Genomic DNA, 93,404 nt, shown 5'->3' with positions numbered 1-93,404 from the left:
AATTCGGCGCCGACGGTAGCCAGCGGGTCACCGCTTACCAAAGGGATTCTGCAGGACGCCTGCTGCGCAAGACCTTGCCCGACGGCACGACCGTCGATTACCGCTACGACGCCCTCGGGCGCCTGGTCAGCGTCGACGACGGCCACTGGCCGCTGGCCTACGAATACGACGCCCAGGACCGCCTCGTCGCCGAACACCAGGGCTGGGCCACCCTGCGTTATCGCTACGACAGCGCGGGCCGGCTGATCCATTGCCGCCTGCCCGATCGCAGCACCCTCGACTACCGCCACCTCCCGGGTGGCGCGCTGATCGCCATCGACCTCAACGACACGTGCCTGACCGAGCACCGTTTCAAAGGCGGACGCGAAACCCAACGCCAGCAGGGCCGGCTGCTCAGCGACTACCGCTACGACGAACAGGGCCGCCTCAAGGCCCAGACCGTGTGGCAGACCCAACAGCAACAGCTGTTCTGGCGCGACTATTCCTACGACGCGGGCGGCAACCTCGCCGCGCTGTCCGACTCACGAAACCGCCGCAGCTACCAATACGACAAGCAAGATCGCCTGCTGCGCATCGACTACGCCCACAACCAAGCCCCGGAACGCTTCGCCCACGACCCGGCCGGCAACCTGCTGATGCAGGATCGCCCCGGCCCGACCACCCTCAAGGGCAACCGCCTATTGATGGAAGGCGACCGCCACTACGACTACGACGCCTACGGCAACCTCGTCCGCGAACGCCGCGGCACGGCCCAATGCCTGGTCACCGAATACCGCTACGACAGCCAACACCGCCTCATCAGCGTCACCAGCCCGGACGGCAGCGAAACGTCCTACCGCTACGACGCCTTCGGCCGACGCATCAGCAAGACCGTGGACGACCAGACCAGCGAATTTATCTGGCAAGGCGACCAAGTCATCGCCGAAAGCAGCGACCAGCACTACCAAAGCTACATCTACGAACCCGGCACCTTCCGCCCCCTCGCCCTGCTCGAAGGCGAAGGCCCAGAAAAAGCCACGCCGTTCTACTACCACCTCGACCATCTCGGCACGCCCCAGGAACTGACCAGCCACCGAGGCGAAGTGGTTTGGGCGGCGCGCTACAACGGCTACGGCAAACTCACCGAACTGCGCCACGGCGACGGCCCCCGACTACATCAACCCCTACGTTTCCAAGGGCAATACCACGACCGGGAAAGCGGCCTGCATTACAACCGGCACCGGTACTACAATCCGGAGACGGGGCGGTACCTGACGGCGGATCCGAGCAAGCTCAGGGGAGGGCTCAACGGGTATCGGTACACCCTGAACCCGACGGGGTGGGTGGATCCGTTGGGGTTGGAAACTTGCCCGGGCGATGGGTGTAAAAAGCCTGCCGTTGGAGAGCAGGATCCGGCGGCTAAGGTTGGGGTGGATGAGGGGGAGCCTGCGCTGCCGATGACGGCGGAGCAGCGGCGGGCGCGGATTGATGAGTTGGGGGAGGCGAATGCCTATCGGCGTTTGGATGAGATGGAGCGCTCGATCCCAGGCGCGCATTTCCTACAGAAACATGGAGCCCAAACTACAACGGAGGGTCAGTTGGAGCGCGTTACGACAGGGCGAAATCCTGGCACTGGGCAAATCGATGTATATCACAGCGGAAGTAATGCAGGGCTACCTGCTATTCCGTCTGCCGCAACTCGTTTCCTTAGTCATCGTGATCAGCTCAATGCTATTTATCGAGCTCAATTGATTTTCAGGCGAGCAGGAATTGCCGAATCTAAAGAACCAATTGAAATGGGGCGGGTAATTGGCGAGGGTTATAAAAGAGACGGTTTGGAGTATACCCAGCAAACTAAGGCGATTGTTATTCTTAATACAAATGGCCTACCTAAAACAGCTTATACAGGACCGAGCACATGAAAAAGCCGTATAATTTGCACTATATTTGGGGGTTGCTTTTTGTTTTTAGTATTGAGAATACTAATGATTTGGCGCGTGAGGAAATAATAACTTCAAAAAATGTAAATGATGACGAGGAATTGAGCCAGCTATTTGACTTGTTGATTCGTCCGGATTTTTTGTATCACTCTTCAGAAGAGCAGATTTTGCTGATTGATACTCTTGCTTATTTCTTAGGGTGCGATGACAGCTTTGATAGGGTTTTTTTAAACTTGGATACATACTTCGATCAGAAGGTTGAAGATCAGCGCAGATTTATGCGGGTTTTACTGGCTTCTTTAACGAAGTATAGAGCCGAGGCAAGCTGACTAAGTTAGGGTGGATTATTAAATCTAAAAACAGCCTATGCAATTAACCAGACACACCACGTTGTCCAAAAGAGGGGCCGCTACGCAGCCCAGCGGGAGCAAGCTCCCTCGCCACGGGGAATCAACGGGCGGCTAATCCACCTTCACACCGACAAACCCAGTTCCAAGACAGGCACCCGCCCAACCCCCCCATCAATCAAGTACAAACTCCCCCCCGCAATCTCCTTCGCATGATGCTTCGCCTGGGAAGCCAGTTCCGCCAGCTGACTGGCATCCAACCCAGCACAGGCCTCGGCGCGCAAATGCACCACCCCAATCGACAGTGACAGCAACGCAAACTCCTGCCGCACCCCTTGCCGATTCAATGCGGTAAAACACCCAGCCTCCAGATGCTCGGGCCGGTAGAAGCGGCGGCAGTGGGTCTGGAAGTCGTTCAGCAGCAGGTTCAGGCGTTTGCGCCAGTCGTCCGGGCCGAGGACCAGCAGGAAGTCGTCGCCGCCGATGTGGCCGACGAAGTCGCGGCTGGGGTCGATGCGTTCGTTCAGGCATTGGGCCAGGCACAGCAGGACCTCGTCGCCGCGGCCATAGCCATAGATATCGTTAAAAGGTTTGAAGCTGTCGATGTCGACGTAGCAGATCACCGACTCCTGGCGTTGCTGCAACAGGCGCGTGAGGCATTGTTGGATTGGTACGTTGCCCGGCAGCAAGGTCAGCGGGTTGGCGTAGCGGGCCTGTTGGATTTTCAGTTCAGTGATGAGCTTGAGCACATCGATGACCCGGCCCAATCCCATGTAGCTGCCGTTGAGGGTGATGATGAAGTCTTCTTCGATGCGCTGCCGGGCGCGGCTGGTGATGAGGCGACTGACTTGTTGCAGCGACTGGCTCAATTCCACCGCGAGGAAATCGTCGCTCATCAGGCGACTGATCGGTTTACGCGCGAACAGGTCGGTGGCGAAGGGCTTGAGCAGGGCGTCCGAGAGCGAATGACGATGCACGATGCCGCAGGGTTGGCCCTGATCGTCCAGCACCGCCAGGGAGTTGAGGTTGGCCTGGCGCCGGAACGCTTCCAGTACGGTGGCCGTCGGCGTGCGGTGCGCCACGGCCGGTTGTTCGTTGAGCAGGGCGCCGAGGTCGTTCACTTCCTCGGTCAGTGGCGCCACGCCGCTGTCCTGTCGGGGCATCAGTGCCCTGGCGTCCTGGGAGGGATGTTCCTGGGGGCGGGCAAGCAGATACCCTTGGACCAGATCGACCCCCATCTCAATCAACACCGCCAATTCTTCTGGCAGTTCTATGCCCTCGGCAATCACCTGGGCCCGTGACGCCTGGGCGATTTTAAGGATGGAGCCGACGAACTCGCGCTTGAGCGCGTCCTGGTGGATGCCGTCGATGAAATGCCGGTCGATCTTCACATAATCCGGCCGCAGTTCAGACCAGAGACGCAGGCTTGAATACCCAGCGCCGAGGTCATCCAGGGCGATGGAAAAGCCCATGGCGCGGTAGTGGTGAAGGGCGGTCTGCAAGAGCTGGAAATCATCGATGGGAGTTTGTTCGGTCAATTCGATGACGACTTGGCTGGGCGGGATGCCGAAGTCTTGTAATAGCTGCAACGTGCGGCCGGTCTGGTGCGCCGATTCCAGCAGCGATTCGGGCGAAACGTTGAGGAATAGTTTGCCGGGCAGCTTTTGCTCGTTGAAGCGTTGGCAGGCGCTGCGTCGGCAGGCCAGCTCCAGCTCGCTCAGCCGTCCGGCCTGGCGGGCCACGGACAATAACGCGATGGGGGAATGCAACGGGCTGTTGGACGGGCCACGAGTCAAGGCTTCGTAGCCCAGGATACGTCGTTCGGAGAGGCAAATGATCGGTTGGAACAGGCTGTGCAATCCGCTTTGACTCAGGATTGAGTTCAAGGCACCCAGCTGTTCTGTCGTGGTCATGGCGATCTCTGGCGATAAAAAAAGGACTGGGCGCAACCCCTGCTGGGGTGCGCCCGGTCCTGTATTTCACGACAGACTGATGTCAGTTTGATGACACTCCGACGAGCATCACCATTAAATGGCCATCATCTCAATGCTTGGCGACCGCCGTATTGAGTTTCAGGTAGTCCAGCAGGATCCGCCCGGTTTCGCTCAGGTAGGCGTCGTCTTCCGGCTTGGTCTTCTCCGGTTCGGTGATCAAGTCTTCGTCTTCTTTCTTCAGCTCTTTGAGCGGCTCTTCGCCCTTGGCCTTGCGGCGTAGGTTCTCCATCGCCAATTGCTTGGCTTCGATATCGGCGTGCTGTGCGCGGCGGTCGGTTTCGTTGAGGGTGACGGTTTTCTCGGTCATCAGCTTTTGTGCCAAGGCCAGCTTGTCGCGAATGAATACAAACTCTGCGTCCTGGGCCGAACGGGCGTCATGCTCGGATTTGAGCTGGGCCAGGAACGGTTTGAACGGGTCCACGGCCGGCTTGATCGCAGGGCGGATGGTGTCCCACGGCATGGCTTCGGGCAGGGCGCTTTCACCGATTTCCTTGGTGTCGATGATCGACGGGTAATCGATGTCAGGCAGTACGCCCTGGTGCTGGGTGCTCTGGCCGGAGACGCGGTAGAACTTCGCCAGGGTCAGTTTCAGTTCGCCATGGTTCAGCGGCTGGATAGTCTGCACGGTGCCTTTGCCGAAGGTCTGGCCGCCGATGATCAGCGCCCGGTGATAGTCCTGCATGGCGCCGGCGAAAATCTCCGAGGCCGAGGCCGAGAGGCGATTGACCAGCAACGCCATCGGGCCCTTGTAGAACGCGCCAGGATTTTCATCTTCGAGGACATCGACCCGGCCATCGGCATTGCGCACGAGCACGGTCGGGCCCTTGTCAATGAACAGGCTGGTCAGCTCGGTGGCTTCCTGCAGCGAGCCGCCGCCGTTGTTGCGCAAGTCGATGACCACGCCGTCGACCTTTTCCTTCTGCAATTCGGTCAGCAGTTTCTTCACGTCGCGCGTGGTGCTCTTGTAGTCCGGATCTCCGGCGCGGAAAGCCTTGAAGTCCAGGTAGAACGCGGGAATCTCGATGATGCCGAGCTTGTAGTCCTTGCCATCCTGTTTCAGTTTGAGGACTGACTTCTTCGCTGCCTGTTCTTCCAGCTTCACCGCTTCGCGGGTGATGGACACGACTTTGCTGGTCTGGTCGTTCGGCGCATTGCTGGCCGGAATGACTTCCAGGCGCACCACCGAGCCTTTCGGACCGCGGATCAGCTTGACCACTTCGTCCAGGCGCCAGCCGACGACATCGACCATTTCCTTGTTGCCCTGGGCGACGCCAATGATCTTGTCCGCCGGGCTGACTTGCTTGGTCTTGTCGGCAGGTCCCGCCGGCACCAGGCGCACGATCTTGACCTGGTCGTTGTCGCTCTGCAGCACCGCGCCGATGCCTTCAAGGGACAAGCTCATGTTGATATCGAAGTTCTCCGCGTTATCCGGCGACAGATAATTGGTGTGCGGGTCGTAGGACATGGCGAAGGTGTTGATGTAGGCCTGGAAGATATCTTCGGCACGGGTCTGGTCCAGGCGAGCCAATTGGTTCTTGTAGCGCTTGGTCAGGGTTTCCTGGATCTGCTTGGGATCCTTGCCGGCGATCTTCATGCGCAGCACCTCGTCTTTGACGCGCTTGCGCCACAGATCATCGAGTTCGGCTGTGCTTTTGAGCCAAGGGGCGTCCTTGCGGTCGACCAGCAAGGTTTCCTTGGCATTGAAATCGATCTTGTCGACGCCTTTGTTCAACTCGGCCAAGGCGTAGTCCAGACGCGCCTTCACGCGGTCCAGGTAGCGCTTGTAGATGGTGAACCCGGCGTTCAGGTCGCCGCTCTTGAGGAAGTCGTCGAACTGGGTTTTCCATTTGTCGAATTCGGCGATGTCGCTGGCCAGGAAATAACTGCGCGACGGATCAAGCAGCTTCAAATAGCTGTCGTAGATGATGACGGAGCGTGCGTCATCAAGTGGCGGCTTGCTGTAGTGATGCCGCTTGAGCAATTCAACCACGTTAAGGCTGGCAATCACCTCGTCGCGATCGGGCTGAAGCTTGTCCCAGCTGTTGGCCGCGAACACAGGGTTCGAAAGCGTTGAAGCGCCAAGGCCAATGAGGAGGGCAAGTGCAGTGCTGGGAAAAAAGTGCTTCATGCTGATTCGACGCAGGGACAATTGATCACGCATATTAGGCCGTCTTTGAAGTCGCCGGTTCCATGTGGCCCGGGCGCATAATGCAAGAAAGCCCGGCGTTGTTACAGCAGCGGGCCCAGTCGAGACTCACTATGGAGGCACCGTGAAAGCATTGCAAGGCGTTGAAGGCCAAGTGGTATGGGCAGATGAGCCGAGTCCGGCCTGTGATGCGGGGCAAGTTCGCATCCGCGTGGCGGCCGCTGGCCTGAATCGGGCGGATTTGTTGCAAAAGGCCGGGCATTATCCCCCGCCACCCGGCGCGAGCCAGGTGCTGGGGCTGGAATGTTCCGGGGTGATCAGCGAGGTCGGACCAGGCTCTTCCTGGCAGGTCGGCGACCGGGTTTGCGCATTGCTCGCCGGCGGTGCAATGGCCGAGGAAGTGGTGGTCGATGGCCGCCATGTCCTGCCGGTGCCCGAAGGCTTGTCGATGGCCGAAGCCGCCGCACTGCCGGAGGTTTACAGCACCGCTTGGTTGAATCTGTTCCAGCTCGCCGGCCTCACGCCGGGCGAGAAAGTGCTGTTGCACGCCGGGGCCAGTGGTGTCGGTTCGGCCGCGATCCAGCTGTGCAAAGCCTTCGGCAACCCATGCTGGGTCAGCGTCGGTTCGGCGGATCGGCTGGCCTATTGCGTAGCGCTGGGCGCCCAGGGCGGCGTGGTGCGCACCGACGACATCAACAGCCTGAACGACTTCGGGCCGTTCGACGTGATCCTCGATCCAGTCGGCGCCAACTACGCCTCGCTCAACGTGAAACTTTTGTCAGTTGACGGGCGCTGGGTGCTGATCGGGCTCATGGGCGGGCGCACGACCGAATTCGACCTGGCCCAAGTGCTGGGCAAGCGCATCCAATTGCTCGGCTCGACCCTGCGCAGTCGCAACGACCAATTCAAGGCCGACCTGATCAGCGACCTGGGCCAGAACGTATGGCCATTGTTCGCCGACAAACGCCTGAGCCCGCAATTGGCCAGGACGTTTGCGATCAAGGATGCCGAAGCGGCGTTCGCGGAGCTGGCGACCAATCAGGTGTCTGGGAAATTGGTGCTGGTGATAGATGAGAGCCTGAGCTGATTTTTGCGTAGACCTGTGGGAGCGGTATGGATCGCCCCCGTGGCCAGGGTGTTCTTCCCGCCTGTCTATTTCCAAGTATGAATCGGCCACCCAGCCGATTCGGCATGGGTCTTCAGTACCGGGTCCGGGTTCACGACGTGCGGGTAATCGACCTTGAGCAACAACGGCAGGTCATTGCGCGAATCGGAATAGAAACTCGCGCCTTCCAGGTTCTCTTCCTCGGCATCCAGCCAGTCCAGCAGTCGGGCGATCTTGCCTTCGCGGTAGGTCAGGGTGCCTACGGTCTTTCCGCTGTACACCCCGTGGGCCACTTCAAGCTCGATGGCCAGGATCTCGTCGATGCCCAGGCGTTCGGCAATCGGCTTGACCAGGTGCGTGCCCGAGGCCGAGATCACCAGGATTCGGTCACCGGCCTTGCGGTGTTCAGCGATGGCCTTGGTGGCGTCGCTGAAGATGATCGGTTCGATGAAGTCTTCAACCCACGGCGCCACCAGATGCTCGATTTCTTCCGGCGTGCGGCCGATCATCGGTTCCAGGCTGAAGTCCATGTACTCTTCCATGCGCAGCTTGCCGTGGCTGTAGGCGTCCATAAGCTCGTTGTTGCGGCGCATGAACGACTCAGGGTCGACCCAGCCCAGGCGCCCCATCTGTTCGCTCCAGAGGGTGGCGCAGTCGCCGTGGATCAGGGTTTCGTCCAGATCAAATATTGCCAGGGCCATCAGCGCGTTTCCCTTTTCAGAATCATCTTCAAAATCAATAGAGCCGTCAGGCTACCTCACACAGCGCCGAGGGATCGATGGTAAGTGCCAGCCGTGCACCGTCGGGATGCAGGTCCGCCGCCGAGCGGTTGAGCACATCCACCACCAATTCCACGCCACGGGCCTCGACCCGGTAACGGATCACGTTGCCCAGCAGGCTGTGGCTGCGGATCAGTGCATCGGCCTGGCCGTTGCGACTCAGCTCGATGGCTTCCGGGCGAATCGCGATGCGGCTGTTCACCGGGCGTTGCAGCAGGCGGGTGGCGGTGTCGGCGTCGAGCAGGTTGTAGTTGCCGATGAAGCCGGCGGCAAAGGCATCGACGGGCGCAGTGTAAAGGGTTTCAGCATCGCCGCTTTGGACGATCTTTCCCTGGTTCATCAGGAATATCCGGTCAGACATGGTCAGGGCTTCCTCCTGATCGTGTGTGACGAAAATCGTCGTCAGGCCCAACTCGCGCTGGATCTGGCGGATCTGTTCGCGCAGATGCTTGCGAATCCGCGCATCCAGTGCCGACAGCGGCTCATCCAGCAGCAACAGCCGTGGCCGGGTGACCAGCGAGCGGGCCAGGGCCACGCGCTGGCATTGGCCGCCTGACAGTTGATGAGGGTAGCGCGCGGCAAAATCATGCAGCTCCACCAGGCGCAGAATCTCAAGCACGCGCTGGCGACTGTCGTCGGCGGCGACCTTTTGCATGCGCAGGCCGAAAGCGACGTTCTGCTCCACGGTCATGTTGGGGAACAAGGCGTAGCTCTGGAAGACCATGCCTATCCCGCGCTTCTGCGGACTCAGCGGCACGATGTCCTGGCCGTCCAGCAGGATCTGGCCCGCGTCCACTGCGGTCAGGCCGGCGATGCAGCGCAGCAGCGTGGATTTGCCGCAGCCCGAAGGTCCGAGGAGAGTAACGAACTCGCCCTTGTGGATTTCGCAATTGATGTCGCTGAACACCGGTGTGCCCGCGTAGCTTTTTTGCAGGTGTTGGACGCTGACGTAGCTCATTGGCTTTTGTCCTTGTTCAAGATGTTGGCCGCCCAGGTCAGGACCAGTACGAAGAAGAAGTAGGAAATCACCAGCGCACTGGTGAAGTGGCCGCTGCTGTTGCGCATGTTGTTCAGGTACACCTGCAGGGTTTCATAGCGGGTGCCGACGAGGATGTTGGCGAACACGAACTCGCCGAACAGGAACGAGAAGGACAGCAACAGCGCAACCATCAAGCCCTTGCGCAGGTTCGGCAGCACCACCAGCAACGCCGCCTGGAAAGTGCTGGCGCCGAGCAGTTGGGCGGCGTCCATCAAGTCCCGCAGGTTGATGGCTTGCAGGTTGTTGGTGATTGCCCGGTACATGAACGGCAGGGCAACGGTGAAGTAGCAGCCGATCAGGATCCACGGCGTGCCGACCATCGCCAGTGGCCCGGAGCCATAGAGTTGCAGCAACCCCACCGAGGACACCACCGGTGGCACCGCGAAGGGCAGCAGGATGAGGATGTTCATCAGCGCGTCGAGCTTGGGAAAGTGGTAATGCACCACGAACAGCAGCGGCAGGATCAGCACCACCGAGAGCACCAGCGCGCCGACGCAGACGATCAGCGATTGGCCGAACGCGTTGAGAAAGCGCGGATCGCTCCACAGCTGCACGTACCATTTGACGGTGAAGCCGCTGGGCAACACAGTGGCCGACCAACTGCTGGCGATGGAGTAGACCAGCGTGCCGACCAAGGGCAGCAGCAGGATGGCGAACAGCAGGTACACCACCACCCGATGATAGAGCCCGACGGAGCTCGATTCAGCGCGAGACATGGTAGCTCCTCTTGAGCAGCAATTGATGGACGATGGTTACCAGGGTCATCAACGCCACCAACACTACGGCCAAGGCGCTGGCCATGTTCGGGTCGAGGGAAATATCGCCGGAAACCATGGCTGCGATGCGAATCGGCAGGACGTTGAAATTGCCAGTGGTCAGCGCATAGACCGTCGCGTAGGCGCCGAGGGCGTTGGCCAGCAGGATCACGAAAGTGCCCAGCAGCGCCGGGGTCAGGACCGGCAAGCCGATGTGCCGCCAGAATTGCCAGCCGTTGGCGCCGAGCAGGGCGGCGGATTCACGCCAGTCTTCGCGCAACGCATCAAAGGCTGGGTAGAGCAGCAGCACGCCGAGGGGAATCTGGAAGTACGTGTAGAGAATGATCAGCCCGGTTTTCGAGTACAGGTTGAAATCCTCGATGATCCCCGCCTGCTTGAGCATGATCGTGATGCTGCCGTTGAACCCCAGCAAAATGATGAAGGCGAAGGCCAGGGGCACGCCGGCGAAGTTGCTGGTCATGTTGGCGAACGCGTTGACGAAGTTGCGTAGCCGCGAATCGACACGGCGCAGGGAGTAGCTGCCGAGAACGGCGATGATGATGCCGAAGACGCTGGACCAGAAGCTGATCTCCAGGCTGTGCTGGATCGCCTGCCGGTAAAACTTTGAGCTGAAGATCTTGCTGAAATTGGCCAGGCCCCAGCCGAACTCTTCCGATTGCAGGCTGTTGACCAGCACCCAAAGCAGCGGGGCGATCTGGAACACGATGAAGAAAATCGCGAAGGGCACCAGGCACAACGCTGCCAGCCATTTGCCGCGCGTCATGGCGTTCACTTGAGCAACTCCTGGCAATAAGGTTTGTCGTGATTGACGCCGAGCAACTGGCAAATGGTGCCGCACAGCTCGGTCTGCCGGGGCGCTGCATCGGGGTCAAGGCTGAAGCCGTCGCCGAGCACGAACAAGGGCACCTCCCGTTCCTCAGCCAGCAGGCCGTTGTGGGAGCGATCGTTGTTCATGCCATGGTCCGAGGTCACCAACACCTGGTAATCGGCGTCGAGCCAGGCTTGCAGGTAGACCGCCAGGTTGATGTCGGCCGAGCGGGCACTGTTGCGGTATTGCGGGGTGTCGAGGCCGTGCTTGTGGCCGGCATCGTCGATGTTCATCGGGTGCACCAGCAAGAAGTCCGGCAGGTAGCGTTGGCGCAAGTGTTCGGCGTCGGCGAACAGATGGGAATCGGGGTAGTGGTCATTCCAGTAGAAATGCCCGTATTGAATCGGCAGGTCGGGGTTTTCCGTATGACGGTCCCGGCCGGCTATGAACGGTGACGCGTTGTAGAGCTCACTGACCCAATGATACGCAGCGGCTGCGGTGCTCAAGCCGGCGTCGGTGGCGTAATGAAAAATGCTTCGCTGATTGGACAGGCGCGAGACATTGTTGTGCACGATTCCGCTGTCGATGGGCACGACGCCGGTGAGGATGAATTCGTAGTGTGGGCGGGACAGGGCGGGTAGTTCACATTCCAACTTGTAGAGCGCCGCGCGTCCTGCGCCAACATACGCCTGCAAATGTCCCATGGCATGCCGGGCGACTTCATAGTTGAGGCCGTCGAGCACTACCAGGATGACGTTGTGCTTCATGGATACCGCGACTCCGGGACAAGAACCAGGAAACTCGAACGACCAAGGGTCCAGGTGGAAGCGAGCAAGCCCGCTCCCACGAGAATTCCCAGCGGATATCCGAGGGGGGGCTAGCGCCTCACTTCATCTCGACGATGACTTGTTCATTCCACGCCTGCGGCAGTGCCTTGGAAGTCTTCTCCCACGCGTCCGCATCCTTGATCGGGGTCACGCCTTTGTACTGCTCGTTCGGCAGCAGCTTGGCCTGGACCTCTTCCGGCAGTTTCAAGTGCTCGGCGCGGATGGGGCGGGCGTTGCCTTTGGCCAGGTTGATCTGCCCTGCGTCGCTGAAGATGTATTCGCGGGTCAGCTTGGCGGCGTTCGGGTGCTTGGCGTATTTGTTGATGATGGTGGTGTAGCCGGAGATGACCGAGCCGTCGGACGGAATCAGCACGACGTAGTCATCCGGGTTGGCCATCTTGGCTTTGTAGCTCAGGCCGTTGAAATCCCAGACCACACCGACTTCGACTTCACCTTTCTCCATCGTGGCGATGGTCGGGTTGGCCATGGAAAGGCGTCCCTGCTTGGCGATCTCGGCGAACATCAACAAAGCCGGTTGAACATTTTTCTCGTTGCCGCCGTTGGCCAGGGCCGCTGCCAGAACGCCGTTGGCGGCCTGGGCGGCGGTGCTCACGTCGCCAATCGAGACCTTGTATTTACCGGTTTTCAGATCGGCCCATTTGGTCGGTACATCGGAGCCGTGCAGCAATTTCTTATTGACGATAAAGGCGATGGTGCCGGTGTAGGCGAGTGCCCAGTTGCCGTCCTTGTCCTTGGCCCAGTCAGGGATCTGTTCCCAGGTGCTTGGCTTGTAGGGTTGCACCACGCCTTGCTTGACTGCGATCGGGCCGAAGGCCGCGCCGACGTCACCGATATCGGCGCTGGCGTTGTCTTTTTCGGCGGCGAACTTGGCAATTTCCTGGGCCGAGCTCATGTCGGTATCGATGTGTTTCAAACCGTAGAGCTTGGCCAGGTCGTCCCAGGTGCCTTTCCAGTTCGCCCAGTCGTCGGGCATGCCGACGCTGTTAACGGCGCCTTCCGCTTTCGCAGCGGCTTCCAGTGTTTTCAGATCGGTATCAGCGGCCATGGCGGCGGTGCACATGGCAATGGTCGAGCCTAACAGTGATGCCAGGAAAAGCCGTTTCATCCGAAGCTCCTATGGGCGTTTTCAACGCTGCGATTGCGGTTGTGTTGGTCTAGGTCAGCAATACCTGAGCCAATGTAGGCGCGTCCCATGACATTTTGATGTCGATGGCAAGTTCGCCAGCAATCGTCAGGCTCATTGAGGGTCGCTGCGTCATAAGCGTAGACCATGAGTAAACAACTGATCTGCAAGGGCTTGGCCGCTTAATTGCAAGCCGATGTGTAGACCGTTCAGCGGTTGTGTCATCTATCAGTCATGCTTAACGCCTAGGCTTGCAGGCGTGAATTGCGGATCGACACGGTGACGATCCTGCCCCGAAACAGTGCTGGTCTAGTCCAGATAGGTAACGTTGATGCGCGTTGAGGCAACCAAAGCGGTGACAACCATCGGGCAGGTCCTGCAAGAGCAGATCGACCACGGCTTGCTGGCGCCCGGGTGCAAGTTGCCGGCCGAGCGCAAGCTCAGCGAATTGTTCGGCACCACCCGGATCACCGTTCGCGAGGCGCTGTTGCAGCTCGAAGCCCAGGGACAGATCTACCGGGAGGAGCGCCGCGGCTGGTTTGTCTCGCCGCCACGGCTGGCCTACAACTTGATGCAGCGCAGTCATTTCCACGCCATGGTCGCTGCCCAGGGGCGAGTGCCGTCCACCGAAGTGATCTCGGCGCGCCTGCAACCTGCCTCGGCGGCGGTGTGCGCCTGGCTCCAATTGCCGGCGCTGTCCAGCGTCATCCAGATCTGCCGTACCCGGCGAATAGATGAGCGCCTGGTGCTATACGTCGAGCATTACCTGAACCCGCTGTATTTTCCGGACATCCTGGAGTTCGACCTCAACCAGTCGATGACCGAGTTGTACGCGAGCCATTACGACCTGCACTACGGCCGGGTGAGGTTCGAGATCGTGCCGACGTCGCTACAGCCCGAAGCGGCGTCGGCGCTGAAAGTCTCGGTCGGTAGCCCTGGGTTGCGGATTGCGCGGGTCAATTATGACCAGCACCAGCGCTTGATCGATTGCGACCTGGAGTTCTGGCGGCACGACGCGATTCATGTCGGCGTCGACGTCCCGGCACAGCCAGTTTGAAGCGGGCTCAGGAAGACTCGTTGAGCTTGGCCATGATCCTGAAAAGCACGGTCAAGAGGATAAGCAACATGCCAATCCACATGGAGAACACCCCGACGTTCTTGTCGCGGAAATTGAAGCCGATGGCGAGCAGGATCATGCCGGCGATGATGGGCACCAGCATGGCGTTGAACGAAGACATGGAAATCATGGCGACAGCCTTGTCGGGAGGGATAAGGTCAGTCTAGTCGCGGTTTGGCGGGCAGATCATTAGCATCCGCACATTTCGAAGCGGACGCTCTTGCGGCGAGGGAGCTTGCTCCCGCTCCAGTGCGCAGCACTGGCCTATCTGCATTCAGTTGCAAATTTTGGGGCGGCTGCGCCACCCAGCGGGAGCAAGCTCCCTCGCCACAAAGGCTTACGGCAACTCGCGACAGGCGTAGAACGCGCTCAGTACTTTCACCAGATGCGCCAGGTCATGGCTGCCACACAGCTCGCGGATCGAATGCATGGCGAACGTCGGCAGGCCGATGTCCACGGTGCGTACGCCCAGTTGGCTGGCGGTGATTGGGCCGATGGTCGAGCCGCAGCCCATGTCGCTGCGCACCACGAAGCTCTGCACCGGCACCTCTTCGGCCATGCACAGATGGCGGAAGAATCCGGCGGTTTCGCTGTTGGTGGCGTAGCGCTGGTTGCTGTTGACCTTGATCACTGGGCCGGCGTTGAGCTTGGGGCCGTGGTTGGCGTCGTGCTTGTCGGCATAGTTGGGGTGCACGCCGTGGGCGTTGTCCGCCGAAACCAGCAGGGATTTCTGAATGGTCCGGACGAACTCTTCACCTTCGGGCAGCAGGCGTCGCAAGGTCTGTTCCAGCATCGGCCCGTCGGCGCCACAGGCCGAGCATGAGCCGACCTCCTCGTGATCGTTGCACACCAGCACGCAGGTTTCTTCGGTGTCCGCGTTCAGCAAGGCTTGCAGGCTGGCGTAGCACGACAGCAGGTTGTCCAGGCGCGCGCCGGCAATGAAATCGCCGTGCAGGCCGATGACCGCGGCGCTTTGGGTGTCGTAGAAACTCAACTCGTAATCGAGCACCACGTCGGCGTTCAGGCCGTGTTCGCGGGCGAGTTGGTCGGTGAGCACGGCGCGAAAATCAACGCGTTCGTCGCCGGCGAACTGGGCGAGGATCGGCGGCAGCTCGTTCTGTGGGTTGATGGCCCAGCCCTGGTTGGCTTCGCGATTGAGATGAATGGCCAGGTTCGGGATCGTGGCGATCGGCGCCTTGAAGTCGATCAACTGGCTTTCGACCTTGCCATCGCGGCGGAAGGTCACGCGACCGGCCAAGGACAGGTCACGGTCGAACCATGGCGCCAGCAGCGCGCCGCCGTAGACTTCCACGCCCAGCTGCCAGAACCCGTGGCGTTGCAGTTCCGGCTGCGGCTTGACCCGCAGGCAAGGGCTGTCGGTATGGGCGCCGACCAGGCGGATGCCGTCGTGCAGCGGTGAGTTGCGGCCGAGCTTGAAGGCGATGATCGAGGAGTCGTTGCGCGTGACGTAATAACGACCGTTGGCCTCGGTGGCCCAGGTTTCGCGTTCGTCAAGACGCTGGTAACCCGCCGCCTCCAGGCGCTGGACAAGGCTGGCGGTGGCGTGGAACGGGGTGGGGGAGGCCTTGAGAAAGTCGATGAGGCCCTGGTTCAACTCTGCGCGCATAAATAACTCCAGACAGCAATGGGCGGGAGTTTACCCCATCGGGTCGCGACATTGCAGGGCCAATGCCGCGACCCAGGCGGGTCAGCCGAACATCACCCGGCCTTGCAAAAACACCTCGCGGCGTTCCTTGCGACCCAGGTGGGTGTGCTTGCTGACTTGGTAAACCTTGTCGAAATCCGCCATTGATACTGGCGGTTTCTGTTTGAGGTAGTCCTCCACCAGCATGTCGTACCGAGCTTCGGTGATGAACCGGTAAATCTCCCGGTGATAGAAGAAGCCGAGCTGAAAGCCGAGTGTTTCGCTGGGATACAGCGTTGGCCGGGAGAAACAGTTCTCGAAATCGATCGCCATGAGCGGGCATTGCACATCAGCAGGTTGCATGAGATTGCCCGCCCAGAAATCCATGTGGCTGATGTTTCTACGGGTGAGGGAATCCAACAGATCGAACGCTTTTCGGATGAATGTTTCGATTTGCCCGGGATGCTCCGCCAACCATTTCGCGCCGTCGGTGTAACCCTCCAGCAACTGGGTGATAAGGAAATAATCCTGGGCCAGGCCTAATCCGCCACGGGTGTAGCCGAACCCCTGGAGCGCCGGCATCTGAACGCCTCGATGCTGGGCCTGCAGCGTGTTCTGCAGTTCTTCCAATGGCCAATCGAAGCGCCCGTTGCGTCTGGGCGTGCAGAAGGTCACGCGGACTTTGCTTTGAAAGCTGTCCAGACGCTGGACCTTGGCGAACAGTGACTGTTTGCTACCGGGAATAATGGCTGTCGCGCGCGTCACCGTGCGCTTGCGGCGATTGACGATCAACTGTCGCAGCGCGTGCTCAGTGTGATGACAAGGTTCGTCCCGCAAATGCAGATCGGTGTTCAAGAAACGGAAGGTGTAGGGATAGTCCCGATGGAGCGGCGAGGTGTCTGGCACGGGCGTCCTGCCTTGGCGAAAGGCGATTATCTTAGACACATTTCGTTTAATGTGAATATTTTTTTACAAACAGGACGGTCGCCGAAGCCTGTAAGCCGGGGACTGCATGGCCCGACTTATGTAAACACCAACGTCTAGAAAGGCGCCGGGCACTCGAAGCGCAGGCGCTCGCCGCTTTGCGGGTGGGTGAAGCTGAGCATGCTGGCGTGCAGACACAAGCGTGGCCAGGCGGCCAAGGCCTGCGGGTGGGCGTAGAGTCCGTCACCTAGCAACGGATGGCCAATGGAAAGCATGTGCACCCGCAGCTGGTGGGAGCGCCCGGTGATCGGCGTCAGCTCGACCCGACACCAGTCGTCGCAGCGTTCCAGCACGCGCCAGAACGTCAGGGCGTGTTTGCCTTGCTCATGGTCCACCACGTGACGAGGTTTGGTCGGCGGGTCGTAGCGCAAGGGCAGGTCGATGCTGCCGCTGTCCAGCTCCGGTTGGCCCCAGCACAATGCCGTGTAGGCTTTTTCGGTTTCACGGTCATGAAACTGCCGAGACAGTTCGCGATGCGTATCCGGGTCGCGGGCCAACAGGATGATGCCGGACGTTTCCCAGTCCAGCCGGTGCACGATTCGTGCTTCCGGATAGCCGTTTTCCTGCAGGCGGGTGATCAGGCAGTCTTTGTTGTCGTCCGCCCGGCCAGGCACGGAGAGCAGCAGGGTCGGCTTGTCGACCACGAGCACGGCGGCGTCCTGGTGGATGATGCGGATGTTGGACAGGGGCATTAAACAGTCTCGTTACAAACGCCAACGGCGGCTCGGGCCTTTCTCAATTCCCGAAGGAAGAGCAGAAGAGCCCGAGCCGCCGTGGCTCCCGCCGGTGCGATCAGCGATCCGGCAGGGTGATATTGAGTTCCAGGATCGAGCAGCTGCCCTGGCTTTCCAGCGCGACATGCACGTCATCGTTGCCGATATTGACGTACTTGCGGATCACTTCCACCAGTTCCTTCTGCAACGCAGGCAGGTAGTCCGGGGTGCTGCGTTGGCCGCGTTCGTGCGCCACGATGATCTGTAGACGCTCTTTCGCTACCGAGGCGGTACTTGGCTTTTTGTTGGCACGAAAGAAGTCAAAAAGGTTCATTACCTACCTCCAAACAGGCGCTCGAAGAAACCTTTCTTCGTGACGTCGAGGAATCGATGTTCGACGGTTTTGCCCAGCAGACGATCGACCGCATCGCTATACGCCTGGCCGGCGTCGCTCTGGTCGTCAAGAATGACCGGCACGCCGGAGTTCGAGGCCTTGAGTACGGCTTGGGATTCTGGAATCACGCCCAGCAGGGTCACTGCGAGGATTTCCTTGACGTCTTCGACGCCGAGCATTTCGCCGTCGCTGACGCGTTGCGGATTGTAGCGGGTCAGCAGCAAGTGTTCCTTGATCGGCTCTTCGCCTTTCTCGGCACGGCGGGATTTGCTCGCCAACAGGCCCAGCATGCGGTCGGAGTCACGTACCGACGACACTTCCGGGTTGGTCACGACAATCGCTTCGTCCGCGAAGTACATGGCCAGGTGGGCACCCTTCTCGATACCGGCCGGGGAGTCGCAGACCACGAACTCGAAGTCTTCCTTGAGTTGCATCAGGACTTTTTCCACGCCTTCCTGGGTCAGCGCGTCTTTGTCGCGGGTCTGGCTGGCGGCCAGGACGTAGAGGTTTTCAAGGCGCTTGTCCTTGATCAGGGCCTGCTGCAGGTTCGCTTCACCGTTGACCACGTTGACGAAGTCATAGACCACGCGACGCTCGCAACCCATGATCAGGTCGAGGTTACGCAGGCCGACGTCGAAGTCGACGATGACTGTTTTATGGCCGCGCAAGGCGAGGCCGGTACCGATAGCGGCGCTGGTGGTGGTCTTACCCACACCACCCTTGCCGGATGTAACCACGAGAATCTTGGCCAAGGTGTTTCACCCCTAAGGAAAAAGGACTTTGTCAGCCCCTGAAAAACATCTCTGGAAAACTGCTGCAATTGGACAGGCTTGGCTGGAATCGGATGTGCGGCGGGGTCTACCTCCGGTAAACACTGCCTGATCTTTTTCCTGCGTCGTTTAAGCCGTTTTCGCTACGTTTTAGAGATGCTTGGAAAATGCGGCAGTATCCGTTAAAGCCGAATGATGTTCAACACGTCGCCCGAAAGGCTGATCTGGACGCCGGCCCCCCACAACGGGTCGCGCCGCAAATCCTCGGAAACCTTGTAATGCCCAGCGATGGAGACCAGTTCCGCGCTCAACTGCTGACAAAAAATCCTCGCCTTGGTGTCGCCCTTGACACCGGCCAGCGCTCGGCCGCGCATCGGGCCGTATACATGGATGTTGCCATCGGCCAGAAGTTCCGCGCCCGGGCTGACCGAAGAGATGATGACCAGATCGCCACCCTGGGCATAGATCTGCTGTCCGCCGCGCACCGGTGAGGTGATGATTCGAGTGGGCTTGACGGTGGGCTCTGGCGGTTTTTCCGGCTTTTTCGGTTCGGCCGGGCTCAGCTCCAGCACGCGTTCGCGGGCACCGGAGGGCGGCAGCACCGGAATGTCCACGGCGATGGCGGCGGCGATGTCTTCGATGCGGCTGGCGCGGATCGCCAGGGTGCGCAGGCCATGCTGGCGGCAAACGCGCATCAGGCCTGGCAAATCCACCGAGCCTTCGCTGGCCGGCAGCTTGTCCAACGCCAGCACCAGCGGGGCGTTGCTGAAAAAATTCGGGGCCTGGGCGACTTTCGCCGCCAACTGCCGGTCAAGACCTTCCAGGTCGTTACGGGCCAGTTCCAGCACCGTAATGGCGAGCATGCTGCCCTTCAGCTGGAACACGGGATCTTGGTCTAGCGGTTCGGTTTGGCTCATGGTCGGCGTACAACGACTTGTCACTAAAAGTGCCGAGACTTATAACGAGATCGCCCGCGAGCCGCAAGCCGAGTCGAACAATGTAGAATGCGCGGCCCAGGTCTTGATGGAAGCTGTAATGGATCGCCCGCGTTTTCGAGCTGCGTTTTTTCATCCGCGTTTCTGGCTGCTGTGGTGTGGCCTGGGATTGTTGTGGCTGATTGTCCAGTTGCCTTATCCGCTGTTACTGCGGGTCGGCCGTGCGTTGGGCGCGCTGATGTTCCGGGTGGCCGGCGACCGGCGGCGCATCGCCAGTCGCAACCTGGAGCTGTGTTTCCCCGAGAAGTCCGCTGCCGAACGCAAGCGCTTGCTCAAGGAAAACTTTGCCTCCACCGGTATCGCCTTCTTCGAAATGGCCATGAGCTGGTGGTGGTCACGTTCGCGCCTGGCGAAGCTCGCCCATGTCGAAGGGCTCGAGCATCTCAAGCAGGCCCAGCGCGACGGCAAGGGCGTGATCCTGATGGCGCTGCATTTCACCACGCTGGAAATCGGCGCGGCGTTGCTGGGGCAGCAGCACACCATCGATGGCATGTATCGTGAGCACAAGAACCCGCTATTCGACTACATCCAGCGCCGGGGTCGTGAACGCCACAACCTCGATTCCCTGGCGGTGGAGCGCGATGATGTGCGCGGCATGCTCAAGTTGCTGCGCGCCGGCCGGGCGATCTGGTATGCGCCGGACCAGGACTACGGCGCCAAGCAAAGTGTGTTCGTGCCGCTGTTCGGTATCCAGGCGGCGACAGTGACCGCAACCAGCAAATTCGCCCGCTTGGGCAAGGCGCTGGTCGTGCCGTTCGTCCAGGAACGCCTGGCCGATGGCAGCGGCTATCGGCTGGTGATCCAGGCGCCGCTGGAAGATTTTCCGGGCGAGACCGAAGAGGCCGATTGCCTGCGGATCAACCAATGGGTAGAGCGTTCGGTAAGCCAGTGCCCCGAGCAATACCTCTGGGCCCACCGGCGGTTCAAGACCCGTCCACCGGGCGAGCCGAAGCTGTACGAAAAGCGCGGTTGAGCGTGTAGCCTTAATTGACTGACGACGGAGTATTGCGATGACCCCAGCTGAACCGGTAACAGGTTTGATTCTTTCCGGCGGCGGGGCTCGAGCGGCGTATCAGGTAGGCGTACTGGCGGCCATCGCCGAGTTGTTGCCGGACGGGGCGCGAAATCCTTTCCCGGTGATCGTCGGCACGTCGGCCGGTGCGATCAACGCGGTCAGCCTGGCGAGCGGGGCGATGGACTTCAAGAGCGCCATTGAACGCCTGACGGCCTTCTGGCAGGCGGTGCGCAGCCATCAGGTCATGCGCAGCGACTGGCGTGGCGTGATGGGCCAGGCGACGCGTTTTTTCATTCATGGCCTGCTCGGCCTGGGCGCCAAGCTGCCGGTGGCGCTGATCGACAGTTCGCCCTTGCGCGAACTGCTCCAGGCACAGTTCCACGCGTCGGGTATCGAACAGGCGATCGCCGAGCATCAATTGCGCGCAGTGGCGGTGACCGCGTTCGGCTACGAATCCGGACAGGCGGTGACGTTCTATCAAGGTCGCGGCACCATTGGCGCCTGGCTGCGGCATCGGCGCATCGGTGTGCCCACGCAGCTGACGGTGGAGCACCTGCTGGCCAGCTCGGCGATCCCCTTGCTGTTTGCGCCGGTCAAGATCGGCCCACAGTATTTCGGCGACGGCGCGGTGCGCCAATCGGCGCCGATCAGCCCGGCCCTGCACCTGGGGGCGAATCGAGTGCTGGTCATCGGTGTGAGCGGCAACCCCCGTGGCGCGGGTGGGCTAACTCCGATGGAGCGCACCTACACCGGGCAGCAACCGAGCCTCGCGCAGATCGGCGGCCATATGCTCAACAGCACGTTCATCGACAGCCTGGAAAGCGACATCGAGCTGCTCGAGCGCCTGAACCAGTTCAGTCACATGCTGCCCGACGACGTACCGGCCCACGCCCTCGGCGCAGCTCCGGTGGAGGTGCTGGTAATTTCGCCGAGCCAGCCAATCGACGAGATCGCTGCCCGTCATCGCCAGGAACTGCCCCGTGCACTGCGGGTGTTCTTGCGCGGACCGGGTGCGACCAAGACCAGTGGCGCCGGGGTGCTGAGTTATCTGCTGTTCGAGGCGGGGTATTGCGGCGAGTTGATCGAGTTGGGGCGCCAGGATGCGTTGGCGCAGCGTGACGCGTTATGCCGGTTTCTAGGGTTGCAAGCAGGTCCACCGTTACCGTGAGCCGGCTCGCGCCGACAAATGGACCTGCTGGGAACGCTCGTCTCGATCAGAAATGGTACTTCAGCAAGAAGCTGGTATTGCTCTGGTTGGTCTTGAACCCGTCGCTGTCTTCAATCGCGTATTTGTTCTTCCAGTAGTCATATTCCACCCCCACATACAACTGTTTTGCGCCCAACTTCAGGGCTTTGCCCAAGTCATATTTGATCTGCGGGACGATGTGCAGGTTGGCGTGATACGTGCCCTTGGAATTGGTGTCATTGTCCACGACCCAATCGATGAACCCGTCGAACAGGATGTCGGATGAACCCACGGGCACGGTAATGGCCCAGACTGGGGTGATCTGCCAGACGTTGTCGCCGGCACGCGGGCCTTCGGTCTGGCGATTGTAGAAATTCAGTTGGAAGTAATCGAAACCGGGAATCGCCAGGTCAAAACCCGGGCCGATCAGGTACGACTCGTTGTCGCCTTCGCCGAACTCGTAGGTCATGGCCAGCAGGACGTCCTTGACCGGACCCAGTGCGAGCTTCTGGTCGAAGATCTTGCCGAACGACAGGCGTGGGCTGAATTCGCCGTAATAAGTGTTCGGGCCGGAATTGCTGTCGTCCTGGCCGTTGTAGAAGATCCGGTCGAGGAAGAAGAAGTTGTCGCCGTATTTCCAGGCATCGGCGTGCTCGAACGTCACGGTTTGCTGGATGCGCGGGTTGATCTGGAAATCCTTGCCATAGAGGTAGCTCAGGCTGTTGTTTTGCCACTGGAGGAGATCGCCTGCCATCGCCTGGCCCCCGGCCAACAACGATCCCGCGAGTATCAGGTTGGTGCTCGTACGTTTCATTCGGTTTGCTCCCAAAGGTAGGTGGTACCGCGTTTCTTGTCGTCAGCGCTCTGGTGTGGCGCCTTTTTCCACGGACAAAACATCCGTTCGGTCAGCTTTTTGTTTGTGGCTAGGGCTGAAAGTCGGTGAGTCGCTCAGGTTCTGATTGTTGTTATGAGGTGTCCGGGTTCGAACGGCCGCGCAGGATACGGACTTGCCCGTAGAGGCTCAAGTACGCGGCAACGGCGCATTTGCGACGAGTTGTGAGTAACGGTCGGGCGTCTGCATGGGTGCTTTCCTCTTGTTCTTATTGTTGAGGCGCAGGCAGCCGCTGACGGGCGACCGGTCGGGTGCCGGTCTGCCTGTCTGCGGTATTGCGTGTGTAACGGGACTAGTGGGTGCGCGCGCCTTGGGTGATCCAGGCGCCGATCAGATCGCGTTCCTGCTGGGTCATCTGCGTGATGTTGCCCAGCGGCATGATCTGGGTGGTCACCGCCTGGGCCTGGATGCGCGCGGCCTCTTGCTGGATCTGCTGCGGCGTGTCGAACATCACCCCGCCCGGCGCTGCGCTGAACAGCGGGCTGGTGGGTTTGGCCGAATGGCAGACCGAGCAGCGCTCCTGGATCACGCTATGGACTTTGTCGAACGAAGGGCCCTGGGCGTTGGAAGCCTGGGCGGGCGCCGCTGCCGGGGCGGTCGCCGCCGTCGCCGGTTTGGCGCCACCGCCCACCGCCGTTTCCGGCAACGGTTGGTACTCGATCACGCCGGGTGCCTTGGCCACTTCCGGCGCGGTGGGCATGGGCTTGGGACCGGTGACATAAGCCAGGCAAATCATCGCCAGGGCGCCGACTGGCAGCGTCCAGGCAAATCGGTTGCTGTCATGCCGCGTGTTGAAGTAGTGCCGCACCAACACCGCCGCCACGGCGATCCCGGCCAGGATCAGCCAGTTGTATTGGCTGCCGTAGGTGCTCGGGAAGTGGTTGCTGATCATGATGAACAGCACCGGCAGGGTGAAGTAGTTGTTGTGGCGCGAACGCAACAAACCCTTGGCTGGCAGCGCTGGATCGGGGGTGCGGTTCTCGGCAATGGCCGCGACCAAGGCCCGTTGTGCCGGCATGATGATGCGGAACACGTTACCGACCATGATCGTGCCGATGACGGCGCCCACGTGCAGGTAAGCACCACGACCGCTGAACACCTTGCTGAACCCATATGCCGCGGCGATCAACAGCACGAACAGGATCAGGCCGAGCAGGGCAGGGCGCTTGCCCAGGGCGGAATCGCAAAGAAAGGAGTAGACGAACCAGCCGACGAACAAAGAACCGATGCCCAGGGCCACGCCCTCGGCGCCACTCAAGCTGCTGCCGGGAGCCAGCAGGTAAACGGTCGGGTTCCAATAGAACACCACGCACAGCAGGGCGATGCCCGACATCCAGGTGAAATAGGCTTCCCATTTGAACCAGTGCAGGTTGTCCGGCATGGACGGTGGCGCGAGCTTGTATTTTTCCAGGTGATAGATACCGCCACCGTGGATGGCCCACAGGTCGCCAGCCAAGCCGCTCCTGGGGTTGACGCGATTGAGGTTGTTTTCCAGCCAGACGAAGTAGAACGACGCGCCGATCCAGGCCACGCCAGTGATCATATGAACCCAGCGAACGCTCAGGTTCAGCCATTCCAGCATATGTGCTTCCACAGTCTTTACCTCTCGCCCGTCACCCTTGTTTCGGGTGATCGGACCTTCTCTTATTGGTGGGGGGCGAGGATCAATAACTCATCCTCTTTGAAAAAATGCTCATCGCAGTTATTGCCTGTGCCACTGCGATCAACCACCAGGAAGTCATCCCGCTTTTCGATCGTCAGCACCGGGTGGTGCCAGACGCCGCGATGGTAATTGATGCCCTGCCTGCCGTTGGTGACGAAGGCGCGGACCAAGCCTGATACAGGTGCATCGCCAAGTGGCGCGACCACGATCAGAAAGGGGTTGCCGAGCAGCGGGATGAAGGCCTGGCTGCCCAGCGGATGACGCTCCAGCATGCGCACGGTCAGCGGCATGTCCTGCGCGTCGGCGCGGAAAATGCTGATGATCGCCTGATCGTCCGGCGTAGCGGTTTCAACCGTCGCCAGGCGATGGAAGCGCATGGTCGAACCGTTGTTGATCATGAAGTGATCGCTGCCGTCGGTTTCGATCACGTCACCGAACGGGGCGAAGGCTTCTTTGGTCAGCGGTTCGATCTTGAGTGTGCGCATGCTGGTCTTCTTAATCTTTTGAGTTTGATCGTTCCCACGCTCTGCGTGGGAACGCCGCCATGGACGCTCCGCGTCCACTGTGACGCGCAGCGTCACGGTATGCATTCCCACGCAGAGCTTGGGAACGATCATCGCAATCTTATTTTGCGACCTTGCCCAACACCCGCAGGCGACTCACGCCACCATCCGGGAACACGTTCAGGCGAATGTGGGTGATCGGTCCAAGCGCCTTGATCTGTTCGGCAAAGGCGTGTTCGGCATGCATTTCCAGTTTCTGGCTCGGCAGCAGTTCGCGCCAGAACAACGACTGCGTTTCGATCTGGCTGTCGGTGCCGCCTTTGACGAACGCGCCCTGGATCGAGCAACTGTCGGGGTAGTTGCCCTTGAAGTGCAGCGTGTCGACGACGACTTTTTCAACGATGCCGGCGTGGCCCAGGGCGACGATCACCCAGTCGTTGCCCGGGGTGCGACGACGGGCGGTTTCCCAGCCGTCGCCCATGTTGATGCCACGGCCCGGGTTGAGGATGTTGCTCATGCGGCCGAAGTGTTCATCGGAGCAGGCCAGGGCGCGGCCACCGTTGAGGGCAGCGGCCAGGTCGATCTGTTCGTTGTCGCCCACGGCGGACCAGTCGCGGTACGGAATGCCGTAAACCCGCAACCGGGCTACGCCGCCATCCGGGTAAATGTTGAAGCGCAGGTGGCTGAACGCCTGGTCGTTGCCGATTTCGTGGTAGTGGTGGCTGTCGCCTTTCAACTCGACGGCCGACAGCACTTCGGTCCACTGGGTGTTTTCGTCCGGCTCGCCTTGCGCCAGGAAGCAGGCTTCCAGGGAGGCCGACGGTGGGTAGTTGCCGGTGAAGAATGAGGTGTCGATGTCCACGCCCTTGATCGAGCCGGGTACACCGAGGCGAATCACCGCGCTGTCGTAGCCTTCGAAGCGCTTGCGGCGCGACTCCCAGCCGTCCATCCATTTGCCGTTGTCATCGAACACGCCCTCCTTCCACACGGCCGGGGTCGGCTGGAACAGCCGGTTGGCGTCGGCGAACCAGTCATCGGTGACCGAAATGATTTTGGTGCCCAGGCGGGCGTCGGCCAGGTTGACGAACTTCTCGAACGGTACGGCGTAAGCTTTCATTCTTCTTGTCTGCCTTTGATAAGTTGGCTGGGGATGCTTGCAGGACCTGGTCTTGAGGTGCTGCTCGCTAAAGGGTCAGTAATCGGAACAACGCGATCTTGTTGATCTCGGCCAGCGCGCATTTGAATTCGACGTCTGTCGAGTTATGGATGCGCGTTTCGAACGCGGCGAGGATCTGGTGCCGGTTGCTGCCTTTTACCGCCATGATGAAGGGAAACTTGAACTTGGCTTTGTAGGCCTCGTTCAGCTCGGTGAAGCGCTGGAACTCTTCGGCCGTGCATTGGTGAATACCGGCACCAGCCTGTTCGTTCGTGCTGGCTTCGGTCAGTTGGCCCTGGACGGCGGCTTTGCCGGCCAGGTCCGGGTGAGCGTTGATCAGCGCCAGTTGGCTGGCGTGATCGGCGCTCAACAGGATGTCGCTCATGCGCTGGTGCAGGGTTTCGATCTGGTCGATCGACGGATCCTGGCCCAGATCGAAAGCCTTTTCGGCGACCCATGGCGAATGTTCGTAGATATCAGCGAAGGCTTTGACGAAGGCTTCGCGGCTCAAGGTGGAAGGCTTGAAAGTCTGGAAAGCGGTCATTTGGACGCTCCCTGATACGGATGGGTTTGCTGCCAGTGGCGCGCGATGTCGACACGGCGGCTGAACCAGACGTGTTCATGGCCTTTGACGTATTCGAGAAACCGCTTGAGGGAGGCCAGGCGCGCAGGACGGCCTATCAGCCGGCAATGCAGGCCGATGGAGAGCATCTTCGGTGCCTCGGCCCCTTCGGCATACAACACGTCGAAGGCGTCCTTGAGGTATTGAAAGAAGTCGTCGCCCTTGTTGAAACCCTGCACTTGGGTAAAGCGCATGTCGTTGGTGTCCAGGGTGTACGGGATCACCAGGTGCGGCTTGCCGGTGGGGTTGTTCGGTTCCCAGTAGGGCAGGTCGTCGTCATAGGTGTCGCTGTCATAGAGGAAACCGCCTTCTTCCATCACCAGCCGGCGGGTGTTGGGACCGGTGCGGCCGGTGTACCAACCCAGCGGGCGCTCGCCGGTGATTTCGGTGAGGATGCGGATCGCTTCGAGCATGTGCTCGCGCTCCTGGGCTTCATCCATGTACTGGTAGTCGATCCAGCGATATCCGTGGCTGCAGATTTCATGACCGGCGGCGACCATGGCGCGGATCACGTCGGGGTGGCGCTGCGCCGCCATGGCGACGGCGAATATGGTCAGCGGAATGTCGAATTCCTTGAACAGCTTGAGGATGCGCCAGACGCCGGCACGGCTGCCATACTCATATAGCGACTCCATGCTCATGTTGCGCTCGCCCAACAGCGGTTGCGCCGACACCATTTCCGAGAGGAACGCTTCGGACTCACGGTCGCCATGCAGGATGTTGCGCTCGCCGCCTTCTTCGTAGTTGAGCACGAAGGACAGGGCGATGCGGGCATTGCCCGGCCAATGAGGATGGGGAGGGTTACTGCCGTAACCGATCAGGTCGCGTGGGTAGTCAGCGCTCACTGCAGTCTTCCTTCTTGTTCGAACCATGTGGGTGGCGCCCAGGCTTGAATATCTGGCTGGCGTCACGACGATGGAGTGATTGTATACAACTTATCGAGCGACTTGTAAGCCCGTTTTTGGCATTTTTTACCGCAGGCGACGGTTTGTCTACACTGCAAGAAATCTGCCCACTTGGTCAATTTATACCCTGGCAGCCGGCGGGTGCGCTGGATCGGGCACGGATCGAGGTGCCGCGCGCATCATCAGCCACATCACGCAGATTTCTGTTTTTAATTGTGTACAATTTGAGATTGAAGTGTCTTAATTCGCTCACTGCTGCATCGTTTCATGCTTCGAAACGGTGCAGCCTGTCTTTTCAACTGACTCAGGAGGCGCCGTGCCGGGCTGCTCAGCAGCTAGGCACGCACAATCAATGGGACGTCTGACTACACACGTTTTGGATGCCGCACACGGCTGCCCGGGCAGCTCGATCAAGGTCGAGCTGTACCGCGTAGAAGGTTCGCAATTGCACTGGGTTGCCAGTGCATTGACCAATAGCGACGGCCGTTGCGATACACCGCTGTTGCAAGGGGATGACTACCGCAGCGGCGTCTATCAGATTCAATTCCATGCCGGCGATTACTATCGTGCCCGTGGCGTCCAGCTGTCCGAACCGGCGTTCCTGGATGTGGTGGTGCTGCGCTTTGGTATTTCCCAGGAGCAAGAGCATTACCATGTGCCCTTGTTGATTTCGCCTTACGCCTATTCAACGTATCGAGGCAGCTGAGCCCCCAAGCAGCTGCCTTGCCCTGGAAGCGATTGCGCATGGCTTCTTTGGTTTTTAGCCCGCTCACACTGCGGGCTTTTTTTGACCTGTGGAAAAGTGCTATCTGGGAGCGCGCCTTCGCGAGCAAGCTCGCGAAGCTCCTGCTGTCTAGCGGCTCAACAATGAAGCCGCCCCCGCCCCGCTGAACAATCCCGCACTGACCCGGTTGAACCAGCTCTGGCCCTTGCCTGTGCGCAGGTACCGCGCCGCGCCGTGGGCGCCAAGGCCATAGGCCAACTTGCATAAAAGATCCAGCACGGTCCAGGTGGCGATCATGACCAGCAACTGCGGGAGGAACGGTTGTTGCGCGCTGAGGAACTGTGGCAGGAAGGCGGCGAAGAAGAGGATGTCCTTGGGGTTGCTCGCGCCCAGTACGAACGCTCGACCGAACAAGGCGCGAAAGCGCGGAACGGCGGCCGCCTGCGGCACCTCGGCAGCCTGGGCAGGCTGGCGCGATTGCTGCCAGCTCTGCCAGGCGAGGTAAAACAGGTACAGCGCGCCGACGATCTTCAGGGCGCTGAACAATTGCTCCGAGGCCAGCAGCAGCGCCCCGAGCCCCAGCGCCGAAGCGCTCAACAGGCAGATCGAGGCCATGACCCCGCCGAGAAACGCTGGATAAGAGCGGCGCAGGCCGTAGTTGAGGCTGTTACTGATCATCAGCAGCGACAGCGGGCCGGGGATAAGGATCACCACTAACGCGGCGCCGCTGAACAATAACCAGGTTTCCAGATTCATTGCTTTGCTCCTGATGCACAAAAGCCCCACCAATGGGGTGAGGCGGATGAAGATGTGTACCGTCTACAAGAAGATGAACTTGGCGATAAAGATCGCGCAGAGCGCCCACAAGCTGACGGATATTTCCTTGTATTTACCGGTGCCAGCCTTTAGCACTACGTAGGTGATGAAACCCAGCGCAATGCCATCGGCGACCGAAAAGGTCAGCGGCATCATGATGGCTGTAACGATTGCCGGGATGCTGTCAGTCGCTTCGTCCCATTCGATGTGGGCCATGCCGCCCATCATCAGCATGGCGACATAGATCAGGGCACCGGCCGTGGCGTAGGCGGGGATCATTCCCGCCAACGGTGCGAAGAACATGGCGGCAATAAATAACACGCCGACTGTCACGGCGGTAAGCCCGGTGCGGCCACCGGCGGCGACACCGGCGGCGCTTTCCACATAACTGGTGACGGGTGGCACACCGACCATGGCGCCAAATACGCTGGAAGCGCTGTCAGCCTTCAGCGCCTTGGACAGGTTTTCGATCTTGCCATCGGGCTTCACCAGGCCGGCGCGCTGGGCCACGCCCATCAAGGTGCCGGCGGTGTCGAACATGTGGACGAAGAGGAAGGCCAACACCACGCTGATCATGCTGACATTGAACACGCCGGCCACATCCATCGCCATCCAGGTCGGTGCGAGGCTTGGCGGCGTGGACATCACACCGTTGTAGTGCACCAGCCCAAGGCCCCATCCGGCCAGGGTCACGGCAATGATGCTGATCAGGATCGCGCCGAACACGCGGTGGTAGCTGAGCACAGCGATCATCAGAAAGCACACCGCGGCCAGCAGCGGTCCGGGCTCGTGCAGGGAGCCCAGCTTGATCAGCGTGGCGGGGCTGTCGACGACGATGCCGGCGGTTTTCAGGCCGATCAGCCCAAGGAACAGCCCGACGCCCGCGCCCATCGCATAGCGGAGGCTGACCGGGATGCTGTTGAGCAACCACTCACGGACCCGCGACAGGGTCAGGAACATGAACAACACGCCGGAAACAAACACTGCGCCCAGCGCGGTTTCCCAGTTGTAGCCCATCGTGCCGACTACGGTGTAGGTAAAAAAAGCGTTCAGGCCCATGCCGGGTGCCAGGCCTACCGGCCAGTTGGCGTACAGGCCCATCAACAGGCAGCCGAGGGCTGCGGCGATGCAGGTGGCGACGAACGCGGCGCCGTGATCGATACCGGCGTCGGCCATGATGTTGGGGTTGACGAAGATGATGTAGGCCATGGTGATAAAGGTCGTCACACCAGCGATAAGCTCGGTCTTCACCGTGGTGCCATGCAAGCTGAGTTTGAAGAGGCGTTCCAGCCAGCCACTGCGTAATGGCGGCGAGAGATCCAGCGTCTGGGCTTCGGGTTTGCGGCTTTCCACAGCGAGTACTCCTCAAGAGTTTTATTGTTATTTCCAGCACCGCGTGTTCCCTGAGGAAGGCTGCGAGGCATTGAGGCAGGTAAGGCTGGCGATGTTGTTGACCGCTTGGTCAGGAACTCGCACGAAGCGAATTATGCTTTTGTATACAAATAAAGCAAATAATGTTTTCTGTTTTGTCGACGAAATTTATGGCGATAGGGATATATCGCCATGAGGATGCCTTGGGATCGGACGCGCAAGCCGTCAGTCGCCAGCCTTGCCTAATCCGAGATTCACCGCCAACCAGCCATCGACAGCTGCTTCGCCTGCCTCAGCAAACACCCGTTCGAGCAATTTCACTTGCTCGCGCCGCAGCGCTTGCTCAAACCGCTCGCCTTCGGCGGTCAGCTCCAGCAGCCGCTTGCGCTTGTCGGTCTCGGACGCAACGCTGTTGACCAAATGCATTTCCATCAGCTGGCGTAACGGCATGTTCAGCGCCTGTTTACTTACGCCGAGCAGCGCCAGCAATTCCTTCACGCTCAGGGACGGATAACGAGCGATGAAAAAAACGATGCGTTGATGCACGCGGCTCAGCCCGCGACGCTCGAGCATTTCATCGGCCTTGGCGGTGAACGCCTGGTAGCCGAAGAAAAAAGCTTCCATGGCCATTTGTTGAGAGGTTGGGTTTTTAAGGTCAAGCATATTGACGTTTCCGGAGAAGGCGGAGTAATTTCAGTCAACCAGTTTGACTCATCTATCTATACCCTCGCTACAGGTGACCCCATGGCATTTTCCGAACGTGTCTCGCGTCTCAAGAGTTCTTTGATTCGAGAAATCCTCGCCGCGGCGCAGCGCCCGGAGGTGATGTCGTTCGCCGGTGGCCTGCCCGCCGAAGCCATGCTGCCGAAGGTGGAATGGCAGGAGATGCCGCGATCCATGGGCCAATACGGCATGAGCGAAGGTGAGCCGGCCCTGCGTGAAGCGTTGGCAGCGCAGGCGCGATCCTTGGGTCTGCCATGTGCGGCAAGCCAGGTACTGGTGGTCAGCGGTTCCCAGCAAACCCTCGACCTGGCGGCGAAGTTGCACATCGACGTCGGCACCGAGGTCATGCTCGAAGCACCGACGTACTTGGCGGCACTGCAGATTTTCCAGTTGTTCGGCGCCGACTGCATCACCGTGCCGCTGGAGGCGGATGGCCCGGACCTGGAGCAGCTGCGAGCTCGGCTGGAGCGGCATCGGCCAGCGTTCATCTACCTGATCCCGACCTTCCAGAATCCTTCGGCGGTGCGCTACAGCGAGGCCAAGCGCGATGCGGTGGCGGCGCTGCTGGATGAGTTCGGCGTGACCCTGGTAGAGGACGAACCCTACCGTGAGCTGACGTTCGACGGCGCCAGTGCCACGCCAATCGTCAGTCGCTTGAAAAAAGCCAGTTGGATATACACCGGCACCGTGTCGAAGACCCTGTTACCGGGGCTGCGGGTGGGTTATTTGATTGTCAGCCCGGACTTGTTCCCGCACCTGCTGCGGCTCAAGCAATCGGCGGATTTGCACACCAACCGCATCGGCCAGTGGCAGGCGTTGCAATGGATCGGCACCGAGCAGTACCGCAGCCATCTGAGCGAGTTGAGGGATTTCTACCGGGAGCGTCGCGACCGGTTCCAAGCCGCGCTGCAACGGCATTTTTCCGACCTGGCGGACTGGAACGTGCCTCAGGGCGGGCTGTTTTTCTGGCTGACCCTCAAGCAACCGCTGGACACCCGCACCCTGCTGGCCGCGGCGCTGGCCGCGGACGTCGCGTTCATGCCGGGGGAGCCATTCTTTCCGGACCCGGACAAACACCCAGGGCATCTGCGCTTGAATTTCAGCCACATCGATCCGGCACGGCTGGATGAAGGACTCAAGCGCTTGGCAGGCGTGGTGCGTGAGGCGCTGGCCGCAGAAGCGGCGTGAAGTCTTCAGGCGGGCGGCTTCGACGCTTGCGCGCGATAAGGCCATCCACTGCCTTGAAAATCCTCAGGCCGCCGAAAAGCGCTTATCCAGATAATCGATGATCGCTTTCGACTCATACAACCAAGTGGTCTCGCCGTTTTCTTCAATTCGCAGGCACGGAACTTTGATCCTGCCGCCTTGCTCCAGCAGCGTTTGGCGATCCTGCTCGTTGTTCTTCGCGTCGCGCAAGGCCACCGGCACGTTGAGGCGACGCAGGGCGCGGCGGGTCTTCACGCAAAAAGGACAGGCGTGGAATTGATACAGCGTCAGGCCGCTGGCTGCCTGGTCAACTTGCGCCTGGGCGTCGGCCGTGCGCTGTTTCTTGGCGGGCCGGGTGATGAAATCGAGGAAGATGATGAGCTGGCCCAGGCCAACTCGAAGCGCTTTGACGATCACGGTACAAGCCTCGCGGGAAGAACAGGGCGCGCAGCTTACCTGATTTTTCGCGGGCGAAAAAAAACCGGCGATCAATGCCGGTTTTTTTAAGCGACGGATTACTTGATGAGGCTGAGGAATTCCATGCGCGTCGCCGCATTTTCGCGGAATTCGCCAAGCATCACCGAAGTGATCATCGAGGAGTTCTGCTTTTCCACACCGCGCATCATCATGCACATGTGCTTGGCCTCGATGACGACCGCCACGCCGAGTGCGCCGGTCACTTGCTGGACCGCATCGGCGATCTGGCGGCTGAGGTTTTCCTGGATCTGCAAACGACGCGCGTACATGTCGACGATGCGTGCAACCTTCGACAGGCCCAAGACCTTGCCGCTCGGGATATAGGCGACATGAGCCTTGCCGATAAACGGGAGCAGGTGATGCTCGCACAGCGAGTACAACTCGATGTCCTTGACCAGCACCATCTCGCTGTTGTCGGAGCTGAACAAGGCACCGTTGGTGACTTCTTCCAGGGTCTGTTCATAACCGCGGCAAAGGTACTGCATGGCCTTGGCAGCGCGCTTGGGCGTGTCGAGCAGGCCCTCGCGGGAAACGTCCTCGCCCAATTGGCCGAGAATCGCGGTGTAATTCTGTTCCAGAGACATGAAACTACCTGTGGGGATTTTACGCAAAGGGCAAGGGTACGGTGGCGGACACGGCGCTGCAAGCTCGGCAATCGAGGGCTACTCGTCGCGACCTTCCATCATGGTGCGCTTGAGCATCACGTACACCGCCCCGGCGCCGCCGTGTCTGGCCTGGCAGGAAGTGAAGCCCAGCACTTGCGAATGCTGGCGCAGCCAAGTGTTGACGTGACTCTTGATCATCGGCCGCTTGCCGTCCAGTCGCACGGCTTTGCCGTGGGTGACGCGCACGCAGCGGATTTCGAATTTGGTGGCCTCGGCCAGGAAGGCCCAGAGGGTTTCCCGGGCTTTTTCGACGGTCATGCCGTGCAGGTCGAGGCTGCCTTCGAAGGGGATCTGGCCGACCTTGAGCTTGCGCATCTGGCTTTCCTGCACGCCGTCGCGAGCCCACATCAGCTCATCTTCAGGGCCGACATCGATCACAAACTGATCGGACAAACCGTCCACGGTGGTGGCATCGGTACGCACGGTGGCGGCTTGGCGCAACTTGGCGATCTGCGCGCGATCGGCTTTGGGTTTGCCGGTTTCAGCGCGATCGTGCTTGATCGGTTTTACGCCTTGGATGGCACTTTTGAACAGGGAAAAGTCGTCGTCTTGCATGTCAGCCTCCGCGAAGGCCGGCCAGTTTACCGAACTCCTACGGGATCAGGCGCAAGAAAACGTCGGATGGCGGGTCAGTCGTGCTTTTTCATCAGGTGCGGAGACATGGCCAGCTCCAGGGATTGGCGGGCGCGACGGCGGCAACGGCGCCAAAGCCAGACGCCCAACAGCAATACCAGCAAGCCGATCGCCAGGATCATCGCCGAGCCGAGCGGGGTGGCATTCAATTCACCCAGTGCGGGTGGGCGGCCGAGCAGGCTGGCGGCACCGGCCATCGCCAGCAGGACACCGAGCGTTGCCAGCAGCGCGGCAATCGCCGCGCCGAAACGAAATCGCCAGTTGCTCGGGCCCTTGGGCCGCAAGCGACGTGCGTCAAAACCATCGGATATCTTCATTCCGACCTTCCTCAATGGGTATCGGCCCTTCGACCGGAAGATGTTCGGGTTGTTCCTGAGGCTAGGGTATTTGAAGGAAATGAGAGTCTTTTGCGGATGAGCGGCGGAACGGGCCGCTCATCGAGGGCATCAGGTGAAGTCGCGGGTCAGGGCCAAGGTGGCGAAGTTGTCCGCCATGATTGCCATTTCGGTCTGGTGCACCTGTTCGGCGCTCAGCACGCCGCCTTTGTGCGGCAGGTCGCGCGTGGTGCAGGCGTCTTCGACGAGGGTGCAACGGAACCCCAGGTTCTTGGCGGCGCGCACGGTGGTGCTGACGCTGGAATGGCTCATGAAGCCGCAGACGATCAGGTCCAGGGGGCCGAAGTCTTCGAGGCGCTTCTTCAGCTCTGTGCCGTGGAATGCGCTGGGCAGCAATTTTTCGATCACGGTTTCGTCGCCCTGGGGTTCGAGGCCCGGAATGAACTCGCCGCGTTCGCCTTGCGGATCGAACAGCCCGCCATGGGTGCCGAGATGGCGCACGTGCACGATCGGGCGACCGGCGGCTCGGGCCGCGCCGAGCAACTGCTTGATGTTCGCGACCGCCGCGTCCATGCCGCTCAGGGCCAAGGGGCCGGCGAGGTATTCTTTCTGGGCGTCGATGATGATCAGGGTCGCTTGACTCAGGTTGGCCGCCGCATAACCACGGCCGCTGAGTTGAAACATCGTTTTTGGAACGGACATTCTGGGGCTCCTTCGGGTGGGGCTTTTGCGACATTGTCCTCCGGCTGAGCGGTTCTGTGAATCGCTTCCATCGCAAGGGCCGCCGTTGCTGGCCTACAGCCTTGTCAAGATCGGCATCTTGTTCAATAGGAGGTGCAAAAAAGGGAAGGTTCTTACAGCTAAGCCGGCACTTTTCGTTCGTCCTTGGCGCGTGTTTGGGTGGGCATGCGTTTGGCTGTTAGACTCGCCCGTCGATTTTCCTGGAGTTTGCCGCCGTGATCACTTCCCGCCTTCGTACCCTGCGCGACCACATCCGTTGGGCCGTCAGCCGTTTCCATGGGGAGGATCTGTTTTTCGGCCACGGCACCGATAACGCCTGGGATGAAGCTCGCCAGTTGGTCCTTGGCGCGCTGCACCTGCCTTGGGAAATTGCCGACAGCTACCTGGATTGCCGCCTCGAAGACGAAGAGTTGGTGCACGTCCAGCGCTTGCTGCGCCGACGCATTGACGAGCGCATCCCCACTGCCTACTTGCTGGGTGAGGCCTGGTTTTGCGGTATGTCTTTCATCGTTGACGAGCGCGTGCTTATCCCACGCTCACCCATCGGCGAGCTGATTGAAAAACGCTTCGAGCCCTGGTTGGGACAGGAGCCGGCACGGATCCTCGACCTCTGCACCGGTTCCGGCTGCATCGGTATCGCGTGTGCTTATGAATTTCCCGAGGCCGAAGTGGTGCTGGCCGACCTGTCGTTCGAAGCGCTGGAGGTGGCCAACCAGAACATCGAGCGCCACGGTGTCGATGAGCGAGTGTTTACTGTCCAGGGCGATGGCTTCGATGGATTGCCTGGGCAACGTTTCGATCTGATCGTGTCGAACCCGCCCTATGTCGATGCGGAGGATTTCGCCGACATGCCCCAGGAGTATCAGCATGAGCCTGAACTGGGCCTGGCCTGCGGCGACGACGGCTTGAACCTGGTTCGCCGGATGCTGGCCGAGGCGGCCGATCATCTGACCGACAAAGGATTGCTGATTGTCGAAGTGGGCAACAGCCAGGTGCACGTCGAAGCGCTGTACCCGGAAGTCGACTTCGCCTGGCTGGATTTCGAGCGCGGTGGCCATGGCGTGTTCATGCTCAGCGCCGAACAGTGCCGTCAGCACCAGGCGTTGTTTGTCTCGCGGGTTTGATTCTGGCTACGGCGGACTGCCTTTGTGGCGAGGGAGCAAGCTCCCTCGCCACAGGATCAGATGCGGCTCCCTTCAACGGTGCTCAATGCCGCGTCGCAATCCAGATCAGCAGTCCGGCCTGGAACATCGCAAACGCCACCAGGCAGGTGATGGTGAAGCGTAGACCGGTGTCTTCGCGTTTGAACTTGTTGACCTTTTCTTCCTGCTTCTTGAGTTTGACTTCCTGTTCCGCCAGGTTCTGCTCGGCTTGTTGCAGCATTTGCGCGGCTTCGAGGATCTCGACGAATTGCAGCTTCTCGGTGTTCCAGTCACCCAGCAGATCGCCGACCTGGGCCGGCTTGACGCTGCCCTTGAGGTGTTGGGCGTCGGCGTAGACCACTTCAAAACCGTGGGCCTTGAGGAAGTGGTCGCGGCGCAGACGCGTGTCTTCGTTCAGCGCGTCCTTGTTATTCAGATCGCTACCGTCGACCCGGTAGCCCGACCAGCGCTTCTTTGCCCAGGTAATGCCTTGGGCGGCGAGGAAGCGACCAATACCTCGGTTCAACGGCTCGACTTGCAAACTGTCGGGAGAGAAGTACAGGCGTTTTTCGACGTGGTCGGCCCAGACATCCAGATGGTTCTGTTCCTTGCGCACCCGCTGGCCCGGCAGCTGGACGCTCATGCGCAGCAAGCTGCGCTCCTTGCTATGGCGCTCGGCATAGCTGAATTCGACAAACCGCAGCGGTCGCACGCCGGTGGCGCGATCGGTCTTGAGCGGGGCCAGCCGGAGCATTTTGTGATGCTCGGCATGCACGTCCGCCCAAGGCAGGTCTGCCGCAGGCGGGGCGGCCGTTTCGGCGACGGCGTCGGGTGAAGTTTCAGTCTCAGTCATAACGGCAAAATCCTGTCCAGGCCGGCTCCTCGGCAGCCAATGCGCTGTCCGACACCGGTTTATCGGCCGTTTTTGCCAAGACTGGAGGGCTATAGGCCACTAATCCCGCTCAACGGGCGGCCAACGCGCCAATAAAGTCCAGGATGTGCGCGCCGAGCTCGGCGGCCAGGGGCAGGTTGGGATCCTTGTAGGAAGCCAGTTGCCGTTTTACGTCGTTGGGCACGATGCGCATCACATGGTTCATGCCCTCGATCAACGCCAACTGCGCATCGGGCTTGGCGGCCTTCAACCGCTTGGCGTCGTCGACGCTGACCTGGATATCGTTGCTGCCCTGGATAATCAATGCCGGCATCTTCAGCGCGGCGAAGGCGTGGGCCGGGTCCTGGCGGAACAAGGAAATGAGGTACGGCTGCACGCTGGGGCGGAAGATGACATGCAGTTGGGGCGGCACGTCAGTGTCGGGGCGGCCGGCCTTGAGGCTGTCGAGCAATTCGTTGCTGCGCAACATCAGCGCCGGTGGCAGGCGGCTGCCGAGCTGTTGGCGCAGCACTTGGTCAATCGGACGAGCGCTGCCGGACACCGAGATGACAGCCGCCGCGTTGGCCTGGGGCGCGGCGAGGCTGGCGATCAGCGCGCCTTCGCTGTGACCGAGCAGAATCAACGGGCCCAGCCGAGGATCAGCGGCCAGTTTGTGGCTCCAGGCCACGGCATCGGCGACATAGGCTTCGACGCTCAGGTTGCGTTCGTCGGGCGTGGCCGCGAGGCTGGCCGCCACGCCGCGCTTGTCGTAGCGCACGCTGGCGATGTTGTGCCTGGCCAACACCCAGGCCAGTCGCTTGAGGCTGTCGTTGCGCCCGCCCTCGGGGTTGTTTCCGTCACGATCCGTAGGACCTGACCCTGAAATGATCAGGACAACCGGCACCGGCGTGTCGGACTTGGGCAGCAGCATCGAGCCGAAAAGCTCACCGCTACCGGTGTCGAGGCTGATGGGACGTTGCAGCACGGTGGCTTGGGCGAAGCCAGGAAGCAGGCCGGTCAACAGGGTAAGACTCAAGGCAAACGCTCTTAACATCATGACGCCATTAGTTGCGAAGGTGCCGGTTGGACTGGCGGGCACCGATAAGGTTCGAGGATGAACTACTTGAGGAGCCTGCGTATACTGGCGCCCACTACGAATCCAAGGTTGAGTCTCTCAGCGATTTCACGGAGCACCCTGCATGTCCGGCAATACCTACGGCAAGCTGTTCACCGTCACCACCGCGGGCGAAAGCCATGGCCCGGCGTTGGTCGCCATTGTCGACGGCTGCCCGCCGGGCCTGGAAATTTCCCTGGAGGACCTGCAGCGTGACCTGGACCGCCGCAAGCCCGGCACCAGCCGCCACACCACCCAGCGCCAGGAAGCCGATGAAGTCGAAATCCTTTCCGGGGTGTTCGAGGGGCGCACCACCGGTTGCGCGATTGGCCTGCTGATCCGCAATACCGACCAGAAGTCCAAGGACTACTCGGCCATCAAGGACCTGTTCCGCCCGGCCCATGCCGACTACACCTATCATCACAAATACGGCGAGCGCGACTACCGTGGCGGCGGCCGCAGCTCGGCGCGGGAAACCGCCATGCGCGTGGCGGCCGGGGCGATTGCCAAGAAGTACCTGGCCAGCCAGGGCATCGTCATCCGAGGCTACATGAGCCAATTGGGCCCGATCGAAATCCCGTTCAAGACCTGGGATTCGGTGGAACAGAACGCTTTCTTCTGTCCCGACCCGGACAAGGTGCCGGAACTGGAGGCCTACATGGACCAGCTGCGCCGGGACCAGGATTCGGTCGGCGCGAAGATCACCGTGGTTGCCGAGGGCGTGATGCCTGGCCTGGGCGAGCCGATCTTCGACCGCCTCGACGCCGAACTGGCCCACGCGCTGATGAGCATCAACGCGGTGAAGGGCGTGGAGATCGGCGCCGGTTTCGCCTGTGTCGCCCAGCGTGGTACCGAGCACCGCGACGAACTGACCCCGCAAGGTTTCCTCAGCAACAACGCCGGCGGCATCCTTGGCGGCATTTCCTCGGGCCAGCCAATTGTCGCGCACCTGGCCCTGAAGCCGACGTCCAGCATCACCACGCCCGGCCGTTCCATCAACGTTCACGGCAATCCGGTTGACGTCATCACCAAGGGCCGCCACGACCCTTGCGTGGGCATCCGCGCGACGCCGATCGCCGAAGCGATGATGGCGATTGTGTTGATGGATCATCTGCTGCGTCATCGCGGCCAGAACGCCGACGTTCGGGTCGGCACGCCGGTGTTGGGTCAGCTTTGATGGCTGGCCTGCCGACCGCCGTGGCCTGACGACCATGGCGGCGTTGCCGTACTGGCGGCTTTCCAGTTTTTATCTGTTTTACTTTGCGTTGCTCGGTTCGACCGCGCCGTTCCTGGCGCTGTACTTCGATCACCTGGGTTTCAACGCGGCGCGTATCGGCGAGCTGGTGGCGATTCCCATGCTGATGCGCTGCGTGGCGCCGAATCTCTGGGGCTGGCTGGGGGACTACACCGGCCGGCGCCTGGCGATCGTGCGCTTCGGCGCGATCTGTACGCTGCTGAGCTTCTCGCTGATTTTCATTGATAAAAGCTACGCCTGGCTGGCGATGGTCATGGCGCTGCATGCCTTCTTCTGGCATGCGGTGCTGCCGCAATTCGAGGTCATCACCCTGGCCCACCTGAGCGGGCAGGCGTCGCGCTACAGCCAGGTCCGCCTGTGGGGCTCCATCGGTTTCATCATCACCGTGGTCGTGCTGGGGCGGTTGTTCCAGTGGCTGAGCCTGGACGTCTATCCCGTTGCCCTGGCCCTGATCATGGCCGGCATTGTGCTCAGCAGTTTCTGGGTGCCCAACGCCCAGCCGGCGCAGGGGCCGCGAGTGGCCGGGGACGGTTTCCTGCGGCAATTGCGCAACCCGGGGGTGCTGGCGTTTTATGCCTGCGTCGGTTTGATGCAACTGAGCCATGGGCCGTACTACACATTTCTGACCTTGCACCTGGAGCGCCTGGGTTACAGCCGTGGATTGATCGGCGTGCTCTGGGCCGTTGGCGTGGTCGCCGAGGTGCTGGTGTTCCTGCTGATGAGCCGGATCCTGGCACGATTTTCCGTGCGCCGGGTGCTGATGGCCAGCTTCCTGCTGGCGGCGCTGCGCTGGTTGCTGCTCGGGTCGCTGGCGGAGTTTCTCTGGGTGCTGTTGTTTGCCCAGGTGTTGCACGCGGCGACATTCGGCAGCTTTCACGCCGCCGCCATTCATTTCGTGCAACGTAGCTTCGGCCCTCGCCAACAAGGCCAGGGCCAGGCGCTGTACGCCGCGCTGGCTGGCACCGGCGGGGCGCTGGGCGCGTTGTATTCCGGCTACAGCTGGAATGCGTTGGGCGCCGGATGGACGTTCAACATCGCCAGCCTCGCAGCCTTGGCTGCAGCCGTTATCATTGCCACACGCATGCAAGAGGACAGGCCATGAGCCTTACCCGTGAACAGCTCGCCCAGGAAATCATCGACGCCGGGCGTTTTTTGTATGGTCGCGGCTGGTCCCCGGCCACCAGCAGCAACTATTCGGCGCGGCTATCGCCCGACCAGGCCTTGCTCACCGTGTCGGGAAAACACAAGGGTCAGTTGGGCATCGACGACGTGCTCGCCACCGACCTCGACGGCAACAGCCTGGAACCGGGCAAGAAACCGTCCGCCGAAACCCTGCTGCACACTCAGTTGTATCGCTGGCGCCCGCAAATCGGCGCCGTACTGCACACCCATTCAGTGAACGCCACGGTACTGTCGCGCCTGACGAGCGAAACCTTCATTGACTTTGAAGACTACGAACTGCAAAAAGCCTTCAGTGGGATCACCACGCACGAATCCCAGGTCCGCGTGCCGATTTTCGACAACGACCAGGACATCGCGCGCCTGGCCGCCAAGGTGCAGCCATGGCTGGAGGCGCACCCCGATTGCGTTGGCTACCTGATTCGTGGCCACGGCCTGTACACCTGGGGGCCGCGCATGAACGATGCACTGCGGCAGATCGAAGCGTTCGAATTCCTGTTCGAGTGCGAACTCAAGACCCGCGCACTCCTGAACCGTTAATTTGCTGGAGCCATTGCCATGAGCAGCCTGTCCGTCTACCACGTATCGAGTCCCGAGATTCCGAACAAGGTGCTGACCCACTTTGAAGACATTGCCTCGACCCTGGCCGAGAAGGGCGTGCGCTTCGACCGTTGGGAAGCCGCGGCCAGGATCCAGCCTGGCGCCAGCCAAGAGGAAGTGATCGCCGCCTACCGGACCCAGATCGACAAGCTGATGACCGAGCGCGGCTACGTCACGGTCGATGTCATCAGCCTCAACAGCGATCACCCGCAAAAAGCCGAACTGCGCGCCAAGTTCCTCGACGAACACCGCCATGGAGAGGACGAGGTGCGATTTTTCGTCGCCGGTCGTGGCTTGTTTACCTTGCACATCGACGATTATGTCTACGCGGTGCTGTGCGAAAAGAACGACCTGATCTCGGTGCCCGCCGGTACGCCGCATTGGTTCGACATGGGCGAACACCCGCATTTCGTTGCCATTCGCCTGTTCAACAATCCCGAAGGTTGGGTCGCGAAGTTTACCGGCGACGACATCGCCAGCCGTTTCCCACGCCTGGAGGACTGAACTCATGACGATCAAAGCCATCCTCACTGACATCGAAGGCACCACCAGCGCGGTGAGTTTTGTATTCGACGTGCTGTTTCCCTACGCCGCTGAACACCTGCCCGATTTTGTCCGGCAGAACGCCGCGCGCGTTGATGTAGCCGAGCAGTTGGACGCTGTGCGCCGCGACAGTGGTGAAGGCCACGCCGATACCGAGCGGGTCATCGCGATTCTCTTGGGCTGGATCGCCGAGGACCGCAAGGCCACGCCGCTCAAGGCGTTGCAGGGCATGGTCTGGGAACAGGGCTACCAGGCCGGACAGTTGAAAGGTCATGTTTATCCGGACGCGGTACAGGCGCTCAAAGACTGGCACCAGCAAGGCTATCGCCTGTTTGTCTATTCCTCGGGTTCGATCCAGGCGCAGAAACTGATTTTCGGCTGTTGCGAAGCGGGCGACTTGTCGCCACTGTTCAGCGGCTATTTCGACACCACGTCGGGGCCCAAGCGGGACGTGCAGTCCTACCAGCGGATCAGCGTGGCGGTGGGCGTTGCGCCGGGGGAAATCCTGTTCCTGTCGGATATCGTCGAGGAGCTGGACGCGGCTCGCGGTGCCGGCATGGCGACCTGTGGCCTGGCCCGTGAAGGCGGTGAGCTGGTGGGCCACGAAACCGTGGAAAGCTTTGCAAGGATCGATCCGGCTGGTTTCTGAGTCGCAGCACTGCTGCTCAAACGAAATCGGGCCATGGAGCCGCAAAGCTTCATGGCCCGATCAGGGACATTGTTACAGGAACGTTGCTATCAGGCGCTGTGATAAGTCGGCAGCGCGAAGCGATGCTGGCTCTGCAGCATGGCGACCGGCGGCAGCTCGCTGGCCTGTTCAGCCAGGTCACGGCGAATGGCGCTGATTGCCCAGGACAACTGGTCCCCAGCGTGCAACTGAGCGTAGGAAATCGTGCGTTTGAACAGTTTGCCGTCGCTGTTGCGCAAGGTCAGCAGGATGCCGCCATCCGGGCGAGGCTGGGTAGTGACTTCGTAGTTGGAAAACAGCGATGCAAACTTCTCTTGAATCATGTTCATAGTTGACTGCTCCATGGTGTGGCAAACCGTGGAGGGGTAGTTGCAGTGTCTGTGCCAGCATTTGATGCGTAGAAAATTCCTTCTAAAACAACAAGTTATATTTTTATCGGTTTTTTGCTTTCGTGCATCTTGCATGAACGGCCATCGTGCATCCTGCATTTTGCGTGGTTGGAGCAGATTTTTGGAACCAAACCGACGCCCGCACGCTCACGCTTCGCCTGGCCCCGGGCTGCGGATACAAAACATTGCAAAAACCGCGTGTACAGCCGCTGAATCGCTGGCGTACTTTCGAATCCAGATTTCGCACAACCTATAACAAGAACCGCGGTCCATAAGGCCGGACGGGGAAGGATCACCCATGAGTCGTACACCCAGCGACGCTATTACCTGGGGCATGATGCTGCGCAAACTGCCGGCCATCGCCAGGGCTGTTCCCCGCATTGTCAAAGGCATGAAGCTCGCCAACGTCCAGGACCCCAGCCAGCCCTGTGGCTTGGGCTGGTGCTTCGAGCAGGCCACGCAACGTAATCCCCAAGGCCCGGCGTTGCTGTACGGCGACACGGTGTTGAGTTATGCACAGGTCAACGCGCAGGCCAACCGCATCGCTCATTACCTCCAGGCGCAAGGCATCGGCAAGGGCGACTGCGTGGCGGTTTTCCTGGAAAACCGTCCCCAGCTGTTGATAACCGTGCTGGCGGTGGCAAAGGTCGGCGCCGTCAGCGCGATGATCAATACGTCGCAAACTGGCGATGCCCTGGTCCATAGCCTGGCGCTGGTCGCGCCCGTTGCCGTGGTGGTCGGGGACGAACGAGTCGCAGTGTTCAACGACGTGCGCGGTCGGACCGCGCTGTCGGATGCCCGTACCTGGTGGGTGGAAGATCAGGAAAGCGCCGCGGCTCCGTGCGGATTCGTTGACCTGATAAGCAACAGCGAGCAATACCCGGGCGATAATCCGGCCAGCAGCCAGCAGGTCTTCCTCAACGACCCGTGCTTCTACCTCTACACCTCAGGGACTACCGGACTGCCCAAGGCCGGCGTTTTCCGCCATGGCCGTTGGATGCGCACCGCCACCAGTTTCGGCCTGATCGCCCTGGACATGCAGCCCGAGGACATCGTCTATTGCACGCTGCCGCTGTATCACGCCACGGGTCTGTGTGTGTGCTGGGGCGCGGCGGTTTGTGGTGCGTCGGGATTTGTGATCCGCCGCAAGTTCAGCGCCAGTCAGTTCTGGAACGACGTGCGCCGCTATCGGGCGACCACCTTGGGTTATGTCGGCGAGCTGTGCCGCTATCTGGTCGACCAGCCCGAGAGCGGCACGGACCGGCAGCACGCCGTGACCAAAATGATTGGCAATGGCCTGCGCCCAGGTGCCTGGGCGGCCTTCAAGACCCGCTTCGGCGTCGGCCACATCTGCGAGTTGTATGCGGCCAGCGACGGCAATATCGGCTTCACCAATATTCTGAATTTCGATAACACGGTGGGGTTTTCCCTGATGGGCTGGGAGCTGGTGCAGTACGACCATGACAGCGGCGCGCCTTTGCGAAATCTGCAAGGACGCATGCAGAAGGTTCCCAAGGGCGAGCCGGGCTTGCTCTTGGCGCGCATCGACGACAAGGCGCCGCTGGACGGCTACACCGATGCGGCGAAGACCGAAAAGACCGTCTGCCGGGACGTCTTTGCTCCCGGCGATCGTTATTTCAACACCGGCGACTTGCTGCGCAACATCGGGTTCGGCCACGGCCAGTTCGTCGATCGCCTCGGCGACACCTATCGCTGGAAGGGCGAGAACGTCTCGACCACGGAAGTCGAGAACGTGCTGCTGCAACACTCGCAGATTTGCGAGGCGGTGGCCTATGGCGTAGCAGTCAGCGGCACCAATGGCCGTGCCGGCATGGCCGCGATCACGCCGTCCGAATCCCTCGCGACGCTGGACTTCAGTGAACTGTTGCAGTTTCTCCGGTGCAAGTTGCCTGGCTACGCGGTGCCGCTGTTCCTGCGCATCAAAGTGAAGATGGAGACCACGGGCACCTTCAAATACCAGAAGACCCGGCTCAAGGCCGAAGGCTTCGACCCTTGCCTTGCGGGCGATGAACCGATCTACGCGTGGCTGCCCGATACCGCGACCTACGTGCGAGTAGACCGGCAACTGGCGACGCAGATCCAGGGCGGGCAGTACCGCTATTGATTCTGGCTATGGCAGTGGCAGAGAAAAAAGGGATGACAACGCCGGAGTCCCTCGGGAAACTAGCGGCTTTGCGAAGAGCCAACTGGAGTTTTCCCATGTCCGATACAAGCCGCCAGATGACCCCGGAAGAGGCTGCGGAATTTGCCGAGCAGGTGTTCAACGTCGCGCGCCAGGGCGATGCCGCGATGATGGCTGCGCTGCTGAGCAAAGGCCTGCCGCCGAACCTGCGTAACCACAAGGGCGACACCTTGCTGATGCTCGCCGCTTACCACGGGCATGTGGAAACCGTGAAAGTGTTGCTGGAAAACCAGGCCGATCCGGAAATTCGCAATGACAACGGCCAGAGTCCGATTGCCGGCGCGGCGTTCAAGGGCGACCTGGCGGTGGTCTCGGCCTTGGTAGATGGCGGCGCGCAAGTGGAAGGTTGCTCATTTGATGGCCGCACGGCCTTGATGATGGCGGCGATGTTCAACCGGGTGGAAATCGTCGATTACCTGATCAGCAAAGGCGCCGATCCCAAGGCCAAGGACGCCAACGGCGTCTCGGCACTGGATGCGGCCAAGACCATGGGCGCGGTGGATACCACGGCGCAGTTGGAGAAACTGTTGGGCTGAGAGCCAGCTCCTCCGCCAGAGGATGTGCCCTGACATCAGCCGATGTGATGCGCTATCCTGCGCGCCTGAAAATTCAGCCACAGGATTCGCCCAATGAAAGCCGCACTCGCCGAACTCATCAGTAAAATCAGCTCCGGCTGCCTCGGTGATGCGGACATTGAGAAAATCGCCGACGAAGCGGCCCAGGCCTACGCTGATCCGGTGGCTTTCCTGGCGGCCAATCCGGACATCAACTACGACGACACCTTCCCCATCCCGTTGGGCGAATGGGTGGTGGTGGGCAGCCTGCCGGACACGGTGTTGTTCCAAGCTGACGCCTACGTCGAGTTGTTCGAGCAGATCGTCGCCTCGTTCGGCCCCGGTGTCGCCTTCAACCTCAAGCCCAAGCAACTGGCCAAGACCGAAGCGCTGACCGCACTCAACCGCATCCAGATCCAGATGAGCAGCCTGAACAAGGAAAACGGCGGCTACGTGCTGATGAACTTCAGTCAGTTGCTCGACGATGAATTGCAAATGGTACTGGTGTACGGCAATGACCTGCCGCGCGTGCTGGCGCTGTGCGCCGAAGTCGGCATCGCCGCTGCGCCCGCCCTGGAAGCGCTCAAGGTCGCGGTTCACGTCTGAAACAATAATACGGAACCCTTGCCCTGGCGCCGCTATCCTAAGTGTGCATATCACCATTTGGGAGCGACACCATGGGTTCCACTTTCAACGGCCTGATTGGCCTGATCATCCTGGCGCTCGATATCTGGGCCATCATCAATGTGCTCAAGAGCGGCGCGGGCACCGGGGCGAAGGTCCTGTGGGTGCTGCTGATCCTCCTGCTGCCGGTGTTGGGCCTGATTATCTGGGCGATTGCCGGGCCGCGTGGCAACGTGCGGATCTGACCGCTCCAGCAAAAATGCCCGACAGGTACTGACCTGTCGGGCATTTTTTATGGCCTGACTTTATCGCGGCAGGCTCTCAGGCCGGTGCCAGCGTGGATTTCTGCGAAGCACTCAAGAAGCGCAGCAGTGCCAGCAGCGGGAAGGCACTGCCGACGATCACCACCCACAACCAGCCGCCATGTTCATAGACCGCGCTGGCGATCGACGAGCCGAACGCGCCGCCGACAAAAATGCTGGTCATGTACAGCGCGTTCAGCCGGCTGCGACTTTTCGCATCCAGGGCATAAATAGTGCGTTGGCCCAAGACCATGTTCATCTGCACGCAGAAGTCCAGCACCACACCGGTCACTGCCAGGCCGATGACGCTGTACAGCGGGTGAATGAATGCAGGCAGGAAACTCAGGGCGGCGAACAGCATGGCCAGCAGCGAGGCGATGCGCGTGTGTCCGGTATCGGCGAGGCGGCCAGCGATGGGCGCGGCGATGGCGCCGATGGCACCCACCAGGGCGAACAGCGCGATCTCCGTCTGGGACAGGCCGTGGTTGCGCGACAGCTCCAGGGGCACGGCGGTCCAGAACAGGCTGAATGTGGCGAACATACAAGCCTGGTAGAAAGCGCGCTGACGCAACTGCGGTTGCTGGCGCAGCAACGTGCCGAGCGAGCCCAGCAGTTGCCCGTAGGACGCGCGGTGGTCGGGCTGGCGCTTGGGCACGGTGACCGCCAGGACGATACTGATCGCGGCCATCAGCGCTGCGGCGATCATGAACATCGCCCTCCAACCGAAATGGTCCGCCACGAGGCTGGACACCGGCCGTGCCAACAGGATCCCGAGCAACAGCCCGCCCATGATCCCGCCCACGACGCGACCGCGCGATTCTTCCGGCGCCAAGTGCGCGGCAAGCGGAATCAGCACCTGGACCGAGACCGAACTGAACCCCACCAGCAACGAAACCAGCAGGAATACGTTCGGTTGCTCGGTGAACGCCGCGCCCAACAGGCTGGCAATCGCGACCACGGTGGTGAGGATCATCAGGCGGCGGTTTTCCAACAGGTCGCCCAGCGGCACCAGGAAAAACAGCCCCAGGGCATAACCGATCTGGGTGAGCGAGACGATCAGGCTGGCCATGGTGCTGGACAGGCCGACGTCCGGCGCAATCAGTTCGATGATGGGCTGGGCGTAGTAGATGTTGGCAACAATGGCGCCGCAGCAGAAGGCGAACAACAGGACCATGCCCCGTGTCAGGGGGGCGGGCGAGGCGGGTGAATGAGCACTCATGGCAATCTCATCGATCGATTGAAAGGGATGGCGAGAGGCTAAAGACTTGCGGGGCTCTGGAACAGGGCTTGGGGTTGATAGCAGTCATGCCTGCGGTTGATGGTAATTGCTGCTTGATCGTTCCCACGCTCTGCGTGGGAATGCATCCAATGACGCTCTGCGTCACAAAAGGACGCGGAGCGTCCCGGGCGGCATTCCCACGCGGAGCGTGGGAACGATCAACACAGGACCGCGCTCAGCTCACTGCCCGTTATAAATCTGGTCGAAAATCCCACCGTCATTGAAGTGGGTCTTCTGCACGGTGCGCCAGTCGCCGAAGGTTTTTTCCACCGAGAGGAAGTCGACTTTCGGGAAGCGGTCGGTGTATTTCGCCAACACCGCCGGGTCCCGAGGGCGCAGGTAATTGGCCGCAGCGATTTCCTGGCCTTCTGGCGACCACAAGTATTTCAGGTAAGCCTCGGCGGCGGCGCGGGAGCCTTTTTTCTCGACGACTTTATCCACAACACTGACCGGTGGCTCGGCTTCGGCGGACACGCTTGGGTAGACCACTTCGAACTGGTCGCGGCCAAATTCACGGGCGATCATTTCCGCTTCGTTTTCAAAGGTCACCAACACGTCGCCGATCTGGTTGGTCATGAAGGTCGTCGTGGCCGCGCGTCCACCGGTGTCCAGCACGGGCGCTTGCTTGAACAGCTTGCCGACGAAGTCCTTGGCCTTGGTCTCGTCGCCGCCATTCTTGAGCACATAACCCCACGCCGACAGATAGGTGTAGCGGCCATTGCCGGAGGTTTTCGGGTTGGGCACGATCACTTGCACGCCGTCCTTGAGCAGGTCCGGCCAGTCCTTCAGTGCCTTCGGGTTGCCCTTGCGCACGATAAACACCGTGGCCGAGGTGAACGGCGCGCTGTTGTCCGGCAGGCGGGTGACCCAGTTCTCTGGGACCAGTTTGCCGTTGTCCGCCAGGGCATTGATGTCGGTGGCCATGTTCATGGTGATGACATCCGCCGGCAATCCATCGATCACCGAGCGCGCCTGTTTGCTGGAACCGCCGAAGGACATCTGCACGGTGATGTTCTCGTTGTGCTCGGCCTGCCAATGTTTCTGGAACGCAGCGTTGTAGTCCTTGTAGAAATCACGCATCACGTCGTAGGAAACATTGAGCAGGGTCGGGGCGGCGTGAGCCAGGCTGCCGAACGTCAGGCCGGCGGCGAGAAGGGTGGCGCCAAAGAATTTCTTCACTGCGAATTCCTTTTTATTTGAAAGAGTAGGGCGATAAGCCAGCACACTAGCGATTGGCATATAGGCCATCAAGTATTTAAAAGTGCTTTGCTTATTCCAATTTCTTGAACAACGCGTTGCCACAACGGGAGCAGAAGGCGGCGCCATGTTCATGGTTGTTTTTACTGCACACCGGGCAGTTGTGCTTGAGCTGGTCGCCGCGCATGGCGTTGGCCAGCTCGGCGGTGAAAATTCCCGTGGGCACGGCGATGATCGAGTAACCGGTGATCATCACCAAGGAGGAAACCACTTGGCCCAGCGGAGTCTTCGGCACGATGTCGCCGAAGCCCACCGTGGTCAATGTCACGATAGCCCAATAGATTCCCTTGGGAATGCTGGTGAAGCCGTGCTCGGGCCCTTCGATGACATACATCAGCGTGCCGAACACCGTAACCAGGGTCGATACGCTGACCAGGAACACGATGATTTTCTGCTTGCTGCCCCGTAGCGCAGCCAACAGGTAGTTGGCCTGCTTGAGGTACGGGCTGAGCTTGAGCACCCGGAAAATCCGCAGCATGCGGATGATCCGCACGATCAACAGATATTGGGCGTCGCTGTAGTACAGCGCGAGGATGCCCGGCACGATCGCCAGCAAATCCACCAGCCCGTAGAAACTGAACGCGTAGCGCAGCGGCTTTGGTGAGCAGTACAGGCGCAAGCCGTACTCCACGATGAAGATGAAGGTGAAGCCCCATTCGATGGCGGCCAGCAGCGTGGCGTAGTTCTTGTGCACGCTGTCGATGCTGTCGAGCATCACGATCACCAGGCTGGCGAGGATGATCAGCAGCAGCGCGCTGTCGAAGCGCCGGCCGGCCACGGTGTCGGTCTGGAAAATGATCACGTAGAGGCGTTCACGCCAATTGTTGCTGCTGTCCATAACCTTCGCCTGATCGATATTCAGCGAAGCCTAGGGTGATTGCCCCGCAGAGTGCAAGGCGCAGTGTCGAGGCTGGCCTGATGCCACAGCCGCTCGGTCGCCTGCACCAGCCAGCACGCGAGGATGAACGGCGCTGTCAGCGGCGCCAGGCCCAGCGCCGCGAAACCCGGCGTGAGCAGGACCGCCAGCAGGATGCCGGCCAGCGGCTTCCATGGCTGACCGCGCTGTTGGCCCAGCGCCAGGGCGGCCAGCGCCGGGTTGTAGCCGCCCAGTCCGGACAGGGCTTGCAGCGTGTCTTGATGTAACCCGGTGAAAACCAGGCCGGCGACCGAACCGGACAGCGCCCAGGCAGCGGCGCGACGGTTGGCAATCAGCAAACCGATGGCGATCAGCGCACCGGCGAGCGGATGGTCGAGAAACATCACCTGTCCGAGGCCGTTCAAAGGGGCGGCCAGCAAAGAGGGATAAGTCATATCCAACGATGTGGGCGAGGGTGCCTGCGGGACAAAACCCAGCAGCAGCCAGCCAAGCCCGACGAAAGGCGCGGTGTAGGCCGGCAGGCAGCGTGGGCCTGGGGTTCGCTTGAGCCATTGCTGGGTCAGCATCGCGCTGAGGCCTGCGCTGGCGATGATCAACAGTGGCAGCAAAACCGACCAGGGAAATATCAGGCTCAGCAGCAATCCCAATAGGATGCCGTTGTAGCTGAACAGCCCGGCCTGCCGATGTTCCTTGGCATAACCGCGTCGTTGCGCGGTCAACAAACCCGCCACGCCGCCCAGCAGCGCGCCGCCGAGCAAGGCGGGCGCCGTCAGCAGAATGGCCACCAGACACAGCAAGCCGCACAGTGGATGACGCTGGAGGAAAATCTGGCTGAAGCCGTTGAGCAGGGCGGTGGCCCAGTCGGGGCACTGGGAGGGTGAGCAATGGTTGGGCATATGGGTCAGGGATAAGGAAACATGGTGGCGAGAAAGCAAGCCCCCTCGCCACGGAAATCAGATCAACGTCTCAATGCGCAGCGAATTGGTTGACCCCGGCTGTCCAAACGGCACGCCCGCGGTGATCAGCAAGGTGTCACCGCGCTGGGCCATGCCTTGGGCCTGGGCGATTTCCAGTGCCGTGGAGCACACCTCATCCACTTGCTTCAACCGATCGTTGACCACCGAGTGCACACCCCACGCCACGGTCAGGCGGCGCGCCGCCTGCAGATTCGGCGTCAGGTTGAGGATCGGCACCGTCGGCCGTTCCCGCGCCGCTCGCAAGCTGGAACTGCCCGATTCGCTGTAGTTCACCAGCACCGCCACCGGCAGCACGTTGCTGATCCGACGGATCGCGCAACTGATCGCGTCCGACACCGTGGCCTCGGCTTTCGGTCGGCTGACGTCCAACTGCGCCTGGTAGTCCGGGCCGCTTTCCACCTGGCGAATGATCTTGCTCATCATCTGCACGGCTTCGAGGGGATAGTCGCCCGAGGCGGTTTCCGCCGACAGCATCACCGCATCGGCGCCTTCGGCCACGGCGTTGGCGACGTCGGTGACCTCGGCGCGGGTCGGCGCCGGGGAAAAACGCATCGACTCAAGCATCTGCGTCGCGACGACCACCGGTTTGCCGAGGGCGCGGCAGGTGCTGATGATGTTTTTCTGGATTTGCGGCACACTCTCGGCCGGCACCTCCACACCCAGGTCACCGCGGGCAACCATGATTGCGTCGCTCAACTCAGCGATTTCCCGCAACTGGGCGACGGCCGAGGGTTTCTCGATCTTGGCCATCAAGAACGCCTTGTTGCCGATCAGCGCGCGGGCTTCGCGGATATCCTCGGGGCGCTGCACGAACGACAGCGCCACCCAGTCCACGCCCAGCTCCAGGCCGAAGCTCAAGTCGCGACGGTCCTTGGCGGTCAGCGGGCTCAGGTCCAGCACGGCTTGTGGCACGTTCACGCCTTTGCGGTCCGACAATTCGCCGCCATTGAGCACTTCGGTGTCGATGGCGTCAGCGTGCCGGGCGACCACCCGCAGGCGCAGCTTGCCGTCGTCCAGCAGCAGGTCCATGCCAGGCTCCAGCGCCGCAATGATTTGCGGATGGGGCAGGTTTACCCGACGTTGATCCCCCGGCGTCGGATCCAGGTCCAGGCGCAAGGCCTGGCCCCTTTGCAGCAGCACCTTGCCGTCGGCGAATCTACCGACCCGCAGTTTCGGGCCCTGCAAGTCCATCAGGATGCCCAGTGGATAGTTGAGCTGCTGCTCGACTTCGCGAATCCACTGGTAGCGCTGGGCGTGGTCGGCGTGGTCGCCATGGCTGAAGTTCAGGCGAAAGATATTCACGCCGGCCTGCACCAGTTGGCGAATGTCATCGATCCCACGGGTGGCGGGGCCTAGTGTCGCGAGGATCTTGACCTTCTTATCGGGCGTCATTTTTTGGATTCTCAAGGATCAGGATGGCGCGGAAGTCGTTGACGTTGGTGCGGGTCGGTTCGGTGACGATCAACGCATCCAGGGCAGCGAAGTAGCCGTAGCCGTTGTTGTTATCCAATTCGTCGCTGGCGCTCAGGCCCAATTCGGCGGCGCGGCGATAGCTGTCCGGGGTCATGAGCGCGCCGGCGTTGTCCTCGGACCCGTCGATGCCGTCGGTGTCGCCCGCCAGCGCATAAATGCCGGGGTAGCCCTTGAGGCTGTCGGTGAGGCTCAGGAGAAATTCGGCGTTACGTCCGCCACGGCCATTGCCACGAACGGTGACCGTGGTTTCGCCGCCGGACAGGATCACGCACGGCGCCGCCAAGGGCTGGCCGTGTTGGGCGATTTGTCGGGCGATGCCAGCGTGGACTTTCGCCACCTCCCGGGATTCGCCTTCCAGGTCGCCCAGGATCAGCGGACTGAAACCGGCCTGGCGGGCTTTCACCGCGGCGGCCTCCAGGGATTGTTGCGGGCGGGCGATCAGTTGGAAATGACTGCGGGCCAGGCTCGGGTCGCCGGGCTTGACGGTCTCCGACTCGGGGCTTTGCAGCCAGGCGCGCACCGAGGCCGGTACGTCGATGTCGTAGCGCTTGAGGATCGCCAGCGCATCGGCTGACGTGCTGGGGTCGGCCACCGTCGGGCCGGAGGCGATGACCGTGGCCAGGTCGCCCGGCACATCGGAAATTGCGTAGGTGTAGACCGTCGCCGGCCAGCAGGCTTTGCCCAGCCGCCCACCCTTGATCGCCGAGAGATGCTTGCGCACGCAATTCATCTCGCCAATGGTGGCGCCGGATTTGAGCAGGGCTTTGTTGATCGATTGCTTGTCAGCCAAGGTGATGCCGGCTGCGGGCAACGCCAGCAACGCGGAGCCACCCCCTGACAGCAGGAAAATCACCCGGTCGTCTTCGTTCAGGTTGCTTACCCGTTCGAGTACCCGCCCGGCCACTTCCAGGCCTGCGGCGTCCGGCACCGGATGGGCGGCTTCGACCACTTCGATTTTCTGGCAGGGCGCGCCGTGGCCATAGCGGGTCACCACCAGGCCCGTGACTTCGCCCTGCCAGCAACGCTCGACCACCTGCGCCATGGCCGCCGCGGCTTTGCCGGCACCGATGACGATCACCCGGCCGCTGCGGTCAGCGGGCAGGTATTGTTCGAGGACTTGCTGCGGATGGGCCGCGTCGATGGCTGTGGCGAACAGCTCGCGGAGCAATTGTTGCGGATCGACCGACATGGCGGGCTCCCGATTTTTATTATGGGTGTGATGCAGGCCCGTGGGGAGCGAGCGAACCCGTTCCCACGGGTGGAGCGGCAGGGCTTATTTGTCGCGGATCGAGAAGTTGGCCATGTGCTCCAGGCCCTTGATCAGCGCCGAATGGTCCCAGTTGCTGCCGCCGATGGCCGCGCAGGTGCTGAACACTTGTTGGGCATTGGCGGTGTTGGGCAGGTTGATGTTCAGTTCCTTGGCGCCTTGCAGCGCGAGGTTCAGGTCCTTCTGGTGCAGGCTGATGCGGAAGCCCGGGTCGAAGGTGCCCTTGATCATGCGCTCGCCGTGTACTTCGAGGATCTTCGACGAAGCGAAACCGCCCATCAACGCTTCGCGGACCTTGGCCGGATCGGCGCCGTTCTTCGCGGCGAACAGCAGGGCTTCGGCCACGGCCTGGATGTTCAGCGCAACGATGATCTGGTTCGCCACTTTGGCGGTCTGGCCATCGCCGTTGCCGCCGACCAAGGTGATGTTCTTGCCCATGGCCTGGAACAGCGGCAGGGCGCGCTCGAAGGCCGCGCTGTCGCCACCGACCATGATGCTCAGTGTCGCGGCCTTGGCGCCGACTTCACCGCCGGACACCGGGGCGTCGAGGTACTGCGCGCCTTTCTCGTTGATCTTCGCCGCAAACGCCTTGGTGGCGGTGGGCGAGATCGAACTCATGTCGATCACCACCTTGCCCGCGCCCACGCCGGCCGCCACGCCGTCGGCGCGCAACAGCACGTCTTCGACCTGCGGGGTATCCGGGACCATGACAATGATGAACTCGGCTTCCTGGGCGACTTCTTTCGGGTTGGCCAACGCCACCGCGCCACCGGCCACCAAGTCGGCGGGGGCGGCGTCGTGGTGCTGGGACAGGAACAGGCTGTGACCGGCCTTTTGCAGGTTCAGTGCCATGGGGTGGCCCATGATGCCGGTGCCGATGAATCCGATTTTAGCCATGGGAAAATCCTCTCTTATTTAAATGTCCCGGGTCTCGCAAAAGCACTATTGGGTCAGATCGCGTTGTGGGTTTTCAGCCAGCCCAATCCCGCTTCGGTGGTGGTCAGTGGCTTGTATTCGCAGCCGACCCAACCCTGGTAGCCGATGCGGTCCAGGTGTTCGAACAGGAAGCGGTAGTTGATCTCGCCAGTGCCCGGCTCGTTGCGGCCTGGGTTGTCTGCCAGCTGCACATGGTTGATTTCGCCCAGGTGCGCGGACAGGGTCCGGGCCAGGTCGCCTTCCATGATCTGCATGTGATAGATGTCGTATTGCAGGAACAGGTTGGCGCTGCCCACCTGTTCGCGGATCGACAGGGCCTGGGCGGTGTTGTTCAGGTAGAAACCGGGGATGTCGCGGGTGTTGATGGCTTCCATCACCAACTTGATGCCTTCGCCTTGCAGCTTTTCGGCGGCGTATTTCAGGTTGGCGACGAAGGTTTTTTCCGCCAGCGCTGCGTCGCACTTCTGCGGACGAATCCCGGACAGGCAATTGACCTGGGTGTTGCCCAGCACTTTGGCGTAGGCAATTGCCAGGTCGATCCCTGCGCGAAATTCCTCGACCCGGTCCGGCAGGCAGGCGATACCGCGTTCACCCTTGGCCCAGTCGCCGGCCGGCAGATTGAACAGCACTTGGGTCAGGCCGTTGGCGTCGAGCAGGGCCTTGAGTTCGGCGGAGCTGTAGTCGTAGGGAAACAGGTATTCGACCCCACTGAAACCGGCCTTGGCGGCCGCTTCGAAACGGGCGAGGAAATCCTGCTCGGTGAACAGCATGGACAGGTTGGCGGCGAAACGCGGCATGGTGGTCTCCTGTAAAAGTAAGGTTGTTTCTGATCGTTCCCATGCTCCGCGTGGGAATGCCTCTGGGGACGCTCCGCGTTCCGCTTTGGGACGCGGAGCGTCCCGGGCTGCATTACCACGCAGAGCGTGGGAACGATCAATCAAACACGGGGCTATCAGTCGAGCAGCGAAATGGCGGTCGGTGCATCGTTGCCCACCAGCGCCAAGTCTTCAAACTCATTGACTGCGTTGATCTCGGTGCCCATGGAGATATTGGTCACCCGCTCCAGGATGATCTCGACGATCACCGGTACCTTGAACTCCTCGATCATCTCCTGGGCCTTGCGCAATGCCGGCTGGATGCCAGAGGGTTCGAATACCCGCAACGCCTTGCAGCCCAGGCCCTCGGCGACGGCGACGTGGTCCACGCCATAACCGTTGAGTTCCGGCGCGTTGAGGTTGTCGAACGACAGTTGCACACAGTAATCCATGTCGAAACCGCGCTGGGCCTGGCGAATCAGGCCCAGGTAAGAGTTGTTCACCACGACATGGATGTACGGCAGCTTGAACTGCGCGCCCACCGCCAGTTCTTCGATCATGAACTGGAAATCATAGTCGCCCGACAGCGCCACGACCTTGCGGCTCGGGTCGGCCTTGACCACCCCCAGCGCGGCCGGAATGGTCCAGCCCAAGGGACCGGCCTGGCCGCAGTTGATCCAGTGGCGCGGCTTGTAGACGTGGAGGAACTGCGCCCCGGCGATCTGCGAGAGACCGATGGTGCTGACGTAGCAAGTGTCCTTGCCGAATACCTGGTTCATTTCCTCATAGACCCGTTGCGGCTTGACCGGCACGTTGTCGAAATGGGTCTTGCGCTGCAGGCTGGCCTTGCGTTGCTGGCAATCCTGGAGCCAGGCGCTGCGGTCCTTCAGCTTGCCGGCGGCTTGCCACTCGCGGGCTACTTCGAGGAACACGGTCAGGGCCGAGGCAGCGTCGGAAACGATGCCGAGGTCGGGGGTGAATACGCGGCCGATCTGGGTCGGCTCGATGTCCACGTGAATGAATGTGCGACCTTCGGTGTAGACATCCACCGAGCCGGTATGACGGTTGGCCCAACGGTTGCCTACGCCCAGCACCACGTCCGACTTGAGCAACGTTGCGTTGCCGTAGCGGTGCGAGGTTTGCAGGCCGACCATGCCGACCATCAGCGGGTGATCGTCCGGGATCGTGCCCCAGCCCATCAATGTGGGGATGACTGGGATGCCGGTCAGTTCGGCAAATTCCACCAGCAGGTCACTGGCATCGGCGTTGATGATGCCGCCACCGGCGACCAGCAATGGACGCTCGGCCTGGTCCAGCATCGCCAGGGCTTTCTCGATCTGCACGCGGTTGGCCGAAGGTTTGGCCAGGGGCAGCGGCTGGTAGGCGTCGATGTCGAATTCGATCTCGGCCATCTGCACATCGAACGGCAAGTCGATCAGCACCGGACCCGGACGGCCTGAGCGCATCTCAAAAAACGCCTTCTGGAATGCGTAGGGCACCTGGCCCGGCTCCAGGACGGTGGTCGCCCACTTGGTCACTGGCTTGACGATGCTGGTGATATCCACAGCCTGGAAATCTTCCTTGTGCATGCGGGCGCGGGGTGCTTGCCCGGTAATGCACAGGATCGGGATCGAGTCGGCCGAAGCGCTGTAGAGCCCGGTGACCATGTCGGTGCCAGCCGGCCCGGAGGTGCCGATGCAGACGCCGATATTGCCAGCCTTGGTCCGGGTGTAACCCTCGGCCATGTGCGAGGCGCCTTCAACGTGGCGAGCGAGGACATGATCGATGCCGCCAACCTTTTGCAGGGCAGAGTACAGCGGGTTGATCGCAGCACCCGGGATGCCGAAGGCGGTGTCCACGCCTTCACGACGCATCACCAGGACGGCGGCTTCGATTGCTCTCATTTTGCTCATGGTTTTGTGCCTCTTACGTTTTGTAATTGTATACAAGTGGCTTCTGGATGGAGTGTATTCAGAGCGAGCGGCGCAGGTCAACGCATTTCCTCAAGCAGCTGTTTTATTCGTCGGAAGTCGGTATTTTGCCGGCTTGCTCGAATATCGCTCCAGTTATCGATAATTATTGTATACAAAATATATGTTTGTTGTGTTCTATTTGGCTCCTCACATAACCGAGAAGGACAGCATCCATGAACCCTCTAACCCTGGAAGTCGCCGTCAACCTGGCGGTGCAAGCCCTTGCCGCGGGTCGTGAAATCAGCGCCGCGCCCCTGACCGTCGCGGTTCTGGACAGCGGAGGGCACCTGATTGCCCTGCAACGGGAAGACGGCGCCAGCCTGCTGCGCCCACAAATCGCCATCGGCAAGGCCTGGGGCGCCATCGCGTTGGGCAAAGGCTCACGCCTTCTGGCCCAGGACGCCCAGCAGCGCCCGGCATTTTTTGCAGCGCTGAACGGGCTGGGGCAGGGCAATATCGTGCCGGCACCCGGCGGGGTGTTGATTCGCGATCAGGACGGGAAGGTGTTGGGAGCCATTGGGATCAGCGGCGATGTGTCGGATGTCGACGAACAGGTCGCGATCAGGGCGGTAGAGGCATTGCAGCTGCGTGCCGACGCAGGGACAGCCGCTTGATGCCACGGGCATGGCCGAACTCCACACCTCTTGTCAGCGGCGCCCTTTGCAACGAAGGGCTCGGGTATACTGCCGCGTTTTGTGATGCCCTGCGGTGTCCGGCCGGTTTGAAACGCACACTTACGATTTGTCGGTGCGTTTTTTGGATTCTCAACCAGCCTTGCAGGGATGTTTCGGTGATTTTGGAGTTTCTATGCTCGAACAGGCTCAACGCGTCCTTAAGGACATCTTCGGCTACGACAGTTTCCGTGGCCGCCAAGGTGCCATTATTGAGCGCGTGGCCAGCGGTGGCGATGCGTTGGTGCTCATGCCCACCGGCGGCGGCAAGTCCTTGTGTTTCCAAGTCCCGGCGCTGTTGCGCGATGGCCTGGCGGTGGTGGTTTCGCCGCTGATCGCCTTGATGGACGACCAGGTTGCCACCCTTGAAGAACTCGGTGTCGCTGCCGCAGCGCTGAACTCCACCCTCAGCGCCGAACAGCAGCGGGACCTGGCGGCGCGGATCAAGCGCGGCGAAGTGAAAATGCTCTACCTGGCGCCGGAGCGCCTGGTGCAACCGCGCATGCTGGCGTTTTTGCAGAGCCTGGAAATCGCCCTGTTCGCCATCGACGAAGCACACTGTGTGTCGCAGTGGGGTCATGATTTCCGCCGCGAGTACCTGCAGCTAGGGCAACTGGCCGAACTGTTTCCCGATGTGCCGCGCATCGCCCTGACCGCCACCGCCGACAAGCGTACCCGTGAAGAAATCGTCGAACGACTGCATCTGCAGAACGCCGAGCGGTTCCTCTCAAGTTTCGACCGTCCGAACATTTTCTACCGCATCGTGCCCAAGGAGCAGCCGCGCAAGCAGTTGCTGGCGTTCCTTGCCGAGCGGCGCAGCGACGCCGGTATTGTCTACTGCCTGTCGCGCAAGAAGGTCGAGGAAGTGGCGGCGTTCCTGAGCGCACAGGGTTTTCCCGCATTGCCTTACCACGCCGGCCTGCCCAACGACCTGCGCGCCTATCACCAGAAGCGTTTCCTTAATGAGGAAGGCCTGATCATGGTCGCCACCGTGGCGTTCGGCATGGGTATCGACAAGCCCAACGTGCGGTTTGTCGCGCACCTGGACTTGCCCAAGTCCCTCGAGGCGTACTACCAGGAAACCGGGCGTGGCGGCCGCGATGGGCTGCCGGCCGATGCCTGGATGGCCTACGGCCTGCAAGACGTGGTGATGCTCAAGCAGATGTTGCAGAACTCCGAAGGCGATGAGCGCCACAAACGCCTGGAGCAACACAAGCTTGACGCGATGCTTTCGCTCTGCGAAGAAACCCGCTGCCGTCGCCAGACCTTGCTGGCCTATTTCGATGAAGACATGCCGCAACCTTGCGGGCATTGCGACAACTGCGTCGATGGCGTGGAAACCTGGGACGCCACCGAACCGGCGCGCCAGGCCCTGTCGGCGATTTATCGCACCGGCCAGCGTTATGGCGTGGGGCACCTGGTGGACGTGCTGCTGGGCAAGGACAACGAAAAAGTGCGCAGCTTCGGCCACCAGCACCTTTCGGTATTCGGCGTGGGCAAGGCCCGCAGCGAGAGCGAATGGCGGTCGTTGTTCCGACAGCTCGTTGCGCGTGGCCTGGCGGACATCGACCTGGAAGGCTACGGCGGCCTGCGCTTGAGCGCGAGCTGCCGGCCGTTGCTCAAAGGCGAGGTCACCCTCGAGTTGCGCCGTGACCTCAAGCCCGCCACGGCGGTCAAGAGCAGCAAGAGCCAGGCCAGCCAACTGGTGCGCGGCGAGGAGCGCGATCAGTGGGAAGCCTTGCGTGCCCTGCGCCGCAAGCTGGCCGAGGAACACGGTGTGCCGCCGTATGTCATTTTCCCCGATTCCACGTTGCTGGAAATGCTCCGCAGCCAACCGACTTCCCTGGCGGAGATGGCCCGGGTCAGCGGCGTCGGCGCACGCAAGCTGGAGCGTTATGGCGAGGCCTTCCTGCAAGTGCTCGGCGGCGAAGTCGAGGCACCCCCGGCAGTCGCCGATGTACGTCACGAACTCATCACGCTGGCCAGGGCCGGCATGACCCCGATGCAGATCGCCGGGCAATTGCAATGCTCGGAAAAGAACGTCTACACAATGCTGGCCGAGGCCATCGGCCAACAACAACTGTCGTTGGAGCAGGCGCTGGACCTGCCCGAGGAACTGATGGGCGAAGTGCAGGACGCTTTTCTCGATGGCGAAGGCGAACTGCCCCCGGTATCGGAAGTGGCCGCGCTGTTTACCGGTCGGGTCCCGGAAGGCGTCTTGTATTGCGTCAGGGCTGCACTGCAATCGGAATTCGAAGTCTGATCAGTCAGTTACATTCCTTTAACGATTCACTACAGTGCCAGCCTTGCCTGAATCCAAAGCTCATGCTTAGCTGACTAATAATTAGTTTTTCTCTATTTCAGATCCTATGAGTTTTTTATGTCCTTGACCGATCAACACCGTTTTGGCATGCAGCTGGCACAGATGTCCCGCGGCTGGCGCGCCGAGTTGGACCGTCGCCTGGCCGGGCTGGGCCTGTCCCAGGCGCGCTGGCTGGTGCTGCTGCACCTGGCCCGGTTCGAACAGGCGCCGACCCAGCGCGAATTGGCCCAGAGCGTTGCCGTAGAAGGCCCGACCCTGGCCCGTTTGCTCGACAGCCTGGAAACCCAGGGACTGGTGCAGCGCCAAGCGGTGGCCGAGGACCGCAGGGCCAAGAAAATCGTCCTGTGCGCACCGGCGCTGCCGTTGATCGAGCAAATCGAAACCATTGCCACCCAGTTGCGCCGGGAATTGTTCGAAGGCGTCGACGAGGAGGACATGCGGGTATGCATGCGCGTCCACGGCACCATCCTGGCCAACCTGGAAAAATCCTGAGGCATATCCCCGGCGCCAGACTTTTGAGATTCGGCCGTTAGCGAACTATAACCAGTAGTGAGCGTTCGTATTGGAAGCGTTTCGCACTGGTTAGTGAATCAAAAGGATGCCCATGCTTGAAAGTTTGAAATCCACGTTGCGCAGTTGGATCAACGTGTCGATCGTCGTGGGTGCCCTTGGTTTTCCGGCCTTGGCGTCGGCGCTGGGCCTGGGTGAGATCACGCTTCATTCCGCGCTCAACCAGCCGTTTCGCGCCGATATCGCGCTGGTCGACGTGGCCGGCCTCAGTGAAGGTGACTTGTCCGCGAGCCTGGCGGGTCCGGACGACTTCAGTCGTGCCGGCGTAGAGCGGGTGTTCTTTCTCAATAACCTGCGCTTCACGCCGGTGCTGCGCGGCGAGCGCAGTTTCATTCGGGTCACTTCCAGCAAACCGGTCGAAGAACCCTTCCTCAATTTCCTCGTGCAGCTCAACCAGCCCAACGGGCGCCTGCTGCGCGAATACACCGTGCTGATCGATCCGCCGGGAACTCCGGGTATCGTGCCCATCCGCGACGAGCCTTCCACCCCCGCCGAGGCAAAGCCTGCCACCAAGCCGCCGCCGGCGACACAAGGCAAGCGCTACACCGTCGTGCAGGGCGATAACCCTTGGATCATCGCCAAGCGCCTGCATGATGCCGGCAGCAATGCGTCGGTCAACGAGCTGATGCAGGGGATCCAGGCGCTCAATCCCGGTAGCGAGCGACTCTCAATCGGCCAGCGCTTGTTGTTACCGGATTCGGCGATATTGCCGCCCGCCGAACGCACCCCGGCCGCGGCTCCCGTCGCGCCTGACAACAACGCCGAGCAATTGGCGACCAGCGTGCTGCAAAGCCAGCAGCAACAGCAGACCATCGAGCAACTGCAGGCCAGGATCCAGGCCCAGGATGAGGAAATTGCTGCCCAGCGGCAGCAGATCAGCGATCTGCAAGCGCAACTGACCCAAGCCACGCCGCCGGCCGATGCGTCACCATCGTCAGCCCCGGAACCCGACGAATCCGCTCCGGCGGTTGAGGCAGAGCCATTCGTCGAGGCAGTGCCAGTCGCGCAAGGCGAGGGCATCGACTGGTTGTGGATGACGGGACTGGTGGGGCTGCTAGGGTTGCTTGCGCTGTTGCTGTTTCTCCGGCGCCGGCAACAGCAGGAACTGGCCAGCCCCGAGCCCATGCAGGGTCGCCCCGACCTGACGGTAGACCATGACACCGAAACCTATGCAGAAGCCGCCGACGCCGAGCGTCCCGAGGTCGCCGCGTCGTTCCATAACGGCGATGCGCCGTTGGGCGATGTGCTCGAAGGCGTGGGCATCTACCTGACCTATGGCCGTTTCACCGAAGCCGCTGGGCTGCTGCGCGCTGCATTGCTGGCGGAGCCTGGGCGCACCGACCTCGGCCTGAAGTTGTTGGAGGTACTGGGTAAGCAAGGTGATGTCATCGGCTTCCAGGCGCAGGAGAATCACCTGTTGGCCCAGGGTGTCGATCACGAGGCGCTGGAAGAGATCCGCAAGCGCTATCCCAAGGTTGCGGTGATCAACGCGCCGATCGAGGCGCCGGCACAGATCCAGGCACCGGAGCCCCCACCGACATCCGAACCAGCCCCCGAAGCCGGCGACGAATTCGAATTGAAACTCGACGGGCTCTCCCTGGAAAACAGCTGGGACCTGGGCGATGCCCAACCGATGTCCCCTGGGCCAAAGACGCCGCCGTCCGCCAGGACCGAGACGTTGTCGCTCTCGGGATTCGACGAGCCCGACCTGCAATGGGGCGCGCCGCTGGAAACCGAATCGCTGGACGATGATTTCCTCGACGGATTTGCCGATGAAGAACAGTCGCTGGAGCTGGAACCGATGACGCTTGAGCCGCTGTCGCTCGAACCGGTCTCCTTCGAACCGCCGCCGCCGGAACACTCGCTCAAACTGGAAGAAGCCCAGAATTGTATCGATGAGGGCGATTTGAAGAGCGCCATCACCCTGCTGGAAGAGTTGCTGGAAGAGGGCGATGAACCGCTCAAAGAGACCGCCCGGGTGTTGTTGGCCGGGATTCGTTGAGTTGCTCTTGAGGCGGACGTGATCAATGAACGGGTCTAGAACGTCTGCCCAAGATTCAAATACACCGCCTGCTCGTCGTCATCGTTAAAGCCATAGCTGAAATTCAGCGGCCCCAGCGGCGTATCGAACCCGAGGAAGACACTGGCGGCGTTGATGTAGCCGCTGTCGAATTCGTTGTCGTTGTTCCAGGCCCGACCGCGCTCCAGCGACCCGCCGACGTACAACGGAAAGTCCAGCGGCAGATAGGCGCGCGGGGTGAGCCTGCGGTAATACACCGCGCGCATCAGGCTCATGTTCTGTCCGGATATCCCATCCTCGCGAAAGCCCGACAACTGCCGCGCACCGCCCAGTACGAAACTTGAAGTCACCACCTCGGCGGTATCCAGGGTCCGGCCGTAGCGGCCGCCCAGGATGAAGGTGTCCGGGCCGCTGCTCAGGGCCTTGTCCAGCTTGAACTCCCACTGACGATAACGCTGGTCGGAACCCAGGCCCGGTTCGTATTGGCGCCACGACAGGCCGATGTCCTCGCCTTCGTGAGGGAAGTACACGCTGTCGAGCGAGTCGAACGAATATTTGAGCTCGTAGAAGCCTTCGTTGAAGTTTTCGCTGGGTTGGTCATGATCGCCGATGCGTACATCGGCCTTGCCCCAGGCCTGGCCGACGCCGAAGCGGATCTCCCCGCTGTTACCAATCTGGCGGCCCAGGTTCAAGCCGAAGCCATAGCGCTCGACCCGGTACTGAGCGACCGGATCGTTATCGAGGATCGACTCGACGTTGCGCGATTCGAATTGCCCATAGGGCGCGATGAAGTAGCGCGAACCGACGTCCAGCGGCTGATAGAACTCGCTGTACAGCTCCTGCTTGTCGCCGATCTGCGCCCGGGTCAGCCATTCCGCACCGAGGCGATTGATGCCATTGACCCGGTAGCTGGCGCCGAGGTTGAAGGCGCTGTCGCCGCGCATGTCGTCCGACAGGCTCAAGCCCAGACGCAGGTAGTCGGTGCCGGTGCGCCTGCCGCGGGCGCTGATCACCAAGGTATTGTCAGCGCCTTTGTGCACCACGCGGTATTGCACCTGCTCGAAATAATCCAGGCCGTACAGCGTGCCCATGTCGGTCTGCAGGCGACCCAGGTCCAGCGGCTCGCCGATCTGCTGGCGGATGTAATAGCGGATCACGTCGTCGCCGACTTTCGAATCGTTCTCCACCCGGATCCCGGTAATGACCGGGTTGCGCTCGCTGGGCGTGCGCGCCGCCATCAGGTCGGCATCGACTTGTTTGACGGGACGCAGGTGCGCCAGGCGCGCCTCGAGTATGCGGGTGGCGCGATAGCCGGCATCGATCATTTCCTGGGCCCGGCCAAAATCGGTGGAGCCGTAGCTCGCCAGCGCCGGTTGGATCAACACGTCGTCTTTTCTCAGCGTCGCCAATTGTTCTTCGGAGTTGCGTCGGGTCATCAGGGTGGTCGACTGATTCAGAACGTCCACCACCGTGACCAATTGCTTGCGATTGCGCAGCGGAGTGCCGATGTCGACGACGATTGCCATGTCCACGCCCATTTCCCGTGCCACATCCAGCGGTATGTTATCGGCCATGCCGCCATCCACCAGCAGGCGGCCGTCCAGTTCCACCGGGGCGAACACGGCCGGGATCGACATGCTGGCGCGGATCACCTTGGGCAGGTGACCCTTGCGGAATACGACTTTTTCGCCTGTGGCGATGTCGGTCGCCACGGCCCGGAAAGGGATCGGCAACTTGTCGAAATCCCGGGTATCGCTGGCATGGGCCAGCAGGCTTTCGAGCAGCAAGGCCAGGTTCTGTCCCTGGATAACCCCCAACGGCAGGCCCAGGCTCCCGTCATCGCGAAAGCTGAGTTTCTGTTTTACCAGGAAGTCCCGGTCATCCTGCTTGCGCCGGAAGGGCACGTCCTTGCGCGGCGGCGCATCGGACAAGGCCTGTTGCCAGTCGATGCCCAGGGCAAGTTTTTCCAGTTCGTCGATCTTGTAGCCCGAGGCATAAAGCCCGCCGATCACCGCGCCCATGCTAGTGCCGGCGATGGCGTCGATCTTGATGCCTTGTTCTTCCAGGGCTTTGAGCACGCCGATGTGGGCGAGGCCACGGGCCGCGCCGCCGGACAACACCAGGCCGATTTTCGGGCGCGGCGGTTCGACCGCGTCGGCAAACAAGGGCAGCAGTAACAGTAGCAGGCAAGGCAGCAGGCGGCGCATCGTCAATCTCGAGGCAGGCAATCAAAGGCGAGTAGTATAACGACGCCTTTGAAACCAGGAGTTCATCCGCCATGACCGAGCCAAAACCAGAAGTCGTCATCACCTATTGCACCCAATGCCAATGGCTGCTGCGCGCCGCGTGGCTGGCACAGGAGCTGCTCAGCACGTTCGCTGACGACTTGGGCAAGGTGTCGCTGGTGCCGGGCACCGGTGGGGTGTTTCACATCAGTTGCGACGGCACGCAGCTGTGGGAGCGCAAGGCCGACGGCGGCTTTCCCGAGGCCAAGGTCCTCAAGCAGCGGGTCCGCGACCGGATCGATCCGGAGCGCGACCTGGGGCACAACGACCGGATTCAGTGAGACGGCGCTTGGGCGCTGACACTGGATTTTTTCGTGCCACTTAGTTGGCTCGATACCACAATGGCGACGATGATCAGCATGCCTCCCAGCAGCATGCGCAACGTCGGGTTCTCATCGAACAGCAGCCAGGCGATGGTGATGCCATAGACCGGCTCCATGGCGAACACCACCGCTGCGGTGCGGGCCTTGATCACCGCCAGGCTGGCGACGAACAGGCTGTGGGCCAGGCCTGTGCAGAACACGCCGAGCAGGCCGATCCACAACCAATCGATGGGGCGAACGTCGCTCAATTGCGGCGCGGCCATCGGCAGCAGGCACAGCCCGACCACCAGGTTCTGGCAGAGCGCGGCCTGTACCGGAGGGACATGCCCGGAGCCGGCGCGGTTGGTCAGCGACAGCAGTGAGAACAGCAGCCCCGACGCCACGGCCCACAGCAGTCCGGTGGTGGCGCCGCTGGCCAGGTCGAAGTCCGGCGTGACCAACACCAGGCCGATGCTCACCAGGACCACCAGGAGGATTTCGTTGGCGCGAATCCGTTCGCGGAAAATCAGCCCTTCGAGCAGCACCGTGAACGCCGGGAAACTGGCGAACCCCAGTGTGGCGATCGCTACGCCGGCGATTTTCACCGAAATGAAAAAACTCACCCAGTGCGCGGCCAGCAGCAATCCGCCAAGCAGCAACCGGCGAGCGTCCCGGGCCCGAAGTTTCTGCCAGCGGGTGCTGCTGGCGAACCGGGCGAAAATCGCCAGGGCCAACACCGCGAACACCGCGCGGCCAAACACGATGATGGCCGGCGAGGCGGCGGCAAGTTTGCCGAACACACCGGTCAGGCCGAACATGAGTGCGCCAATGTGCAGGGCGCCGAGGGCGGTACGGGGTGTCATTGCAATCCTTGTTGAACGGTTGGACGTGCGGGTATTGAACCCGGTGCCGAGCGTTTTTGTCTGTCGCGATCCTAGCGATTTTTAACGCGTATCTAGTGTTGGCGTCGGAGTTTGCCCGGCGTGGCGCCGAACTCGCGCAGTACCGCCGCGGCGAAGGCACTCTGGGAGCTGTAGCCGACCCGGTGGGCGATCTCCCCGATGGGCAGGCCTGTCTCACGCAACAGCGCCACGGCCTTGTGCAAACGACGGCTGCGAATGTACTCCATCGGCGTCTGCCCACATTCGGCGACGAAACGGACATGCAGGCGAGCGCTCGAAAGCCCGGCGACCCGGGCCAAGTCCGCGACCTGCAGCGGATAGGCGGCATATTGGTCGATGTGAGCATCCAACGCGGCATAAGGCAGGCGCCGGCCGCCGGTCGTTTCGTGACGGGCGCCATTGAGGCTGGCCAGCAACAACACCGCGCCTTGCTGAGCGATCAGCGGATCGTCCACCGGGCTGCCCGCGAGCCAGTTGACCAACTGGCTTTGCCCCGCATCCAAGGGCAGGCGGGCGGTGTTGTCGAGCAATCTACGACTGGCATCGGCGTGATTGCCCAGGCATTGCCCGACCCAGTCATCGTCAGGCACGTCCAGCACCAGGCAGCGACTGCCCTGGGGACTGCCGCAGGCGTGATGGGCACCCGCCGGCACCACCACGAAACTCTGCTGCACCACTTGGCTGCCGCAACCTTCGACTTCGAAGTCCAGCGCGCCCGACAACCCGAACACCAGCTGCGCATGGTCGTGGCTGTGGACAATCAGGTCGTGGCTGTAATGGCGTAGCGTGAGGATCGGTCTCATCGCGGTCTCCCGTGGCTGACGGCCAGTCTACACCGGGGGCGCGGCGTCCCGCGCTGTCATGTAACCGACTTATTGCTGTCATGACGCATTAACCGCTGGCGTGCACTGTGGTGAAAACGATCAGAGGGTTGCCCATGACCAGCGCCGAGCTCGCCAGACCCAGCCGCAAGCAGCGTGTTCGCACCCTGTGGATTTCCGATGTCCATCTGGGCACCCGGGACTGCCAGGCCGAGCACCTGTCGCAGTTTCTCAAGGGCTACCACACCGACAAGATCTACTTGGTGGGAGACATCATCGACGGCTGGAAGCTGCGCGGTGGCATGTATTGGCCTCAAGCCCATACCAACGTCATTCGCCGCTTGTTGACCATGAGCAAGCGCGGCACCGAAGTGATCTACGTCACCGGCAATCACGACGAGTTCCTGCGACGTTATTCAAAGCTGATCCTGGGCAATATCCAGTTGGTGGACGAAGCGGTGCACGTGACCGCCGATGGCCGGCACTTGTTGGTGATCCATGGCGATCAGTTTGACGTCATCACCCGTTACCACCGCTGGCTGGCGTTCCTCGGGGATTCGGCCTACGAGTTCACCCTCACGCTGAACCGCTGGCTCAACCATTGGCGGGCCCGTTATGGCTACGGCTACTGGTCGCTGTCGGCGTACCTCAAGCACAAGGTCAAGACCGCCGTCAGTTTCATCAGCGATTTTGAAGAAGCCATCGCCCATGAATGCGTGAAGCGCGAGTTGCACGGTGTGGTGTGCGGGCACATCCACCACGCGGAGATGCGCAAGGTGGGCGAAGTGGAATACCTCAACTGCGGCGACTGGGTCGAGTCGTGCACGGCATTGATCGAGCATTGGGACGGGACGATCGAGCTGTATCGACTGGCGGACGCCCAGGCGCGCGAGGCGCTGGTCAAGGCAGAGTTGAAAGTGACCGAGCCTGCCTAGGCGCTTGCCGTGCATGGCTGTTCATTGGCAATCCTTTGGCTAGAACGCAACCTTGCCCAGCAACATGTCGCGGTACATGACGAAATCGCCAAGCAGGCTATAGAGCGGATGCTGGAAGGTGGCGGGGCGGTTTTTTTCGAAGAAGAAGTGCCCGACCCAGGCGAAGCCGTAGCCCGCCACCGGCACGGCGGCCCACAGCCACCAGGCGCCGACGACAAGGGCCATGGCGAGAATCAGGATGACCAGGGAGGTGCCGACGAAATGCAAGCGCCGGCAGGTGCTGTTGCTGTGTTCGCCCAGGTAATACGGGTAGAACTCGGCGAACGTAGTGAATCGTTTGGCGTTTTCCAAGACTGCGGGCTCTTTGGTTATTGTTTTTGGCGGCCGATGTTTCGAACCGCTTACATTCAGTCTAGAGCGACCGCCTGCAACAGCCAGTGACAATCAGCGCCAGTCTAGTGTCCTGTCTTACAAATACTTTCCTTCTGGACGGCGTCTGTTGCCATCATGCTGCGTTGCCGCTCCTCGCCATAGCTGGCTATGACTCGTCGCGGCGCCTTGCCTGACGACAACAGCCACTCGTCCAAAAGGAACGTATTCGTAAGACAGGACACTGATATCCTTCGCAAATCCGGCCGTACCCCGCGGCTCGTCATGCAAGTAAACGTCATGAGCGAACGAACGACCTCTTCGAGCTGGGCGATGGGGATTGTCAAAGCGTTGGAAATGGATGGCCTGGACTGTCGGGCGCTGTTCAAGCAGTTGGGGTTGGATTATGCGGCGCTGGAGGATCCGGACGCGCGTTTTCCCCAGGACTCGATGACGCGGCTCTGGCAGTTGGCGGTGACGCTGTCGGGTAACCCCGCCATAGGTCTGAACATGGGCAAGGTGGTGCGCCCGGCATCGTTCCATGTGGTCGGTTACGCCTTGATGTCCAGTCGAACGTTGGTCGAAGGCTTCCAGCGCCTGGTGCGTTATCAGCGAATCATCGCCGAAAGTGCCGAGCTGAGTCTCCGTCGCCTGGAGGAAGGCTACGGGCTGATCCTGACGGTGCACGGCGACCACCTTCCGCCCACCCGCCAAAGTGCCGAAGCGTCCATGGCTTGTGCGCTGGCCTTGTGCACTTGGTTGACCGGACGCACCTTGCACCCGGTGAAGGCGCTTTTCCAAGGCGCAGAGCCCGTTGACGTTGCGCCTTATCAACAGGTTTTCGGTGCGCCGCTGGTGTTCGATGCGCCCTATGACGCGCTGATTTTCCAGCAGGGCGACGTGGAGGCGCCGCTGCCCACGGCGAACGAGGCGATGGCGCTGCTTCACGATCGGTTTGCCGGGGAGTACTTGGCGCGTTTCTCCGAAAGCCGCGTGACACACCAGGCGCGGCAAGTGCTTTGCCGGCTGCTGCCCCAGGGCGAGCCCAAGCGTGACGTCGTGGCGCAGACGTTGCACCTGTCGCAGCGCACCTTGCAGCGGCGCCTGCAGGAAGAGGGCACCAGTTTCCAGAGTCTGCTGGACGACACCCGTCGCGAGCTGGCCGAGCAATACCTGGCGCAACCGGGCATGACCTTGCTGGAAGTCGCCTATCTACTGGGCTTCGCTGACCCGAGCAATTTTTTCCGGGCCTTTCGTCGCTGGTTCGGGACCACGCCCGGCGAATACCGGACGCGCAGCGCGACTTCGCTCAGTGACGCCAGAACGCCGGAATACACAGCACGAACACCGTGATGATCTCCAGTCGGCCCAGCAGCATGCCGCCCGAAAGAATCCATTTGGCCGCGTCCGGCAGCGGCGCGAAGTTGCCGGCCGGGCCGATGGTTTCGCCAAGGCCCGGGCCGACGCCGGATACGGTGCTGGCTGCGCCGGTCAGCGCCGTCATCCATTCCACGCCCAACAGCGACAGCAGCAGGGCGATCACGCAGATGGTGATGGCGAAGAAGAACGAAAACGTCAGGATCGAACGCACAATTTCTTCATCGAGGCGATGACCGTTGTACTTCTGCTTGATCACCGCGCGCGGGTGGATCAGTTGGTTAAGGTTGGCCCGGAGCAGGATGTAGGCAACCTGGAAACGGAAGATCTTGATCCCACCGGCCGTCGAGCCCGAGCAACCGCCGACGAACCCCAGGTAAAAGAACAGCATCAATGAGAAATTGCCCCACAGGCTGTAATCCCCAAGGGCGAAACCGGTGGTGGTGACGATGGACGTCACGTTCAGCGCCACGTGCCGCAGTGCTTCCAGCCAATGCAGGTCGGTAGTGATCCAATACCAGGTGCCGAGCACCAGCCAGGTGACCAGCAACACGCCGAGCAGCCCCTGGACCTGCTGGTCCTTGATCAGCGCCCGGCGATTGCCGCGCAGCGTCGAGACATACAAGGCGAAAGGCAGGCTGCCCAGGATCATGATGACAATGATGACCCAGTGCACGGCAGGTTGGGTCCATTTGGCCAGGGACAGGTCCGAAGTGGAAAAACCACCGGTGGAAATGGCCGACATCGAGTGGTTGATTGCATCGAACAGGCTCATCCCGGCCCACCACAGGGCCAGGGTGCCGAGGATGGTGATGCCCACGTAGGACGCCACGATCAGCCGCGCTACCATGTGCGAGCGAGGCATGACCTTTTCCGAACGGTCGGAAGACTCGGTCTGGAACAGCCGCATGCCACCGATTCGCAACAGCGGCAGGATCGCCACCGCCATGCCGATAAAACCGATGCCACCGAGCCAGTGCAACAGCGAGCGCCACATCAGGATTCCCGGCGACATCGTGTCCAGGCCGCTCAAGACCGTGGCGCCAGTGGCCGTGATGCCCGACATGCTCTCAAAGAACGAATCCGTGTAACTGATGTGCTGGGTCAGCAAAAAGGGCAGCGCCGCAAACACGCACACCACCAGCCAACTGCTAACGGTCAGCAAATACATGTCACGAGGGCGCAGGTGAATGTGTTCGGGACGTCCCGGAAGAACCAGGGCCAGCCCGGCAACAAAGGTAATCATGCTTGACCAGAGGAACGACGGCAGGTCGCTGGTGCGCTCGTAGAACAGCAACGTGGCCATCGGCACGACCATGAAGATCGCCAGGGTGATCAGGAAGATGCCGATGATAAAACCAATGATCCGCAGGGTCGGCAACGCCATGGAGTCCGCTCGGGCTGAAAGGGAAGGGGCGCCATTCTACCTGCGACAGGCGGCATGTAAACCGGCGTCCGGGGTCGCTTGTATCTGAATTTGAACTAACGAACTGGCGGCACAAGCCACTAGAATAGCCGAACATTTTTTCCAGGAGGTCGCCGATGCAGGCTTTAGATGCTTTGCTCAACCGTGTTTCTGTCCCGCGTCTGGTGGACCCGGCACCCACGCCCGAACAGCGCGAGGTGATGTTCGCGGCCGCGATGCGTGCGCCTGATCACGGCCAGTTGCGCCCATGGCGTTTCCTGACGGTAGAAGGACAAGCGCGCAATCGCATGGGTGAACTGCTGGCCGAAGCGGCTCGCTTCAATGACCCGCTGGTGCCCGAAGCCGTTGTGGAAAAGGCCCTCAACGGTCCGCTGCGCGCGCCGCTGGTCGTGGTGGTAATTGCGCGTTTGCAGGACCATTTCAAGATTCCGAAATCCGAACAATTGCTGGCGGCCGGCTGCGCGGCCCACGGCATCCTGCTGGCCGCTTATGCCCAAGGGGTAGGCGGCGTGTGGCGTACTGGTGAGTTGGCGTATTCGCCGCATGTGGCCCGGGGATTGGGCCTTGAAGAGGGGGAAGAGGTGATCGGTTTCCTCTACCTGGGCACGCCGCAGAAAGAAGCGCGCGCCGCGCCGCAGGAAGATCTTGGGCAGTTTGTGCGCGAGTGGACGGGGCCACAGGTATAAATCCTGGCGCTGCTTCTGTGGTGAAGAGGACTTGTTGTGGCGAGGGGATAAATCCCCTCGCCACAAAGGATGTCTAGCCACTAAAAAGTTACTTAGCGGCAAACATCCGCAATCGCCTCGGCCAGCGCATCCAGGCGCGTCGCATCGATGCCGGCCACGTTGGCTCGGCCTGTGCCGACCATGTAGACGCTGTGGCGCTCGCGCAATTGCTTGACCTGCTCCGGCGACAGGCCGGTGTAGGAAAACATCCCTCGTTGCACGCCCATATGAGCGAAGCGCTCACGCAAGCCGTGGGGCTCGAGCGCCTCCAGCAGGCCACCGCGCAACTGAGCGATGCGCAGGCGCATGGCTTCCACTTCGTCGGCCCACAGGCCCTTGAGGTCCGGGTTGCCCAGGATCGTCGCCACTACCGCCGCGCCGTGATCCGGTGGCGTTGACCACAGATTGCGGGCGATGTTGGCCAGTTGGCTGCGAATGTCGACCAATTTGTCGGCATCGCGGGCACAGACAATCAGCGCGCCGGTGCGGTCGCGATAGAGCCCGAAGTTCTTCGAGCATGAACTGGTGATCAGCACTTCCGGCAACGCTTCGGCAAACAACCGCACGGCCCATGCGTCCTGTTCCAGCCCGTCGCCAAAGCCCTGGTAAGCGAAGTCGATCAACGGCAGCAGGCCGCGGCTGCGAACCACATCCAGCACCTGGCGCCATTGCTCGTGGGTCAGGTCGAAGCCGGTGGGGTTGTGGCAGCAGGCATGCAGCAGCACCACATCCCCTTTGGGCGCCTGGTTCAGGGTCGCCAACATTGCTTCGAAATCCAGGCGATTGTCGGCGCCCACGTAGGGATAGTGACTGGCCTTGACGCCCGCGGCGGCGAAGATGGTTTCGTGAATCGGCCAGGTCGGGTTGCTAAGCCACACGCCACGGCCCGGTAGGCATTGGGCGATGAAGTCGGCGCTCAGGCGCAGGGCGCCGGTGCCGCCCGGGGTCTGGGTGGCGCCGACGCGTTTCCCAGCGAGCAGCGGCGAGTCGGCACCCAGCACCAGTGCATTGATCAGTTGGCCGAACGCGGCGTCGCCATGGCCACCGATGTAGGTCTTGGTGGATTGGCGGTCTACCAGGTGCTGCTCAGCCTGTTTCACCGACTGAAGAATCGGCGTCAGGCCTTGGGCATCCTTGTACACACCGACGCCGAGGTCGAACTTGCCGGGATTGCTGTCCGCCCCGTAGGCCTCCATCAGGCCGAGGATCGGGTCGCCGGGCACGCGACCGATGGCATCGAAATGCATTACTTGCGCCCCTCGGCGGTCTTGGCTACGTCATCGGTGCGGGCGGCCATGATGAAGTCGTTGCGGTGCAAGCCCTTGATGGAGTGGCTCCACCAGGTCACGGTGACTTTGCCCCATTCGGTGAGCAGGCCTGGGTGATGGCCCTCGGCCTCGGAGATCTCGCCGACGGCATTGGTGAAGGCCAGGGCATGCTTGAAATTCTTGAACAGGAACGTTTTTTCCAGCTGCATCACGCCGTCGCGCACTTCGATATTCCAGTCCGGGATCTGCTTGATCAACACTGGCAATTCTTCGTCGCTGACTTGCGGGGCGTCGGCGCGGCAGGCTTCGCAATGGGCTTGGTTCAGAGTGTTCATGGTGTGTTCCCGAATCGAATATGGAAAACGTCGATGCCGCCACGCTAAAGCAAAGGCATGTGGCGCAACAGACTCAATTGCAATCAAAAGTAGCGGTTCACGCCGCTTTCGGTGGAAATTTTGGCGCGTGCAGGCCCAGCTCCCGACCGCGCTTGACCATGCCCATGATGTCTTCATGAGCGAGGTCGAACAGGCGCTTGAGCTCGGGCAGGACGAAATACACGGGCTGCAGGATGTCGATGCGATACGGCGTGCGCATGGCCTCCAGCGGATCGAAGGCTTGATGCTCGGGCTCGTTGGACAGGCAGTACACAGTTTCCTTCGGCGACGAGAGGATGCCACCGCCATAGATGCGCCGGCCTTGCGGAGTCTGGACCAGGCCGAACTCGATGGTCATCCAATACAGGCGCGCCAGGTAGACGCGTTCTTCCTTGGACGCTTGAAGGCCAAGTTTGCCGTAGGTGTGGGTAAATTCCGCGAACCAGGGGTTGGTCAGTAGCGGGCAATGGCCGAAGATCTCGTGGAAAATGTCCGGCTCTTGCAGGTAATCCAGTTCTTCGCGGGTACGGATAAACGTCGCGACCGGAAACTGTTTGTTGGCGAGCAATTCGAAAAACGTCTGGAAGGGGATCAGCGCCGGCACCCGGGCGACTTGCCAGCCCGTGGTTTCGCCCAGCACTTTGTTGACTTCGTTCAGTTGCGGGATACGGTCGTGGGGCAGGCCCAGCTTGTCGATGCCGTCCAGGTATTCCTGGCACGCACGGCCTTCGATGACTTTCAGTTGGCGGGTGATCAGCGTGTTCCACACAGCGTGTTCTTCAGCAGTGTAGTGGATAAAACCTTGCGCATCGGGCTCACGGGCCACGTATTGCGTCTGCTTCATGCTGCTCTCCTGCTGTTTTTCCTCCGGCGTTTCGAGCCGGGAGAAAGGCTGTTTATTTTTATGTCCAGCGATGCATTAGAGATAACCCGAAGCAGCATGCGGTGCAGTAGGTTGATTCAGGTTCCTACAAGCCTTTTGGTTAAAATGTGTAAAGTTTTCGTTACGTATTTAGGCGTGTCACGGCGCTGTTGGGATTTTCAGCTGTAAAACGTCCTACACGTGTCACATAATCTTGACGATTATTTGCGCCGCCTCGCAGAAACCTTTGTGCGAGGGTGCTCTTTTTTATCTCAAACACCTGGGCCTTTTTCATGCGTATCAAAGTCCATTGTCAGAATCGCATCGGCATCCTGCGGGATATTCTCAACCTGCTGGTGGAGTACGGCATCAACGTCGCCCGTGGCGAGGTCGGTGGCGAGCATGGCAATGCGATTTATTTGCACTGCCCGAACCTGATCAACATCCAGTTCCAGGCGTTGCGTCCGAAATTCGAAGGCATCGCCGGGGTATTTGGTGTCAAGCGCGTAGGATTGATGCCCAGCGAGCGTCGGCACATGGAGCTCAACGCGCTGCTCGGCGCCCTGGAGTTTCCGGTGTTGTCCATCGACATGGGCGGCTCCATCGTCGCGGCCAACCGGGCCGCAGCGCAGTTGCTCGGGGTGCGAGTCGACGAAGTGCCAGGCATTCCCCTGTCCCGATATGCCGAAGACTTTGACTTGCCGGAGCTGGTGCGCGCCAACCAGTCGCGCATCAATGGCTTGCGGGTCAAGGTCAAGGGCGACGTGTTCCTGGCGGATATCGCCCCGCTACAGTCGGAACACGACGACAGCGAGGCCATGGCCGGCGCGGTGCTGACCCTGCACCGCGCCGACCGGGTTGGCGAACGGATCTATAACGTGCGCAAGCAGGAGTTGCGCGGCTTCGACAGTATTTTCCAAAGTTCGAAGGTCATGGCGGCGGTGGTCCGCGAGGCCCGGCGCATGGCGCCGCTGGACGCGCCGCTGTTGATAGAAGGCGAAACCGGCACCGGCAAGGAGCTGTTGGCCCGCGCCTGTCATCTGGCGAGCCCGCGTGGGCAGTCGCCGCTGATGGCGCTCAACTGTGCCGGTTTACCGGAGTCCATGGCCGAGACCGAGCTGTTCGGCTACGGCCCCGGAGCTTTCGAAGGCGCCCGGGCCGAAGGCAAGCTCGGCCTGCTGGAACTGACCGCCGGAGGAACGCTGTTCCTCGACGGAGTAGGGGAGATGAGCCCGCGCCTGCAAGTGAAACTGCTGCGCTTCCTGCAGGACGGATGCTTCCGTCGCGTAGGCAGTGACGAAGAGGTTTATCTGGATGTCAGGGTGATCTGCGCGACACAGGTCGATTTGTCGGAGCTCTGCGCTCGGGGAGAATTTCGCCAGGATTTGTACCACCGCTTGAATGTGCTCTCCCTGCACATTCCCCCCCTGCGCGAATGCCTCGACGGCCTGGCGCCGCTGGTGGACCATTTCCTCGACCAGGCCAGTCGCCAGATCGGCTGCCCGCTGCCCAAGCTCGCCCCAGCGGCAATGGACCGTCTCAGTCACTACCATTGGCCGGGCAACGTCCGGCAGTTGGAAAACGTATTGTTCCAGGCCGTTTCCCTGTGTGACGGCGGCACGGTGAAGGCCGAGCATATCCGCCTGCCGGACTACGGTGTGCGCCAACCCCTTGGCGATTTTTCCCTTGATGGTGGGTTGGACGATATCGTCGGAAGGTTCGAGAAAGCCGTGCTGGAGCGCTTGTATTCCGAGCACCCCAGCAGTCGGCAACTGGGCAAGCGTCTGGGTGTTTCGCATACGACCATTGCCAATAAGTTGCGCGAATATGAAGTTGGCAAGGAGCCCGGAGCGTACTAGATCAGCTTGCCACAGAAATGTGGTGCCGCTGCCGGATAGGTAAACCTTTGCCTTGCAGCGGCACGACACCGCCGGTTTTTCGTCTTCGATACATCTGCAATATCCCTTCCGGTAGTCCCAAGCCCTTTGTTTACCGGGCCTATCAGCGCCAGAAAAAAGTTGGTCTGCAAATTGCTTGAGGCTGTGCAACACAGCAGTGGACGGCAAACGTCCGGCATGCAGAGGAACGACAGTGGACAAGTACCTTTATGTGGCAATGACCGGCGCCAGCCAAAACGCGCTGGCGCAACGGGCCCATGCCAACAACCTGGCGAACATCTCCACCAATGGTTTTCAGAAAGACCTGGAGCAGGCACGTTCGATGCCGGTGTTTGGCGACAGCTTTCCGGCGCGGGCGTTTGCGATGTCCGAGCGTCCCGCCACTGACTTCACCCCGGGTGCGCTGATTGAAACCGGTCGCGACCTCGACGTGGCGGTCAGCGGCCCGGGCTGGATGGCCGTGCAGAATCCCGACGGCGGCGAAAGCTACGTGCGCACCGGCAGCCTCAATGTCGATGCGCTGGGTGTGCTGCGGGCCGGCAACGGCATGCCGGTGATGGGCAACGGTGGTCCGATCGCCGTGCCGCCGGAGCAGAAAATCGAGATCGGCCAGGACGGCACCATCAGCATCCGCGCCATGGGCGAAGGCCCGCGCGTGATGGCTGAAGTGGATCGCATCAAGCTGGTCAACCCGGACCTCAAGACCATGACCAAGGGCCTGGACGGTTCGATCCGTACCAAGGACGGCCAGGCGGCGCCCATCGATGCCAACGTGCAATTGGTGTCGGGGTTCCAGGAGGCGAGCAACGTCAATGCCGTGGACGAGATGACTTCGGTGCTGGCCTTGGCCAAGCAGTTCGAGCTCCACGTCAAGATGATGACCACCGCCAAAGAAGGCGATGAAGCCATGGCTCGGGTCTTGCAGATCTAACTATTAATTACAGCGTTGCGCCGAAAAACAGGCGTACGAGGAGAATCGAATGCTTCCGGCTCTTTGGGTTGCCAAAACAGGCCTGTCCGCCCAGGACACCAACCTTTCCACTATTTCCAACAACCTGGCGAACGTTTCGACCACGGGTTTCAAGCGTGATCGCGCCGAGTTCCAGGACTTGCTCTACCAGGTAAAACGCCAGCCGGGTGCCCAGTCGACCCAGGACAGCGAATTGCCGTCGGGCCTGCAAGTGGGTACCGGTGTGCGCATCGTCGGCACCCAGAAAAACTTCAACGCCGGCAGCCTGCAAACCACCGAGCAGCCGCTGGACATGGCCATCGACGGTCGCGGTTTCTTCCAGATCCTGCAGCCGGACGGCACCACGTCCTACACCCGTGACGGTACGTTCCACCTCGATTCCAATGGCCAGATCGTCAACGCCAGCGGTTTCGCCCTGGAGCCGGCCATCATCATTCCGAACGATGCCCAGACCTTCACCGTGGGCCGCGACGGCACCGTGTCCATCACCATTGCGGGCAACCCGGCCTCCCAAGTGATCGGCAACTTGCAGACCGCTGACTTCATCAACCCGGCCGGCCTGCAAGCGGTGGGTAACAACCTGTTCATGGAAACCGCCGCCAGCGGCGCGCCGCAAGTCGGCACCCCGGGCCTGAACGGTTTCGGCACCACGCTGCAGAACACCCTGGAAACCTCGAACGTGAGCACCGTTGAGGAGATGGTCAACATGATCACCACCCAGCGCGCCTACGAGATGAACTCCAAGGTGATTTCCACCGCCGACCAGATGCTCTCGTTCGTTACGCAGAATCTGTAATTACGTCGCAAAATCCGTAGACAGGGCGGCCTGAGGCCGCCTGCAACACCAAGAGGTAGGGTCATGAATCGCTTCGTATCTGTTCTGGCACTGAGTGGGATCACCGCACTCGCGGGCTGTGTCGCGCCAACGCCACGGCCCAATGACCCGTACTACGCTCCGGTGTTGCCGCGCACACCGTTGCCGGCGGCGGCCAATAACGGTTCAATCTACCAGGCCGGTTTCGAGCAGAACCTGTACAGCGACCGCAAGGCTTTCCGGGTCGGTGACCTTATCACCATCACCCTGAACGAGCGGACCCAGGCCAGCAAGAACGCTAACTCGCAGGTCGACAAGACCAGCGAGACCAGCGTCGGCTTGACGTCGTTGTTCGGCTCGAGCCTGACCACCAACAACCCGATCGGCAGCAACGACCTGAGCCTCAGCGCCGGTTATGGCGCCGACCGTGCCACCAAGGGCGACAGCAAGTCGGGACAGAGCAACAGCCTGACCGGCTCGATCACCGTGACCGTTTCCGATGTCCTGCCCAACGGCATCATCGTCGTACGGGGCGAGAAATGGCTGACCCTCAACACCGGTGATGAACTGGTGCGCATCGCCGGCATGGTCCGCGCCGATGACATCGCCACCGATAACACCGTTTCGTCCACTCGCGTGGCCGATGCGCGCATCACCTATTCGGGCACTGGTGCCTTTGCCGATGCGAGTCAGCCAGGTTGGTTCGACCGTTTCTTCCTCAGCCCGAAGTTCCCTTTCTAGGTGGCCCAGTTGAATCTTAAGCGGTTGAACCTCAAACAGCTGTTGATCGGCGCCCTGGCAATGACGGCAGCCTTCAGCGCTCAAGCCGAGCGCCTGAAGGACATCGCCAGCATTTCCGGCGTGCGTTCGAACCAGTTGATTGGCTACGGCCTGGTCGTGGGCCTCAATGGTACCGGTGACCAGACCACCCAGACTCCGTTCACCCTGCAGACCTTCAACAACATGTTGTCGCAGTTCGGCATCAAGGTGCCGGCCGGTTCCGGCAACGTGCAGTTGAAGAACGTCGCGGCGGTGTCTATCAGTGCCGATCTGCCGGCGTTCGCCAAGCCGGGCCAGCAAGTGGATATCACCGTTGCGTCCATCGGTAACTCCAAGAGCTTGCGCGGCGGCACCTTGTTGATGACGCCGCTCAAGGGTATCGACGGCAACGTCTACGCCATCGCCCAGGGCAACCTGGTGGTAGGCGGTTTCGACGCCGAAGGTCGCGACGGTTCGAAGATTACCGTCAACGTTCCGTCGGCCGGTCGCATCCCCGGTGGTGCGTCGGTGGAACGTGCGGTGCCGAGCGGTTTCAACCAGGGCAACAGCTTGACCTTGAACCTCAACCGTTCCGACTTCACCACGGCCAAGCGCATCGTCGACAAGATCAACGACATGCTCGGCCCAGGCGTGGCCCAGGCCATCGACGGCGGCTCGATCCGCGTCACCGCGCCACTGGATCCGAGCCAGCGCGTCGACTACCTGTCGATCCTGGAAAACCTCGAGGTCGATCCAGGCCAGGCGGTGGCGAAAGTCATCATCAATTCGCGCACTGGCACCATCGTGATCGGCCAGAACGTCAAGGTGTCCCCGGCCGCCGTGACCCACGGCAGCCTGACCGTGACCATTACCGAAGACCCGATCGTCAGCCAGCCCGGACCGCTGTCCAACGGCCAGACCGCCGTGGTACCGCGTTCCCGGGTCAACGCCGAGCAGGAAATGAAGCCGATGTTCAAGTTCGGCCCGGGCACTACTCTGGATGAAATCGTCCGGGCGGTGAACCAGGTCGGCGCGGCGCCGGGCGACCTGATGGCGATTCTCGAAGCCTTGAAGCAGGCCGGCGCGTTGCAAGCCGACCTGATCGTGATTTAAGGAAACGCGCCATGGTGGATATGCGCAAAGGCGCTTTGATCAGCGGGGATTCAGCCTCCTATTCGGACCTGAACCGTCTTAACCAGCTCAAGGTCGGCGACAAGAACAGTGAAGGCAACCTGCGCAAAGTGGCGCAGGAATTCGAGTCGCTGTTCCTTGGCGAAATGCTCAAGTCCATGCGCTCGGCCACCGAGGCCTTGGGCAAGGACAACCCGATGAACACGCCGGAAGCCAAGCAGTACCAGGAAATGTACGACCAGCAGTTGGCCGTTTCCATGTCCCGCGAAGGCGGCGGCATCGGCCTGGCCGATGTGCTGCTGCGCCAGATGTCCAAGAACAAGCCGCTGGCCTCCGGCGAGGCGGCCACGTTGTCGGCCGCCAAGCAGCAGGAGGCGCTGGAAAAAGTCGCCAAGGCACCGGTGCCTACGCCAGTGGCCGCCGGAACGTTGCCCGATGGACCTTTGTCGCGCAGCAACGGCCAGCGTCCACTCTGGGCTTCGCGGGCCGTGAGCGCGCCGCAAGGGGCCGAGGGCATTCATCGCAACGACATGGAGCTGATCAACCAGCGTCGCCTGGCCCTGCCGCCGAAGCTCGCTGATCGCTTGCTCGCCGGCTTGGTGCCGCCAGCCGCGGTCAACGCTGAAGTCGTCGCCCATAACGTCCTGCCGGATCGCGCCGTTACCGCCGTCAAGCCCGCCACCGGTGAGCTGGCCAATGGCGACTGGCTGGCTGCGCTCAAGGCTGCCGAGCCCAAAGGCGACCTGCAGGTCTATGGCCGCGCCGTGGCCCAGCCACCGCTGGCACCCGCTCGCAAGGCCTTCCGCGATGCCGATGAATTCGTCGACGCCATGCTGCCGATGGCCAAGGAAGCTGCCGACCGCATCGGTGTCGATCCGCGCTATCTGGTGGCCCAGGCTGCCCTGGAAACCGGTTGGGGCAAATCGGTCATGCGCCAACCCGATGGCAGCAGCAGCCACAACCTGTTTGGCATCAAGGCCAGCAAGAACTGGACGGGCGATTCGGCGCGCGCCATCACCAGCGAATTCCGCAATGGCGAGATGGTCAAGGAGACGGCCGAGTTCCGTTCCTACGCCTCCTATCGCGACAGCTTCCATGACTTGGTCAACCTGCTGCAAAGCAACAGTCGCTATCAAGATGTCCTGAAGTCTGCCGATAACCCGGAACAGTTTGTACGCGAGTTGCAGAAGGCCGGTTATGCCACCGACCCGAACTACGCCAGCAAGATTTCGAACATAGCCCGGCAGATGACGAGTTACCAAAACTACGCTTCGGCTGGCGCCACCACGACTTTATAAGGTCTGAACCATGAGTTTGCTCAATATCGGGATGTCGGGTCTGTCCGCAAGCCAGACCGCACTGGTGACCACGGGTAACAACATCGCCAACGTCGATACCGCCGGGTATTCGCGTCAGCAGACCGTGCAGACCACCAAGGCGTCGAACCAGTACGGCAACGTGTTCATCGGCTCCGGCACCACCCTGGCGGACGTTCGCCGGGTGTATAACTCGTACCTTGAAGCACAACTGAAGACCACCACCTCGCTTAACAGCGACGCGGCGGCCTACCAAGGGCAGATCACTCCGCTCGATTCCCTGTTGTCGGACAGCGGCACTGGCCTCAACGGCGCGTTGACCAAGTTTTTCGCCTCGGTGCAGAACGTCAACGCCAAGCCAGGTGACGATGCATCCCGCCAGTTGCTGCTCAGCGATGCCCAGGCCTTGAGCAACCGTTTCAATTCGGTCGCCAGCCAGTTGACGGAGCAGAGCCAGAACATCAACGGCAACCTGTCGAACATGGTCGACCAGATCAACAGCCTGGCCACCACCGTCGCCCAGTTGAACAAGAAAATCGCCGAAGTCTCCAACGCCGGCGGTGCCCCGAACGACCTGCTCGACGCCCGCAGCGAGACCATTCGCCAACTGTCGACCTTCACCGGCACTCAAGTCGTCGAGAACGGCAGCAGCCTGGACATCTACCTGGGTTCTGGCCAGCCGCTGGTGATGGGCAACATCACCAATAAATTGGAAGCGGTGCCGGACAAGAATGACCCGGGCCGCATTGGCATCCAGCTCAATAGCGGCTCCAGCGTCATGGACCTTACCCAGGTGCTCACCGGCGGCGAGATCGGCGGCCTGATGCGCTACCGCAGTACCGTGCTTGATCCTGCGATGAACGAGCTGGGTCGCGTGGCGCTGGTCGTCGCCGACCAGATGAACAGCATCCAGGCTTCGGGCATCGACAAGAACGGTGCCTTCGGTTCAAACCTGTTCAGCAGCATCAACAGCGCCGCGCAGATGAGCCAGCGCAGTGTCGCCTCGCTGAGCAACAGCGCCGGGTCCGGCAACTTCAACGTGTCCATCGAAGACACCGGCAAGCTGACGACCAACGACTACAAGATCACCTTCACCAGCGGCACCAACTACACCGTACAGCGCTTGCCTGATAACACGCCGATGGGCGCGTTCAGCACCACGACCACGCCGCCACCGGTGGTCGATGGTTTCGCCCTGACGTTCGGCAGTGACCCCGCGGTGGCCGGCGACTCGTTCAAGATCACCCCGACCCGCAACGCGGCAGGCAGCATCAAGACCGAGATGACCGACTCCAAACGGCTGGCGATTGCCGCGCCGTTGGGCGCCGCCATCACGCCGGGCGGCAGCGGCACGCTGACCATCCCGGCCAGCGGCCAGCCGACCATGACGACGAAGCTGGACATCTACGACGAAGCGACTACCAGCATCATCCAGAACGGCATCAAGAACTCCATGCCGGTCAAAGTGGTGTTCGGTGCAACTTCAGCCGACGGCACCAGCCAGGCTTATCAGTTACTCGATGCCAAAGGCGGTACGATCAGCAGTGGCACGATCAAGCCTGGCCAGAGCAACACGCTGAGCCTGAGCGTTCCGCTCAAGGACGCCAGCGGCAACCCGATCATGGATTCGTCCGTACCGCCGGTGCAGCGCACCGTCACGTTTGACATGTCCATCGCCGGCGCGCCTTCCCAAGGTGCCGGCATCGACATCAGCCTCAGCCAGCCCGGCAGCCTGGACAACCGTAATGGTACTGTCCTGGCCGGCTTGCAGACCGCCAAGACCGTAGATACCAACACCGCCAGCAAAGGTATTTCGCTGAACGATGCCTACGGCAAGCTCGTGGAAGGCGTCGGCGCCAAGGCCGCCCAAGGCAAGCTCGACAGCGCCGCCACCGGCGCGATCCTGGACAATGCCAAGAATGCCCGCGACTCGCTCTCGGGGGTGGACCTGGATGAAGAAACCGGCAATCTGGTCAAGTTCCAGCAGTACTACACCGCGTCTTCGCAGATCATCAAGGCTGCGCAAGAAATTTTCAGCACGTTGATCAACAGTCTTTAAGGAGCCGTAGCCCATGCGCATTTCTACCTCTCAGTTTTACGAAAGCACGGCTGCGAACTACCAGAAAAACTTCGCCAATGTGGTCAAGACCAGCGAAGAAGCCAGTAGCCTGGTGCGCATAAACACCGCCGCCGATGATCCGGTGGGGGCTTCGCGTCTATTGCAACTGGGTACTCAGGCCTCGATGTTGACCCAGTACGAAACCAACGCCAACACGATCAAGGCCACCCTGGGCACCACCGAGGCGGTGATGACCAGCATCGGCAACGTGCTGCAGCGCGCCAAGGAATTGGCTGTCGGTGCCGGCAACGCCGGTTATACCGACGCCGACCGCCAGGCCAACGCCTCGGAGTTGGCGCAGATCGAAGAACAGTTGCTGAGCCTGATGAACAGCAAGGATGAAAATGGCAAGTACATTTTCGCCGGTTCCAAGGGTGACACCATTCCGTTCACGCGCAATACCGATGGGTCCTACAGCTACAACGGCGACCAGGTGACCCTCGACCTGCCGGTTGGCGACACCATGTCGATGGCCACCAACAGCACCGGCTGGGAGGTGTTCCAGCAGGCCGTCAACACCAGTCGCAGCCAGGTCACCCGGACCGCTCCAGCGGTGGACGATGGACGCGTGGTGTTGTCCAACGGCCAGGTGTCGTCCAGTGTCAGCTACAACAGCAAGTTCCGTAGTGGCGAGCCGTACACCGTGGATTTCACCAGCGGCACGCAACTGCGGATCACCGACTCGCTCGGCAACGACGTGACCGCCGAAGCCAGCCGGGGCGGCGCGTTCGACCCTAACGGCAAGAGCGGGCAGGCCGTGCAGTTCCGAGGTGTGGAGCTGACCCTGAACATCAATCTGCAAACGGGTGATGCCCCCGGTGCTGTATTGCCAGGCCATACCTTCACCCTGGCCGCCAAGCCGGACAGCTTTGTTCCGACACGTAGCCCCGGTAACCCGACCGCAGTGCAGATCACTGGCAGCGAAATCACCGACCCGGTGGCTTATCACGCCAGTTTCCCTACGGGCTCGGCCGTGTTGAAATTTACCAGCGCCACCGATTTCGACCTTTACGCTGCACCGTTGACGGCCGACAGCCAGCCTGTTTCAAGCGGTACCTTGGCCGGCAACGTAGCCACTGCATCGGGCGTGAGCTTTACCCTGAACGGTACGCCTGGCGCAGACGATCAATTCAGTATCGCGGTCAACACCCACGAAACCCAGAACGTCCTGGACACCGTGAGCCAACTGAAGGCGGCGTTGAGCACGCCTACCAACAACGATCCGATCGCGTTGCAGAAGCTGCAGGCTTCGCTGGCTTCCGGTATCGGCAACCTGGCGAGCGGAACCGATCAATTGTCCAGTGCCTTGAGTTCGGTGGGTGGGCGCGGTCAGGCCCTCGATACCCAAAGTGACACCAATCAGAGCCTGATCCTGGCCAACAGCCAGACTCAGTCGTCGATCCGCGATTCCGATGCGGCCGAAGTAATGACCCGCCTGACGTTGCAACAGACCATGCTGCAAGCCTCGCAACTGGCGTTCAGCAAAATCGCCCAGTTGGGCCTGTTCAATAAGATCTGAGCCGGTATCGACCGAGCCGCCAACCGTCTTTTTTTAAGCGGTTCCGGGGCCCCGACCTGAAAAGGTCGGGGCCCGCCGCTCGAGAGTTTTAACCGTGAAGCCACTTCCCCTCGTCAGCATCGTCATTCCCGCCTACAACCCCAGGTTTTTTGACCAGGCACTGCTCAGTGCGCTGGCGCAGACTTACGAAAACATTGAAATCATTGTTTGTGATGACTGCATTGATGACGCGATCAAGAAGATTGTCGACTCGTTTTTTGAGTTGGCGCCTGTTCCGCTGCGGTATTTGCGCAATACCGAAAATCTGGGCTTTGACGCTAACCTTCGGCTAGGTATAGAAGCGGCGCAGGGCGAGTTCCTCAAAGTTCTTTGTGATGATGATGTACTGTTTAGCGAGTGCATCAACCGACAGGCCCAGGTATTGACCGAGCAGGCTGATGTCAACCTAGTGTTCGGTATGCGGCTGCTTACGGACGAAAATAGCTTCGCGCTGCCGATGCGTATTGATAACTGCGGGCTCGCACCTACCGATACGATATTCAAAGGCGATGATTTGCTGGCAATTTTCGAGGAGATTCCGCGCAATGTCCTTGGTAATTTTACTGCGGCACTAATGCGTAGAAGTGACCTGCTGGCGCTCATTCCGGCATTGACCAAGCCTACTGGTGGTTTCATCGCCCGCTTGGATTTCGCTCTTTTCGTCTGTCTTCTACGGCGTGGCAACACGGCGATGCTGGCTCAGGTGCTCTGTACCGAGCGTTTGCACGAACACCAACTGAGCAAACAACCGCACATTGTGGCCGCGGCGGCTATTGAGCTAGCGTGGCTCAAGACGATGCTGGGCGCTCGAAGTGGAGAGTCTCCCCCGGCTTCCGGTTGGGTGCGTCATGTAGAGCTCGAAACTCCCGACTCTGACTGTGGCAGGGCTTGGAAAGAATTATGTTTGAAGTTGATTTTGAGCAATCGACAGAACGCATTTGAAGCGCGTATTGGAACCCGAAGCGAGAGCTACTCGGAATTTTATCAAGAGTGGCTTGCTGCCCGCCGTTTTACCGAAGTGGAGCGCCAGCTGATGTCGCGGAAACTCGCCGCATGGCCTCAGCAGCCAACCCTGGTGCCGATCATTATCGATACCGCGGGCGAGCGCGGCCCGCTGCGAACCACGCTGCAAAGTCTGCAGAATCAGCTTTACGGGCCGCACAAAGTGGTGCTGTTATCTAATGTCTTGTACGAAGCGAAAAGCGATGTATTGCAGTTGTCCATTGACCAGGACTGGGTACATCAGCTCAATGACCTGCTACCCAGCTTGGAAGGCTGCGACTGGTTTTATCTGTTGCACGCTGGCGACAAACTGGCTGATTCAGCATTGCTGTTGTTAGCCGAGCGAGTCGCGCATCTGCCAGGGATCCGTTGTGTGTACAGCGATGAAGGTGCGTTGCTCAATGGTGAGTCGGGCGAGCCTGTATTCAAGCCTGACTTCAATCTCGACTTGATGCGCAGCTACCCCTATGTCGGTCGAGTATTGGCTTTTAAACGTGAGAGCATTCTTGAGTTGGGCGGGTTTGATTGTGCTTTGGCCGAGTTGGCGCCCCAAGATGCATTATGGCGTTTGGTGGAAGCTGTCGGGCCGCAAACGATTGAGCATATCGCCGAGATTCAGGTCGAGTCCACCTTGAGCTTTGCTCAGTGGCTCTCGCGACCGCAAGTGATTGAGCGCAGCGCGATGCTGGTCGCAGCGCACCTCGATCGACTGGGAGTGCAGCACCGGTTGCATGCCGATCAACTGCCGGTGCTCAACCATGTCGAGTATCTGCATGACCACAAACCTGTAGTCTCGATAATCATCCAGGCCGGGGCTGAACTGCCAGGATTGCAGCGCTGCGTTGAAAGCCTGTTCGCAACCACCCGTTATGCCCACTATGAAATTTTGTTAGTCGACAACGGTATCGGCGGTACAGACATGGCCCAGTGGGTATTGGCGATGACGCAACTTGGCACCTCAATGCTTCGCGTCATCAGCGTCCCCGGCGTGCAAAACCATGCGGCGATTCACAACATCGCGGCGAATAAGGCGCGGGGGGAATATCTTGTTTTGCTCAATGCCCATAGCGTTATCTGCGCAGCCGATTGGCTGGATCAATTGCTAAACCATGCACAGCGTCCGGAAGTCGGCGTAGTTGGAGCGCGAGTTTTGACTCCGCAAGGCAAGGTCTTGCGCGCGGGATTGGTGCTTGGGATGGCGGGGCCGGCGAACAGCGCATTCCAGAATGAGGACTGCGAAGCGCGCGGTTACTTGCAGCGACTGTGCGTCGCGCAGAATTGGAGCGCCGTGAGTGGCGACTGTCTTATGGTGCGCAAGCAGGTGTTCAATGAAGTTGGTCAGCTTGATGAGCAGGCGTTTTCGCTTGGCCTGAATGATCTGGACCTGTGCCTCAGGGTAGGGCAGGCGGGCTATCTGGTTGTTTGGACGCCTCACGCCAACGTTACGCTCGGCGCGTCAGCGCAAAAAATACTGGGATCGGTTGCACACGAGTTGCAACTGCGAGAGCAGGAAACTTTCTATCAGCGCTGGCTGCCTAAAGTAGCAAGGGATCCTGCGTACAACCCACAATTGAGCATAAACAACTCTAACTTCAGACTTGAATCAGGTACCCGTGGCAGTTGGGATCCACTGTATACGCGTTCCGCGCCGTCAATTCTGGCATTGCCTATCAACAGCTCCGCCGTTGGCCAATACCGAGTGATCGGACCCTTCAAGGCGTTAGAGGCGGCAGGGCAAGTGGTGGGGCGTATTGTCTATGAGCCGCCTTCGGTGGTTGATATCGAGCGTATGTCACCCGACATGATTCTTTTCCAATGTCGCTATGGCCAAGGCTCTGTGGATGAGTTGCAGAGAATCAAGACCTACTCCAATGCCAGACGTATTTTTGAACTGGATGACTATGTCATCAGCGCACCGAAGAAAAATAGCCATGCGCGGAACAAAGCGGCGAATATAGAAGAAATCGTCCGCAAGGCGATAGGCTTGTGTGATCGCGTGGTTGTGACCACCGACGCGCTAGCCGATGCGTTGTCGAGTATGCATCAGGATATTCGAGTGGTGCCCAACACCTTGGTACCACAGTTGTGGGGTGGGCTGCGTGCCAGGCGCGCAACCTCCAGTAAGCCAAGAGTTGGTTGGGGTGGGGGCACCAGTCACACCGGGGACCTCGAAATCATCGCCCAAGTAGTTCGCGAGTTGGCCAACGATGTGGAGTGGGTATTTTTCGGTATGTGCCCCGAAGGGCTGCTGCCTTATATACATGAGTTTCATGCCTCCGTCAGTCTGAAGGATTACCCGGCCAAGCTCTCCAGCCTGAATCTTGACCTCGCATTGGCCCCTTTGGAGCAGCATATTTTCAACGACTGTAAAAGTAACCTTCGGCTGCTGGAGTATGGCGCCTGTGCTTATCCTGTGATCTGTTCTGATACGAAGGCTTACCGAGGAAATTTACCCTGCACGCGGGTACCCAGCAACAGTACCGAGGACTGGCTATCAGCTATTCGTATGCACTTGAGCGATCCGGTTGAAAGTTACCGCATGGGTGACGCACTGCACGAGGCGGTGATGAGTAACTGGCTGCTGCGGGGCGATAACCTCCAGCGCTGGTTGAACGCCTGGGTGGGTCAATGACCACCGAAAAAACGGTTATGGTCGATACCAGATTCGAATTTGGCACAGAAGCTGCTTTTATAGGGCGTTCGCTGCCAAAAAACTGGCCGCACTTATGAGCGATGCCTCGCCCTGCTCTTACAATGTTAGGAAGTACCGATGAAAAGCAATCTGTTGACGTTTTCTATGCTCAGCGCCAAACCGGACTACCTTTCAGGAGGTAGCGCATGGATTGAACATATCCCGTTCGCCTTCCTGACAATCGAAGCCTTGCGCCCGGATGTATTTGTCGAGCTGGGCTCGCATCATGGTGATTCGTATGTCGCTTTTTGCCAGGCGGCGAAAACCCTTGAGTTGCCGATGCGTGCGTTTGCCATTGACACCTGGGAGGGCGATTCGCACGCGGGTTTCTATGGCCAGGAAGTTTACGATCGACTGAAGGCGGTTCACGACGAGCCATACGGTCATTTCTCTGAAATGAAACGCATGAAGTTCGATGATGCTCGCGAAGAGTTCGTTGACGGCTCCATCGACTTGCTGCACATCGACGGTCTGCACACCTACGAAGCCGTCAGCCATGACTTCCAGACTTGGCTACCGAAAATGAGCGAGCGTGGTGTGATCCTTTTCCACGACACCGTAGTACGTGATCGCAATTTCGGCGTATGGAAGCTCTGGGCCGAAATTTCCCCCCAATACAACTCGTTTGAATTCCATCACGGCCACGGCCTCGGTGTGTTATGCGTGGGTAAATCGGTGCCGCAGTGCTTCTTGGATCTGCTCGGTCAGTTGCAGGCGCTCCCGGACCACTCCCGCAAGTACTTTCATGCCCAAGGGCGTCAATTGTCACTGCAGAATTACATGCGTGCACAAAATCATAAAAATGAAGTCTCCATGCAGCAATCCGCCGAACAAATGGACCAAGCAGCCGGTCTGCTGCAAGACATGGATCGCCAGATCACTCAGCTCAAAGGTGAGCTGCGTGAATCGCATGCGCTGAATGCCCAGCTCAAACAAGTGCTGGAAATGATCTCCGCCAAGGCTTGATTTTTTCATAACAGGGATGTGCGCCCGGACCATATCGCGTGCTCATCCTCGTTCCGCCCGTCAATTTTATTTATGTAAAAACAACCGCCTTCCCCATGACAGAGTGACCTTTCAGTCATAAAGTGCATCTTTACAGTATTGTGTCTCGCGAGGAGGCCTTGTGGAGTTGTATCGCTCGTCGATTTCGCTTGGCCTAACGCAAGCCAATTCTCTTGATAGCGCTCCGGATTTTGTTTCAGGGGTCAACGTTTAGCTGTTTATTATTGGGAAGCCATGATGATTGGCATAAAAAGCATTGCGAGCTACGTTCCTGTAGCCGGCGTGGACAATTACGCACAAGGTGCAAAATTTGAAAAGGATGAAGAATTCATCCTTGGCAAGATTGGTTCCGCCTTCTTGCCACGCAAGGATGACGGGCAGGAAACCTCGGATCTGTGCGTCGAAGCGGCCAATGCGCTATTTGCCAATAATCCCGATCTGAAGCGCGAATCCGTTGACGTGCTGATCGTTGTCACTCAGAACGGCGATGAAGAAGGTTTGCCTCATACAGCGGCTATCGTCCAGGACAAGCTCGGCCTGCCCACCACAGTGGCAGCGTTTGATATTTCCCTGGGCTGCTCGGGCTATGTCTACGGTATCTATGCCATCAAGGGCTTCATGGAAGCCGCCGGCCTGAAGAATGGTCTGCTGGTGACCGCCGACCCTTATTCGAAGATTGTCGATCCGGAAGACCGCAACACTACAATGCTGTTCGGCGACGCCGCCACCGCTACATGGATGGGCGAGGACGCGCCGTGGCAATTGGGCAAGGCCAAGTTCGGCACCGACGGTTCCGGTGCGCCGCACCTGAAGGTCAGCGATGGCGTGTTCTTCATGAATGGCCGGCAGGTATTCAACTTCGCCTTGCTCAAGGTGCCGGCGCATCTTCACGAGTTGCTCGCCGATTCCGACCTGCAACCCAGTGACATCGATGCGTTCTGCATTCACCAGGGCAGCGCCGCGATTGTCGACGCCGTGGCGCGTCGTTTTGAAGGCGAGCCGGAGAAATTCATCAAGGACATGGTCGAGACCGGCAATACCGTGTCGTCGAGCATCCCGTTGCTGCTGGAGAAACACGTGCTTGATTCCAACTGGAAGCGTGTGGCGTTGAGTGGTTTTGGTGTTGGGTTGTCTTGGGGGTCGGCGATTATCTATCGTCCCTGAGTCGTTTAAACCCAGGCACAAAAATAGCGTCCAAGGTGTAACCTTGAACGCTATTTTTTTGCCTGATGCAAAAGCGAGACGCCATGAGCGAGTTCTTCGAGCGCAATCTCCAAATCATCCAGCAGCGTTGGCCGGCCTTGGCCGAACGCTTGTTGCAGGAGGATGCCAGCGGGTTGCATGCTGATCTGGTGGAAGGCCTTGGGTCTACCCTGAGTATCAACGGCATTCAACTGACCAGTCGGCATGACCGTCTTGCCGAGGCCAACTTGCAAGCCGCCAGTCTTCCGCTAGACGCTTGCGTGGTGCATGTCTATGGCACCGGGCTGGGCGATCTGCAGAGCCGCTTGCTGGAGCGGGCGGGGCTCGAAAGGTTGTGTGTGCATATTCTCAATGGTTCGGTGTTCGCCTTGGTGTTGCAGGTGCTGGATCAGTTGTCATGGCTCGACGACCCGAGAGTGGTATTGCTTTATGCCGGTGATCTGGCGGAAATCCAGTTGCCATTTTTTGCACTGCCCGCCGAGCTGGTGCTGGCCGACGATTACAACGCCAAGATTCGTGATCGATTGATCAGTGAAGTCCATCTGGCTTTTACTAATCGGGAGTTCGATCCACAGTCCCCTGAGATTGTTGAACGCCTGCAATCCACCTTCAGCCTGGTGCGCGAAGATCGCGATGTCGCCGAGCTGTTCGGCGCGTTCAAGGGGCCTGAGGCATTCGTCGTGGCTACCGGCCCCAGCCTTGAGCAACATTTCGAAAGACTGCGCCACCTGAGCGAGCAAGCCGAGCGACCCTTGTTGATTTGTGTCGATACGGCCTACCGACCGTTGATCAATCACGGCATTCGTCCCGACATCGTGGTCAGCATCGACCAGCGTATCTCGGCGCGTCATCTTCCCTCTAAAAACACCGACGGCATTGCGCTGGTCTATCTGCCGATGGCTGACCCCTCAGTGATTGAGGCGTGGCGAGGGCCGCGCTACGTCGGTTACTCCTCCAGCCCAGTCTATTGCCAGATGCGTGAGCAACTGCACCGGGCCGAACTCCACGTAGGCGGCAGCGTGATTCATCCGGCGGTCGATCTGGCGGTGCAGATGGGCGCTGCGCACATCACGCTTTTTGGTGCTGATTTTGCCTTTCCCAATGACAAGACCCATGCAGGATGGGGCGACGGCGACTTGGGGCCGCAGCTAGAGGCGTCCAGGCATTGGGTGCTTGATGGGCATGGTCGTCGAGTCAAGACCCAGCTCAACTTCCGCAGCTACCTATGCGAGCTGGAGCGTTTTATCGCCAGGCATCCCCAGGTGCGGTTCTATAACAGCAGTCGAGACGGGGCATTGATTGTGGGCACCGATTTCCACCCGGAATATGCGCAATGACCGAGCTTGAAGTAGTGATCAATGATGCCCGTGAATGCGCGCATTTGTTTCGCCTTGGGCGAGATGTCGAGGCAGGGCTGGCAATGGTCGCGCTGATCGAATCGGCGCAGCCTTTGGTGGAGCTGATGCCAGGCGATGTCCCCGCGTCGTGGAGCAAGCTGCTTGCCTTGATGCTGGATGACCAGCAGGCGCAGAACTGGGTCTCGTTGGCCGATTACCTCGAGTATGAATGGGCCCAATTGTTGACCGCTGGTCGGCGCAAATAACTTCCTCGGCGCCATTCAACGCTGTCCTGCGCCTCCAGCGCCGTCGCCGGCGTTTCCCTGGCGCCATTTTTTCACCCTCCAGGCGCGGCCAAGTCCTTGATTTACGAGGGGTGGCATCCTGATGGCAAAAATTTTGAAAATTCTGCTAAAGCAAGTTCCAATTACGACGATAACTATTACGAAGGTTCTCTAGGCCACACCCGGCGGTTGCCAGGGCCGGAAGCCGCAGTACCCAACCAACGAGGAATTCGTCATGGCTTTAACAGTAAACACTAACGTCACATCGCTGAACGTTCAGAAGAACCTGGGCAAGGCTTCCGATGCTCTGTCCACTTCGATGACCCGCTTGTCTTCCGGCCTGAAAATCAACAGCGCCAAAGACGACGCCGCTGGCCTGCAGATCGCTACCCGTATGACCTCGCAAATCCGCGGTCAGACTGTTGCGATCAAAAACGCCAACGACGGTATTTCAGTCGCTCAGACTGCTGAAGGTGCGATGCAAGAACAGAGCAACATTCTGCAGCGTATGCGTGAACTGGCCGTTCAGTCGCGAAACGACAACAACAGCGTAGATGACCGTGTAGCCCTGAATAAAGAGTTTGAGGCGATGAGCGCCGAGCTGACTCGTATCTCTACCTCGACCAACCTGAA

89 protein-coding genes (1 of these 89 cut by a window edge) are annotated in these 93,404 nt (G+C 60.6%); 40 read left to right on the top strand and 49 right to left on the bottom strand.

The window, feature by feature from the left end; genetic code table 11:
* Positions 1 to 1,901 (top strand): RHS repeat-associated core domain-containing protein (locus HU762_RS13030; RefSeq protein WP_186637390.1); only part of this gene is annotated, 1,901 nt, incomplete at its 5' end.
* Entirely contained in the window at positions 1,898 to 2,248 is a 351-nt protein-coding gene (locus HU762_RS13025) for a hypothetical protein (protein WP_186637387.1), read from the top strand. The genes HU762_RS13030 and HU762_RS13025, both read left to right, overlap by 4 nt.
* A 143-nt stretch (positions 2,249 to 2,391) precedes the next feature.
* Here HU762_RS13025 and HU762_RS13020 read toward each other — a convergent pair whose 3' ends face one another.
* Both HU762_RS13020 and HU762_RS13015 read right to left on the bottom strand, forming a co-directional pair.
* Positions 2,392 to 4,179 (bottom strand): bifunctional diguanylate cyclase/phosphodiesterase, encoded by a 1,788-nt coding sequence (locus tag HU762_RS13020; protein ID WP_186637384.1) that lies wholly within the window; start codon positions 4,177 to 4,179, stop codon positions 2,392 to 2,394.
* 130 nt (positions 4,180 to 4,309) lie between these two features.
* A complete protein-coding gene (locus HU762_RS13015) occupies positions 4,310 to 6,388 on the bottom strand; it encodes a carboxy terminal-processing peptidase (protein ID WP_186637422.1) in 2,079 nt (692 codons plus the stop codon).
* A gap of 142 nt (positions 6,389 to 6,530) precedes the next feature.
* Between HU762_RS13015 and HU762_RS13010 the strand changes: the two genes are divergently transcribed.
* Positions 6,531 to 7,493 (top strand): zinc-binding dehydrogenase, encoded by a 963-nt coding sequence (locus HU762_RS13010; protein WP_186637381.1) that lies wholly within the window; start codon positions 6,531 to 6,533, stop codon positions 7,491 to 7,493.
* 65 nt (positions 7,494 to 7,558) lie between these two features.
* On the opposite strand, the gene HU762_RS13005 is transcribed toward HU762_RS13010, so the two are convergent.
* The 6 genes from HU762_RS13005 to HU762_RS12980 form a co-directional block, all read right to left on the bottom strand.
* A complete protein-coding gene (locus HU762_RS13005; protein WP_186637379.1) occupies positions 7,559 to 8,212 on the bottom strand; it encodes an HAD family hydrolase in 654 nt (217 codons plus the stop codon).
* Positions 8,213 to 8,258: 46 nt separating this feature from the next.
* Positions 8,259 to 9,248: an ABC transporter ATP-binding protein gene (locus HU762_RS13000; RefSeq protein WP_186637375.1), complete on the bottom strand. Its 990-nt coding sequence runs from the start codon at positions 9,246 to 9,248 to the stop codon at positions 8,259 to 8,261.
* A complete protein-coding gene (locus HU762_RS12995) occupies positions 9,245 to 10,045 on the bottom strand; it encodes an ABC transporter permease (protein WP_186637372.1) in 801 nt (266 codons plus the stop codon). Before HU762_RS12995 ends, HU762_RS13000 begins: the two co-directional genes overlap by 4 nt.
* Positions 10,032 to 10,868 (bottom strand): ABC transporter permease subunit, encoded by an 837-nt coding sequence (locus HU762_RS12990; protein WP_186637420.1) that lies wholly within the window; start codon positions 10,866 to 10,868, stop codon positions 10,032 to 10,034. Before HU762_RS12990 ends, HU762_RS12995 begins: the two co-directional genes overlap by 14 nt.
* A 5-nt stretch (positions 10,869 to 10,873) precedes the next feature.
* Positions 10,874 to 11,680, bottom strand: a complete 807-nt coding sequence (locus tag HU762_RS12985) for an alkaline phosphatase family protein (RefSeq protein ID WP_186637369.1) — start codon at positions 11,678 to 11,680, stop codon at positions 10,874 to 10,876.
* A 118-nt stretch (positions 11,681 to 11,798) separates the two neighbouring features.
* Positions 11,799 to 12,866, bottom strand: coding sequence for an extracellular solute-binding protein (locus HU762_RS12980; protein ID WP_186637366.1), 1,068 nt, complete (start codon positions 12,864 to 12,866; stop codon positions 11,799 to 11,801).
* Positions 12,867 to 13,215: 349 nt separating this feature from the next.
* Between HU762_RS12980 and HU762_RS12975 the strand changes: the two genes are divergently transcribed.
* Entirely contained in the window at positions 13,216 to 13,941 is a 726-nt protein-coding gene (locus tag HU762_RS12975; RefSeq protein ID WP_186637363.1) for a UTRA domain-containing protein, read from the top strand.
* Between the two features lie 7 nt (positions 13,942 to 13,948).
* Here the strand turns inward: HU762_RS12975 and HU762_RS12970 are convergent, their stop codons facing one another.
* The 7 genes from HU762_RS12970 to minC all read right to left on the bottom strand — a co-directional run bounded on the left by HU762_RS12970 (position 13,949) and on the right by minC (position 19,424).
* Positions 13,949 to 14,131 (bottom strand): hypothetical protein, encoded by a 183-nt coding sequence (locus HU762_RS12970; protein WP_186637360.1) that lies wholly within the window; start codon positions 14,129 to 14,131, stop codon positions 13,949 to 13,951.
* A gap of 207 nt (positions 14,132 to 14,338) precedes the next feature.
* Positions 14,339 to 15,628, bottom strand: coding sequence for a M18 family aminopeptidase (locus HU762_RS12965; RefSeq protein WP_186637357.1), 1,290 nt, complete (start codon positions 15,626 to 15,628; stop codon positions 14,339 to 14,341).
* Between the two features lie 81 nt (positions 15,629 to 15,709).
* Positions 15,710 to 16,552 carry a hypothetical protein gene (locus tag HU762_RS12960; protein ID WP_186637354.1) on the bottom strand — a complete coding sequence of 281 codons (843 nt, stop codon included), beginning with the start codon at positions 16,550 to 16,552 and terminating at the stop codon, positions 15,710 to 15,712.
* Positions 16,553 to 16,686: 134 nt separating this feature from the next.
* Positions 16,687 to 17,322, bottom strand: coding sequence for an RluA family pseudouridine synthase (locus HU762_RS12955; protein WP_186610348.1), 636 nt, complete (start codon positions 17,320 to 17,322; stop codon positions 16,687 to 16,689).
* 100 nt (positions 17,323 to 17,422) lie between these two features.
* The gene (minE, locus tag HU762_RS12950) at positions 17,423 to 17,677 is read right to left on the bottom strand and encodes a cell division topological specificity factor MinE (protein ID WP_039594520.1); all 255 of its coding nucleotides are present in this window, start codon (positions 17,675 to 17,677) and stop codon (positions 17,423 to 17,425) included.
* On the bottom strand, positions 17,677 to 18,489 hold the full coding sequence (gene minD, locus HU762_RS12945; RefSeq protein WP_003179114.1) for a septum site-determining protein MinD: 813 nt from the start codon (positions 18,487 to 18,489) through the stop codon (positions 17,677 to 17,679). Before minD ends, minE begins: the two co-directional genes overlap by 1 nt.
* A 200-nt stretch (positions 18,490 to 18,689) precedes the next feature.
* The gene (minC, locus tag HU762_RS12940; protein ID WP_186637351.1) at positions 18,690 to 19,424 is read right to left on the bottom strand and encodes a septum site-determining protein MinC; all 735 of its coding nucleotides are present in this window, start codon (positions 19,422 to 19,424) and stop codon (positions 18,690 to 18,692) included.
* Between the two features lie 118 nt (positions 19,425 to 19,542).
* Between minC and HU762_RS12935 the strand changes: the two genes are divergently transcribed.
* Both HU762_RS12935 and HU762_RS12930 read left to right on the top strand, forming a co-directional pair.
* A complete protein-coding gene (locus HU762_RS12935; protein WP_186637348.1) occupies positions 19,543 to 20,475 on the top strand; it encodes a lipid A biosynthesis lauroyl acyltransferase in 933 nt (310 codons plus the stop codon).
* A gap of 37 nt (positions 20,476 to 20,512) precedes the next feature.
* Positions 20,513 to 21,685, top strand: coding sequence for a patatin-like phospholipase family protein (locus HU762_RS12930; protein ID WP_186637346.1), 1,173 nt, complete (start codon positions 20,513 to 20,515; stop codon positions 21,683 to 21,685).
* A gap of 46 nt (positions 21,686 to 21,731) precedes the next feature.
* Here HU762_RS12930 and HU762_RS12925 read toward each other — a convergent pair whose 3' ends face one another.
* The 6 genes from HU762_RS12925 to puuE all read right to left on the bottom strand — a co-directional run bounded on the left by HU762_RS12925 (position 21,732) and on the right by puuE (position 27,384).
* Positions 21,732 to 22,517 carry an outer membrane protein OmpK gene (locus HU762_RS12925; RefSeq protein WP_186610352.1) on the bottom strand — a complete coding sequence of 262 codons (786 nt, stop codon included), beginning with the start codon at positions 22,515 to 22,517 and terminating at the stop codon, positions 21,732 to 21,734.
* A gap of 370 nt (positions 22,518 to 22,887) precedes the next feature.
* Positions 22,888 to 24,189: a urate hydroxylase PuuD gene (locus HU762_RS12920; protein ID WP_186637344.1), complete on the bottom strand. Its 1,302-nt coding sequence runs from the start codon at positions 24,187 to 24,189 to the stop codon at positions 22,888 to 22,890.
* Positions 24,190 to 24,239: 50 nt separating this feature from the next.
* Positions 24,240 to 24,743: an ureidoglycolate lyase gene (locus tag HU762_RS12915; protein ID WP_186637417.1), complete on the bottom strand. Its 504-nt coding sequence runs from the start codon at positions 24,741 to 24,743 to the stop codon at positions 24,240 to 24,242.
* Positions 24,744 to 24,882: 139 nt separating this feature from the next.
* Entirely contained in the window at positions 24,883 to 25,878 is a 996-nt protein-coding gene (alc, locus tag HU762_RS12910; RefSeq protein WP_186637341.1) for an allantoicase, read from the bottom strand.
* A gap of 67 nt (positions 25,879 to 25,945) precedes the next feature.
* Positions 25,946 to 26,461: a 2-oxo-4-hydroxy-4-carboxy-5-ureidoimidazoline decarboxylase gene (gene uraD / locus HU762_RS12905; RefSeq protein ID WP_186637338.1), complete on the bottom strand. Its 516-nt coding sequence runs from the start codon at positions 26,459 to 26,461 to the stop codon at positions 25,946 to 25,948.
* Positions 26,458 to 27,384: an allantoinase PuuE gene (gene puuE / locus HU762_RS12900; RefSeq protein WP_186637335.1), complete on the bottom strand. Its 927-nt coding sequence runs from the start codon at positions 27,382 to 27,384 to the stop codon at positions 26,458 to 26,460. The genes uraD and puuE overlap by 4 nt, the downstream gene beginning before the upstream one ends.
* 412 nt (positions 27,385 to 27,796) lie before the next feature.
* On the opposite strand from puuE, the gene uraH reads away from it, so the two are divergent.
* Positions 27,797 to 28,150 (top strand): hydroxyisourate hydrolase, encoded by a 354-nt coding sequence (gene uraH, locus HU762_RS12895; RefSeq protein WP_186637332.1) that lies wholly within the window; start codon positions 27,797 to 27,799, stop codon positions 28,148 to 28,150.
* Positions 28,151 to 28,297: 147 nt separating this feature from the next.
* Here uraH and HU762_RS12890 read toward each other — a convergent pair whose 3' ends face one another.
* The 3 genes from HU762_RS12890 to HU762_RS12880 all read right to left on the bottom strand — a co-directional run bounded on the left by HU762_RS12890 (position 28,298) and on the right by HU762_RS12880 (position 31,018).
* Positions 28,298 to 28,924 (bottom strand): LysE family translocator, encoded by a 627-nt coding sequence (locus HU762_RS12890; protein ID WP_186637324.1) that lies wholly within the window; start codon positions 28,922 to 28,924, stop codon positions 28,298 to 28,300.
* Positions 28,925 to 28,987: 63 nt separating this feature from the next.
* Positions 28,988 to 30,337, bottom strand: coding sequence for an NCS2 family permease (locus HU762_RS12885; RefSeq protein WP_186637321.1), 1,350 nt, complete (start codon positions 30,335 to 30,337; stop codon positions 28,988 to 28,990).
* Positions 30,338 to 30,580: 243 nt separating this feature from the next.
* Positions 30,581 to 31,018, bottom strand: a complete 438-nt coding sequence (locus HU762_RS12880) for a MarR family transcriptional regulator (RefSeq protein ID WP_186637318.1) — start codon at positions 31,016 to 31,018, stop codon at positions 30,581 to 30,583.
* 81 nt (positions 31,019 to 31,099) lie between these two features.
* Between HU762_RS12880 and HU762_RS12875 the strand changes: the two genes are divergently transcribed.
* On the top strand, positions 31,100 to 32,266 hold the full coding sequence (locus tag HU762_RS12875) for a PLP-dependent aminotransferase family protein (RefSeq protein WP_186637309.1): 1,167 nt from the start codon (positions 31,100 to 31,102) through the stop codon (positions 32,264 to 32,266).
* Positions 32,267 to 32,329: 63 nt separating this feature from the next.
* Here HU762_RS12875 and HU762_RS12870 read toward each other — a convergent pair whose 3' ends face one another.
* The 5 genes from HU762_RS12870 to HU762_RS12850 form a co-directional block, all read right to left on the bottom strand.
* Positions 32,330 to 32,701 carry a glutathione S-transferase N-terminal domain-containing protein gene (locus tag HU762_RS12870; protein ID WP_186637306.1) on the bottom strand — a complete coding sequence of 124 codons (372 nt, stop codon included), beginning with the start codon at positions 32,699 to 32,701 and terminating at the stop codon, positions 32,330 to 32,332.
* Positions 32,702 to 32,799: 98 nt separating this feature from the next.
* Positions 32,800 to 33,345: a GTP cyclohydrolase I FolE gene (folE, locus tag HU762_RS12865; RefSeq protein WP_030142335.1), complete on the bottom strand. Its 546-nt coding sequence runs from the start codon at positions 33,343 to 33,345 to the stop codon at positions 32,800 to 32,802.
* A 78-nt stretch (positions 33,346 to 33,423) separates the two neighbouring features.
* Positions 33,424 to 33,981: a Smr/MutS family protein gene (locus HU762_RS12860; protein ID WP_122839286.1), complete on the bottom strand. Its 558-nt coding sequence runs from the start codon at positions 33,979 to 33,981 to the stop codon at positions 33,424 to 33,426.
* Between the two features lie 74 nt (positions 33,982 to 34,055).
* Entirely contained in the window at positions 34,056 to 34,376 is a 321-nt protein-coding gene (locus tag HU762_RS12855; RefSeq protein WP_186610364.1) for a hypothetical protein, read from the bottom strand.
* Between the two features lie 129 nt (positions 34,377 to 34,505).
* Positions 34,506 to 35,096 carry a cysteine hydrolase family protein gene (locus HU762_RS12850; RefSeq protein WP_186610365.1) on the bottom strand — a complete coding sequence of 197 codons (591 nt, stop codon included), beginning with the start codon at positions 35,094 to 35,096 and terminating at the stop codon, positions 34,506 to 34,508.
* 254 nt (positions 35,097 to 35,350) lie between these two features.
* On the opposite strand from HU762_RS12850, the gene prmB reads away from it, so the two are divergent.
* Positions 35,351 to 36,259 carry a 50S ribosomal protein L3 N(5)-glutamine methyltransferase gene (gene prmB, locus HU762_RS12845; protein WP_186637303.1) on the top strand — a complete coding sequence of 303 codons (909 nt, stop codon included), beginning with the start codon at positions 35,351 to 35,353 and terminating at the stop codon, positions 36,257 to 36,259.
* 82 nt (positions 36,260 to 36,341) lie between these two features.
* Here the strand turns inward: prmB and HU762_RS12840 are convergent, their stop codons facing one another.
* Positions 36,342 to 37,130, bottom strand: a complete 789-nt coding sequence (locus tag HU762_RS12840; protein WP_186637301.1) for a hypothetical protein — start codon at positions 37,128 to 37,130, stop codon at positions 36,342 to 36,344.
* 109 nt (positions 37,131 to 37,239) lie between these two features.
* Positions 37,240 to 38,205 carry an alpha/beta fold hydrolase gene (locus HU762_RS12835; RefSeq protein ID WP_186637414.1) on the bottom strand — a complete coding sequence of 322 codons (966 nt, stop codon included), beginning with the start codon at positions 38,203 to 38,205 and terminating at the stop codon, positions 37,240 to 37,242.
* Positions 38,206 to 38,347: 142 nt separating this feature from the next.
* On the opposite strand from HU762_RS12835, the gene aroC reads away from it, so the two are divergent.
* The 5 genes from aroC to mtnC are packed head-to-tail and all read left to right on the top strand — an operon-like array spanning position 38,348 to position 42,488.
* A complete protein-coding gene (gene aroC, locus HU762_RS12830; protein WP_186637299.1) occupies positions 38,348 to 39,439 on the top strand; it encodes a chorismate synthase in 1,092 nt (363 codons plus the stop codon).
* 34 nt (positions 39,440 to 39,473) lie between these two features.
* Positions 39,474 to 40,619: an MFS transporter gene (locus HU762_RS12825; protein WP_186637295.1), complete on the top strand. Its 1,146-nt coding sequence runs from the start codon at positions 39,474 to 39,476 to the stop codon at positions 40,617 to 40,619.
* Positions 40,616 to 41,236 carry a methylthioribulose 1-phosphate dehydratase gene (locus tag HU762_RS12820; protein WP_186637294.1) on the top strand — a complete coding sequence of 207 codons (621 nt, stop codon included), beginning with the start codon at positions 40,616 to 40,618 and terminating at the stop codon, positions 41,234 to 41,236. Before HU762_RS12825 ends, HU762_RS12820 begins: the two co-directional genes overlap by 4 nt.
* An 18-nt stretch (positions 41,237 to 41,254) precedes the next feature.
* A complete protein-coding gene (locus HU762_RS12815) occupies positions 41,255 to 41,800 on the top strand; it encodes an acireductone dioxygenase (RefSeq protein WP_186637293.1) in 546 nt (181 codons plus the stop codon).
* A 4-nt stretch (positions 41,801 to 41,804) separates the two neighbouring features.
* Positions 41,805 to 42,488: an acireductone synthase gene (gene mtnC / locus HU762_RS12810; RefSeq protein WP_186637291.1), complete on the top strand. Its 684-nt coding sequence runs from the start codon at positions 41,805 to 41,807 to the stop codon at positions 42,486 to 42,488.
* 89 nt (positions 42,489 to 42,577) lie between these two features.
* On the opposite strand, the gene HU762_RS12805 is transcribed toward mtnC, so the two are convergent.
* On the bottom strand, positions 42,578 to 42,856 hold the full coding sequence (locus tag HU762_RS12805) for a DUF3509 domain-containing protein (protein WP_186637286.1): 279 nt from the start codon (positions 42,854 to 42,856) through the stop codon (positions 42,578 to 42,580).
* A gap of 358 nt (positions 42,857 to 43,214) precedes the next feature.
* On the opposite strand from HU762_RS12805, the gene HU762_RS12800 reads away from it, so the two are divergent.
* From HU762_RS12800 to HU762_RS12785, 4 genes are all read left to right on the top strand, one after another.
* Positions 43,215 to 45,041, top strand: a complete 1,827-nt coding sequence (locus HU762_RS12800) for a long-chain-acyl-CoA synthetase (protein ID WP_186637285.1) — start codon at positions 43,215 to 43,217, stop codon at positions 45,039 to 45,041.
* Positions 45,042 to 45,136: 95 nt separating this feature from the next.
* Positions 45,137 to 45,655: an ankyrin repeat domain-containing protein gene (locus HU762_RS12795; protein WP_186637284.1), complete on the top strand. Its 519-nt coding sequence runs from the start codon at positions 45,137 to 45,139 to the stop codon at positions 45,653 to 45,655.
* 93 nt (positions 45,656 to 45,748) lie between these two features.
* Positions 45,749 to 46,279 (top strand): hypothetical protein, encoded by a 531-nt coding sequence (locus tag HU762_RS12790; RefSeq protein ID WP_186637283.1) that lies wholly within the window; start codon positions 45,749 to 45,751, stop codon positions 46,277 to 46,279.
* A gap of 71 nt (positions 46,280 to 46,350) precedes the next feature.
* Complete coding sequence (locus HU762_RS12785; RefSeq protein WP_047229615.1) at positions 46,351 to 46,542, top strand: PLDc N-terminal domain-containing protein; 192 nt, start codon at positions 46,351 to 46,353, stop codon at positions 46,540 to 46,542.
* Positions 46,543 to 46,618: 76 nt separating this feature from the next.
* Here HU762_RS12785 and HU762_RS12780 read toward each other — a convergent pair whose 3' ends face one another.
* The 9 genes from HU762_RS12780 to gcl all read right to left on the bottom strand — a co-directional run bounded on the left by HU762_RS12780 (position 46,619) and on the right by gcl (position 57,393).
* Positions 46,619 to 47,818 carry an MFS transporter gene (locus HU762_RS12780; protein ID WP_186637282.1) on the bottom strand — a complete coding sequence of 400 codons (1,200 nt, stop codon included), beginning with the start codon at positions 47,816 to 47,818 and terminating at the stop codon, positions 46,619 to 46,621.
* A gap of 240 nt (positions 47,819 to 48,058) precedes the next feature.
* On the bottom strand, positions 48,059 to 49,057 hold the full coding sequence (locus tag HU762_RS12775; protein WP_186637280.1) for a sulfate ABC transporter substrate-binding protein: 999 nt from the start codon (positions 49,055 to 49,057) through the stop codon (positions 48,059 to 48,061).
* Positions 49,058 to 49,148: 91 nt separating this feature from the next.
* The gene (locus HU762_RS12770) at positions 49,149 to 49,973 is read right to left on the bottom strand and encodes an ion transporter (protein WP_186637278.1); all 825 of its coding nucleotides are present in this window, start codon (positions 49,971 to 49,973) and stop codon (positions 49,149 to 49,151) included.
* A 20-nt stretch (positions 49,974 to 49,993) separates the two neighbouring features.
* Positions 49,994 to 50,908 (bottom strand): urea transporter, encoded by a 915-nt coding sequence (locus HU762_RS12765; RefSeq protein ID WP_186637411.1) that lies wholly within the window; start codon positions 50,906 to 50,908, stop codon positions 49,994 to 49,996.
* Positions 50,909 to 50,965: 57 nt separating this feature from the next.
* The gene (gene pyk, locus HU762_RS12760; RefSeq protein WP_186637277.1) at positions 50,966 to 52,381 is read right to left on the bottom strand and encodes a pyruvate kinase; all 1,416 of its coding nucleotides are present in this window, start codon (positions 52,379 to 52,381) and stop codon (positions 50,966 to 50,968) included.
* Complete coding sequence (locus HU762_RS12755) at positions 52,368 to 53,651, bottom strand: glycerate kinase (RefSeq protein WP_186637275.1); 1,284 nt, start codon at positions 53,649 to 53,651, stop codon at positions 52,368 to 52,370. The genes pyk and HU762_RS12755 overlap by 14 nt, the downstream gene beginning before the upstream one ends.
* A gap of 84 nt (positions 53,652 to 53,735) precedes the next feature.
* Complete coding sequence (locus HU762_RS12750) at positions 53,736 to 54,626, bottom strand: 2-hydroxy-3-oxopropionate reductase (protein WP_186637273.1); 891 nt, start codon at positions 54,624 to 54,626, stop codon at positions 53,736 to 53,738.
* Between the two features lie 53 nt (positions 54,627 to 54,679).
* Positions 54,680 to 55,462 (bottom strand): hydroxypyruvate isomerase, encoded by a 783-nt coding sequence (gene hyi / locus HU762_RS12745; protein ID WP_186637271.1) that lies wholly within the window; start codon positions 55,460 to 55,462, stop codon positions 54,680 to 54,682.
* A 155-nt stretch (positions 55,463 to 55,617) separates the two neighbouring features.
* On the bottom strand, positions 55,618 to 57,393 hold the full coding sequence (gene gcl, locus HU762_RS12740) for a glyoxylate carboligase (protein WP_186610385.1): 1,776 nt from the start codon (positions 57,391 to 57,393) through the stop codon (positions 55,618 to 55,620).
* Between the two features lie 233 nt (positions 57,394 to 57,626).
* Here gcl and HU762_RS12735 point away from each other — a divergent pair, with 233 nt between their 5' ends.
* The 4 genes from HU762_RS12735 (at position 57,627) to HU762_RS12720 (ending at position 63,019) form a co-directional block, all read left to right on the top strand.
* The gene (locus tag HU762_RS12735) at positions 57,627 to 58,067 is read left to right on the top strand and encodes a heme-binding protein (RefSeq protein WP_186637269.1); all 441 of its coding nucleotides are present in this window, start codon (positions 57,627 to 57,629) and stop codon (positions 58,065 to 58,067) included.
* A 193-nt stretch (positions 58,068 to 58,260) separates the two neighbouring features.
* Complete coding sequence (gene recQ, locus HU762_RS12730; RefSeq protein WP_186637267.1) at positions 58,261 to 60,387, top strand: DNA helicase RecQ; 2,127 nt, start codon at positions 58,261 to 58,263, stop codon at positions 60,385 to 60,387.
* A gap of 117 nt (positions 60,388 to 60,504) precedes the next feature.
* Positions 60,505 to 60,939 carry a MarR family transcriptional regulator gene (locus HU762_RS12725; RefSeq protein WP_186610388.1) on the top strand — a complete coding sequence of 145 codons (435 nt, stop codon included), beginning with the start codon at positions 60,505 to 60,507 and terminating at the stop codon, positions 60,937 to 60,939.
* 112 nt (positions 60,940 to 61,051) lie between these two features.
* Positions 61,052 to 63,019, top strand: a complete 1,968-nt coding sequence (locus HU762_RS12720) for a FimV/HubP family polar landmark protein (protein WP_186637264.1) — start codon at positions 61,052 to 61,054, stop codon at positions 63,017 to 63,019.
* Between the two features lie 35 nt (positions 63,020 to 63,054).
* Here the strand turns inward: HU762_RS12720 and HU762_RS12715 are convergent, their stop codons facing one another.
* Complete coding sequence (locus HU762_RS12715; protein ID WP_186637261.1) at positions 63,055 to 65,244, bottom strand: patatin-like phospholipase family protein; 2,190 nt, start codon at positions 65,242 to 65,244, stop codon at positions 63,055 to 63,057.
* A 71-nt stretch (positions 65,245 to 65,315) separates the two neighbouring features.
* Between HU762_RS12715 and HU762_RS12710 the strand changes: the two genes are divergently transcribed.
* The gene (locus tag HU762_RS12710) at positions 65,316 to 65,603 is read left to right on the top strand and encodes a SelT/SelW/SelH family protein (protein WP_186637258.1); all 288 of its coding nucleotides are present in this window, start codon (positions 65,316 to 65,318) and stop codon (positions 65,601 to 65,603) included.
* Here HU762_RS12710 and HU762_RS12705 read toward each other — a convergent pair.
* Together HU762_RS12705 and HU762_RS12700 are read right to left on the bottom strand one after the other, a co-directional pair.
* Positions 65,597 to 66,487, bottom strand: a complete 891-nt coding sequence (locus HU762_RS12705; protein ID WP_186637254.1) for a DMT family transporter — start codon at positions 66,485 to 66,487, stop codon at positions 65,597 to 65,599. The genes HU762_RS12710 and HU762_RS12705 overlap by 7 nt on opposite strands.
* Positions 66,488 to 66,579: 92 nt before the next feature.
* Complete coding sequence (locus HU762_RS12700; RefSeq protein WP_186637252.1) at positions 66,580 to 67,329, bottom strand: AraC family transcriptional regulator; 750 nt, start codon at positions 67,327 to 67,329, stop codon at positions 66,580 to 66,582.
* A gap of 134 nt (positions 67,330 to 67,463) precedes the next feature.
* Between HU762_RS12700 and HU762_RS12695 the strand changes: the two genes are divergently transcribed.
* Positions 67,464 to 68,282, top strand: coding sequence for a UDP-2,3-diacylglucosamine diphosphatase (locus HU762_RS12695; protein WP_186637248.1), 819 nt, complete (start codon positions 67,464 to 67,466; stop codon positions 68,280 to 68,282).
* Between the two features lie 39 nt (positions 68,283 to 68,321).
* Here the strand turns inward: HU762_RS12695 and HU762_RS12690 are convergent, their stop codons facing one another.
* The gene (locus HU762_RS12690; protein WP_186637245.1) at positions 68,322 to 68,633 is read right to left on the bottom strand and encodes a DUF962 domain-containing protein; all 312 of its coding nucleotides are present in this window, start codon (positions 68,631 to 68,633) and stop codon (positions 68,322 to 68,324) included.
* Between the two features lie 318 nt (positions 68,634 to 68,951).
* Here HU762_RS12690 and HU762_RS12685 point away from each other — a divergent pair, with 318 nt between their 5' ends.
* The gene (locus HU762_RS12685) at positions 68,952 to 70,004 is read left to right on the top strand and encodes an AraC family transcriptional regulator (RefSeq protein WP_186637242.1); all 1,053 of its coding nucleotides are present in this window, start codon (positions 68,952 to 68,954) and stop codon (positions 70,002 to 70,004) included.
* On the opposite strand, the gene HU762_RS12680 is transcribed toward HU762_RS12685, so the two are convergent.
* On the bottom strand, positions 69,961 to 71,415 hold the full coding sequence (locus HU762_RS12680; protein WP_186637240.1) for a TrkH family potassium uptake protein: 1,455 nt from the start codon (positions 71,413 to 71,415) through the stop codon (positions 69,961 to 69,963). The genes HU762_RS12685 and HU762_RS12680 overlap by 44 nt on opposite strands.
* Before the next feature lie 155 nt (positions 71,416 to 71,570).
* Here HU762_RS12680 and HU762_RS12675 point away from each other — a divergent pair, with 155 nt between their 5' ends.
* Positions 71,571 to 72,140, top strand: coding sequence for an NAD(P)H nitroreductase (locus HU762_RS12675; RefSeq protein ID WP_186637238.1), 570 nt, complete (start codon positions 71,571 to 71,573; stop codon positions 72,138 to 72,140).
* 92 nt (positions 72,141 to 72,232) lie between these two features.
* Here the strand turns inward: HU762_RS12675 and HU762_RS12670 are convergent, their stop codons facing one another.
* The 3 genes from HU762_RS12670 to phhA form a co-directional block, all read right to left on the bottom strand.
* Positions 72,233 to 73,426: an amino acid aminotransferase gene (locus tag HU762_RS12670; RefSeq protein ID WP_186637235.1), complete on the bottom strand. Its 1,194-nt coding sequence runs from the start codon at positions 73,424 to 73,426 to the stop codon at positions 72,233 to 72,235.
* Entirely contained in the window at positions 73,426 to 73,782 is a 357-nt protein-coding gene (locus HU762_RS12665; RefSeq protein ID WP_186637232.1) for a 4a-hydroxytetrahydrobiopterin dehydratase, read from the bottom strand. Before HU762_RS12665 ends, HU762_RS12670 begins: the two co-directional genes overlap by 1 nt.
* Before the next feature lie 97 nt (positions 73,783 to 73,879).
* The gene (gene phhA / locus HU762_RS12660) at positions 73,880 to 74,665 is read right to left on the bottom strand and encodes a phenylalanine 4-monooxygenase (protein ID WP_186637230.1); all 786 of its coding nucleotides are present in this window, start codon (positions 74,663 to 74,665) and stop codon (positions 73,880 to 73,882) included.
* Positions 74,666 to 74,976: 311 nt separating this feature from the next.
* On the opposite strand from phhA, the gene HU762_RS12655 reads away from it, so the two are divergent.
* The 14 genes from HU762_RS12655 to HU762_RS12590 all read left to right on the top strand — a co-directional run.
* Complete coding sequence (locus HU762_RS12655) at positions 74,977 to 76,542, top strand: sigma-54-dependent transcriptional regulator (RefSeq protein ID WP_186637228.1); 1,566 nt, start codon at positions 74,977 to 74,979, stop codon at positions 76,540 to 76,542.
* Between the two features lie 232 nt (positions 76,543 to 76,774).
* Positions 76,775 to 77,512: a flagellar basal body rod protein FlgF gene (locus tag HU762_RS12650; RefSeq protein WP_186637225.1), complete on the top strand. Its 738-nt coding sequence runs from the start codon at positions 76,775 to 76,777 to the stop codon at positions 77,510 to 77,512.
* Positions 77,513 to 77,561: 49 nt separating this feature from the next.
* Complete coding sequence (gene flgG / locus HU762_RS12645) at positions 77,562 to 78,347, top strand: flagellar basal-body rod protein FlgG (RefSeq protein ID WP_057448533.1); 786 nt, start codon at positions 77,562 to 77,564, stop codon at positions 78,345 to 78,347.
* Between the two features lie 63 nt (positions 78,348 to 78,410).
* The gene (flgH, locus tag HU762_RS12640; protein WP_186637222.1) at positions 78,411 to 79,106 is read left to right on the top strand and encodes a flagellar basal body L-ring protein FlgH; all 696 of its coding nucleotides are present in this window, start codon (positions 78,411 to 78,413) and stop codon (positions 79,104 to 79,106) included.
* 60 nt (positions 79,107 to 79,166) lie between these two features.
* Positions 79,167 to 80,237 carry a flagellar basal body P-ring protein FlgI gene (locus HU762_RS12635; protein ID WP_186637408.1) on the top strand — a complete coding sequence of 357 codons (1,071 nt, stop codon included), beginning with the start codon at positions 79,167 to 79,169 and terminating at the stop codon, positions 80,235 to 80,237.
* A gap of 14 nt (positions 80,238 to 80,251) precedes the next feature.
* Complete coding sequence (flgJ, locus tag HU762_RS12630) at positions 80,252 to 81,553, top strand: flagellar assembly peptidoglycan hydrolase FlgJ (RefSeq protein WP_186637405.1); 1,302 nt, start codon at positions 80,252 to 80,254, stop codon at positions 81,551 to 81,553.
* A gap of 10 nt (positions 81,554 to 81,563) precedes the next feature.
* Complete coding sequence (flgK, locus tag HU762_RS12625) at positions 81,564 to 83,630, top strand: flagellar hook-associated protein FlgK (protein ID WP_186637219.1); 2,067 nt, start codon at positions 81,564 to 81,566, stop codon at positions 83,628 to 83,630.
* A 13-nt stretch (positions 83,631 to 83,643) separates the two neighbouring features.
* Positions 83,644 to 85,209, top strand: coding sequence for a flagellar hook-associated protein 3 (locus tag HU762_RS12620; RefSeq protein WP_186637216.1), 1,566 nt, complete (start codon positions 83,644 to 83,646; stop codon positions 85,207 to 85,209).
* Positions 85,210 to 85,303: 94 nt separating this feature from the next.
* Positions 85,304 to 88,882, top strand: a complete 3,579-nt coding sequence (locus HU762_RS12615) for a glycosyltransferase (RefSeq protein WP_186637215.1) — start codon at positions 85,304 to 85,306, stop codon at positions 88,880 to 88,882.
* A 138-nt stretch (positions 88,883 to 89,020) separates the two neighbouring features.
* Positions 89,021 to 89,908 (top strand): class I SAM-dependent methyltransferase, encoded by an 888-nt coding sequence (locus tag HU762_RS12610; protein WP_202883641.1) that lies wholly within the window; start codon positions 89,021 to 89,023, stop codon positions 89,906 to 89,908.
* Positions 89,909 to 90,184: 276 nt separating this feature from the next.
* Positions 90,185 to 91,111 carry a ketoacyl-ACP synthase III gene (locus HU762_RS12605; RefSeq protein WP_186610417.1) on the top strand — a complete coding sequence of 309 codons (927 nt, stop codon included), beginning with the start codon at positions 90,185 to 90,187 and terminating at the stop codon, positions 91,109 to 91,111.
* Positions 91,112 to 91,194: 83 nt separating this feature from the next.
* Positions 91,195 to 92,487 carry a 6-hydroxymethylpterin diphosphokinase MptE-like protein gene (locus HU762_RS12600; protein WP_186637213.1) on the top strand — a complete coding sequence of 431 codons (1,293 nt, stop codon included), beginning with the start codon at positions 91,195 to 91,197 and terminating at the stop codon, positions 92,485 to 92,487.
* A complete protein-coding gene (locus tag HU762_RS12595; protein ID WP_186637211.1) occupies positions 92,484 to 92,753 on the top strand; it encodes a hypothetical protein in 270 nt (89 codons plus the stop codon). The genes HU762_RS12600 and HU762_RS12595 overlap by 4 nt, the downstream gene beginning before the upstream one ends.
* Before the next feature lie 253 nt (positions 92,754 to 93,006).
* Positions 93,007 to 93,404: the 5' end (the start) of a flagellin domain-containing protein gene (locus HU762_RS12590; protein ID WP_186637208.1), read on the top strand. It continues 451 nt past the right edge of the window; 398 of the gene's 849 nt are visible here — the first part of the coding sequence; the start codon lies at positions 93,007 to 93,009; the stop codon falls past the right edge of the window.

Source organism: Pseudomonas sp. SWRI92 (genome assembly GCF_014268685.1).
Taxonomy (GTDB): domain Bacteria; phylum Pseudomonadota; class Gammaproteobacteria; order Pseudomonadales; family Pseudomonadaceae; genus Aquipseudomonas; species Aquipseudomonas marvdashtae.
The sequence above is the reverse complement of the archived record's forward strand: the minus strand, read 5'-3'. Positions and strand labels throughout refer to the sequence as shown.

Excerpts from the sequence above, each read along its gene's own strand:
- HU762_RS12880 (WP_186637318.1), bottom strand. The coding sequence starts at position 31,018 with ATGCTTGACCTTAAAAACCCAACCTCTCAACAAATGGCCATGGAAGCT.
- HU762_RS12755 (WP_186637275.1), bottom strand. The coding sequence starts at position 53,651 with ATGTCGGTCGATCCGCAACAATTGCTCCGCGAGCTGTTCGCCACAGCC.
- HU762_RS12955 (WP_186610348.1), bottom strand. The coding sequence starts at position 17,322 with ATGCCCCTGTCCAACATCCGCATCATCCACCAGGACGCCGCCGTGCTC.
- HU762_RS12990 (WP_186637420.1), bottom strand. The coding sequence starts at position 10,868 with ATGACGCGCGGCAAATGGCTGGCAGCGTTGTGCCTGGTGCCCTTCGCG.
- HU762_RS13025 (WP_186637387.1), top strand. The coding sequence starts at position 1,898 with ATGAAAAAGCCGTATAATTTGCACTATATTTGGGGGTTGCTTTTTGTT.
- HU762_RS12970 (WP_186637360.1), bottom strand. The coding sequence starts at position 14,131 with ATGATTTCCATGTCTTCGTTCAACGCCATGCTGGTGCCCATCATCGCC.
- alc (WP_186637341.1), bottom strand. The coding sequence starts at position 25,878 with ATGAAAGCTTACGCCGTACCGTTCGAGAAGTTCGTCAACCTGGCCGAC.
- HU762_RS12925 (WP_186610352.1), bottom strand. The coding sequence starts at position 22,517 with ATGAAACGTACGAGCACCAACCTGATACTCGCGGGATCGTTGTTGGCC.
- HU762_RS12815 (WP_186637293.1), top strand. The coding sequence starts at position 41,255 with ATGAGCAGCCTGTCCGTCTACCACGTATCGAGTCCCGAGATTCCGAAC.
- HU762_RS12735 (WP_186637269.1), top strand. The coding sequence starts at position 57,627 with ATGAACCCTCTAACCCTGGAAGTCGCCGTCAACCTGGCGGTGCAAGCC.
- HU762_RS12985 (WP_186637369.1), bottom strand. The coding sequence starts at position 11,680 with ATGAAGCACAACGTCATCCTGGTAGTGCTCGACGGCCTCAACTATGAA.
- HU762_RS12975 (WP_186637363.1), top strand. The coding sequence starts at position 13,216 with ATGCGCGTTGAGGCAACCAAAGCGGTGACAACCATCGGGCAGGTCCTG.
- uraH (WP_186637332.1), top strand. The coding sequence starts at position 27,797 with ATGGGACGTCTGACTACACACGTTTTGGATGCCGCACACGGCTGCCCG.
- HU762_RS12600 (WP_186637213.1), top strand. The coding sequence starts at position 91,195 with ATGAGCGAGTTCTTCGAGCGCAATCTCCAAATCATCCAGCAGCGTTGG.
- HU762_RS12720 (WP_186637264.1), top strand. The coding sequence starts at position 61,052 with ATGCTTGAAAGTTTGAAATCCACGTTGCGCAGTTGGATCAACGTGTCG.
- HU762_RS12605 (WP_186610417.1), top strand. The coding sequence starts at position 90,185 with ATGATTGGCATAAAAAGCATTGCGAGCTACGTTCCTGTAGCCGGCGTG.
- HU762_RS12665 (WP_186637232.1), bottom strand. The coding sequence starts at position 73,782 with ATGAACACTCTGAACCAAGCCCATTGCGAAGCCTGCCGCGCCGACGCC.
- flgK (WP_186637219.1), top strand. The coding sequence starts at position 81,564 with ATGAGTTTGCTCAATATCGGGATGTCGGGTCTGTCCGCAAGCCAGACC.
- HU762_RS12805 (WP_186637286.1), bottom strand. The coding sequence starts at position 42,856 with ATGAACATGATTCAAGAGAAGTTTGCATCGCTGTTTTCCAACTACGAA.
- HU762_RS12825 (WP_186637295.1), top strand. The coding sequence starts at position 39,474 with ATGGCGGCGTTGCCGTACTGGCGGCTTTCCAGTTTTTATCTGTTTTAC.
- HU762_RS12875 (WP_186637309.1), top strand. The coding sequence starts at position 31,100 with ATGGCATTTTCCGAACGTGTCTCGCGTCTCAAGAGTTCTTTGATTCGA.
- HU762_RS12935 (WP_186637348.1), top strand. The coding sequence starts at position 19,543 with ATGGATCGCCCGCGTTTTCGAGCTGCGTTTTTTCATCCGCGTTTCTGG.
- HU762_RS13005 (WP_186637379.1), bottom strand. The coding sequence starts at position 8,212 with ATGGCCCTGGCAATATTTGATCTGGACGAAACCCTGATCCACGGCGAC.
- HU762_RS13000 (WP_186637375.1), bottom strand. The coding sequence starts at position 9,248 with ATGAGCTACGTCAGCGTCCAACACCTGCAAAAAAGCTACGCGGGCACA.
- minE (WP_039594520.1), bottom strand. The coding sequence starts at position 17,677 with ATGAACCTTTTTGACTTCTTTCGTGCCAACAAAAAGCCAAGTACCGCC.
- HU762_RS12840 (WP_186637301.1), bottom strand. The coding sequence starts at position 37,130 with ATGACTGAGACTGAAACTTCACCCGACGCCGTCGCCGAAACGGCCGCC.
- HU762_RS13020 (WP_186637384.1), bottom strand. The coding sequence starts at position 4,179 with ATGACCACGACAGAACAGCTGGGTGCCTTGAACTCAATCCTGAGTCAA.
- HU762_RS12710 (WP_186637258.1), top strand. The coding sequence starts at position 65,316 with ATGACCGAGCCAAAACCAGAAGTCGTCATCACCTATTGCACCCAATGC.
- HU762_RS12890 (WP_186637324.1), bottom strand. The coding sequence starts at position 28,924 with ATGAATCTGGAAACCTGGTTATTGTTCAGCGGCGCCGCGTTAGTGGTG.
- recQ (WP_186637267.1), top strand. The coding sequence starts at position 58,261 with ATGCTCGAACAGGCTCAACGCGTCCTTAAGGACATCTTCGGCTACGAC.
- HU762_RS12790 (WP_186637283.1), top strand. The coding sequence starts at position 45,749 with ATGAAAGCCGCACTCGCCGAACTCATCAGTAAAATCAGCTCCGGCTGC.
- pyk (WP_186637277.1), bottom strand. The coding sequence starts at position 52,381 with ATGACGCCCGATAAGAAGGTCAAGATCCTCGCGACACTAGGCCCCGCC.
- HU762_RS12705 (WP_186637254.1), bottom strand. The coding sequence starts at position 66,487 with ATGACACCCCGTACCGCCCTCGGCGCCCTGCACATTGGCGCACTCATG.
- HU762_RS12930 (WP_186637346.1), top strand. The coding sequence starts at position 20,513 with ATGACCCCAGCTGAACCGGTAACAGGTTTGATTCTTTCCGGCGGCGGG.
- HU762_RS12595 (WP_186637211.1), top strand. The coding sequence starts at position 92,484 with ATGACCGAGCTTGAAGTAGTGATCAATGATGCCCGTGAATGCGCGCAT.
- HU762_RS12680 (WP_186637240.1), bottom strand. The coding sequence starts at position 71,415 with ATGGCGTTGCCGACCCTGCGGATCATTGGTTTTATCATCGGCATCTTC.
- gcl (WP_186610385.1), bottom strand. The coding sequence starts at position 57,393 with ATGAGCAAAATGAGAGCAATCGAAGCCGCCGTCCTGGTGATGCGTCGT.
- HU762_RS12685 (WP_186637242.1), top strand. The coding sequence starts at position 68,952 with ATGAGCGAACGAACGACCTCTTCGAGCTGGGCGATGGGGATTGTCAAA.
- HU762_RS12675 (WP_186637238.1), top strand. The coding sequence starts at position 71,571 with ATGCAGGCTTTAGATGCTTTGCTCAACCGTGTTTCTGTCCCGCGTCTG.
- HU762_RS12750 (WP_186637273.1), bottom strand. The coding sequence starts at position 54,626 with ATGGCTAAAATCGGATTCATCGGCACCGGCATCATGGGCCACCCCATG.
- HU762_RS12715 (WP_186637261.1), bottom strand. The coding sequence starts at position 65,244 with ATGCGCCGCCTGCTGCCTTGCCTGCTACTGTTACTGCTGCCCTTGTTT.
- HU762_RS12725 (WP_186610388.1), top strand. The coding sequence starts at position 60,505 with ATGTCCTTGACCGATCAACACCGTTTTGGCATGCAGCTGGCACAGATG.
- HU762_RS12820 (WP_186637294.1), top strand. The coding sequence starts at position 40,616 with ATGAGCCTTACCCGTGAACAGCTCGCCCAGGAAATCATCGACGCCGGG.
- HU762_RS12620 (WP_186637216.1), top strand. The coding sequence starts at position 83,644 with ATGCGCATTTCTACCTCTCAGTTTTACGAAAGCACGGCTGCGAACTAC.
- HU762_RS12965 (WP_186637357.1), bottom strand. The coding sequence starts at position 15,628 with ATGCGCGCAGAGTTGAACCAGGGCCTCATCGACTTTCTCAAGGCCTCC.
- uraD (WP_186637338.1), bottom strand. The coding sequence starts at position 26,461 with ATGACCGCTTTCCAGACTTTCAAGCCTTCCACCTTGAGCCGCGAAGCC.
- hyi (WP_186637271.1), bottom strand. The coding sequence starts at position 55,462 with ATGCCGCGTTTCGCCGCCAACCTGTCCATGCTGTTCACCGAGCAGGAT.
- flgH (WP_186637222.1), top strand. The coding sequence starts at position 78,411 with ATGAATCGCTTCGTATCTGTTCTGGCACTGAGTGGGATCACCGCACTC.
- HU762_RS12785 (WP_047229615.1), top strand. The coding sequence starts at position 46,351 with ATGGGTTCCACTTTCAACGGCCTGATTGGCCTGATCATCCTGGCGCTC.
- phhA (WP_186637230.1), bottom strand. The coding sequence starts at position 74,665 with ATGAAGCAGACGCAATACGTGGCCCGTGAGCCCGATGCGCAAGGTTTT.
- HU762_RS12770 (WP_186637278.1), bottom strand. The coding sequence starts at position 49,973 with ATGGACAGCAGCAACAATTGGCGTGAACGCCTCTACGTGATCATTTTC.
- HU762_RS12915 (WP_186637417.1), bottom strand. The coding sequence starts at position 24,743 with ATGCGCACACTCAAGATCGAACCGCTGACCAAAGAAGCCTTCGCCCCG.
- HU762_RS12655 (WP_186637228.1), top strand. The coding sequence starts at position 74,977 with ATGCGTATCAAAGTCCATTGTCAGAATCGCATCGGCATCCTGCGGGAT.
- folE (WP_030142335.1), bottom strand. The coding sequence starts at position 33,345 with ATGTCTCTGGAACAGAATTACACCGCGATTCTCGGCCAATTGGGCGAG.
- flgG (WP_057448533.1), top strand. The coding sequence starts at position 77,562 with ATGCTTCCGGCTCTTTGGGTTGCCAAAACAGGCCTGTCCGCCCAGGAC.
- mtnC (WP_186637291.1), top strand. The coding sequence starts at position 41,805 with ATGACGATCAAAGCCATCCTCACTGACATCGAAGGCACCACCAGCGCG.
- HU762_RS12700 (WP_186637252.1), bottom strand. The coding sequence starts at position 67,329 with ATGAGACCGATCCTCACGCTACGCCATTACAGCCACGACCTGATTGTC.
- minC (WP_186637351.1), bottom strand. The coding sequence starts at position 19,424 with ATGAGCCAAACCGAACCGCTAGACCAAGATCCCGTGTTCCAGCTGAAG.
- HU762_RS12980 (WP_186637366.1), bottom strand. The coding sequence starts at position 12,866 with ATGAAACGGCTTTTCCTGGCATCACTGTTAGGCTCGACCATTGCCATG.
- HU762_RS12995 (WP_186637372.1), bottom strand. The coding sequence starts at position 10,045 with ATGTCTCGCGCTGAATCGAGCTCCGTCGGGCTCTATCATCGGGTGGTG.
- HU762_RS12800 (WP_186637285.1), top strand. The coding sequence starts at position 43,215 with ATGAGTCGTACACCCAGCGACGCTATTACCTGGGGCATGATGCTGCGC.
- HU762_RS12610 (WP_202883641.1), top strand. The coding sequence starts at position 89,021 with ATGAAAAGCAATCTGTTGACGTTTTCTATGCTCAGCGCCAAACCGGAC.
- HU762_RS12635 (WP_186637408.1), top strand. The coding sequence starts at position 79,167 with ATGACGGCAGCCTTCAGCGCTCAAGCCGAGCGCCTGAAGGACATCGCC.
- HU762_RS12695 (WP_186637248.1), top strand. The coding sequence starts at position 67,464 with ATGACCAGCGCCGAGCTCGCCAGACCCAGCCGCAAGCAGCGTGTTCGC.
- HU762_RS12860 (WP_122839286.1), bottom strand. The coding sequence starts at position 33,981 with ATGCAAGACGACGACTTTTCCCTGTTCAAAAGTGCCATCCAAGGCGTA.
- aroC (WP_186637299.1), top strand. The coding sequence starts at position 38,348 with ATGTCCGGCAATACCTACGGCAAGCTGTTCACCGTCACCACCGCGGGC.
- HU762_RS12850 (WP_186610365.1), bottom strand. The coding sequence starts at position 35,096 with ATGTCCGTTCCAAAAACGATGTTTCAACTCAGCGGCCGTGGTTATGCG.
- HU762_RS13015 (WP_186637422.1), bottom strand. The coding sequence starts at position 6,388 with ATGAAGCACTTTTTTCCCAGCACTGCACTTGCCCTCCTCATTGGCCTT.
- HU762_RS12670 (WP_186637235.1), bottom strand. The coding sequence starts at position 73,426 with ATGCATTTCGATGCCATCGGTCGCGTGCCCGGCGACCCGATCCTCGGC.
- HU762_RS12855 (WP_186610364.1), bottom strand. The coding sequence starts at position 34,376 with ATGAAGATATCCGATGGTTTTGACGCACGTCGCTTGCGGCCCAAGGGC.
- HU762_RS12835 (WP_186637414.1), bottom strand. The coding sequence starts at position 38,205 with ATGATGTTAAGAGCGTTTGCCTTGAGTCTTACCCTGTTGACCGGCCTG.
- HU762_RS12765 (WP_186637411.1), bottom strand. The coding sequence starts at position 50,908 with ATGCCCAACCATTGCTCACCCTCCCAGTGCCCCGACTGGGCCACCGCC.
- HU762_RS12795 (WP_186637284.1), top strand. The coding sequence starts at position 45,137 with ATGTCCGATACAAGCCGCCAGATGACCCCGGAAGAGGCTGCGGAATTT.
- HU762_RS12780 (WP_186637282.1), bottom strand. The coding sequence starts at position 47,818 with ATGAGTGCTCATTCACCCGCCTCGCCCGCCCCCCTGACACGGGGCATG.